At 61.8% G+C, this 110,859-nt stretch carries 107 protein-coding genes, 1 tRNA gene, 1 pseudogene and 1 riboswitch (2 of these 110 cut by a window edge); of the genes and pseudogenes, 60 read left to right on the forward strand and 49 right to left on the reverse strand.

The annotated features are described in order from the left end of the window. Both xseA and BMW49_RS07700 read right to left on the reverse strand, forming a co-directional pair. Positions 1–1,162, reverse strand: the 5' portion of a protein-coding gene (xseA, locus tag BMW49_RS07695) for an exodeoxyribonuclease VII large subunit (protein WP_069517646.1). Its footprint begins 218 nt before the window's first position; only the first 1,162 of its 1,380 coding nucleotides appear in the window; its start codon is at positions 1,160–1,162; its stop codon lies beyond the left edge, outside the window. 42 nt (positions 1,163–1,204) lie between these two features. Beyond that, positions 1,205–2,083, reverse strand: a complete 879-nt coding sequence (locus BMW49_RS07700) for a LysR family transcriptional regulator (RefSeq protein ID WP_170829040.1) — start codon at positions 2,081–2,083, stop codon at positions 1,205–1,207. Between the two features lie 88 nt (positions 2,084–2,171). On the opposite strand from BMW49_RS07700, the gene BMW49_RS07705 reads away from it, so the two are divergent. Next, the gene (locus BMW49_RS07705) at positions 2,172–2,630 is read left to right on the forward strand and encodes a multidrug/biocide efflux PACE transporter (RefSeq protein ID WP_069517644.1); all 459 of its coding nucleotides are present in this window, start codon (positions 2,172–2,174) and stop codon (positions 2,628–2,630) included. 350 nt (positions 2,631–2,980) lie between these two features. Continuing rightward, positions 2,981–3,535: a sugar ABC transporter ATPase gene (locus BMW49_RS07710; protein ID WP_069517790.1), complete on the forward strand. Its 555-nt coding sequence runs from the start codon at positions 2,981–2,983 to the stop codon at positions 3,533–3,535. Position 3,536: 1 nt separating this feature from the next. Here BMW49_RS07710 and BMW49_RS07715 read toward each other — a convergent pair whose 3' ends face one another. Then, a complete protein-coding gene (locus BMW49_RS07715; protein WP_069517643.1) occupies positions 3,537–5,660 on the reverse strand; it encodes a TonB-dependent siderophore receptor in 2,124 nt (707 codons plus the stop codon). A 177-nt stretch (positions 5,661–5,837) separates the two neighbouring features. Between BMW49_RS07715 and guaB the strand changes: the two genes are divergently transcribed. Both guaB and guaA read left to right on the forward strand, forming a co-directional pair. Continuing rightward, positions 5,838–7,307, forward strand: a complete 1,470-nt coding sequence (gene guaB, locus BMW49_RS07720; protein WP_069517641.1) for an IMP dehydrogenase — start codon at positions 5,838–5,840, stop codon at positions 7,305–7,307. Between the two features lie 78 nt (positions 7,308–7,385). Then, positions 7,386–8,963: a glutamine-hydrolyzing GMP synthase gene (gene guaA, locus BMW49_RS07725; protein WP_069517639.1), complete on the forward strand. Its 1,578-nt coding sequence runs from the start codon at positions 7,386–7,388 to the stop codon at positions 8,961–8,963. Positions 8,964–9,063: 100 nt separating this feature from the next. On the opposite strand, the gene BMW49_RS07730 is transcribed toward guaA, so the two are convergent. Then, positions 9,064–9,960, reverse strand: a complete 897-nt coding sequence (locus BMW49_RS07730) for a TauD/TfdA dioxygenase family protein (RefSeq protein WP_069517637.1) — start codon at positions 9,958–9,960, stop codon at positions 9,064–9,066. A 139-nt stretch (positions 9,961–10,099) separates the two neighbouring features. Between BMW49_RS07730 and BMW49_RS07735 the strand changes: the two genes are divergently transcribed. Then, positions 10,100–11,119, forward strand: coding sequence for an AraC family transcriptional regulator (locus tag BMW49_RS07735; RefSeq protein WP_069517634.1), 1,020 nt, complete (start codon positions 10,100–10,102; stop codon positions 11,117–11,119). 23 nt (positions 11,120–11,142) lie between these two features. Here BMW49_RS07735 and BMW49_RS07740 read toward each other — a convergent pair whose 3' ends face one another. Next, positions 11,143–11,874 (reverse strand): Crp/Fnr family transcriptional regulator, encoded by a 732-nt coding sequence (locus BMW49_RS07740; RefSeq protein ID WP_069517632.1) that lies wholly within the window; start codon positions 11,872–11,874, stop codon positions 11,143–11,145. Positions 11,875–11,978: 104 nt separating this feature from the next. On the opposite strand from BMW49_RS07740, the gene BMW49_RS07745 reads away from it, so the two are divergent. The 6 genes from BMW49_RS07745 (at position 11,979) to tadA (ending at position 17,770) form a co-directional block, all read left to right on the forward strand. Next, positions 11,979–12,767: an SDR family oxidoreductase gene (locus tag BMW49_RS07745; protein ID WP_069517630.1), complete on the forward strand. Its 789-nt coding sequence runs from the start codon at positions 11,979–11,981 to the stop codon at positions 12,765–12,767. A gap of 45 nt (positions 12,768–12,812) precedes the next feature. After that, positions 12,813–14,420, forward strand: a complete 1,608-nt coding sequence (locus BMW49_RS07750; protein WP_069517628.1) for a phytoene desaturase family protein — start codon at positions 12,813–12,815, stop codon at positions 14,418–14,420. A gap of 35 nt (positions 14,421–14,455) precedes the next feature. Then, positions 14,456–14,767 carry an EthD family reductase gene (locus tag BMW49_RS07755; protein ID WP_069517626.1) on the forward strand — a complete coding sequence of 104 codons (312 nt, stop codon included), beginning with the start codon at positions 14,456–14,458 and terminating at the stop codon, positions 14,765–14,767. 186 nt (positions 14,768–14,953) lie between these two features. Continuing rightward, positions 14,954–15,565 carry a LysE family translocator gene (locus BMW49_RS07760; RefSeq protein WP_069517624.1) on the forward strand — a complete coding sequence of 204 codons (612 nt, stop codon included), beginning with the start codon at positions 14,954–14,956 and terminating at the stop codon, positions 15,563–15,565. A 358-nt stretch (positions 15,566–15,923) separates the two neighbouring features. Next, a complete protein-coding gene (locus BMW49_RS07765; RefSeq protein WP_069517622.1) occupies positions 15,924–17,288 on the forward strand; it encodes a multicopper oxidase family protein in 1,365 nt (454 codons plus the stop codon). Continuing rightward, positions 17,288–17,770 (forward strand): tRNA adenosine(34) deaminase TadA, encoded by a 483-nt coding sequence (gene tadA / locus BMW49_RS07770; RefSeq protein ID WP_069517620.1) that lies wholly within the window; start codon positions 17,288–17,290, stop codon positions 17,768–17,770. The genes BMW49_RS07765 and tadA overlap by 1 nt, the downstream gene beginning before the upstream one ends. A 215-nt stretch (positions 17,771–17,985) precedes the next feature. Here tadA and mltF read toward each other — a convergent pair whose 3' ends face one another. Further along, complete coding sequence (gene mltF, locus BMW49_RS07775) at positions 17,986–19,446, reverse strand: membrane-bound lytic murein transglycosylase MltF (protein ID WP_069517618.1); 1,461 nt, start codon at positions 19,444–19,446, stop codon at positions 17,986–17,988. A 167-nt stretch (positions 19,447–19,613) separates the two neighbouring features. On the opposite strand from mltF, the gene purL reads away from it, so the two are divergent. The 3 genes from purL (at position 19,614) to BMW49_RS07790 (ending at position 24,185) form a co-directional block, all read left to right on the forward strand. Continuing rightward, on the forward strand, positions 19,614–23,510 hold the full coding sequence (purL, locus tag BMW49_RS07780) for a phosphoribosylformylglycinamidine synthase (RefSeq protein WP_069517616.1): 3,897 nt from the start codon (positions 19,614–19,616) through the stop codon (positions 23,508–23,510). A gap of 168 nt (positions 23,511–23,678) precedes the next feature. After that, on the forward strand, positions 23,679–23,792 hold the full coding sequence (locus BMW49_RS25085) for a CDGSH iron-sulfur domain-containing protein (protein ID WP_244168318.1): 114 nt from the start codon (positions 23,679–23,681) through the stop codon (positions 23,790–23,792). Positions 23,793–23,867: 75 nt separating this feature from the next. After that, entirely contained in the window at positions 23,868–24,185 is a 318-nt protein-coding gene (locus tag BMW49_RS07790) for a YqfO family protein (RefSeq protein ID WP_069517613.1), read from the forward strand. Between the two features lie 254 nt (positions 24,186–24,439). Here the strand turns inward: BMW49_RS07790 and BMW49_RS07795 are convergent, their stop codons facing one another. Genes BMW49_RS07795 through cysZ form a run of 3 tightly spaced genes read right to left on the reverse strand, consistent with a single transcriptional unit; the run spans position 24,440 to position 27,961 of the window. Then, positions 24,440–25,618, reverse strand: a complete 1,179-nt coding sequence (locus BMW49_RS07795) for a glycosyltransferase family 4 protein (protein WP_069517611.1) — start codon at positions 25,616–25,618, stop codon at positions 24,440–24,442. 41 nt (positions 25,619–25,659) lie between these two features. Continuing rightward, positions 25,660–27,174, reverse strand: a complete 1,515-nt coding sequence (locus BMW49_RS07800) for a flavin-containing monooxygenase (protein WP_069517609.1) — start codon at positions 27,172–27,174, stop codon at positions 25,660–25,662. A 58-nt stretch (positions 27,175–27,232) separates the two neighbouring features. Then, on the reverse strand, positions 27,233–27,961 hold the full coding sequence (gene cysZ / locus BMW49_RS07805) for a sulfate transporter CysZ (protein ID WP_069517607.1): 729 nt from the start codon (positions 27,959–27,961) through the stop codon (positions 27,233–27,235). Positions 27,962–28,210: 249 nt separating this feature from the next. On the opposite strand from cysZ, the gene trxB reads away from it, so the two are divergent. Beyond that, positions 28,211–29,158, forward strand: coding sequence for a thioredoxin-disulfide reductase (gene trxB, locus BMW49_RS07810; protein WP_069517605.1), 948 nt, complete (start codon positions 28,211–28,213; stop codon positions 29,156–29,158). A gap of 204 nt (positions 29,159–29,362) precedes the next feature. Here the strand turns inward: trxB and BMW49_RS07815 are convergent, their stop codons facing one another. The 5 genes from BMW49_RS07815 to folM form a co-directional block, all read right to left on the reverse strand. Beyond that, entirely contained in the window at positions 29,363–29,704 is a 342-nt protein-coding gene (locus BMW49_RS07815) for a HopJ type III effector protein (protein ID WP_069517603.1), read from the reverse strand. Further along, positions 29,701–29,994, reverse strand: coding sequence for a DUF1244 domain-containing protein (locus tag BMW49_RS07820; protein WP_069517601.1), 294 nt, complete (start codon positions 29,992–29,994; stop codon positions 29,701–29,703). The genes BMW49_RS07815 and BMW49_RS07820 overlap by 4 nt, the downstream gene beginning before the upstream one ends. Before the next feature lie 101 nt (positions 29,995–30,095). Next, entirely contained in the window at positions 30,096–30,470 is a 375-nt protein-coding gene (gene folX / locus BMW49_RS07825) for a dihydroneopterin triphosphate 2'-epimerase (RefSeq protein ID WP_069517599.1), read from the reverse strand. A 2-nt stretch (positions 30,471–30,472) separates the two neighbouring features. Continuing rightward, a complete protein-coding gene (gene folE / locus BMW49_RS07830) occupies positions 30,473–31,033 on the reverse strand; it encodes a GTP cyclohydrolase I FolE (protein WP_069517597.1) in 561 nt (186 codons plus the stop codon). A gap of 23 nt (positions 31,034–31,056) precedes the next feature. Then, positions 31,057–31,761: a dihydromonapterin reductase gene (folM, locus tag BMW49_RS07835; protein ID WP_167362790.1), complete on the reverse strand. Its 705-nt coding sequence runs from the start codon at positions 31,759–31,761 to the stop codon at positions 31,057–31,059. A gap of 149 nt (positions 31,762–31,910) precedes the next feature. Here folM and BMW49_RS25315 point away from each other — a divergent pair, with 149 nt between their 5' ends. Both BMW49_RS25315 and BMW49_RS07840 read left to right on the forward strand, forming a co-directional pair. Then, entirely contained in the window at positions 31,911–32,036 is a 126-nt protein-coding gene (locus tag BMW49_RS25315) for a hypothetical protein (RefSeq protein WP_256539885.1), read from the forward strand. Next, positions 32,033–32,326, forward strand: a complete 294-nt coding sequence (locus BMW49_RS07840; protein ID WP_090390895.1) for a DUF6482 family protein — start codon at positions 32,033–32,035, stop codon at positions 32,324–32,326. Before BMW49_RS25315 ends, BMW49_RS07840 begins: the two co-directional genes overlap by 4 nt. 170 nt (positions 32,327–32,496) lie before the next feature. Here BMW49_RS07840 and BMW49_RS07845 read toward each other — a convergent pair whose 3' ends face one another. Next, the gene (locus BMW49_RS07845; protein WP_069517593.1) at positions 32,497–33,066 is read right to left on the reverse strand and encodes an antibiotic biosynthesis monooxygenase; all 570 of its coding nucleotides are present in this window, start codon (positions 33,064–33,066) and stop codon (positions 32,497–32,499) included. A gap of 236 nt (positions 33,067–33,302) precedes the next feature. Next, positions 33,303–33,731, reverse strand: coding sequence for a thiol-disulfide oxidoreductase DCC family protein (locus tag BMW49_RS07850; protein ID WP_083251693.1), 429 nt, complete (start codon positions 33,729–33,731; stop codon positions 33,303–33,305). 92 nt (positions 33,732–33,823) lie between these two features. Between BMW49_RS07850 and BMW49_RS07855 the strand changes: the two genes are divergently transcribed. Both BMW49_RS07855 and BMW49_RS07860 read left to right on the forward strand, forming a co-directional pair. Beyond that, on the forward strand, positions 33,824–34,774 hold the full coding sequence (locus tag BMW49_RS07855; RefSeq protein WP_069517784.1) for a MerR family transcriptional regulator: 951 nt from the start codon (positions 33,824–33,826) through the stop codon (positions 34,772–34,774). 192 nt (positions 34,775–34,966) lie between these two features. Then, positions 34,967–36,742, forward strand: coding sequence for an acyl-CoA dehydrogenase C-terminal domain-containing protein (locus tag BMW49_RS07860; RefSeq protein ID WP_069517591.1), 1,776 nt, complete (start codon positions 34,967–34,969; stop codon positions 36,740–36,742). Between the two features lie 173 nt (positions 36,743–36,915). On the opposite strand, the gene BMW49_RS07865 is transcribed toward BMW49_RS07860, so the two are convergent. Both BMW49_RS07865 and BMW49_RS07870 read right to left on the reverse strand, forming a co-directional pair. Further along, on the reverse strand, positions 36,916–37,536 hold the full coding sequence (locus tag BMW49_RS07865) for a PilZ domain-containing protein (RefSeq protein WP_069517589.1): 621 nt from the start codon (positions 37,534–37,536) through the stop codon (positions 36,916–36,918). 71 nt (positions 37,537–37,607) lie between these two features. Further along, a complete protein-coding gene (locus BMW49_RS07870; protein ID WP_069517587.1) occupies positions 37,608–38,060 on the reverse strand; it encodes a PAS domain-containing protein in 453 nt (150 codons plus the stop codon). A gap of 102 nt (positions 38,061–38,162) precedes the next feature. Between BMW49_RS07870 and BMW49_RS07875 the strand changes: the two genes are divergently transcribed. From BMW49_RS07875 to BMW49_RS07895, 5 genes are all read left to right on the forward strand, one after another. Then, positions 38,163–38,615 (forward strand): flavodoxin, encoded by a 453-nt coding sequence (locus BMW49_RS07875; RefSeq protein ID WP_069517584.1) that lies wholly within the window; start codon positions 38,163–38,165, stop codon positions 38,613–38,615. Positions 38,616–38,804: 189 nt separating this feature from the next. Further along, positions 38,805–39,587, forward strand: a complete 783-nt coding sequence (locus BMW49_RS07880; RefSeq protein WP_069517582.1) for a class II aldolase/adducin family protein — start codon at positions 38,805–38,807, stop codon at positions 39,585–39,587. Then, on the forward strand, positions 39,584–40,489 hold the full coding sequence (locus BMW49_RS07885) for an alpha/beta fold hydrolase (RefSeq protein ID WP_069517580.1): 906 nt from the start codon (positions 39,584–39,586) through the stop codon (positions 40,487–40,489). Before BMW49_RS07880 ends, BMW49_RS07885 begins: the two co-directional genes overlap by 4 nt. Further along, positions 40,468–40,998, forward strand: a complete 531-nt coding sequence (locus tag BMW49_RS07890) for a DUF1569 domain-containing protein (protein WP_069517577.1) — start codon at positions 40,468–40,470, stop codon at positions 40,996–40,998. Before BMW49_RS07885 ends, BMW49_RS07890 begins: the two co-directional genes overlap by 22 nt. Before the next feature lie 108 nt (positions 40,999–41,106). Beyond that, complete coding sequence (locus BMW49_RS07895; protein WP_069517576.1) at positions 41,107–42,018, forward strand: SDR family oxidoreductase; 912 nt, start codon at positions 41,107–41,109, stop codon at positions 42,016–42,018. Positions 42,019–42,249: 231 nt separating this feature from the next. Here the strand turns inward: BMW49_RS07895 and BMW49_RS07900 are convergent, their stop codons facing one another. From BMW49_RS07900 to BMW49_RS07910, 3 genes are all read right to left on the reverse strand, one after another. Beyond that, positions 42,250–42,729 carry a DUF2269 family protein gene (locus BMW49_RS07900; RefSeq protein WP_069517574.1) on the reverse strand — a complete coding sequence of 160 codons (480 nt, stop codon included), beginning with the start codon at positions 42,727–42,729 and terminating at the stop codon, positions 42,250–42,252. A 1-nt stretch (position 42,730) separates the two neighbouring features. Next, a complete protein-coding gene (locus BMW49_RS07905; protein WP_069517572.1) occupies positions 42,731–43,858 on the reverse strand; it encodes a saccharopine dehydrogenase NADP-binding domain-containing protein in 1,128 nt (375 codons plus the stop codon). Positions 43,859–44,226: 368 nt separating this feature from the next. Continuing rightward, a complete protein-coding gene (locus BMW49_RS07910) occupies positions 44,227–45,759 on the reverse strand; it encodes a sigma-54-dependent transcriptional regulator (RefSeq protein ID WP_069517570.1) in 1,533 nt (510 codons plus the stop codon). Between the two features lie 353 nt (positions 45,760–46,112). Here BMW49_RS07910 and mdcA point away from each other — a divergent pair, with 353 nt between their 5' ends. The 9 genes from mdcA (at position 46,113) to madM (ending at position 53,484) form a co-directional block, all read left to right on the forward strand. Then, positions 46,113–47,774, forward strand: a complete 1,662-nt coding sequence (gene mdcA, locus BMW49_RS07915; protein WP_069517568.1) for a malonate decarboxylase subunit alpha — start codon at positions 46,113–46,115, stop codon at positions 47,772–47,774. Then, on the forward strand, positions 47,774–48,652 hold the full coding sequence (locus BMW49_RS07920) for a triphosphoribosyl-dephospho-CoA synthase (protein WP_069517566.1): 879 nt from the start codon (positions 47,774–47,776) through the stop codon (positions 48,650–48,652). Before mdcA ends, BMW49_RS07920 begins: the two co-directional genes overlap by 1 nt. Before the next feature lies 1 nt (position 48,653). Beyond that, positions 48,654–48,953 (forward strand): malonate decarboxylase subunit delta, encoded by a 300-nt coding sequence (locus BMW49_RS07925; RefSeq protein WP_069517564.1) that lies wholly within the window; start codon positions 48,654–48,656, stop codon positions 48,951–48,953. Continuing rightward, positions 48,946–49,803: a biotin-independent malonate decarboxylase subunit beta gene (locus tag BMW49_RS07930; RefSeq protein WP_069517561.1), complete on the forward strand. Its 858-nt coding sequence runs from the start codon at positions 48,946–48,948 to the stop codon at positions 49,801–49,803. The genes BMW49_RS07925 and BMW49_RS07930 overlap by 8 nt, the downstream gene beginning before the upstream one ends. Further along, on the forward strand, positions 49,800–50,606 hold the full coding sequence (gene mdcE, locus BMW49_RS07935) for a biotin-independent malonate decarboxylase subunit gamma (RefSeq protein ID WP_069517559.1): 807 nt from the start codon (positions 49,800–49,802) through the stop codon (positions 50,604–50,606). The genes BMW49_RS07930 and mdcE overlap by 4 nt, the downstream gene beginning before the upstream one ends. An 80-nt stretch (positions 50,607–50,686) precedes the next feature. Then, positions 50,687–51,322, forward strand: a complete 636-nt coding sequence (locus tag BMW49_RS07940; protein WP_069517557.1) for a malonate decarboxylase holo-ACP synthase — start codon at positions 50,687–50,689, stop codon at positions 51,320–51,322. Continuing rightward, entirely contained in the window at positions 51,319–52,245 is a 927-nt protein-coding gene (gene mdcH / locus BMW49_RS07945) for a malonate decarboxylase subunit epsilon (protein ID WP_069517555.1), read from the forward strand. The genes BMW49_RS07940 and mdcH overlap by 4 nt, the downstream gene beginning before the upstream one ends. Before the next feature lie 62 nt (positions 52,246–52,307). Continuing rightward, positions 52,308–52,715 carry a malonate transporter subunit MadL gene (gene madL, locus BMW49_RS07950; RefSeq protein WP_069517553.1) on the forward strand — a complete coding sequence of 136 codons (408 nt, stop codon included), beginning with the start codon at positions 52,308–52,310 and terminating at the stop codon, positions 52,713–52,715. A gap of 4 nt (positions 52,716–52,719) precedes the next feature. After that, positions 52,720–53,484: a malonate transporter subunit MadM gene (gene madM / locus BMW49_RS07955; RefSeq protein ID WP_069517551.1), complete on the forward strand. Its 765-nt coding sequence runs from the start codon at positions 52,720–52,722 to the stop codon at positions 53,482–53,484. A gap of 290 nt (positions 53,485–53,774) precedes the next feature. Here madM and BMW49_RS07960 read toward each other — a convergent pair whose 3' ends face one another. Both BMW49_RS07960 and BMW49_RS07965 read right to left on the reverse strand, forming a co-directional pair. Continuing rightward, positions 53,775–54,686, reverse strand: a complete 912-nt coding sequence (locus BMW49_RS07960; protein ID WP_069517549.1) for a LysR family transcriptional regulator — start codon at positions 54,684–54,686, stop codon at positions 53,775–53,777. A 223-nt stretch (positions 54,687–54,909) separates the two neighbouring features. Continuing rightward, positions 54,910–55,218 (reverse strand): I78 family peptidase inhibitor, encoded by a 309-nt coding sequence (locus BMW49_RS07965; RefSeq protein ID WP_069517547.1) that lies wholly within the window; start codon positions 55,216–55,218, stop codon positions 54,910–54,912. A 233-nt stretch (positions 55,219–55,451) separates the two neighbouring features. Between BMW49_RS07965 and BMW49_RS07970 the strand changes: the two genes are divergently transcribed. The 4 genes from BMW49_RS07970 (at position 55,452) to BMW49_RS07985 (ending at position 59,083) form a co-directional block, all read left to right on the forward strand. Beyond that, positions 55,452–55,631 carry a hypothetical protein gene (locus tag BMW49_RS07970; protein WP_069517545.1) on the forward strand — a complete coding sequence of 60 codons (180 nt, stop codon included), beginning with the start codon at positions 55,452–55,454 and terminating at the stop codon, positions 55,629–55,631. A 237-nt stretch (positions 55,632–55,868) separates the two neighbouring features. Next, positions 55,869–56,792, forward strand: a complete 924-nt coding sequence (locus BMW49_RS07975; protein ID WP_069517543.1) for an ABC transporter ATP-binding protein — start codon at positions 55,869–55,871, stop codon at positions 56,790–56,792. Positions 56,793–56,937: 145 nt separating this feature from the next. Next, positions 56,938–57,699: an ABC transporter permease gene (locus tag BMW49_RS07980; protein WP_069517541.1), complete on the forward strand. Its 762-nt coding sequence runs from the start codon at positions 56,938–56,940 to the stop codon at positions 57,697–57,699. Between the two features lie 115 nt (positions 57,700–57,814). Continuing rightward, entirely contained in the window at positions 57,815–59,083 is a 1,269-nt protein-coding gene (locus BMW49_RS07985) for an MFS transporter (protein ID WP_069517539.1), read from the forward strand. Between the two features lie 919 nt (positions 59,084–60,002). On the opposite strand, the gene BMW49_RS07990 is transcribed toward BMW49_RS07985, so the two are convergent. Further along, positions 60,003–61,007: a helix-turn-helix domain-containing protein gene (locus BMW49_RS07990; protein WP_069517537.1), complete on the reverse strand. Its 1,005-nt coding sequence runs from the start codon at positions 61,005–61,007 to the stop codon at positions 60,003–60,005. 234 nt (positions 61,008–61,241) lie between these two features. On the opposite strand from BMW49_RS07990, the gene BMW49_RS07995 reads away from it, so the two are divergent. The 13 genes from BMW49_RS07995 to BMW49_RS08055 all read left to right on the forward strand — a co-directional run bounded on the left by BMW49_RS07995 (position 61,242) and on the right by BMW49_RS08055 (position 74,605). Beyond that, positions 61,242–61,505, forward strand: a complete 264-nt coding sequence (locus BMW49_RS07995) for a hypothetical protein (RefSeq protein WP_208600961.1) — start codon at positions 61,242–61,244, stop codon at positions 61,503–61,505. Between the two features lie 25 nt (positions 61,506–61,530). Beyond that, positions 61,531–63,546, forward strand: a complete 2,016-nt coding sequence (locus BMW49_RS08000) for a pilus assembly protein TadG-related protein (RefSeq protein WP_069517535.1) — start codon at positions 61,531–61,533, stop codon at positions 63,544–63,546. Next, positions 63,543–64,445, forward strand: a complete 903-nt coding sequence (locus tag BMW49_RS08005) for a hypothetical protein (protein WP_069517533.1) — start codon at positions 63,543–63,545, stop codon at positions 64,443–64,445. The genes BMW49_RS08000 and BMW49_RS08005 overlap by 4 nt, the downstream gene beginning before the upstream one ends. A 28-nt stretch (positions 64,446–64,473) precedes the next feature. Continuing rightward, positions 64,474–65,109 carry a hypothetical protein gene (locus BMW49_RS08010; RefSeq protein WP_069517531.1) on the forward strand — a complete coding sequence of 212 codons (636 nt, stop codon included), beginning with the start codon at positions 64,474–64,476 and terminating at the stop codon, positions 65,107–65,109. After that, positions 65,109–66,197 (forward strand): hypothetical protein, encoded by a 1,089-nt coding sequence (locus BMW49_RS08015; RefSeq protein WP_069517529.1) that lies wholly within the window; start codon positions 65,109–65,111, stop codon positions 66,195–66,197. Before BMW49_RS08010 ends, BMW49_RS08015 begins: the two co-directional genes overlap by 1 nt. Positions 66,198–66,243: 46 nt before the next feature. Continuing rightward, complete coding sequence (gene cpaB / locus BMW49_RS08020; protein WP_069517527.1) at positions 66,244–68,124, forward strand: Flp pilus assembly protein CpaB; 1,881 nt, start codon at positions 66,244–66,246, stop codon at positions 68,122–68,124. Between the two features lie 148 nt (positions 68,125–68,272). Beyond that, on the forward strand, positions 68,273–69,721 hold the full coding sequence (locus BMW49_RS08025) for a type II and III secretion system protein family protein (RefSeq protein WP_069517525.1): 1,449 nt from the start codon (positions 68,273–68,275) through the stop codon (positions 69,719–69,721). Between the two features lie 13 nt (positions 69,722–69,734). Then, the gene (locus BMW49_RS08030; protein WP_069517523.1) at positions 69,735–71,387 is read left to right on the forward strand and encodes a TadA family conjugal transfer-associated ATPase; all 1,653 of its coding nucleotides are present in this window, start codon (positions 69,735–69,737) and stop codon (positions 71,385–71,387) included. Further along, complete coding sequence (locus tag BMW49_RS08035) at positions 71,384–72,241, forward strand: type II secretion system F family protein (protein ID WP_069517521.1); 858 nt, start codon at positions 71,384–71,386, stop codon at positions 72,239–72,241. The genes BMW49_RS08030 and BMW49_RS08035 overlap by 4 nt, the downstream gene beginning before the upstream one ends. A 4-nt stretch (positions 72,242–72,245) precedes the next feature. Beyond that, a complete protein-coding gene (locus BMW49_RS08040) occupies positions 72,246–73,124 on the forward strand; it encodes a type II secretion system F family protein (protein WP_069517519.1) in 879 nt (292 codons plus the stop codon). Next, entirely contained in the window at positions 73,121–73,480 is a 360-nt protein-coding gene (locus BMW49_RS08045; protein WP_069517517.1) for a DUF192 domain-containing protein, read from the forward strand. Before BMW49_RS08040 ends, BMW49_RS08045 begins: the two co-directional genes overlap by 4 nt. Further along, entirely contained in the window at positions 73,462–73,908 is a 447-nt protein-coding gene (locus BMW49_RS08050; protein WP_069517515.1) for a tetratricopeptide repeat protein, read from the forward strand. Before BMW49_RS08045 ends, BMW49_RS08050 begins: the two co-directional genes overlap by 19 nt. A 10-nt stretch (positions 73,909–73,918) precedes the next feature. Further along, positions 73,919–74,605, forward strand: a complete 687-nt coding sequence (locus BMW49_RS08055) for a TadE family protein (RefSeq protein WP_069517513.1) — start codon at positions 73,919–73,921, stop codon at positions 74,603–74,605. A 252-nt stretch (positions 74,606–74,857) separates the two neighbouring features. Here BMW49_RS08055 and BMW49_RS08060 read toward each other — a convergent pair whose 3' ends face one another. After that, positions 74,858–75,334, reverse strand: coding sequence for a BRO-N domain-containing protein (locus tag BMW49_RS08060; RefSeq protein ID WP_083251692.1), 477 nt, complete (start codon positions 75,332–75,334; stop codon positions 74,858–74,860). A gap of 220 nt (positions 75,335–75,554) precedes the next feature. On the opposite strand from BMW49_RS08060, the gene BMW49_RS08065 reads away from it, so the two are divergent. The 3 genes from BMW49_RS08065 (at position 75,555) to BMW49_RS24490 (ending at position 77,178) form a co-directional block, all read left to right on the forward strand. Beyond that, positions 75,555–75,893 (forward strand): helix-turn-helix domain-containing protein, encoded by a 339-nt coding sequence (locus tag BMW49_RS08065; protein WP_069517509.1) that lies wholly within the window; start codon positions 75,555–75,557, stop codon positions 75,891–75,893. A gap of 393 nt (positions 75,894–76,286) precedes the next feature. After that, complete coding sequence (locus BMW49_RS24485; protein ID WP_139133803.1) at positions 76,287–76,799, forward strand: hypothetical protein; 513 nt, start codon at positions 76,287–76,289, stop codon at positions 76,797–76,799. Positions 76,800–76,896: 97 nt separating this feature from the next. Further along, a complete protein-coding gene (locus BMW49_RS24490) occupies positions 76,897–77,178 on the forward strand; it encodes a hypothetical protein (protein ID WP_139133802.1) in 282 nt (93 codons plus the stop codon). Positions 77,179–78,103: 925 nt separating this feature from the next. On the opposite strand, the gene BMW49_RS24495 is transcribed toward BMW49_RS24490, so the two are convergent. Next, entirely contained in the window at positions 78,104–78,499 is a 396-nt protein-coding gene (locus tag BMW49_RS24495) for a hypothetical protein (protein WP_139133801.1), read from the reverse strand. Positions 78,500–78,986: 487 nt separating this feature from the next. Here BMW49_RS24495 and BMW49_RS24500 point away from each other — a divergent pair, with 487 nt between their 5' ends. Then, complete coding sequence (locus BMW49_RS24500) at positions 78,987–79,439, forward strand: hypothetical protein (protein WP_139133800.1); 453 nt, start codon at positions 78,987–78,989, stop codon at positions 79,437–79,439. 395 nt (positions 79,440–79,834) lie between these two features. Then, complete coding sequence (gene zapE, locus BMW49_RS08070) at positions 79,835–81,328, forward strand: cell division protein ZapE (protein ID WP_069517507.1); 1,494 nt, start codon at positions 79,835–79,837, stop codon at positions 81,326–81,328. Between the two features lie 85 nt (positions 81,329–81,413). On the opposite strand, the pseudogene BMW49_RS08075 reads toward zapE, so the two are convergent. The 4 genes and pseudogenes from BMW49_RS08075 to fliB form a co-directional block, all read right to left on the reverse strand. Beyond that, positions 81,414–81,597: pseudogene (locus BMW49_RS08075) on the reverse strand (IS110 family transposase); the annotation flags it as partial. Between the two features lie 238 nt (positions 81,598–81,835). Next, complete coding sequence (locus tag BMW49_RS08080) at positions 81,836–82,243, reverse strand: hypothetical protein (protein ID WP_069517505.1); 408 nt, start codon at positions 82,241–82,243, stop codon at positions 81,836–81,838. Further along, positions 82,240–83,502, reverse strand: coding sequence for a hypothetical protein (locus BMW49_RS08085; RefSeq protein ID WP_069517503.1), 1,263 nt, complete (start codon positions 83,500–83,502; stop codon positions 82,240–82,242). The genes BMW49_RS08080 and BMW49_RS08085 overlap by 4 nt, the downstream gene beginning before the upstream one ends. Positions 83,503–83,771: 269 nt before the next feature. Continuing rightward, positions 83,772–84,941: a flagellin lysine-N-methylase gene (gene fliB / locus BMW49_RS08090; protein WP_069517499.1), complete on the reverse strand. Its 1,170-nt coding sequence runs from the start codon at positions 84,939–84,941 to the stop codon at positions 83,772–83,774. Positions 84,942–86,157: 1,216 nt separating this feature from the next. Between fliB and BMW49_RS08100 the strand changes: the two genes are divergently transcribed. Together BMW49_RS08100 and BMW49_RS08105 are read left to right on the forward strand one after the other, a co-directional pair. Continuing rightward, positions 86,158–86,532 carry a molecular chaperone DnaJ gene (locus BMW49_RS08100; RefSeq protein WP_069517494.1) on the forward strand — a complete coding sequence of 125 codons (375 nt, stop codon included), beginning with the start codon at positions 86,158–86,160 and terminating at the stop codon, positions 86,530–86,532. Between the two features lie 94 nt (positions 86,533–86,626). Next, positions 86,627–86,941 (forward strand): hypothetical protein, encoded by a 315-nt coding sequence (locus tag BMW49_RS08105; protein WP_069517492.1) that lies wholly within the window; start codon positions 86,627–86,629, stop codon positions 86,939–86,941. Between the two features lie 107 nt (positions 86,942–87,048). On the opposite strand, the gene BMW49_RS08110 is transcribed toward BMW49_RS08105, so the two are convergent. From BMW49_RS08110 to BMW49_RS08130, 5 genes are all read right to left on the reverse strand, one after another. Next, positions 87,049–87,618, reverse strand: a complete 570-nt coding sequence (locus BMW49_RS08110) for a hypothetical protein (protein ID WP_083251691.1) — start codon at positions 87,616–87,618, stop codon at positions 87,049–87,051. A 377-nt stretch (positions 87,619–87,995) separates the two neighbouring features. Then, positions 87,996–88,069, reverse strand: a tRNA-Gly gene (locus BMW49_RS08115). A gap of 84 nt (positions 88,070–88,153) precedes the next feature. Then, on the reverse strand, positions 88,154–89,038 hold the full coding sequence (locus BMW49_RS08120) for an alpha/beta fold hydrolase (protein ID WP_069517490.1): 885 nt from the start codon (positions 89,036–89,038) through the stop codon (positions 88,154–88,156). Between the two features lie 346 nt (positions 89,039–89,384). Then, on the reverse strand, positions 89,385–90,116 hold the full coding sequence (locus BMW49_RS08125; RefSeq protein WP_069517488.1) for a pseudouridine synthase: 732 nt from the start codon (positions 90,114–90,116) through the stop codon (positions 89,385–89,387). Between the two features lie 6 nt (positions 90,117–90,122). After that, entirely contained in the window at positions 90,123–90,323 is a 201-nt protein-coding gene (locus tag BMW49_RS08130) for a cysteine-rich CWC family protein (protein WP_069517486.1), read from the reverse strand. 424 nt (positions 90,324–90,747) lie between these two features. Here BMW49_RS08130 and BMW49_RS08140 point away from each other — a divergent pair, with 424 nt between their 5' ends. Next, positions 90,748–91,407: a class I SAM-dependent methyltransferase gene (locus tag BMW49_RS08140; protein ID WP_069517484.1), complete on the forward strand. Its 660-nt coding sequence runs from the start codon at positions 90,748–90,750 to the stop codon at positions 91,405–91,407. Between the two features lie 385 nt (positions 91,408–91,792). Here the strand turns inward: BMW49_RS08140 and atzF are convergent, their stop codons facing one another. From atzF to BMW49_RS08175, 7 genes are all read right to left on the reverse strand, one after another. Beyond that, on the reverse strand, positions 91,793–93,598 hold the full coding sequence (gene atzF / locus BMW49_RS08145) for an allophanate hydrolase (RefSeq protein WP_069517482.1): 1,806 nt from the start codon (positions 93,596–93,598) through the stop codon (positions 91,793–91,795). Between the two features lie 113 nt (positions 93,599–93,711). After that, positions 93,712–97,365, reverse strand: a complete 3,654-nt coding sequence (gene uca, locus BMW49_RS08150) for an urea carboxylase (RefSeq protein ID WP_069517480.1) — start codon at positions 97,363–97,365, stop codon at positions 93,712–93,714. 191 nt (positions 97,366–97,556) lie between these two features. Continuing rightward, positions 97,557–98,192, reverse strand: coding sequence for an urea amidolyase associated protein UAAP2 (locus BMW49_RS08155; RefSeq protein WP_069517478.1), 636 nt, complete (start codon positions 98,190–98,192; stop codon positions 97,557–97,559). 10 nt (positions 98,193–98,202) lie between these two features. Further along, positions 98,203–98,931 (reverse strand): urea amidolyase associated protein UAAP1, encoded by a 729-nt coding sequence (locus BMW49_RS08160; protein WP_069517476.1) that lies wholly within the window; start codon positions 98,929–98,931, stop codon positions 98,203–98,205. Positions 98,932–98,940: 9 nt separating this feature from the next. Beyond that, positions 98,941–99,732: an ABC transporter ATP-binding protein gene (locus tag BMW49_RS08165; RefSeq protein WP_069517474.1), complete on the reverse strand. Its 792-nt coding sequence runs from the start codon at positions 99,730–99,732 to the stop codon at positions 98,941–98,943. After that, positions 99,729–100,544, reverse strand: a complete 816-nt coding sequence (locus BMW49_RS08170) for an ABC transporter permease (protein ID WP_069517472.1) — start codon at positions 100,542–100,544, stop codon at positions 99,729–99,731. Before BMW49_RS08170 ends, BMW49_RS08165 begins: the two co-directional genes overlap by 4 nt. Before the next feature lie 98 nt (positions 100,545–100,642). Next, a complete protein-coding gene (locus tag BMW49_RS08175; protein WP_069517470.1) occupies positions 100,643–101,710 on the reverse strand; it encodes a putative urea ABC transporter substrate-binding protein in 1,068 nt (355 codons plus the stop codon). A 67-nt stretch (positions 101,711–101,777) separates the two neighbouring features. Next, positions 101,778–101,887, reverse strand: a riboswitch (guanidine-I (ykkC/yxkD leader). Positions 101,888–102,241: 354 nt separating this feature from the next. Here BMW49_RS08175 and BMW49_RS08180 point away from each other — a divergent pair. Further along, a complete protein-coding gene (locus tag BMW49_RS08180; RefSeq protein ID WP_069517468.1) occupies positions 102,242–102,682 on the forward strand; it encodes a hypothetical protein in 441 nt (146 codons plus the stop codon). A gap of 68 nt (positions 102,683–102,750) precedes the next feature. On the opposite strand, the gene BMW49_RS08185 is transcribed toward BMW49_RS08180, so the two are convergent. From BMW49_RS08185 to BMW49_RS08210, 6 genes are all read right to left on the reverse strand, one after another. Next, positions 102,751–103,089 (reverse strand): tryptophan synthase subunit beta, encoded by a 339-nt coding sequence (locus BMW49_RS08185; protein ID WP_069517466.1) that lies wholly within the window; start codon positions 103,087–103,089, stop codon positions 102,751–102,753. 83 nt (positions 103,090–103,172) lie between these two features. Continuing rightward, the gene (gene mmsB, locus BMW49_RS08190) at positions 103,173–104,060 is read right to left on the reverse strand and encodes a 3-hydroxyisobutyrate dehydrogenase (protein WP_069517464.1); all 888 of its coding nucleotides are present in this window, start codon (positions 104,058–104,060) and stop codon (positions 103,173–103,175) included. Positions 104,061–104,308: 248 nt separating this feature from the next. Next, a complete protein-coding gene (locus BMW49_RS08195; protein WP_069517462.1) occupies positions 104,309–105,412 on the reverse strand; it encodes an enoyl-CoA hydratase/isomerase family protein in 1,104 nt (367 codons plus the stop codon). A gap of 143 nt (positions 105,413–105,555) precedes the next feature. Then, entirely contained in the window at positions 105,556–106,374 is an 819-nt protein-coding gene (locus tag BMW49_RS08200; protein WP_069517460.1) for an enoyl-CoA hydratase, read from the reverse strand. Positions 106,375–106,405: 31 nt separating this feature from the next. After that, positions 106,406–107,572, reverse strand: coding sequence for an isobutyryl-CoA dehydrogenase (locus BMW49_RS08205; RefSeq protein WP_069517458.1), 1,167 nt, complete (start codon positions 107,570–107,572; stop codon positions 106,406–106,408). Positions 107,573–107,578: 6 nt separating this feature from the next. After that, complete coding sequence (locus BMW49_RS08210; protein ID WP_069517456.1) at positions 107,579–108,826, reverse strand: ABC transporter substrate-binding protein; 1,248 nt, start codon at positions 108,824–108,826, stop codon at positions 107,579–107,581. A 529-nt stretch (positions 108,827–109,355) separates the two neighbouring features. Between BMW49_RS08210 and ung the strand changes: the two genes are divergently transcribed. Next, the gene (gene ung, locus BMW49_RS08215; protein ID WP_069520758.1) at positions 109,356–110,048 is read left to right on the forward strand and encodes a uracil-DNA glycosylase; all 693 of its coding nucleotides are present in this window, start codon (positions 109,356–109,358) and stop codon (positions 110,046–110,048) included. A 3-nt stretch (positions 110,049–110,051) separates the two neighbouring features. Here the strand turns inward: ung and BMW49_RS08220 are convergent, their stop codons facing one another. Beyond that, a protein-coding gene (locus tag BMW49_RS08220; protein ID WP_069520756.1) for a DUF6279 family lipoprotein crosses the window boundary here: on the reverse strand, positions 110,052–110,859 show its 3' portion. It continues 89 nt past the right edge of the window; 808 of the gene's 897 nt are visible here — the last part of the coding sequence; its start codon lies beyond the right edge, outside the window; its stop codon occupies positions 110,052–110,054.

Genomic DNA, 110,859 nt, shown 5'->3' on the forward strand with positions numbered 1-110,859 from the left:
GTTGGTGGCGGTCTTTCATCCCTTCGCCCAGGGCGCGGGGCAGGCGCGCGGCCAGGCTGTCGAGGCGCTGGCGCAGTAGCGCCAACTGGCGACCGGGATGCTGGCCGGCAAGGCGGGTGGACAAGTGCGCGAGGCGCTCACGGCGCTGGTTAAGCCTGCGCTCCAGGGCGCGTTGCAGGCGCATGTCCAGGTCATCGAGGCGCTGGGCTTGCTGGCGCAGGCGCTCGCTGGGGTGGCGGATGCGCCGGCGTAAACCGTCCAGGCGCATCTGCTCGCGCGCCAGGCGACTCTGCAGGGTCAGCAGCAGGCGGCGTTTAAGGCTGTGCAGGCGCTGCACCAGCTCGCTGCTGTCCGGGGCCAGCAGTTCGGCAGCAGCCGACGGCGTGGGTGCACGCACGTCGGCGACGAAGTCGGCGATGGAGACATCGGTCTCGTGGCCCACGGCGCTGACGACGGGCGTGGCGCAGGCGGCGATGGCGCGGGCCACCGGCTCCTCGTTGAAGCACCAGAGGTCTTCCAGAGAGCCGCCGCCACGGGCCAGGATCAGCGCGTCGAAGCCTTGAGCATCTGCCCGTTGCAGGGCACGGACGATCTGCGCGGTGGCCTCGCGGCCCTGCACGGCGGTGGGGATCAGGGTCAGCTTGACCTGCGGCGCGCGGCGGCGGAATACGCTGATGATGTCGCGGATCACCGCGCCGGTGGGCGAGCTGATGATGCCGATGCGTGTGGGGTGGCGGGGCAGGGCTATTTTGCTCTCGGCGGCAAACAGTCCTTCGGCGCCGAGCTTGTCCTTCAGCGCCTCGAAGGCCAGGCGCAGGGCGCCATCGCCAGCCGGCTCGACGGTGTCGAGAATCAGCTGGTAATCGCCACGGCCCTCGAACAGCGACACCTTGCCGCGCACCTTGACCGCCAAGCCATCGCGCAGGGCCTGGCGCACCTTGGCCGCGTTCTGGCGGAACAGCGCGCAGCGCACCTGGGCCTGGCCGTCCTTGAGGGTGAAGTAGATGTGCCCGGAGGCCGGCCGCGCCAGGTTGGAAATCTCACCCTCGACCCAGATGCCGGCAAAGACATCCTCGAGCAGCAGGCGGGCGCGGTTGTTCAGTTGGCTGACGCTGAGTACCTCGCGGTCGAGGTTCAGGCGTGCAAAGGGATCGTTGATCATGGGGCAGCATGATAAGCCGAGCGCGCGGGCAGCGCGACCTTCTCAGACGTCGGCGAGCAGGCGCTCCAGCAACCAGGCGGCGACCGGGCCGAGTGCATGCTGGCGCGACCAGACCACATCCACCGCGACCCGGCGCGGCCAGCCGTTGATGCGCAGCTCATGCAGGGCGCCGGCGCTGTAACTGTCGACCAGTTGGCGCGGCAGCTCGGCCCAGCCAAAGCCGAGGCGGGCCATGTCCAGCAGCATCAGGTAATCCGGTGCGGCCCAGCAACGTCCGCCGCTGCTCGGCAGGTCGTCGGCCGGCGGGTCGTTGGTGGTCACGCTGCTCAAGCGCAACAGGCGCCAGCGTGCCAGGTCTTGCTCGGTGACCTCGGGCAGGGCGGCCAGCGGGTGACCGGCCGCGACGAACAGGGCGAACTCGCCGCTGGTCGCCAGGCGCGCGTGGGCAATGTGTGGCGGATAACTGGGCTGGGCGGCGAGCAGACCGAGCTGGGCGCGGCCCTGGCAGACCAGGTCGATGACGTCGGCGTGCTCCGCAATCACGCTCTCGAACTGCAGGTCGGGGAAGCGCTGGTCCAGCTCCAGCAGCCGCGCTTCGTATTGCTTGGGTTGGTAGGCGTCGGACAGCGCCAGGGTCAGGCCGGCTTCCTGGCCGCCGGCCAGGCGTGCAGCGTGGCGCGCCAGGCGGTCGCTGGCGGCCAGCACGTCCTCGGCGTGGGCCAGCAGGCTGGCGCCGGCCTCGGTCAGCGCCAGGCGGCGTGGACCGCGCTGGAACAGCTCGACGCCCAGGTCGAGCTCCAGCCGTGCGACGGCTTCGCTAATGGTCGACTGGCTTTTGCCCAGACGCCGCGCCGCCGCGCTGAGCGAGCCGCAACTGGCAGCCTGGGCGAAGGCTTGTAGGGCTTCAGGGGACAGGTTCATATCGGTTTCGCCGATGGCAGTTGGTTTGTTCGTGGCAATAATACCGATGATCATAGCCGCCGTTATCGTTATTCATGAGGTGCACGCTATGCAAAAATCGAACAGCCCGACATCGCGCTCCCTGCGCGAGCGCATTGCCCATGCGCTGGCCTTCGAGTTTATTGCGGTGGTGTTGTGTGCGCCGACCTTGGCCTGGCTGATGGGCAAGTCGCTGGCACACCTGGGGATCCTGACGCTGATGTTTTCCAGCATCGCCATGCTCTGGAATATGTTGTTCAACGCCCTGTTCGACCGCGCCCAGGCCCGCCTCGGCTTTCAGCGCGGGCTGTGGGCGCGCTTGGTTCATGCGTCGTTGTTCGAGGTGGGGCTGATCGTGGTGCTGGTACCGGTGGCCGCCTGGTGGTTGTCGATCAGCCTGTTTCAAGCGCTGATGCTGGATCTGGCGCTGATCCTGTTCTTTCTGCCCTACACCATGGGCTTTAACTGGGCTTACGACAGCCTGCGCGCACGTTACTGGGGGCGGCCGCAGCCGTGCTCGGTTGTGTAGGGGTATGTAATCGATATTGGCGAATATGGACGACATCATCGCGAATAAAGGCTGGGCGCCCCCTCGCTCCTACACAGGCCAGATCGCGTAACGCCTCACAGGCGCCGCACAATGGTGTAGGAGCGAATTTATTCGCGATAATCCTTGAGCGCGCTAAACGCCTCGCGGCTAAAACAGAGCGCCGCCTTCCCCCTCTCGCGCGATCCAGCATTGACCGACATTTGATGGGGGGCACGGCACTGGCCTTTATTCGCAATGGTTTCGCGAATAAATGCGCGCCTACCGGGGCAATCAGCGCGTTACCCCGGGCTGTTAAACTGTCGGCTTTGTTCCTGCTGTTGCGAGCCACCATGACCACCCAATGCATCCTTGTCCCCCGCGCCTCCAGCGTGCCCGCCCATGAAGCGAAGGCACGGGCGATCCTGCGTTGGTTGGTCAAGCGGGAGATCGTCGAGGCCTTGCCCACCACCTGTGGCAGCGGTGCGAACGGCATGGCCTATGCCATCGCCGCCGGTGCGCGTCAGGTGGTTGAAAGGCCGGCACTGCTACCCTATGGCGAACGCCTGAACGGGCTGGAAATCATCACTCAACGCAGCATCTACACGCCGACCCGTGGCTTTCTTGAAGAGGCCGGCTGCCCCGAGTGCCGGCGCGAGATAGGGGTGCCGCTGTTCGACAGCCTGGAGCAATGGTGGCCGGGGGAAACCGATCATTTCACCTGCCCCGAGTGCGGGCATGAGGATGACATCAACGGCTTTCTGTTTCTGCAGCCCTGCGGCTTTTCCAACCTGGGCTTTATCTTTAACGGCTGGGCCGAAGCCGGGCTGCGACCGGCGTTTGTTGAGGAGTTTGGCGAGCGCTTGGGCTTTGCCGTCAGCCTGGTGCTGGCTGACGGCTCTGCTTGAGTCAGAACTCGACGCTGGCGGAGAGGCGTGCGGTGCGCGGTTCGCCCACGCTGACGTTGAGCTCGCTACCGGTCGTGGAGGGGTAGTAGTGCTTGTCGAACAGGTTGTCGACATTGAGCTGCAGTGAGGTTTTACGCCCCAATAGCGGGTACTCCCAGCGTACAAAGGTGTCGGCCACGGTGTAGCCGCTCAGGCGGAAACTGTCGGCGTTGTCGGCCGTGCGTTCACCAACGTGGCGAGCACCGCCGCCGATGCGCCAGGTGCCCAGTTCGCTGGGTGCCGCCAGTTGGTGCGTCAAGTAAAGACTGCCGGTGTGGCGCGGCGCCTGGGCCAGGCGATTGTCCTCATTGGCCGGATCATCAAGGATTTCAGTGTGGGTGTAGGCGTAGGTGGCGATCAGCTCCCAGCGCTCGGCGATCCTGCCGCTCAGATCCACTTCCACGCCGCGTGAGCCGACCTTGCCGGCGGCTTCTGTGTTGTCGCCGGAGCCGACCACCACGTTCTCCTTAACGATATCGAACAGCGCCAGGTTGAGGCTCAAGCCTGGGCGAAGGTCGTATTTGGCACCCACTTCATAGCTGCGGCCCTCTTCAGGGTCAAAGGTCTGGCCGCTGTCGGTGACACTGGTATTGGGCACGAAGGAACGGCTGTAATTGCCATATAGCGACAAGGCCTCGCTAGCCTTGTAGACCAGGCCGGTGAAGGGAATCAGGGTTTGGTCATTGCGGTCGTACAGGGTCTCGCGACTGCTGCCCAGACCCTGGGCAATGTACTGGTCGTAGTGCTGATAACGGCCGCCGAGTACCAGAATCCAGCGGTCATCAAGGTGCCAGTTGTCCTTGAAATACATCGAGGTCGAGGTCAGCTCGTTGCGCCGGTTGCTTTGTGTCGCACTGATCACGCTGGGTTCGTCCAACTCTCCATATACCGGGTCGTAAATATCGATATCGCTGCGCATACCAGTGGTGTTGCGGTAGGTCTTGCCGCGGTATTGGTCGTTCAGTTCATGATCGACGCCGAGCAGCAGCTCGTGGCGCTGGCCAAAGAGCATCTGCTGGCCGATCAGGTCGAGGCTGCCGTAACGGGTTTCGTCGTCGTAATGGGCGCCGTTGCCGACGCGGCGGAAGTTGCCAGTGGCAGCGTTTAGCGATACCGGTTGGGCAATGGAAAGCCCATAGCGGTCATTGTTCCAGCCGTAGGTCAGGCGGGTTTTCCAATCATCGTCCAGTTGATACTCGAATACGGCGCGGGCGCTTTCGGCGATGCCGCGGGTTTCTGCCCAGCGCTCATCCAAGCGCTTGTCGTAATCAACGCTAGCCGGATGGCCGCCGATAAATACTGTGCCGCGATCGAAGGGGGCGGAGTAGTCGTTGTATTCGTAGGCCAGGGTCAGGCTGGCGCGCTCGCCAGTCCAGGTCAGCGACGGGGCGACCAACACCTGTTCGTCGCTACCATAGTTGCGCCAGTAGTCTTCGTTCTGGCGCTCAGCGATCAGTCGATAGGCCAGGCCTGTATCGCCAAGCGGGCCGGTGGTATCCAGCGACAACGAACCGCCGCCTTCGCTATAGGTCGAGCCGCCAATTACGGTGCGCTGTTGGTACTGCGGCAGTTTGCTGATGACGTTGATCAGCCCGCCTGGGTCCATCGCACCGTAGAGCAGCGCTGCCGGGCCCTTGAGCACTTCGACTCGTTCGCTGGTGGCGCCGAAGTTACGCGACAGGTTCGAGCGGATGCCGTCACGCAGGATCGAACCATCGGAGTTGGTGCCGAAACCCCGCTTGATGAAGGCATCCTTGGTGCCGCCGAGGGTATTGCTCTGGCTGACGCCACTGACAAACTTCATCGCATCGTCCAGGGATTTGACCTGGTAATCCTCGATGGTCTGCGGCGTGACCACTTGCACTGACTGGGCCTCTTCCTTGAGCGGGGTGTCGGATTTGCTTGCTGTGCTGGCGTTCGAGGCTTTGTAGCCTTCGTCGGTGCTGCGCGGCGCGACGACTTCGACGCTGGGCAGTTGCAGGTTTTCCGCAGCCGAGGCCGCGAGCGCAGAGCCGGCAGGGAGCGCCGCAAGGAGTAGGGCAGGGCACAGCAGGTAGGGGGCGCGCGGGAATAAGGTGGCGGGCATTTGCATCTCGAGTGCGGGCGTTTATGAGAATCATTATTGTATTCGCGTTCCGCCAGCCGTTTCCATGTTTGCGTCGTGCGGCTAATTGCCCCGCAATAGGGCATTCTTTGCATTGAGTGAAGCGCCTGCGCTGGGTATAATGGCGCGCTTCCAATTTCCCGCTCGGGAGCCCCCGCCATGCTGCGTATCAGTCAAGAAGCTCTTACCTTCGACGACGTTCTACTTATTCCAGGTTATTCCGAAGTTCTGCCGAAGGATGTCAGCCTCAAGACGCGTCTGACCCGTGGTATCGAGCTCAATATTCCGCTGTTGTCCGCTGCAATGGACACCGTCACCGAAGCGCGCTTGGCGATCGCCATGGCCCAGGAAGGCGGCATCGGCATCATCCACAAGAACATGACCGTCGAGCAGCAAGCGGTTGAAGTGCGCAAGGTCAAGAAGTTCGAGGCCGGCGTGGTCAAGGACCCGATCACGATCGAGGCAGACGCCACCGTACGCGACCTGTTCGAGCTGACCCGCCTGCACAATATCTCCGGCGTGCCGGTGCTGAGCAACGGTGACCTGGTCGGTATCGTTACCTCCCGCGACGTGCGTTTCGAGAATCGCCTGGACGCCACGGTGCGTGAAGTGATGACGCCCAAAGAGCGTCTGGTCACCGTCAAGGAAGGCGCCGCCAAGGAAGCCGTTCGCGAGTTGCTGCACAAGCACCGCATCGAGAAAGTGCTGATCGTCGACGACGCCTTCCACCTCAAGGGCATGATGACCGTCAAGGACATCGAAAAAGCCAAGGCCTACCCGCTGGCCAGCAAGGACGACCAGGGTCGTCTGCGTGTCGGTGCAGCGGTTGGCACGGGCGCTGATACTGCTGACCGCGTCACCGCGCTGGTCAATGCCGGGGTTGACGTGATCATCGTCGACACCGCGCACGGCCACTCCAAGGGCGTGATCGACCGTGTGCGCTGGGTCAAGCAGAACTTCCCTGAGGTACAGGTCATCGGCGGCAATATCGCCACCGGCGCTGCCGCCCTGGCCTTGGCTGAGGCTGGCGCTGACGCCGTCAAGGTCGGTATTGGCCCAGGCTCGATCTGCACCACGCGCATCGTCGCCGGTGTCGGCGTGCCGCAAATTTCCGCCGTGGCCAACGTTGCTGCCGCGCTGGAAGGCACCGGTATCCCGCTGATCGCCGACGGCGGTATCCGCTTCTCCGGTGACCTGTCCAAGGCCATCGTGGCTGGCGCCTCTGCCGTGATGATCGGCTCCATGCTCGCCGGCACTGAAGAAGCACCGGGCGAAATCGAGCTGTTCCAGGGCCGTTCCTACAAGGCTTACCGCGGCATGGGTTCGCTGGGCGCCATGTCCCAGGCCCAGGGTTCCTCGGATCGTTACTTCCAGGACTCCTCCGCCGGTGCCGAGAAGCTGGTCCCCGAAGGCATTGAAGGCCGTGTGGCCTACAAGGGCGCCATGGGCTCCATCGTTCATCAGCTGACTGGCGGCCTGCGCGCCTCCATGGGTTACACCGGCTGCGCAACCATCGAAGAGATGCGCACCAAGCCTGAGTTCGTGCGCATCACCGGCGCCGGCATGGCCGAGTCCCATGTGCATGATGTGCAGATCACCAAGGAAGCACCGAACTACCGCGTAGGTTGATGCTTCGGCAACATCACTAAGCGGGGCTGTTATCGACAGCCCCGCGTTGTTTCTGCTTACCACTGACGAGAATTAGTCATGGCCCTCGACATTCACGCCCACCGTATCCTGATCCTCGACTTTGGTTCCCAGTACACCCAGCTGATTGCTCGCCGCGTGCGTGAGATTGGCGTGTACTGCGAACTGCATCCGTTCGACATGGACGACGAAGCGATCCGCGAATTCGCCCCCAAAGGCGTCATCCTCGCCGGTGGTCCTGAGTCGGTGCACGAAGCCAATAGCCCGCGCTGCCCGCAAGCGGTATTCGACCTGGGCGTGCCCGTCTTCGGTATCTGCTACGGCATGCAGACCATGGCCGAGCAGTTGGGTGGCAAGGTTGAGGGTTCCGATCTGCGTGAATTCGGCTATGCCCGTGTTGATGTGGTCGGCAAGAGCCGTCTGCTCGACGGTATCGAGGACCACGTAGACGCCGATGGCCTGTTCGGCCTCGACGTGTGGATGAGTCACGGTGACAAAGTCACCAAGATGCCGGCCGACTTCCACGTCCTGGCCAGCACCCCGAGCTGCCCGATTGCCGGCATGTTCAACGACGAGCGTCGCTATTACGGCGTGCAGTTCCACCCGGAAGTGACCCACACCAAACAGGGCGGTCGCATCCTGTCGCGCTTCATCCTCGACATCTGCGAGTGTGAAGCCCTGTGGACGCCGTCGAAGATTGCCGAAGACGCCATCGCCCAGGTGCGCGCCCAGGTTGGTGACGCCAACGTGCTGCTCGGCCTGTCTGGCGGCGTGGACTCCTCGGTGGTCGCGGCGCTGCTGCACAAGGCCATTGGCGACCAGCTGACCTGCGTGTTCGTCGATAACGGCCTGCTGCGCCTGCACGAAGGCGAGCAGGTGATGGCCATGTTCGCCGAGAACATGGGCGTCAAGGTGATCCGCGCCAACGCCGAAGCGCAGTTCCTCGACAACCTGGCCGGCGAAGCCGACCCGGAGAAGAAGCGCAAGATCATCGGCCGCACCTTTATCGACGTGTTCGATGCCCAGGCCAGCCAACTGGATAACATCCAGTTCCTCGCCCAGGGCACCATCTACCCGGACGTGATCGAGTCGGCTGGCGCGAAAAGCGGCAAGGCCCACGTGATCAAGTCGCACCACAACGTCGGCGGCCTGCCCGAGGAAATGAACCTCAAGCTGGTCGAACCGCTGCGCGAACTGTTCAAGGACGAAGTGCGCCGCCTCGGCCTCGAGCTCGGCCTGCCCTACGACATGGTCTACCGCCACCCATTCCCCGGCCCAGGCCTGGGTGTGCGCATCCTCGGAGAAGTGAAGAAGGAATACGCCGACCTGCTGCGTCGTGCTGACCACATCTTTATCGAAGAACTGCGCAAGGCCGACTGGTACCACAAGGTCAGCCAGGCCTTTGTGGTGTTCCAGCCGGTGAAATCGGTCGGCGTGGTCGGCGATGGCCGTCGTTACGCCTGGGTCGTGGCCCTGCGCGCCGTGGAAACCATCGACTTTATGACCGCACGCTGGGCGCACCTGCCCTACGAGCTGCTGGAAACCGTCAGCGGCCGCATCATCAATGAGATCGAAGGCATTTCGCGCGTCACTTACGACGTGTCGAGTAAGCCGCCAGCGACCATTGAGTGGGAGTGAGTTGATGAACAAAGGCGCCGTGAGGCGCCTTTGTTATATGTGTCCAGGGTGGACGCATGGGGGGATGAAGCACCGCTCTGATTAGCTGGTCTATCAGTCTCTAACGCGACGGCACTCCGCCAATAACCGTGGTGCGGAACATCTCTCTGCGCATGCCATGGTAATCCGCCACGGGCATGTGCCAGGTGCTGCGGTTGTCCCAGATGGCCAGGGTGCCTTGGCGCCAGCGCATGCGGCAGGTGAAGGCCGGTGACACGGCGAGGTTGAACAGGTAGTCGAGCAGCGGCTGAGCCTCTGCTGCGCGCAGCCCTTTGATGCCCGAGGTATAGGCCGGGTTGATAAACAGTACCTTCTTGCCGGTTTCTGGGTGACGTATCACCAAGGGATGGTAACGGACCTCGTCTGAGACGTCCTGGCCGTAAAGGATGTGCATGTTTTCCAGCAGCGCGTTGTGGTTGGCCCCCGTTCCGTAGGCACGCTCCGGGCTGTGCTCTGCGTCGAGAGGTTCCAACAACGCCTGCATGCCTGGGGAGAGCCACTCGTAGGCAAGCGTCAGATTGGCAAAGCAGGTATCGCCCCCGTAAGGCGGGATATCGTGGCCATAGAGCAGCGTGAAAACCGGCGGCCGTTCCTGGAAGGTCCAGTCGGTATGCCAGGCGCCGCCGAAAACGAAGGGCGCTTTCTCATCGGCCTCTTTTACTACGTGAACTACGTGGGGATGCGCCTCCATGCAGGTCACATAGGGCTCGCGGCCGAACGCGCCAAACTGCAGAGTGACCTGCTCGAGATCGGTGACGCTCAACGACTGATCGTGAATGAACAGCACCTTGTGCGTGAGCAAGGCCTGGCGCAGTTCGGCATAGCCGGCAGCGCTCAGGTCACGCAGGTCTAGACCCTCGACATAGGCGCCCAAGGCACCTGTGGCCGGTGTGGCCGTAAAGTGTTGGTAACTGACAGCAGGGTTGTTGCTCGGCAGGGTGTAGATAAATTCGCTCATTTTGTTGTTCTCACGGCGATTTGAGTGACAACAGCATGGCCTGCGGCCCTGGGCTGCTCCATGATCATGACTGCCATTTCATGATGACTACTGCCAACTGCCAGGCTATATAGAACAACCCAATGGTGAGGAGCGGGCAATGGATTGGCGTCAAAAACGCACGCTGACAGGTGTGCGCTACCTGTTGCAGACGGCTCAGGAAGAGGGAATAGATGCGCCGAGCTGCCTGAAGGGGAGTGCGATTGCAGCGGCCGATCTGCAAAGCGCAGGGGCGCAGATTGAGGCTTGGCAAGAGTTGGCGGTCATCCGCAACGTGCTGGGGTACAGCAACCGCCCAGGGCTGGGTTTTCTCACCGGGCAGCGTTACCACCTGACGTCTCTGGGGATGCTGGGTTTTACCATGCTGGCGAGTCGCACCTTGAGTGACGCCTTCGCCTTGTTCAGCCGCTTTCAGCTCATCGCGCTGACGCTCTGCCCTACGCGGTTGGAACGCGATCGCCGTGGTATGTGGTTGCTGTTCGATGCCAGCGTCCTACCCCGCGATACCTGCGCCTTTATCGTAGAGCGCGGTCTCGCTGCCTGCCTACAGATCAGCTCCGAGCTGCTGAAACGCCAGGTGGCGCCACTTGCCATAGAAATGACGGCGCCGGGCCCCGGCAGCCAGGCTGTCTCGCAGCCCCTGTTTCCTTACGCCCTGCGTTTTTCGGCACAGCGCGACGGCATACTTTTTTCCCAATCGGAGTTGAACTGTCCGCTCCCGCAAGCCCATGTCGATGCTCAATTACAGGGTGAACAGTTGTGTGAGCTGCAGTATCAGGAAGTCTCCCACCAACTGGCCACTGCGCCGATTGCTCGCCAGGTGCAAATATTGCTGATTGGGCATCCGGAAAAACTCCTGTCGTGTCGTGCAGTGGCCGAACGCCTCGGTCTTTCGGAGCGCACCTTGCATCGCCGTCTGGTCGGCGAGGGGCATAGCTTTCAGCAGCTCAATGAGCAAATCAAGAAACAGCTGGCCAAGCATCTGCTAAACGACCCGCGTCTAAGCCTCAACGCCATTGCGCTGCGTCTGGGGTATGCGGAGGCGGCCAGCTTTTCTCGGGCGTTCAGCCGCTGGACCGGTTCCCCACCCAGTCACTGGCAGCGACAGAGCCTGGGTTAGCGGGCGCGTCGCGCCACACGGGTTCACTGAGGACGGTCCGTTGGCTCGTCCAGGTGCAGGTGATTCGCATGGTTCAGGAGCTTATTGAGCGCATTTAACTCGATGGATTTGTAGCCCTGGACGAGCAAGCCTAATCCCTCCAGCTTGGCCAATGCTGCGTTAATGCTCTGTCGAGTGCTGCCCATCATCTGGGCAAGATGCTCCTGGGAAACGCTTAACTGGGTCGAAGGGTTTTTCGTGCGTGATCCGAATCCATGTGCCATCAGCCATAAGCGCCTGGCAAGGCGATGGTGCAGGGCCCCTGGTTCGCCAATCACCTGATAGGCCACCCGCAATTTGTTGATGCTCAGGCGGGCTATATCCCGCCAGTATTTCGGGTTCTGGTCCAGCCATTGAGTAAATGAGTGGATCGGAACGCACAGTACATCTGTGTCTACATCGGCAATGGCGTCGCGAATGTAGGGGTTGCCGTCAATCAGTGAAATGTCACCAAACCAATGGCAAGGTTCGAGATAAACCAAGAGTGACGGGGTGCCATCGTGCAACGAACTGCTGAGGCGAATAGCACCTTCAAGCACACAAAAAAGCGCGTGTTTAGGGGATTCCCCGTCGCGGTATAGCGCTTCACCAGCGAGGCATCGCTGCAGCCTGGCATCGCGCACAAGGGCTCGCTTCAGTTCATCGGCACACGAGGAAAACCATTCATCGCGCTCCAGCGTGATCAGTAACTGGTTGATGTCTACCGGTGTGTTCATGGCATCGGTTCAAAATTCAAATTTTTGACAGACTGCCACCTCTGCTGCTCATAGCCTAGTCCCGCTAACAACAACTAAGCGATTTATGGGCTGGAGTGGCGTTGATGCTGAATCAGAACGAGTTCACTGGAAAAACCGTATTTGTCGCCGGCGGCACCAGCGGCATCAACCTCGGGATAGCCAAGGCCTTTGCTGCCGCCGGGGCGCGGGTGGCGGTGTTTAGTCGATCACCTGAACGGGTCGAGCGGGCGCTCACCAGCCTGCGCACTCTTGGCACAGACGTATTAGGTTTCTCGGGCGACGTTCGTGACATGAGTAGCGTCCAGCATGCCCTCTCCAGTACCAGCGAAGCCTGGGGCAGCATTGATGTGCTCTGCTCCGGCGCGGCCGGCAACTTTGTAGCGCCTGTAGCGCTGATGTCAGCGAATGGCTTCAAGAGCGTCATGGATATTGATCTGCTCGGCAGCTTCCATGTGCTGCGTGCGGCCTATCCCTTCCTGACCAAGCCAGGCGCTTCGATTATCAATATTTCCGCCCCCCAGGCATCCATCGCCACCCCCATGCAAGCCCACGTTTGCGCCGCCAAGGCCGGCGTCGACATGCTCACAAGGGTGTTGGCGATGGAGTGGGGACCAGAAGGCATACGCGTCAATTCCATTGTCCCTGGCCCCATTGACGGGACAGAGGGCATGGCGCGCCTGACACCTACACCCGAGTCGCGCCAAGCGGTCATTCGCAGTATTCCACTGCGCCGCTACGGCGATATTTCATCGGTAGCCAATGTCGCTCTGATGCTCAGTTCGGCTGTTTGCGATTACGTCACGGGCGTTGTGCTGCCGGTTGATGGCGGTGCTTCGCTGGCCGGTCCCGGGCTGTTTGGCGCCCCTGCGTAAGTCTGGCGAATGCCTTTTTATGCACACCCTAAACAGGTAAAAACAATGAAAAATGCAGCGGATTCCAGCTATAAACGCGCGCGAGCGCGCGGCGATCTTGAGGCAACGTTTGACGCCATTGTGATCGGCTCTGGTGCGGGTGGATTGACCGCCGCCGCGCTACTGGCACTCGATGGCAAGAAGGTACTGGTGCTTGAACGGCATGCGGTTATTGGTGGCTGCCTGCAGGTATTCAAGCGTCCCGGATTCGAGTGGGATGTAGGCCTTCACTATGTCGGCGAAGTGCATCGCTCAGGCACGCTACTGAGCCTGTTCAACAAGGTCACGCGTGGCGAGTTGAAGTGGCAGAAGATGCCAGACATCTACAACAAGATTGCTATTGGCAATGATGTTTTCGAGTACCACGCGGGCAGTGTCGCCTTTAAACAGCGGATGAAGGAATACTTTCCCGAAGAGGCGGACGCTATCGACTTCTACATTGAGTTGGTCAATGAGGCCAGCCGTCCTGCCGGCGAGTTTTTGGCGGCGCGGGCAATGTCTGGCGCCATGTTCGATAGGGCGTTCGATCATGTTGCGCCGCGCTTTATGCCGCTGGCCGAGAAAACCACACTGGAAGTACTGCGCTCAATCACCCGGAATGAGACCTTGATTGCCGTGCTTTGTGGCCATTTTGGTGATTACGCCAGTCTGCCGAGTGTCGCGTCGTTTGCAGCGCATGCCGCCGTTATCCGCCACTACCTGGATGGCGCAAGCTACCCCATCGGCGGTGCCCAGGTTATTGCCGAGCGGATCGCCGACACCATACGCAGTGCCGGCGGCATGGTGCTGGCAGGGGCCGATGTGGTGGCCGTTGTCGAGCACAGCGGTGCCGTGGTCGGTGTTCGGATGGCCGGGGGCGAAGTGCTTGAAGCCCCCCAGGTGATCAGCGCAATCGGTATTCGGCAGACGCTGAACATGCTCGACAGCGCAGATCCCGAAGTCGCGGCGATCAACGCCAAAATCCAGTCTATGCCAAGCACCCTGCCGGCAGTCGTGCTCAACCTGGGTCTGGACGCCTGTAATGCGGATATGGAAGTGGGGCCCGCCAACATTTGGATTCACAAGAGCGCCAGGCAAACAGAGGACTGGCAGTACTACACGGCGGATGCGGCGAACCGCCCAATGCCGCTGCATTTTATCTCGCAACCTTCAGCCAAAGATCCGACCTGGCTGGAGCGCTATCCTGGCCACAGCACGATGGATATCTGTAGCTTCACGGACTGGAACCTGTGGAAGCCGTTCACAGACACGCACTGGAAACGGCGTGGTGACGAGTATGAAACGCTCAAGGCAAAGCTCACCGAAGAAATGCTGGCCCAGGTCTACCGCTTCTATCCCAAGGCCCGCGGCCGCGTCGTACATGCGGAGTTGGCGACGCCCGTGAGTTTTAACGATTTTCTTGGCCGCACACGCGGTGATTTCATGTCGTTCGCGCCAACCCCGGAGCGTTATCAGCAGCGCTGGACCCGCGCTTTCAGCCCCGTAAAGGGTCTGTTTTTTAGCGGGCAGGATGTCGCCATGGGCGGTGTGAGTGGTGCGATGGTCGGTGGTTTACTGGCGGCCTCAGCAGCGCTTGGCCGAGATATGTTCCGCGAGTTGAAAGCGCTTGCTTGACGCCTCTAACCTGACCCTATTACCTGGAGAAAAGCATGATCAGAGTGACTGTTTCCTACCCGCCCCATGAGGCTTACCAGTTTAATCACGCGTATTACCAGAGTACCCATGCGCAATTGATCCGCGACAAGTTGACTGCCCATGGCTTGCTCAAGCTGGAAGTTGATCAAACGTTGGCTGACCGCAGCGCTAAGCTGCCAGCGAGCGTTGCAGCGGCGCACCTGTTCTTTAATGATATCGACAGTTTCAAAGCGGCAATGGCCGCTGAAGGCAAAGCACTTGGCGAAGACCGTGAAAACTACACTGATATCATCCCTGTTGTGGTCATGAGCCAGGTCATTGAGTAAGTGAGGGGCCGGGCTGAATCCAGTGCATAAACGGCCTAAGCCCCGGCACCCGATTACGGTTATGAAAAATCCCTTTTACCGTGACGGAGCTTGGTAACCTGGTGGGGCTAGACGTGAGTGTGTGCCTCAAGGGCAGCTTCGGCTGCCCTGTTCGTTTCAGACCAATCTGTTTTAAAAGGGGGCGCAATGGGCGTAACCGACTACGCCGCGTTCGTGGTGACGTTCGTGGTGCTGCTGATGATTCCGGGGCCGGGCAATCTGGCGTTGGTGCTCTCCACCGGCAAAGGTGGCGTGAGGGGCGGGTTGGCGTCGACGCTGGGGATCATGCTGGGTGATCAGGTGCTGTTGTGGCTGGCGCTGGCGGGTGTTGCGGCGTTGCTGGCGGCTTACCCAGCGGCGTTCAGTGCGGTGCAGTGGTTGGGCGCGGGCTATCTGGTCTGGCTCGGCGTGCGCATGCTGCTGGCCAAGCCTGGGGCTGCTGCGGTACTTGAGATCCGGCCGCGCGACTACTTCCGGCAGACCCTGTTGATCAGTGTGCTCAACCCCAAGGCCATCATTTTCTATATGGCCTTCTTCCCGCTGTTTATCGACCCCCAGCAGCATCAGGGCATGCTGACGTTCGGCTTTATGGCCGTGACCGTGGCCGTGTTGACCTTCCTCTATGGCCTGCTGGCGGTGTTGCTGACCCATCACCTGGCCACGCGCTTGCGCGCCAATCGCCGGGTCAGCCGTCTGCTTGAGCGCCTAGCGGGCGTATGTCTGCTCGGCTTTGGCGTGAAGTTGGCGCTGACGCGATAAACCAAAAAGGCTATGCCCCCAAACCGTGTTGCGGTCCTTGCAAACCCTAACGCAGCATTCGGGTGAGTCAGCGAGCACGCGGAGGAGCCCCGCCTCGGGGCGAATAGATTGTCGCGATCCAGTGGCTTCGGCGTTGCCCATGGCATTCGCCGCGGGGCGCGGCTCCTACGAAAAGCAGCGTCGCCGCGTAACACCGCATTGGGACATCGCCATAAATAAGAGGCTGAGATTCCCTGCGGCAACCGGACTCGCCGTCAGGCTCGTCTTTGTCAGGCTGAAAATGAGAAGATACCGCATTTGCAGCGCCCAATCGCTTGGGTGAAGACGCTCGGCACACAGCCGGGCAGTGGGGAGTTCGATGGCGTTTACCCGTAGACAGATACTGGCCGGCCTGGCTGGTTTAACCGTGGTCGGCCTGGGCGCCGGTGGCGCGCGCTATTGGCTGGGCCGCCCACTGGTGGCGGCCGAGTACGATTATCAGTTGATCGCCGCGCCGCTCGACCTGGAGCTGGTGCCCGGGCACACCACGCCGGCCTGGGCCTATGGCGGGCAGGCGCCGGGTACGGAGATTCGCGCCAAGCAGGGCGAATGGCTGCGTGTGCGCTTCATTAATAAGCTGGAGGTGCCGACCACTATTCACTGGCACGGCATCCGCCTGCCGTTGGAAATGGACGGCGTGCCCTACGTGTCGCAACTGCCGGTGTTGCCAGGCGAGTATTTCGACTATCAGTTCATCACCCCGGATGCCGGCAGCTACTGGTATCACCCGCATACCAGCAGCAGCGAGCAGCTCGGCCGTGGTCTGGTAGGTCCGCTGATTGTCGAGGAGCGCGTGGACACTGGTTTTGTCCATGAGCGCACGCTGTGCCTGAAAAGCTGGCATGTCGACGAGGCGGGCGCCTTTACCGAATTTATGGTGCCGCGCGAGGCGGCGCGTGAAGGTACGCGCGGGCGCTTGTCGACGATCAATGGCCAGCCGCTCCCCGAGTTGGCGCTGCCGGCGGGCCAGGTGGTGCGCTTGCGCCTGATCAACGTCGACAACACAGTGACCTATCGCCTCAACCTGCCGGGCGGTGACGCGCGCATCTATGCCCTGGATGGCAATCCGGTCGCGCCGCGGCCGTTGGGCAAGGAATACTGGCTCGGCCCCGGTATGCGTCTGGACCTGGCCCTGCGTGTGCCGGCTGCTGGCGAGACGTTGTCGCTGCGCAATGGCCCGATGCGTTTGGCGACCCTGGTCAGTGAGCCGAGCACTGCCGCGCCTACCGATTGGCCGCCGGCCTTGCCAGCCAATCCGGTGGCTGAGCCGGATCTGGCGCAGGCCGAGACGTTGCGCTTCAATTTCGAGTGGGCGGCCATGCTGGCGGATAACAGCAATGCGCCGGCGCGCTACTGGCAAATCAACGGGCAGGCCTGGGACATCAACGACAAGACCTGCGCCGATCGGCCTATCGCCACGCTCAAGCGCGATGGTCACTACATCTTCGTGCTGCGCAATATGGCCCAGTACCAGCACCCGATTCACCTGCACGGCATGACGTTCAAAGTGCTCGACTCCAACCGTCGGCGCATCGAGCCGTACTACACCGACACCTTCCTGCTCGGCAAAAACGAAACCGCGCGCATCGCCTTCGTCGCTGATAACCCGGGCGTGTGGATGTTCCATTGCCATGTCGTCGACCACATGGAAACCGGCCTGATGGCCGCCATCGAGGTGCTGTGATGCGCCAGCCGCTGATTGTCGACCGCAGCCGCGACACGCACTTTATGCAACTGGCCCTGGAGCAGGCGGCGCTGGGCGCGGCCCTGGGCGAGGTGCCCGTGGGTGCGGTGCTGGTGCATGGCGGCGATGTGGTCGGGCAGGGCTTCAATTGCCCGATCAGCACCCATGACCCCAGCGCCCATGCCGAGATGGTGGCAATCCGCGCCGCTGCCCAGGCGTTGGATAACTACCGTCTGCCCGGCAGCACTCTGTACGTGACATTGGAGCCTTGCAGCATGTGCGCCGGGTTGATCGTGCATGCGCGGGTGCAGCGGGTGGTGTACGGCGCGAGTGAACCTAAAGCAGGGGTGGCGCACAGTCGGGGCGAGTTCTTTGCTCAGGGCTTTCTCAACCACCGGGTGCTGGTCGAGGGCGGGGTGTTGGGCGAGGAGTGCGGTGCGGCGTTGAGTGCGTTCTTCAAGGCGCGGCGTGAGGCGCGCTGACGTTCGTCTTTTATGTGGGAGCGGCTTTAGCCGCGACGCCTGCAGGGTTTTAGCGATTTATCGCGAATAAATTCGCTCCTACTTGCTCGCTGCATACCTGTAGGAGCGAATTTATTCGCGATGCTTTCAGCGCGATCAAGGCCAATCGCGAATAAAGGTTGCGCGCACCCTTCGCTCCTACAGGCGCCCGGGTGGGGCATGAATAACCCCATTTCCTACAGCGGCGGGGTGTCCTGCTGGGGCTTCTCGGGGTTGACGCCTGGCATGTGCAGGCCGCTTTCTGCCACTTGGTCGCCTTCGAGCTGGGGCTGGGTGACCCAGGTGAGGATGTCGTAGTAGCGGCGGATGTTGCGTACAAAATGCACCGGCTCGCCGCCACGAGCATAGCCATAGCGGGTTTTGCTGTACCACTGTTTCTGCGACAGGCGCGGCAGAATCTTCTGTACATCCAGCCACTTGTTCGGGTCCAGGCCTTCGGCTTCGGTGAGCTTGCGCGCATCTTCCAGGTGGCCGCCGCCAACGTTATAGGCTGCCAGGGCGAACCAGGTGCGGTCGGGCTCCTGAATGCTCTCGGGCAGTTGTTCTTTGACATAGACGATGTACTTGGCGCCGCCGTCGATGCTCTGCTTGGGGTTCAGGCGGTCCGACACACCCATGGCCTGGGCGGTGCGCAGCGTCAGCATCATCAGGCCGCGCACACCGGTCTTGGAGGTGGCGCCGGGTTGCCAGAGTGATTCCTGATAGCCCATGGCGGCGAGCAGTCGCCAATCCAGATTATTGGCCTGGGCGGCTTGGCGGAAATGTTTCTCGTAGCGCGGCAGGCGCTGCTGCAGGTGCTGGGCGAAGGTGTAGGCGCCGACATAGCCGAGCACGTCGACGTGGCCATAATAGCGGTCCTTCAGGCGCTGTAGGCTGCCGTTTTCCTGGGCGCGCTCAAGAAAGCTGTTTATCGCCTGTAGCAAGCTGGCGTCCTCGCCCGGCGCCACAGCCCAGGCCAGGTGTTGGGCATCACCCAGGTCGAAGGCCACGCGCACATTGGGGAAGTACACCTGGTTCATGGCCAGCTCGTTGGAGTCGACCAGGGTCAGGTCGATTTGGCCTTCATCAACCATGCGCAAGAGGTCGACCACTTCCACGGCCGACGACTCTTCATAATTGAGTTCCGGCTGTTGCACCTTCAAGGCGGCGAGTTGTTCAGCGTGGCTGCTGCCCCTGAGCACCATGATGCGCTTGCCGATCAGGTCTTCGACGCGGGTCGGTCGGCGCTGGCCGTTGCGGTAGATGATCTGCGGGGTGACGTCCAGGTAGGGCGTGGAGAACCGCGCCATGCTACGACGTCCTTCACTTTCAACCAGGCCGGCCGCGGCCAATGCAGGGCCGCCTTCCTTGCCCAGGCTGCTGAACAGTTCGTTGAGGTTGTCGGCGGTCTGGATTTGCAGCTCGACGCCCAGGTCGTCGGCAAAGCGTTTGACCAGTTCGTACTCGAAGCCGGTTTCGCCGTTGCGGTCCTGGAAATAAGTTGCCGGGCTGTTGCGAGTGATCACGCGCAGTACACCCTCCGCCTGTACGCGTTCGAGTGCGCTGGGTTCTTCAGCGCAGCCACCGAGCAGCAGGAGGATTCCGATCGCTGATAGCCAGCAGGCCGAGCGCTTGCGGAACGCAGATTGGGCAAACATCAGCGCAGTATACGCAAAGCCACTGACGCGCCATATCTCGACAGCGGGGCGCTTCTCTGCTAGCGAATGGCGCGCACACGGGTCGTCCGCTGCAGGTGCCGTCAACTCGCGCTTTAGGCTAGAATACGCGGCCTCAAAGTACACCCCCTTCCCAGAGGCTGTCCCCGATGTTGATCCTGCGCGGCGCTCCCGCCCTTTCTGCTTTTCGCCACGGTAAATTGCTTGAGCAACTGACCGGCAAAGTTCCCGCTGTGACTGGCCTGTATGCCGAGTTCGCGCATTTTGCCGAGGTTACCGGTGTGCTCAGCGCCGATGAAGAGCAGGTGTTGGCCCGGCTGCTGAAGTACGGCCCCAGCGTGCCGGTGCAGGAGCCCAGCGGGCGTCTGTTCCTTACTCTGCCGCGTTTCGGCACCATCTCGCCCTGGTCGAGCAAGGCCAGTGACATCGCCCGCAACTGCGGTCTGGCGAAGATCCAGCGCCTGGAGCGCGGTATCGCCTATTACGTCACCGGCGAGCTGGATGATGCCCAGACGGCGCAAGTCGCGCAGTTGCTGCACGACCGCATGACTCAGGTGGTGCTCAGCCAACTGGAAGGCGCCGCAGAGCTGTTCAGCCATGCCGAGCCCAAGCCGCTGACCGCGATTGATATCCTCGGTGGCGGTCGCGCCGCGCTGGAACAGGCCAACACCGAGCTGGGTCTGGCCCTGGCCGAAGACGAAATCGATTACCTGGTCAGCGCGTTCCAGGGCCTGAAGCGCAACCCGCACGACATCGAACTGATGATGTTCGCCCAGGCCAACTCCGAGCACTGCCGCCACAAGATCTTCAATGCCAGCTGGGACATCGACGGCGAGAGCCAAGAAAAGTCGCTGTTCGGCATGATCAAGAACACCTACCAGATGCACAGCGAGAACGTGTTGTCCGCTTATAAGGACAACGCCTCGGTGATCGTCGGTCACAGCGCCGGGCGCTTCTTCCCTAATTCTGAAACCCGCCAGTACGGCGCGGTGCAGGAGCCGGTGCACATCCTGATGAAGGTGGAAACCCACAACCACCCGACGGCGATTTCTCCGTTCTCCGGCGCGTCCACCGGTTCTGGCGGCGAGATTCGCGACGAAGGCGCCACCGGCCGCGGCGCCAAGCCGAAGGCTGGCCTGACCGGTTTCACCGTTTCCAACCTGAACATCCCAGGCTTCGAACAGCCGTGGGAAAAGGCCTATGGCAAGCCCGAGCGTATCGTCACGCCGCTGGACATCATGATCGAAGGCCCGCTGGGCGGCGCCGCGTTCAACAACGAATTCGGTCGTCCGGCGCTGACCGGCTACTTCCGCACCTTCGAGCAATCGATCAGCACGCCCCATGGCGACGAAGTGCGCGGCTACCACAAGCCGATCATGCTCGCTGGCGGCATGGGCAACATCCGTGAAGACCACGTGCAAAAAGCCGAAATCACCGTTGGCGCCAAGCTGATCGTGCTCGGCGGCCCGGCCATGCTCATTGGTCTGGGCGGCGGCGCCGCTTCGTCGGTGGCCACCGGTGCCAGTTCGGCGGACCTGGATTTCGCCTCGGTACAGCGCGAAAACCCGGAAATGGAACGCCGCTGCCAGGAGGTCATCGACCGTTGCTGGCAACTGGGCGACGCCAACCCGATTGCCTTCATTCATGACGTCGGCGCCGGTGGCATCTCCAACGCCTTCCCAGAACTGGTCAACGATGGTAGCCGCGGTGGCCGCTTCGAGCTGCGCAACGTGCCCAACGACGAACCGGGCATGGCCCCGCACGAGATCTGGAGCAACGAGTCCCAGGAGCGTTATGTACTGGCCGTCAGCGCCAAGGATTTCGAGCGCTTCCAGGCCATCTGTGAGCGCGAGCGCTGCCCGTTCGCGGTCGTCGGTGAAGCCACCGAAGAGCCGCAACTGACCGTTACCGACAGCCATTTCGGCAACACGCCTGTGGACATGCCGCTCGAAGTGCTGCTCGGCAAGCCGCCGCGCATGCACCGCTCGGTGACCCGTGAAGCCGAGTTGGGCGATGACTTCGACGCCACGGCGCTGCCCCTGGCCGAGGCTGTCGGCCGCGTGCTGCATCACCCCGCTGTGGCCAGCAAGAGCTTTTTGATCACCATCGGTGACCGCACCATTACCGGCCTGGTCGCCCGCGACCAGATGGTCGGCCCCTGGCAGGTACCGGTGGCCGACTGCGCTGTGACCGCCACCAGCTTCGACGTCTACACCGGCGAAGCCATGGCCATGGGCGAGCGCACGCCGCTGGCATTGCTCGATGCTGCCGCCTCCGGGCGCATGGCCATCGGCGAAACCCTGACCAACATCGCCGCCTCGCGTATCGAGAAAATCTCCGACATCAAACTGTCGGCCAACTGGATGGCCGCTGCCGGCCACCCAGGCGAAGACGCGCGCCTGTACGACACGGTCAAGGCCGTGGGCATGGAACTGTGCCCGGCCCTGGGGATCACCATCCCGGTGGGCAAGGACTCGATGTCGATGAAAACCCGCTGGCAGGATGACGGCGTCGACAAGAGCGTCACCTCGCCGCTGTCGCTGATCGTCACCGGCTTTGCCCCAGTCACTGATATTCGCAGCACCCTGACCCCGCAACTGCGCATGGACAAGGGCGAAACCGACCTGATCCTGATCGACCTCGGTCGTGGCCAGAACCGCCTCGGTGCTTCGATTCTTGCTCAGGTGTACGGCAAGCTTGGCAAGCAGGCGCCGGATGTCGATGACGCTGAAGACCTCAAGGCGTTCTTCGCCGTGATTCAGGGCCTCAACGCCGATGGTCGTCTGCTCGCTTACCACGACCGCTCCGATGGCGGCCTGCTGGTGACCGTGCTGGAAATGGCCTTTGCCGGGCACTGCGGCCTCAACCTGAGCCTTGATGCCCTGGCGGATAACGTCAGCGAATTGCCGGCCGTGCTGTTCAACGAAGAGCTGGGCGCGGTGATCCAGGTGCATCAGGATGCCACCGCCGAAGTGCTGTCGCAGTTCAGCGCGGCCGGCCTGGCCGATTGCGTGTCGGTTATCGGCCAGCCGCTGAACAACGGTGATGTGTCGATTCGCTTCCACGAGCAAGTGGTATTCAGCGACCAGCGGCGTCTGCTGCAGCGTCAGTGGGCGGAAACCAGCTACCAGGTGCAGCGCCTGCGCGACAACGTCAAATGCGCCGAGCAGGAGTTCGATGCGCTGCTCGAAGAAGACAACCCGGGCCTGAGCATCAAGCTGGGCTTCGACGTCAACGAAGACATCGCCGCGCCCTACATCAAGAAGGGCGTGCGGCCGAAAGTGGCGGTGCTGCGCGAGCAGGGCGTCAACGGCCAGGTGGAAATGGCAGCAGCGTTCGACCGCGCCGGTTTCAGCGCGATCGACGTGCACATGAGCGACATCCTCAGTGGCCGCGTCAGCCTGGACGAGTTCAAGGGCCTGGTCGCCTGCGGCGGCTTCTCCTACGGCGACGTGCTGGGTGCCGGCGAAGGCTGGGCCAAGTCGATCCTGTTCAACGCCCGCGCCCGTGACGGTTTCCAGGCGTTCTTCGAGCGCAAGGACAGCTTCGCCCTCGGTGTGTGCAACGGCTGCCAGATGATGAGCAACCTGCATGAGCTGATTCCGGGCAGCGAGTTCTGGCCGCACTTCGTGCGTAACCGCTCGGAGCAGTTCGAGGCACGGGTGGCCATGGTTCAGGTGCAAGAATCGGCCTCGATTCTGCTGCGGGGCATGGCCGGTTCGCGCATGCCAATCGCCATCGCCCACGGCGAAGGCCATGCCGAGTTCGAGAGCGAAGAAGCCCTGCTCGAAGCCGACCTGTCCGGCACTGTGGCCATGCGTTTTATCGACAACCACGGCAAGGTCACCGAGGCCTACCCGGCCAACCCCAACGGCTCGCCGCGCGGGATCACCGGCCTGACCAGCCGCGACGGCCGCGTGACCATCATGATGCCGCACCCGGAGCGGGTGTACCGCGCTGTGCAGAACTCCTGGAAGCCAGACGAGTGGCAGGAAGACGGCGCCTGGTTGCGCATGTTCCGCAACGCCCGCGTCTGGGTGGACTGACCGCTTGAGCGTGCGGCCATGACCGATGGCCCCGCGCTCATGCTGCCTGAGGTACGCCAGGTCGAACCTGGCGTACCACTGCTGCTCTGCCGCTGTGGGCATTCGCCCAACCTGCCTGATTGCTTAGAGGGTTGTACACAGGGCCTGACGCTGCTGCCGCCAAGGCGTATGCAACTGATCCTGTGCCGCTGCGGGCACTCCAGACAATTGCCTTATTGCGATGGCCGGCACCAATCCGTCGCTGCCAAAGGTTGGTCGCTGCGCCGCTTTCTGCGGGGCTGAATCCCTTTCATCTGCCAGGGTCTAGTGTCCATAGGCCAATGTGCCTGGCGCTTGCTGACGTCTGTGAGGATGACGATGTACAAATTCTGCTTCTATGTTCCCGACTCCCACCTGGAGGTCGTCAAAACGGCGGTGTTCGCCACCGGCGCTGGCCGTCTGGGCGGCTACGACCAGTGCTGCTGGCAGGTGGCGGGGCAGGGACAGTTTCGGCCGTTGCCGGGTAGCCAGCCGTTTATTGGCGAAGCGCAGGTGCTGGAGCATGTCGCGGAGTGGAAGGTCGAGCTGGTGGTGGCCGACGAGCTTATCCATGACGCGGTCAAGGCACTCAAGCGCAGCCATCCTTATGAAACCCCGGCGTTCGAGGTGTGGCGGCTGTCTGATCTGACGTTCTAGCCTAGTGGCGCTAGGCTCTAGTCGGGCCCTTCGTTGCAGATAGGGACCTATCATTTCGTTATGTTCTGCGCGGCAACGATGCTTTCTGTAGGAGCCGCGCCCCGCGGCGAATGCCATGGGCACAGCCGATTTTGCGCAATGGCTGCAATCGATTCGCCCCGAGGCGGGGCTCTTACGCGTGTTCGGGGGTTCACACAGGCGCTGCAGGGCTACAACAGCCAGTTGGGGCATGGCCTATTACGTGTGTCGCGACCCTAGCGCGGCTCCGCGTGCCCGGCCGGTACGGGATTGGCGGGTTTGAGGGCGCTGTAGAGGTGTCGCTCGAACTGCTCGACGATGGCCGGCCAGCCTTGTCGGGCGGCGTGCTGGCGCGCGTTGAGGCGCACGCGGCGCAGGGTTTCCGGGGTTTCCAGAAGCCAGCCGGCGGCCTCGATAAATTCCTCGGCATCAGCGCTGCTGGCCAGTGCACCGTTGTGGCCATGGCGGATGTGCTGGGCCGCTGCGGCCTGATCGTAGGCCACCACGCCGAGGCCGCTGGCCAGTGCCTCAAGCACCACGTTGCCGAAGGTCTCCGACAGGCTGGGAAAGAGGAACAGATCGGCGGAGGCATAGTGGCTGGCCAGGGCATCGCCGCGTTGCACGCCGGCAAAGTGTGCCTCCGGCACCTGGGCTTGCAGCCAGGCGCGCTGTGGACCATCCCCCACCAGAATCAGGCGCAGCTGGCGCTGCGGGTAACGCTGCTGCAGGGCGCGAAAGCAGGTTACCAGCAGGCCAAGGTTTTTCTCGGCTGCCAGGCGCCCGACATGCACCACGGCAATCGCCTGTTCGTCCAGGCCCCAGTGCGCACGCAGCGCGGCCGAGCGCCGAGACGGGTGGAACAGCTGGCTGTCGACCCCGCGGGCCATCAGCGCCAGGCGCTCGAAGCCGCGTCGGGTCAGCTCCAGATGCTGGCTGGCGCTGGGCACCAGGGTGACCTGGGTGCGGCTGTGAAACCAGCGCAGGTACTGGGTCATCAAGCGGGTCAGCAGGCTCAGGCCATAGTGCCCGGTGTAATGCTGGAAGTTGGTATGAAAACCACTGACCACCGGAATCCCCAGGCGCCGCGCGGCGCGCAGGGCAGACAGCCCGAGCGGGCCTTCAGTGGCGATATAGAGCACATCCGGGCGCTGCCGGCGCCAGTGGCGCAGCAGCGTATGCATCGACGATTGGCCCCATTGCAGCCCCGGATAACCCGGCAACGGCCAGCCGCGGGTAAGCAACTGGTCATCGCTGCGCAGTGGCAGTTCCTGGCCCTGGCGTGGACGCACCAGTTGCACGCGGTGCTGGCGAGCACGCAAGCCTGTCACCAGGTGGGCCAGGGTGTTGGCGACGCCGTTGACTTCCGGCGCGTAGGTTTCGCTGATCAAAGCGACGAACAGGGGGGCTTGATTCATATGGGTCACTGTGCGCCTGGCCAGTGTAGGCCGCGTGACACTTATGTTGCGTTTGCATGACCGTCGGTTGCCGGCCCAGGCGGTTTGCCGTTTGAGCTGGAAAAGTGCAAATCCGGGTGGGTGACCGGTTCCTTGCGCAGGCGCTTGATGTCATCGAAGTAGTCCATCGACATCAGCCAGGGCTCCCAATAGCCTTGCCGCGGGACGCTGTCCAAGGCGCGTTGCACGTAACCGGCGGCAAAATCCAGCAAGGGACGGGTGGGTAGATTGGCAGGCGGTTTGGCGCAGCAAACGCTGTATTGGTGCGCCTCCATGTGCGCCAGCAGGCGGCAGAAGTGCTCGCACAGCAGGCTGACCTTGAGGGTCCAGGAGGCATTGGTGTAACCCAGGGCGAAGGCGAAGTTGGGCACCTCTGAGAGCATCATGCCCTTGTAGGCCACCTTGTCCTTCCAGATCACAGGTTGCCTGTCGACGCTGAGCTGGATGCCACCAAATAGCTGCACATCGAGGCCGGTGGCGGTCACGATGATATCGGCCTCCAGGGTCTTACCTGATTGCAGGGTGATGCCGGTCTCCGTGAAGGTGGCGATCTGCTCGGTGACGATGGAGGCCGACTCGTCGCGCAGGGCCTTGAACAGATCACCATCGGGGATCAGGCACAGGCGCTGGTCCCAGGGTTGATAGGGCGGGTTGAAGTGCTCGTCTACGGGATAGGCAGCGGGCAACGCCCGGCGTGTCAGGTAGTGGATCAGCCGCCGCGCCGCCGTCGGGAAGCGGCGGCAGAAACGCCAGAACAGCAGGGCCAGGCGGGCATTCTTGTAGCGGCTCAGGCGATAGGCGGGCATGGCCGGCAGCACTTTGCGCAGCCACAGCGCGACACGGTCCTGGGCCGGTTGGCTGAGCACGTACGAGGGCGTGCGTTGCAGCAGGGTGACATGGCCGGCGGTCTTTGCCAGGGTCGGCACCAGTGTTACGGCGGTTGCGCCGCTGCCGATCACGACAATGCGTTTGCCGGCGTAGTCGAGCTCGGCGGGCCACTGTTGCGGGTGGATCACTGGCCCGCTAAAACGCGAGATGCCTGGAAATGACGGTGTATAGCCGGCTTCGTAGCGGTAGTAGCCGGCGGCGCTGAACAGCCAGCGACAACTCAGGCTGCGTTGCTCGCGGGTCGCCAGGTCCTCGACGATCACCTCCCAGCAGGCCCGCTCGCTGCACCAGTTGGCACTCTGTACGCGTTGGCCGTAGCGGATATGGCGTGTGAGTTGATATTCCACCGTGGTTTCGCGCAGGTAGCGCAGGATCGAGGCCGCATCAGCGATGGCGTTGTCACCCGTCCATGGCTTGAAAGCGAAGCCGAAGGTATACAGGTCGGAGTCCGAGCGAATGCCTGGGTAACGGAACAGGTCCCAGGTGCCGCCCAGGTCCTCGCGCGCTTCGAGAATCTGGTAGCGCGTGTTGGGGCGCAGGCGTTCGAGGTAGCAGGCCATGCCGATCCCGGAGATTCCGGCACCGACAATCAGCATATCCAGAGTTTCGTCCGCGGCGTGGGCGGTCATGGTGTGTCCCGCAGATTGAGGGCATGAGTTGCAGTGAAGCGGCTGAACACGCCGCTCGTCAACCGCGCTCGCGCACCCAGAACAGCGTCGCACCCGCCACCGCCGCTGGCATCATCAGTACGTTCAGGCCGGGTACCAGCAGGGCCAGGTAGGTGGCGCCACCAAAGCCCAGGCTCTGCCAGCGCTTCTCCCGAAGCCAGGCGAGCATGTCTTGCCAGCTCATCTTGTTGTTGTCTGCGGGGTAATCGATGTATTGGATGGCCATCATCCAGATACCGAACAGCACCCACAGCGGTGCGGCGATCAGGTTGACCACTGGAATGAACGAGAGAATCAGCAAGCCCAGGGCGCGCGGCAGAAAGTAGCCGAGCTTGCGCATTTCGCGGCCCAGGGTGCGCGGCACCATGGCGATCAGTTCTCGCCAACTGAATGGGGGAGAGACGTCTTCGCCGCGCACCACCGTCTCGACCTTTTCCGCGAGAAAGCCGTTGAACGGCGCGGCGATGATGGTTGCCAGCAGGGTGAAGGTGAAGAACACCATCAGCAGTACCAGCACCACGAACAGCGGCCACAGCAGGTATTCGAGAAACGCCAGCCAGGTTGGCAGTGTGGGCATAAAGGTGTCGACCCAGCCGCCGAACTGCTGCATCGCGACACTGATGATCCCGATAAACAGCACCAGATTGATGGTCAGCGGCAGCAGGACGAACAGCCGCAGGCCAGGGCTGAGCACCAGTTTCAGGCCTTCACCGAGGTATTGTGGGCCGGTCAGGACGGGGGCGGGCATAGGGAGCTCCAAGGAAGTAATGGCGCGATCATACCGGCTTTGCGGGAGGCCTTCATGACACCGCTGTGGCGAGCCATAGGGTGCCTCTATGTCACGCATTGGTAATGGGTATTTCCGTTGTGCAAAGGGCCTGCGTAGGCTTGCCGGCATTCGACAGCCGTTTCCCGGGACGTTCCGCATGCATGCCTTCCCCAGGCTTTGGTGCGTCCCCTTTTATTCAACGCCGGCCCGCGCCGGCAGGAGTTGTACATGTCTGCTGCACGCCATGCTCGGGTCATCATTCTGGGGTCTGGGCCGGCCGGGTACAGCGCCGCTGTGTATGCCGCTCGCGCTAATCTCAAACCGCTGCTGATCACCGGCTTGCAGGCCGGTGGTCAACTGACCACGACCACCGAGGTGGATAACTGGCCGGGTGACGCCCATGGGCTCACCGGGCCGGCGCTGATGGAGCGCATGCAGGCCCATGCCGAGCGCTTCGAGACCGAGGTCATCTTCGACCATATCAACGCGGTGGACCTGGCCGGCAAGCCGTTTACCCTGGTCGGTGACAACGCCACCTATAGCTGTGATGCCTTGATCATCGCCACCGGTGCCAGTGCGCGCTACCTGGGTCTGTCCAGTGAGGAGCGGTTTATGGGCAAGGGTGTTTCGGCCTGCGCGACTTGCGATGGGTTCTTCTATCGCAATCGCGAAGTGGCCGTGGTCGGGGGCGGTAATACCGCAGTGGAGGAAGCGCTGTACCTGGCCAACATCGCCAGCAAGGTCACCCTGGTGCACCGTCGTGGCAGTTTCCGGGCAGAGAAGATTCTGCAAAACAAACTGCAGGCACGGGTGGCAGAGGGCAAGATCGTGCTCAGGCTGCATGCCGAAGTGGATGAGGTGCTGGGCAATGACATGGGCGTCACCGGTGTGCGTATCCGCTACAAGGATGACCGGCTGGAAGACCTCAAGGTCGACGGGCTGTTCGTCGCCATCGGCCATACCCCCAATACGGCACTGTTCGAAGGGCAGCTGACGCTCAAGGATGGCTACCTGGTGGTCAATGGCGGGCGCGATGGCAATGCCACTGCGACCAATATCCCCGGTGTATTCGCAGCCGGCGATGTGGCCGACTCGGTCTACCGTCAGGCGATCACCTCGGCAGGCGCTGGCTGCATGGCCGCGTTGGATGTGGAGCGCTATCTCGACGGCCTGTAACGCTTGCACAGGGCTTTACTTGGTAAACAGGTGGTCCCGGGTGTCGCTTCGCTCGACCCAGGCTACGGTTGCCTCGAGACGCCGTAGGGTGCGCTGTGCGCACCGGCTTTTGACGGCACCTGTCCCAAAGCATTCGGCAGCCATCCATAAAAACGCCGCAGGTCCAGTGTTGGGCCTGCGGCGTTTTTGTGTTCGGGGCTGGTGTCAGGCTTTGGCGCGCAGCGGTGCTTGTTCGAACTGCACGGCCGCCAGGCCATGTTGCATCAGTGCGCGAATATTGGCGTGGTCGCTCCCTTCGGGTGTAGCCAGGACACTGCGGTAGTGCTCGCCAAAGCACTGCAGGGTTTCTTCCAGGCTCAGGCCTTCGAGCAGGGCCAGGCCCAGGGTCTTGCACGAGCCTTCATTCTGTCCGGCGTCACTGGCCACTGGGCCATTGCGAAAAGCGCTCGACTGATAATCGTAATGCGCGGCAACGAACGCCAGGGTTTCGGCGAAAGCGAACGCTGGGTCACCGAGGCGGGCGCGAAACTGCTGCAGGGCACTCATGCCTTGTTGCCCTTGGCGAATGCGGCCTGCTGCTCGGGCGTGGCTTCACGCTGATATTTGCTCTTCCATTCGCTGTAGGGCATGCCGTAGATGACTTCGCGGGCCTCGTCCGGGCTGACGCTCAGGTCGAGGTCGTCGGCGGCGGCCTTGTACCATTTCGACAGGCAATTACGGCAGAAACCCGTCAGGTTCATCATGTCGATGTTCTGCACGTCGGGCCGACTGCGCAGGTGCTGCACCAGGCTGCGGAAGGCGGCGGCTTCGAGTTCGAGGCGTTCTTGGTCGGTCATGGTAATGCTCGTTCAGGTCAGTCTGGATGGCGCGCGGGGCCGTATGGCCGCTGGCGCGATCATACCGTGCTCGCCGAACCGGGCACAGCACCGCGTCTGGCTCAGTCGCGGTGTCCGGCTAGGGTGATCGACACCGATTCGGCAAAGCGCAGGGCGTGGGGCTTGTCGACTTCCACTTCGGCATAACGCACGGCCGTGTGGTCCATGACCAGGTCGAGGATTTCCTGGGTCAGGCGTTCGAGCAGGGCGAAGCGATTGCCTTCGACGTGCTGAATGATCGCCTTGGTGATGGTGCGGTAGTTGAGTGCGTGATCGATGTCGTTATCGCGCACCGCGTCGACAGCCGGATACAGGATGGTCAGGTTGATCAACACGTCCTGCTTGTTGTTGATCTCCTCTTCCTTAATGCCGATGAAGGTGCGCAGGCGCAGGTCCTTGACCCGAATCCGCGCCATTCCAGGTTCCAGTCTGGGCATGCTTACTTACCCCGTCCGATCAGTTGCAGGAATTCATGGCGAGTGTTGCACGACTCGCGGAAGGCGCCGAGCATGACCGAGGAGGTCATCACCGAGTTCTGCTTCTCCACGCCACGCATCATCATGCACATGTGCTTGGCTTCGACCACCACGGCAACGCCGGCGGCGTTGGTTACCTGCTGGATGGCATCGGCAATCTGCTTGGTGAGGTTCTCCTGGATCTGCAGGCGGCGGGCGAACATGTCGACGATGCGCGCCACCTTGGACAGGCCCAGGACCTTGCCGGTCGGGATGTAGGCCACGTGGGCCTTGCCGATAAAGGGCAGCATGTGGTGCTCGCACAGCGAGTACAGTTCGATGTCGCGCACGATCACCATCTCATCGTTGTCCGACTCGAACAGCGCGCCGTTGACGATCTGCTCCAGGGTCTGCTGGTAGCCATGGCAGAGGTACTGCATCGCTTTCGCCGCCCGCTTGGGCGTGTCGAGTAGCCCCTCACGCTCGGGATTTTCACCCAGGCCAAGCAGGATCTCGCGGTAGTGGCCAGACAGTTGTTCGCTCATTTTATTTTCCTCGCGGGCCAGCCTCACTTGAGGTGGCGGCCGCCGTTGACAGTTAAGGTGGTGCCGGTGACGTACGGGCTATCGAGCAAATAGCGCAGGCTCTGATAGATGACCTCGGGGCCGGGCTCGATGCCCAATGCAGATTTTTCGAGGGTCTTGGCGCGGTAAGCCGCGTCATCCTCGGGGTTGAACATGATCAGTGCCGGGGCAATGCCGTTGACCTTGATCTGCGGCGCGAGGCGCGCGGCGAACGACAGTGTCAGGCTGTCCAGACCAGCTTTACTGGCGCAGTAGGCCGGGCGCTTGGCGCTGCCTTTGCGCGCGACGTCGTCGCTGATATGGACGATGTCGGCCGGGCCGCCGTGGCGCAGCAGCTCGCTGCAATGCAGGTTGATTAAATATGGCGCGAGCATGTGCACGGTGAACAGGCGGGTGAAGGCCGCAGCTTCTTCACCGGGCGCCTCGCTCAGCCAGTCGGATGCGTTGTGCACGATGGCGCGCAGGCGGCTGGTGTGCTGCTTGAGTGTGTCGATAAACGCCAGAATGCTGGCTTCGTCATTGAAGTCGGCTTGCAGAGCCAGGGCGCCTCGTTCACACAGCGCCTCGATGCCGTCACGCTCCCGGCGATAGGTCACGATCACCGGCTGACCTTCGTCCAGCAGGCGCTGGGCGCAATGCAGGCCGACACGCTGGCTGGCACCGGTAATCAGAATGGGAGCGGGAGGCAGGCTCATGACAGGCTCGGCTGCAGAAAAAGGGTGGGTCCAGCAACGCCGCGCCGGATACCTGACCAGTAACACGCGGCGTCGACTGAACCGGGATTAAAGTTATACCAGTCATGGGGTTTGTACAACCATTGCTCGTGTAAGGTTAATCTATGGCTTCTGTAGAATTAGGCTATTTCATTGACTCTTATGGCATTTTTAGTGCTTTTGCTGGTGGTGGAAAAGGTGTATTTATGCTGTACATCTTTAATTCTTGTACAGCTTTGGAGGCTTTATGACACGGCTGCAACTGATGCTGGCGAGGTGGCAGGGGCGGATTGCGCGTGTGGAGGTTCGCTCCCTGCGCTGCAGTGGCTACGCCGCACAGGTGTACCTGGCTGACGGCAGGCGTGAGGTGTTTGCCGCTGCTGGTGGGGCGTTGTGGACGAGCCTGCCACTGCTCAAGGCGCGCTTGCGCCGCTGCGGTGTGCGCGAGGTGCTGCTGTTACAGCCCGAGAGTCACGACGAAATCATCGGTCGGCCTGCGCTGCAGCAGGCCGATCCGGGGTTGCGACTGCCTCTGTCCTAGGTGTTTTAGAGGTTCCGCCGCACGCCGCGCTGCCGTGAAAAGCTTCGCCCCGAGGCGGGGCTCCTACATGGAGACTGGCGTGGCGCGCTTTCTTGTGGGAGCCGCGCCTCGCGGCGAATGGTGGTCGCAACGCAGGCCTTATTCATCGGCGCGACATGCGGCGCCAGACCTTAGCCTTTGTGCAGTGCGGGGCGGCTGCGCACTGTGGTTTGGCGCGAGGCAAGCAGCCAGGGCGCCAACAGGCGAGTGGACAGTGGGATAAACAGGTAGGTCATCAGTGGGGTCAGCGCCAGGGTACTGAGCAGTACGCGGACGACCAACGGCAAATCGTTCAGCCAGCCGCCAAACAGCAGGTTGAAGGCCAGGGACACTGGAAAGAACGCCAGCCAGATCGCCACGCTTTGTTTCCAGCGCGGTGGTTGTCGATGAGCAGCGCCAAACCAGGCATCAAGCCCTACCGCACGGTGCTCGTGGGGTTGCGCGAACAGGCCGCTGCCGCGCTCGAGCCAGGCGCTGCGCGAGGCCGAGTGCTCCCAGGCCGCCATGGTGTCGGCATCGGTAAAGCGGAATATGATCTGGAATTCATCATCGCCAGGCGGGGGCGCCAGAACGCCGGAGCCCAGATAACCGGGAAAGTCGGTGGCCAGGCGTTCGCCTTCATGCAGCCAGGCGAGCAGGTCGTGATAGCGGCCGCTGGCGACGCGGCGCGCCACCATAAGGGTGACGGGTTCTGCAGACATTGTGTATCTCCAAAGGCCAGGCGCGCGCCGGGGTGGGGCATGCGCTTCACGCCGCTCGGGATGGTGAGCGACGCGTTTATACAGGCAAGGATTATTCCGGTTTTACCGAAAAGCGCCAGCCCCGCGAAAAGCAGTAAGTGTCAGGTCAAGGCCAGGTTAGGTGGGAGGGGGCGGGCGCCGCTCGGCCCTTCCCACAGAAAGCGATAGATTATTCGTGGCACGGCGCTATGGGCGCATCAGCAGTCGCGTTTGCCGTTCGTCCCAGGCTTGATCGCGCAGCGTTTTGCACCGTCTGGGTGCGGCAGCCAGTTAAGGTGCGGCCGGGCGAGGCAGAACAGGCGATAGCCCAGCTCGAAAAGAGGGCGCAGCGGCTTCCAGGTCAGCGGCGCGGCCCAACGGCCAAGCCCGGCTGCGCGCCAGCTCCAGAGCGTGGCATCAAGGCCGGTGACCCACTGGCCGTCGGCAAAGCGTGCGTGCAAGAGATCTTGCAGTGCTTGCTGGGTGACACCGATGGCGCTTGCTTCGAAGGGCGGCAGGCTGATGTCGATCAGCGTTAGGCGATCACTGCCGGCGGCATGCTGGCGCAGTAGGCGTATCTCCCGTGCGCACAACGGGCAGTCACCGTCGTAGTAGAGCGTCAGGGGCCAAACGGGCTTGATCTTCATTGTCTAATTACCTGTACATGTTTTGTACAATGTATGGCGCTTGAGCCTGCGTTACAATGCGTCACGCATTTCATCTGATGATCCCGCCGCCTATGTCCAGTCTCGTTGGTGCTTCGTCCGTGGTTTCGAGTGCCCTCAAACAGGAAGAACTGTTTCCCATTCGCGAGGTTTCGCGCCTGACCGGAGTCAATCCGGTGACGTTGCGTGCCTGGGAGCGTCGTTACGGCTTGATCCAGCCGACCCGTACCGAAAGTGGGCATCGCCTCTATTCTCTGGCGGATATCGAGTCTGTGCGCAGCATCCTGGCGTGGATCGAGCGGGGAGTGGCGGTCAGCAAGGTGGGCAAGATCCTCGCCAAAAGTGCGACCAAGGTGCCGACTTCACCGGTGTACGAGGAAGTCACCGCGGGTGAGTGGGCCGAATGGCAAACCCAGCTGCGCCAGGCTATTGCCGCGTTCGACGATGTGCGCCTGGAGCGGCTGTATGGCCAGGTGTTCTCCAGCTATCCCCTGGTGGTGGTGTTTCAGGACATTCTCATGCCGTTGTGGCAGGAGCTGCTGATCCGTCAGGATGAGTTCGGGCAGACCAGCGAATGGCTGTTTTTCGATGCATTCCTGCGTGCTCGCACTCTGCAGCGCCTGCAAATCGGCCGTGTGCAGGCTGAAGAACGAGTGCTCTTGGCAGCGCTGCCGGGCCATTGCCGCGAGCTGGAACTGCTGGTAGCTGGCTTGTTGATGAGCAGTTCCGAAGTGGCGGTGAGCGCGCTCGGTCTCGGTCAGCCCCTGGAGGAGCTGGCGCTGGTCTGCGAAAAGGTGCAGCCCCAGGCCCTGGTGCTGTTTTCCAATCAGCCGCCGGCCGAGGACATGCCGCGTGTACTGGCCCGTTTGGCGCTGGCGCTGGACTGCCCGCTGGTGATTGCCGGCGATGGTTCCGATTTGCTGGAAGAAAGCGTTAGCGGCTCTCCGATTGCCTGCCTGGGTAATGAAGGGCGACTGATGCAACGCCGCTTGCAGCAGTTTCTCGCCGGCCATCTCGATACCTGAAGTCCGTTAACTGTGGTCTGTCGTACCCATTGCAGCGAGCTGCAGTGTGCGTTCGGCTGCGCGTGTATTCCGTCGGATGTTGGAGATACTTGTACGGCTTGTACAAAAAAGATTGCAAAGCTCCCTGGTTAGCTATACAAAAGCTGTACATAGCAGCTCGTTGTATAGATAGCGCCTACCAGGAACGTACTCATGTCTCATTATCGTGCTCCGCTTCGTGATATGCGTTTCGTCTTCGACGAAGTGTTGAATGCTTATGCCACCTTGCAGTCGCTGCCTAGTCAGCGCGAGTTCGGAAACGATCTCGGTGGCGCCATTTTGGAAGAGGCAGCCAAGCTCGCAGAAAACGTGCTGGCGCCACTAAACGGTCCCGGTGACAAGCAGGGCTGCCGTTATGACCCGCAGTCCCATTCAGTCAAAGCACCGGACGGTTTCCGTGAGGCCTACAAGCAGTTCGCCGAAGGTGGCTGGACGGCACTGGCGTGCAGCACCGAATTCGGCGGCCAGGGCTTGCCCCATGTACTGAACATGATGGTCGAGGAGATGGTGTGTTCGGCCAACCTGTCACTCGGCATGTACCCAGGCCTGACCCACGGTGCAATCAACGCACTGACTGCCCACGGCACGCCGGAGTTGCAGACCCGCCACCTGCCCAAGCTGATCAGCGGGGAATGGACCGGCACCATGTGCCTGACCGAGCCGCAATGTGGCACTGACCTGGGGCTGATCCGCACGCGTGCGGTTCCTCAGGCAGATGGTAGCTACGCCATCAGCGGCACCAAGATCTGGATCACTGGCGGCGAGCACGATCTGGTCGACAACATTCTCCATCTCGTACTGGCCAAGCTGCCGGATGCGCCGGATAGCGTGAAAGGCATTTCTCTGTTTCTGGTGCCCAAGGTGCTCGATGATGGCAGCCGCAACCCGGCGTTCTGCGGCGGTCTGGAACACAAGATGGGCATCAAGGGCTCCGCCACCTGTGTAATGAATTTCGAGGGCGCCCAGGGCTGGTTGGTCGGCGAGGTCAATAAGGGCCTGCGCTGCATGTTCACCATGATGAACTCCGCGCGGCTGATGGTCGGTATGCAAGGCCTGGGTCTGGCCGAGACGGCGTATCAGATCAGCTTGGGTTTTGCCCGCGAGCGCCTGCAGAGCCGTTCATTGTCTGGCCCCAAGGCGCCCGATAAACCGGCTGACCCGATTACCGTGCACCCTGACGTGCGGCGCAACCTGCTGCGTCAGAAGGTGATGATCGAAGGTGGGCGTGCCTTGGCCTACTTTACCGGTCTGCACGAAGACGTTGCCCATGATCATGAGGACCCACAAGAGCGTGAGCGCGCCGATGACCTGGTGCAACTGCTCACCCCGGTGGTCAAGGCATTCCTCACCGACGAAGGCTTCAATTGCGCCAACGATGGTCTCCAGGTGCTCGGCGGCTCAGGCTATACCGAGGACTGGGGCATCGAACAACTGGTCCGTGACGCGCGCATCACCCGTATTTACGAAGGCACCAATGGCATCCAGGCGCTCGATCTTGTAGGGCGCAAGCTGGCTCTGGGTGGTGGCCGTGCCGTGCGCAATTACTTCGCCCTGATCGAAGGTTGGCTCAAGGCCAACCCGGATTCAGCCCACGGCGAGAAGCTAGGTGCGGCGCTCAAGCAGTTGCAACAAGCGACGCTATGGGTCGCCAGCGAGGGGATGAAAGACCCCGAGCAAGCGGGCGCGGCGGCAACGCCTTACCTGCGTCTATTCGCCCTGACCAGCCTGGCCTGGATGTGGGCGCGTATGGCGGCGGTGGCCCAGGCACGTTTGAGCGAGGGCAGCAGCGAAACCGCGTTCTATGGCGCCAAGCTCAAATCAGCCGACTTCTTTATGGCCCGCGTACTGACCGAGACCGACAGCCTGCTGGCTGAGGTCAAGGCCGGCAAGGCGACCCTGATGGCATTCAGCGACGAGGAGTTCGCTTAACGACTGCGCAATCCGGTAGCCATGCTCTCGAGCATTTTTCGGCTGCCGGATCTTTTTATTCCCCAAAGGGAGTTCAGTCCCTGCAAGCTTGACCCGCCAACTGGCGGGTCTTTTTTTTGTCTTAGGGTCTGTTGACGTATCGTTCGCGGCTCGCGACGAAACGTCGACAGACCCTAGCGGTGGTGGGCTTGCGGGTAGCGTTGGCGATGCTGCTGGTAGATGAACTGCTGCAGCTGTTCGCGGGCTGGTGCATCCAGCGGCGCAAGGCGGTAGGCCACGCGGCCGCCGGTGGCTTTGCGGATCAGGTAACCCTGTACGTCAACCAGGTGTTGTTCGCCAAGCTTGAGGGCGAGGGTGAAGCGGCGCGGTGCGGTTTCTATCGCGCGGCCGCGCACTTCTACCAGAGCGCCATTGAGCGACAGCTCATGCACCCAGAGCCCGCTGGCGTGGCCAAGGCTGTCGCACAGCGCAATAGGGCTATCGAGGGTCAGGCGCCAGGGGCGTTCGGTGGAGCCCTGTTCGAAGATCTGCGGAGTGCCCAAAGCCAGGTGCTGGCCGTGGTTAGCGTCTTCAGTCAGATGCGGGGTGAAGGTCAGGCGCTGATCTTCGAAATGCGCCTCGATGGTCAGCTGTTCATTGGCAGCGCAATGGGCCAGTAACTCGGTGACCTGACGCCCGGCATCCACTTGCAGCCCCGCTGCGGGCGCTTGCGGCGCCTCACGTTGCTGGGTGCGCGAACTCAAGTGCTGGATAAAGTCCAGTTCGTCCTGGGTGAGAAGGGTTTGAGTCTGCATGGTCGATTCTGCACGCAAGTAGGGCTAGAACCTGTGTGACCATTGCAGTTGAGATTCGTTTTGCGAAAGGTTCAGCCGTTCGTCCGTAATTGCGCGAGTTCGGCCTGCAGGGCTGCAACTTCGGCTTCCAGTTCGATGACCCGTTGCTGGGCTTCGACCTGTTCGGTGACGTTCTTCTGGATGCCAATGTAATAGGTCAGTTGATCGCCCTCGTTGAACACCGGGGTGATCGATAGCTCGTTCCAGAACGGGCTGCCATCCTTGCGGTAGTTGCGGATGATCTGCCGGCACGGAGCGTTGTTCTTTACCGCCTCGCGAATCGCGTCCAGGCCTGCCTGGTTGCGGTCACCGGCCTGGAGAAAGCGACAATCCTGATAAAGGATGTCTTCACTGGCGTAGCCGGTGAGTTTCTCGAACGCGGCGTTGGCGTAGATCAGGATGTTGTCGTCGCCCTCTTGCTCGGCAACCACGATACCGTCATTCGAGGCGTTGACCACCAGCTGCAATAATTTGGCGTTGATCATTAGGTGATATCCCAGTCCGAGTCGCTGCATTCTAAAACATCCGGGCGCACTGTCTACTTGCGGCATAATGCCCGGCGATTTCTCTATGTTGCGGAGTAGTTCATGAAAGTCGCCATCCTGTCCGGTTCTGTCTATGGCACGGCCGAAGAGGTTGCCCGCCATGCTCAGGGCTTGTTGAATGCCGCCGGTTTCCAAGCCTGGCATGACCCGCGTGCCGATCTTGCCGCCCTGCAGGCATTCGCGCCCGAGGCCTTTCTGGTGGTGACCTCGACCACCGGTATGGGCGAGCTGCCGGATAATCTGCAGCCGCTCTACCACAGTATTCGCGACCTGCTGCCCGGCTGGTCCGGCCTGCCTGGCGCCGTGCTGGCGCTGGGCGACTCCAGCTACGGCGATACCTTTTGTGGCGGTGGTGAGCTGGTTCGTGAGTTATACGCGGAACTGGGCATCCGCGAGGTCGTGCCCATGCTACGCCTGGACAGCAGCGAAAGCGTGACCCCGGAAAGCGATGCCGAGCCCTGGCTTGATGAACTGATCAGCGCCCTGCGCGGCTGATCGTATCCGGGCGGTGAATGGCCGCCACTCAACGTGAGTGATCAGGCTTCGCGTCAACAGCTCTGCAGGGCGCGGCAGTACAGTCGCAGTGGCCTGCAACGTCAGCAAGCTGGCTGACGCGGCAACTTACCTTTACCGCCATCCTCGCTAAACTCGGTGTTCCTATAACAAGAATGCCGAGGTTTTGTGATGACTGCTGCCCATGCACTGCCCAGTCTCAGCCTGCAGGATCAGGTATCCGCTGCCGAATGGCAGGCCCGTGTCGATCTGGCCGCCTGCTACCGGCTGATCGCCCTGTATGGCTGGGATGACCTGATCTTCACCCATATATCGGCGAAGATTCCCGGCACCGAAGATTTCCTGATCAACCCCTACGGCCTGATGTTCCACGAGATCACTGCCTCCAGCCTGGTGAAGATCGACCTGGTCGGCAACAAGCTGATGGACAGCCCGTTCGACATCAACCCGGCCGGCTACACCATCCACAGTGCCGTGCATGAGGTGCGCCACGATGTCGCCTGCGTGCTGCACATTCATACCGCCGCTGGTATCGCGGTGTCCGCGCAGAAGCAGGGTCTGTTGCCGTTGTCCCAGCAGTCGCTGTTCGTGCTCGCCAGCCTGGCCTATCACGGTTATGAAGGCGTGGCCCTGAACCACGACGAGAAGGCGCGCCTGCAGGCGGACCTGGGCGACAAGAACTTTATGATCCTGCCCAACCATGGGTTGCTGACGGCTGCCGGGAGCATCGCCGATGCCTTCCTGATGATGTTTATCCTGCAGCGTGCCTGCGAGATTCAGGTCATGGCGCAGGGCGGCGGCGCTGAGCTGATTCACATTCCCCAGGCCGTGCTCGACGGGGCGCGGGCGATGGTCGCCGGGGTGATGAAGACCCCGCAAGGCATGGGCGGCGCGCTGCCCTGGCCAGCGCTGCTGCGCAAGCTCGACCAGCAGATGCCGGGTTATACCGCATGAGTACGCTGCCGGGAATCGCTTTGGCGAACTGGCGCGAACAGGGCCTGAGCTTCGACTTTCAGGGGCATGCCATGCGCTATTGGACGGCGGGGCAGGGCGAGCCACTGCTGTTGATCCATGGCTTTCCTACGGCAAGCTGGGATTGGCATTACCTCTGGGCGCCCTTGGCCGAAAACTACCAGGTGATCGCCTGTGACATGCTCGGCTTTGGCGGCTCGGCCAAACCGCGCGGGCATGCCTACAGCCTGCTGGAACAGGCCGATTTGCAACAGGCACTGCTGGGTCATTTGAATGTGTTGGCGCCTGTGCATGTACTGGCCCATGACTACGGTGACAGCGTGGCCCAGGAGCTGCTGGTGCGACACGAGGAAGGGCGTATCACCCTGGCTAGCTGTGTGTTCCTCAATGGCGGGCTGTTTCCGGAAACCCATCACCCGGTACGCGTACAGAAACTGCTGCTCAGCCCCATTGGCCCGCTGATCGGCCGCTTGTTCAGCCGGCAGAAACTGGCCGGCAGCTTTGCCAAGGTGTTCGGCCCGCAGACGCAGCCAAGCGAGGCGGAGCTGGACGATTTCTGGAGCCTGATTGCCAGCCACAACGGCCCGGCGGTGATGCACCGGCTGATCCGCTACATGCCTGAACGCCGCGTGCAGCGTGAGCGCTGGGTCCGCGCCATGCAGGCCACTGCTGTGCCCATGCGGGTGATCGATGGGGCCGTCGACCCGATCTCCGGGGCACATATGGTGGCGCGTTACCGCGAGCTGATCGCCGAGGCGGATACCGTTCTGCTCGAAGGTATTGGCCACTACCCACAAACGGAGGCGCCTGCGCTGGTGCTGGCGCATTATCTGGCATTTCGTCAACGGCTGGAGGCCGCGGCATGCAACGACGTACTGTCTTGAAGGGCGCCGCTGTCGGCGGCGTGATGCTGTTGGGTGCGGGTTTCTGGGCGCTGCCCAGCGGGGTCGCACCTGCGCCCTTGAACCTGGCTGGGGCGCAGCAGGCACTGGCGAACCTGGCCGGGCGCGAGCTGGTCAGCCTCAAGGGCTGGAGCCCGGCCGAGGTGTTCAACCACTGCGCGCAGAGCATCGAGTATTCCATCAGCGGCTATCCGCAGCTCAAACCGGCCTGGTTTCGCAGCAGCGTCGGCCCGCTGGCCTTCAGCGTGTTTGCCGCCCGCGGGGCGATGCGTCACCCGCTGGATGAGGTGATTCCGGGCGCCGCAGCGCTCGATGCACCTGCTACTCAGGCGCAGGCACTCGAGCGTCTGCAGCGCGCCTTTGCCGACTTCGCCGCGTACCAGGGCGAACTGCAGCCGCATTTTGCCTATGGCGCGCTGAGCCATGGCGAGTACGCCCAGGCCCATGTGCTGCATTTGTATAACCATCTGAGTCTGATTCGCCTGGCCTGATCATCCCACTGCGTTATCGCGCACTATTCAGCGGCGCCCGTATCGGTTGTGACTGCGGCGCGTCTGCTGGACACTCGGGGCACTGTTAATCTGCCGAGGAGCTGCTGCATGAGCGACGCCATCCGTTTCAACGACCAGGTTGTTATCGTCACCGGAGCTGGAGGTGGCCTGGGCCGCGCCCATGCGCTGCTGTTCGCCAAGCAGGGCGCCCGCGTGGTGGTCAACGACCTGGGTGGCAGCACCCATGGAGAAGGTGCCAATGCCTCGGCGGCGGACAAGGTGGTCGAAGAAATCCGCGCTGCTGGCGGCACGGCCGTGGCCAACCATGATTCGGTGACCGATGGCGACAAGATCGTCCAGCATGCGCTGGATGCCTTCGGCCGTATCGATGCGGTGGTCAACAACGCCGGCATTTTGCGCGACAAGACCTTCCACAAGATGGACGACAGCGACTGGGACCTGGTCTACAAGGTCCATGTCGAGGGCGCCTACAAGGTCACCCGCGCCGCCTGGCCACACCTGCGCGAGCAGGGCTATGGGCGGGTCATCTTCACCTCGTCCACCTCGGGTATTTACGGCAACTTCGGCCAGTCCAACTATGGCATGGCCAAGCTCGGCCTGTATGGCCTGACCCGCACCCTGGCCATAGAAGGGCGCAAGAACAACATCCTGGTCAACGCCATCGCCCCCACTGGCGGCACACGCATGACCGAAGGCTTGATCCCGCCGCAGGTGTTCGAGCAGCTCAAGCCCGAGCTGATCAGCCCGTTGGTGGTCTACCTGGCCAGCGAAGCCTGCAAGGACACTTCCGGGCTGTTCGAGGTGGGTGGCGGCTGGATCGGCAAGGTGCGCTGGGAGCGCAGCCTGGGCGCCGGTTTTGATCCGCGTGCCGGCTTCAGCCCGGAAGACGTGGCCGCGCATTGGCAGCAGATCTGTGATTTCGAAGGCGCCGCCCATCCGGCCGATAACGTGGCAGCACTGAAAGAAATGATGGCCAACCTGCAGAAGTTCGCCCTCTGACTCCGCTACTTTGGTGGGGCGATCGGCCAGTAGGTTGACTTCACTGTCGTAAGGTTTAAGGCAAAGGCCGGCATTTAGCCGGCCTTTGCTTTTTTAGTGACGGTCGTGATGACGGGCTGCAAGCGGCCAGAAGCGGACAGTCTTCCCGTTAAATCATTCTGTCGCCTTTTCCTCTCTTAGAATCAGCAATGCTGGGGTCTGTACCTTTGTATTGTTGACCTCTAGACGCTATCAGAGCCATTGCCAGGGAGAGTTTTTCGTCACCATTACCAGGACCATCACGAACATCCCGGAAAAACCCGCAACACCAATCAATAACCAAGGCCGATACAGCGCCATGAAATCGTCGCCCAAGGGCGTACCACGGGACACCGCTTGGTCCGCCAGCGCTTGCATGCGTTTCTGCAGTACCAGCACGGGCAGCCACAGCGCACCGACGCCGAAGAAAATCAGTATCGCGCTCAGCAACCAGCCGCTGGAAAGGTCCAGTCCCGCCATCCTGACCATGGCGTAGCCCGAAGCCAGTAGAAGGAAGCCTGCTGGTGTGGTGATCCAGGTGTCAAAGCAAACCACCATTCTGGTTACATGAGCGATTACTCGGGCATCACCCGTTCGACTGGCTGCAATCAGGTAGAGGTAGGAGCCCATTCCGAAGCCAAACAGGAAGATGGCCGCGATGATATGCAGGTATTTGAGTAGTAGGTAGTCCATATCATGCCGTCCTGCCCAGGTAGCGCACACTGTAGTGAACTTTCTCCGGCTCACCGATGGCAGTCAGGTATTCTTGGACGTTGATTTCGCCAACACAAGGGCGGGCACCCGGTGCTGGCCTATAGCCGCCGACCACCTTCGCAATAAGCGCGACAGCAGCGCAGCTGGGAATTTCGGGGCCTTTGTCATCTAGAGCTATAACCTGTACTGACAGCGACAGGGGGTGGCCTGTGTCTCCGATCCCCTGGACATTGATGTACATCGCACTCTTACCATCACCCCAGCTCTCGAAACGACTGCCCCACTGGTGAAGGCGTCGGGCCCAGGGCAATGAATTGCGCACCAGGCCGCTCTTCACGGCCTGGGCTAGCAGGGCATTTGCTATTGCGCCGGACTTGAGACCTGGGCCGGCCTTGAAGGATAAGTTGCGGGCGCCATAACGGGTTGCAAAGATGTCCATGTCCGGCACGTCGACGTTGGCCAGTAGGCGCCAACCAAGACTGGGTAGGCGGCGTAAGGCCAGGCCTTGCCAACCAGTGACGTCGCAGGGGCGGCCGTCGCGTAGCTGGCGAATCGGCCGCCCGGCATAGGCCAGCACGCCTTCCACTGTAGAAAGGCCCGGCATCTTGGCGGATGAGGAAATGCCATGTTCGATTGAATCGATACGTCGGAAACGATGACGCTGCTCGTCAATGATCGCTGAGGACAGGCTGGGCACCGAGCTGCAGCCACTGAGGATTGCCACGCCTTTTCGCTGGGCATGTTCGTCAAGGCTGTTGATGCGGTTGACGAAAAAGCGGCAATCGGACAAGTCGCAGTAATTCACGCCAGCGGCGATGCAGGCCTCGGCCACAGTATAGGGCTGGCCCTGGAAAGGGCCTCCGGTGTGGATCACCCAATCAATGTCTAGCCGTTCAAGTGTATCGGTGAATCCTGGCGCCATTGCGTCGCCGCACCAACTGTCAAGGAGTGAGCCTGCAGGGGTTTGAAGCTCATCGATCCGCTGGGACAGTTTCTGCTCGTCGCGACCGGCGATGATCTGCTCCACGCCGGGCATTCGGTTCAGGTGGCTGCTGATGATACGCCCGAAATTGCCATAGGCGCCGATCACCAAAACTCTAAGTGCCATTGTGCTTTCCTTGTACAGTGCGACATGACAAGTCTGAAAAGACGGCACAAGGTTCACCGATAGGCTAGGGCGAAGCAAGTGGGGCGGCTAGGCTGATCAGCGTCAGCGAGTAGGAGGCCGTTTAATTCTGGCAGCGATCGCCTAGGGGGACCGCAGTTTGCTGAAAACTAAAGCGCAGACAGATTTCTCTTCCCAATTTAAATGACTGCTAATGGCCGCTTTCTGCCGTTCGCCTAGGTGCTGACTAAAGCTGCAATCTTTGGTCAGTAAGTAGGATGGGCATAGCTGCGCTCAACGCCACCCTACCGCTCCGGGTTTTTTCAGCGGGAGTGCCCGGCCGCTTTCTGCTGTTCACTGGTAAACCGCTATCAGTTTTTACCCGGGATGCCGTACTTGCGCAGGCGCATGGCGATGGCGCTGTGGGAAGCATTGAGGCGCGCTGCCAACTGGCGGGTGGAGGGGTGGCTGGTGTAGAGCTTCTCCAGCAGCGCCTTCTCGAAGCCGGCGACGGCGCTTTCCAGACTGGCGATTTGCGCCTCACCGGGCGCGGGCGCCACGGCGGTGCCGGCGATGTCCATGTCGTCGATCTGCACCAGGTTGCTTTCACAGATCGCCGCCGCGCGGAAGATCACGTTCTGCAATTGCCGCACGTTGCCCGGCCAGCGGTTGCCCAGCAGCGCCGGGTAGGTGTCTGGCGCCAGGCGGCAGGGCGGGCGCTGGATCTGCGCGCAGGCCTGCTGCATAAAGTGGCGGGCCAGCAGCAGGATGTCCTGACCGCGCTCACGCAGTGGCGGCACATCCAGATTGAGCACGTTGAGGCGGTAGAACAGGTCCTCACGGAAGCTGCCCTCGCTGACCATCTTTTCCAGGTTGCGGTGAGTGGCGCTAAGGATGCGCACATTGACCTTCAGCTCACGCTCACCGCCCACGCGGCGAAAGGTGCCGTCGCTGAGAAAGCGCAGCAGCTTGGCCTGCAGGTAGGGCGACATCTCGCCGATTTCATCGAGAAACACCGTGCCCTGGTTGGCCAGTTCCAGCAGCCCTGGCTTGCCGCCGCGCTGGGCACCGGTAAAGGCCCCCGGTGCATAGCCGAACAGCTCGCTTTCGGCGAGGTTCTCCGGCAATGCCGCACAGTTAAGCGCCAGAAACGGCGCCGAGCAGCGCGTGCTAATGGCATGGCAGGCGCGCGCCACCAACTCCTTGCCGGTGCCGGTTTCGCCCTGGATCAACAAGGGCGCGTCGAGGGCCGCCACGCGCTGGGCGCGGGTTTTCAGCGTGCGGATCGGCGCGGAATCGCCGAGTAACGAGTCGAAGCCTTCGGCGTGGTCGTGATGCAACGCCGCCAGCCGGGCGCCGATACGGCTGGGTGCGTAGAGCGTGAGCAGGCCGCCGGCGAGCAGGTCGGCGTCGGCGCGTTCGCTGATCGGCATGGCATCGAGCAGCAGCGCCTGGCCATTGAGGGTGACCTCACGCAGCGGCAGGCGAAAGCGCTGTTCGACCAACGTGTGGGGCAGGGCCTGGTCGCCGAACAGCTCGGCCAGCGACAGGCCTTCGACCGGCCGCTCGCACAGTGACACCAGCGCCGGGTTGGCCAGCAATACACGGCCCTCACCATCCACCGCCAGTACCGGGTCGCTCATGGCCGCGAGCAGGGCGTCGAGCTGCAAGCGGCGGCGCTGGCCCGGGAGGATGTCGACCACCGTCACCGCCTCTACCCCGCGCACCTTGAACAGCGCGCCGCGCAGCTCATCGAGCACCTCGGCACTGAGGGTCGGCGCGTCGATGTAGACGTTGGGCGGCACCATCTCCACGGCATCCAGGTTGAGATTGCGCCCGCCGAGCAGCGCCAGGACTTCCTGGGTGATGCCGACGCGGTCGATAAAGGTGACGTGGATGCGCATGGGGAGACTGGGCTACAGGGACGAGGGCGCCAGTATGCCCGGTCTGCCGGGCTTAGTTAACCAAGGCGCGGTGCCGCCTTCGGTTCCAGCCGCTAAGAGGGCTTTTCGTGGGAGCTGCGCCCCCGCAGCGAATAGCGCGGGCTCCACCGATCTTGCGCGGTGGCTGCAATCGTTTGGCTATGTCTGAGCGAGCTGTTGCTTCCCTGCAGGTGCCCTGCGCGCCTATACAAGCTAATCGGGTTGCAGGGTCAATCGTTAACCTGAGCGTAAAAGAACGCCCGTTTGCTTGATTGATGCCCCAGCACTCAGGCCCCTACTGTGCCTCCACGACAGCGGAACTCGTGGAGTCTTTAATGACAACAACAATATCCCCACCGCCGCAGTGGTCGCGTCGTCGCGCTGAAAAAGCGCGGCGTCTCGATCAGGTGCGCACCCTCGCCGACGGCGTGGTCCTGCCCAGCGACAAGATCGTTGCGGCCCTCGAAGCCTTGATCGCCCCCGGTGATCGTGTGGTGCTCGAAGGCAATAACCAGAAGCAGGCGGATTTTCTCTCGCGCTCCCTGGCCCAGGCCGATCCGGCCCGCCTGCACGACCTGCACATGATCATGCCCAGCGTCAGCCGCGCCGAGCACCTCGATCTGTTCGAGCGTGGCATCGCGCGCAAGCTCGACTTCTCTTTCGCCGGGCCGCAGAGCCTGCGCATCGGCCAGTTGCTCGAAGACGGGCAGATGGAAGTCGGCGCCATCCACACCTATATCGAACTCTATTCGCGCCTGCTGGTGGACCTGATCCCCAACGTCGCGCTGGTCGCCGGCTTTCAGGCCGACCGTCACGGCAACATCTACACCGGGCCGAGCACCGAAGACACTCCCGCGTTGGTCGAGCCTACGGCCTTCAGCGACGGCATTGTGATCTTCCAGGTCAACGAGATCGTCGACGAGCTGCCGCGCGTAGATATTCCGGCGTCCTGGGTCGACTTCGTGGTGGTGGCGGACAAGCCGTTCTATATCGAGCCGCTGTTCACCCGCGACCCGCGCCATATCAAGCCGGTGCATGTGCTGATGGCGATGATGGCGATCCGCGGCATCTACGAAAAACACAATGTGCAGTCGCTCAACCATGGCATCGGCTTTAACACCGCCGCCATCGAGCTGATCCTGCCGACCTACGGCGAATCCCTGGGCCTCAAGGGCAAGATCTGCCGCAACTGGACGCTCAACCCGCACCCGACGCTGATCCCGGCCATCGAGACTGGCTGGGTCGAGAGCGTGCACTGCTTCGGCACCGAGCTGGGCATGGAGGGTTATATCGCCCAGCGCCCGGACGTGTTCTTCACCGGCCGCGACGGCTCGATGCGCTCCAACCGCATGATGTGCCAGCTGGCCGGGCAGTACGCGGTCGACCTGTTTATCGGCGCCACCCTGCAGGTCGACGGCGATGGCCATTCCTCCACCGTGACCCGTGGCCGCCTGGCTGGTTTTGGCGGCGCGCCGAATATGGGCCACGACCCGCGCGGTCGTCGCCACAGCACCCCGGCCTGGCTCGACATGCGCCCGGCGGACAGCGCGACGCCGTTGCTTGAACGCGGCAAGAAGCTGGTGGTGCAGATGGTCGAAACCTTCCAGGAAGGCGGCAAGCCCACCTTCGTTGAACAGCTCGACGCCGTGGACATGGCCAAGAAAGTCGGCATGCCGCTGGCGCCGATCATGATCTATGGCGACGACGTCACCCACCTGCTCACCGAGGAAGGCATCGCCTACCTGTACAAGGCGCGCTCGCTGGAAGAGCGTCAGGCGATGATCGCCGCCGTTGCCGGGGTGACTGCCATCGGCCTGCGCCACAACCCGAAAGACACCGCGCGCATGCGCCGCGAAGGGCTGATCGCGCTGCCCGAAGACCTCGGCATTCGCCGTGCCGATGCCAGCCGCGAGTTGCTTGCGGCCAAGAGCATTGCTGAACTGGTCGACTGGTCGGGCGGCCTGTACAACCCGCCCGCCAAGTTCAGGAGCTGGTGATGAATGCACTCACAGCACTACAGCCGCAGCTGTCGCTGGGCGACTGTTTGGCGGATATGGCGGTGGACGCGCTGATCGACGAGGCCGACCTGTCGCCCAAGCCGGGCCTGGTTGACCGTCGCGGCAGCGGCGCTCACACAGATTTGCACCTGGGTTTGATGCACGCTTCGGCGTTGTCGCTGTGGCCCTGCTTCAAGGCCATGGCCGAGGCCGCGCAGCAACGCGGCGAGATCACCCAGGCGCTGCGTGAAGACGTGGGCCGCATCGGTCGCGATGGTGAAGTGGAGATGCTGCGCGTCACCGGCGGGGTTAATACCCATCGCGGGGCGATCTGGGCGATGGGGCTGCTCAGCGCCGCTGCGGCGCTGGACACCAGGGCGCTGGCGCCGGCTCAGGTGGCCGTGCGTGCCGCGCGCCTTGCCCTGTTGAGCGACCGCGCCGCACCGGCCAGCAGCGACAGCCATGGTGCCCAGGTCTGCCGTTTGTACGGCGTGCATGGCGCCCGTGAGGAAGCGCAGCTGGGTTTCCCCGCGGTGATCCAGCAGGCGCTGCCGCAACTGGCGCGCAGCCGCGCTGCCGGTGCTGGTGAGCAGGGCGCCCGGCTCGATGCGCTGCTGGCGATCATGACCCAGCTGGCCGACACCTGCGTGCTCTACCGCGCCGGCATCGCCGGGCTGACCTGCATGCAGCAGGGCGCGCAAGCCGTACTCAAGGCCGGTGGCAGCACCAGCCTGGCCGGGCGCCGGCGCCTGCGTGAACTGGAACGCGACATGTTGCGCCTGCGCGCCTCGCCCGGTGGCGCCGCCGATCTGCTCGCCGCCGCCTTATTCCTCGACCGCTTGCAGCATGGCCTGCCGGCGCAGATTGGGAGTCACTGAAATGGAAACCCTGTCCTTCGAATTCCCCGCCGGGCAACCGGCCCAGCGCCGTGCGCTGGTCGGCTGTGTCGGCTCCGGCGACCTGGAAGTGCTGCTCGAACCCGGCCAGGCCGGCACCCTGGCGATCCAGGTGGTGACCTCGGTCAACGGCAGCGCGCCACGCTGGCAGCAGTTGTTCGAGCGCATGTTCCGCGAGCAGCAATTGCCGGCGCTGAACATCGCCATCCACGACTTTGGCGCCACCCCCGGTGTGGTGCGCCTGCGTCTTGAGCAGGGCCTGGAGGAACTCAATCATGGCTGATCAGAATATTCAGCGTCTGCTGGCGCAGCGCAGCTTTACCGAACTCGGCGCCCGCCAACGCGCCCGCGCCTTGCTTGATGCCGGCAGCTTCCGTGAGTTGATCGACCCCTTTGCGCGGCTGATTTCGCCCTGGCTGCCCAAGCAGGGCATCGTGCCCCAGGCCGACGACGGCGTGGTGGTGGCCAAGGGGCTGATCGATGGCCAGCCGGCAGTAATCGTGGCCATTGAAGGCGCCTTCCAGGGTGGCAGCCTCGGCGAAGTGGGCGGGGCGAAGATCGCCGGCAGTCTGGAGCTGGCCGCCGAAGACAACCGTAACGGCATCCCGACCCGCGCCGTGCTGCTGCTGGAAACCGGCGGCGTGCGCCTACAGGAAGCCAACCTGGGCCTGGCGGCGATTGCCGAGATTCAGTCGGCCATTGTCGAGCTGCGCCAGTACCAGCCGGTGATCGGTCTGGTCGCCGGTCCGGTTGGCTGCTTTGGCGGCATGTCCATCGCGGCCGGGCTGTGCAGTTATCTGCTGGTCACCCGCGAGGCGCGCCTGGGGCTGAACGGCCCGCAGGTCATCGAGCAGGAAGCCGGCCTAGACGAATACGACTCGCGCGACCGTCCGTTTATCTGGAGCCTGACCGGTGGCGAGCAGCGCCACGCCAGCGGCCTGGTCGACGGCTATGTCGCCGACGACGTTGAAGCGATCCGCGGCGAGCTGCACAGCTTGTTCGCCCAGGGCAAACCCGAGACCGAACGCAGCCGTCGCCACGCCTGGTTCCTCGAACGCCTGCGCGCGGTCGACACCAGCGTTCAGGCCGATGCTGCTGCCGTGCGCAGCGCTTACCAGGGAGCACAAGCATGACTACTGCACAGGAACAACGCGGCCTGCACTGGTTTCAGGCCCTGACAGGCAACGCCCAGCCGCTGGACGGTCTGCCTGCCTCATTGCGTGTGGCCGATGGCGAGCTGGCGGGGCAGGCGGTGCGTTACCTCGCGGTTATCGCTGACGAAAATAACCCCTTTCCTCGTGCGCGTAATGGCGAGGTCGGTCTGCTCGAAGGTTGGGGCTTGGCCCAGGCGGTGGACGCAGCCATCGAGGCAGACCGCAACAGCCCGCACAAACGTGCATTGATCGCCATTGTCGATGTGCCGAGCCAGGCCTATGGCCGTCGTGAGGAAGCCTACGGCATCCACCAGGCCCTCGCCGGTGCGGTAGACGCCTATGCCCGCGCACGTTTGGCCGGGCATGCGCTGATTGGTTTATTGGTCGGCAAGGCCATGTCCGGCGCCTTTCTCGCCCACGGCTACCAGGCCAACCGCCTGATCGCCCTGCGCGACAGTGGGGTGATGGTGCATGCCATGGGCAAGGCGGCGGCGGCGCGTATCACCCTGCGCAGCGTCGAGGAGTTGGAAGCGCTGGCCGCCGAGGTGCCACCGATGGCCTACGACCTGGACAACTACGCCTCGCTCGGGCTGCTCGCCGACATCCTCGATGTTCAGCAAGTGACGCAGCCGACGACCGCCGACCTGAGCCGTGTGCAGGAGGCGCTGAGCCGTGCCCTGGCCGATATCGCCAGCGCCCCGCGTGATTTGCGCAGCCGCCTGGGCGCCACCAACCGCGCGGCCTCATCCCAGGTGCGCGAGCTGCTGCGCGCCCAGTGGTGAACATGGCATCGCCGTAGGGTGCGCCGTGCGCACCACAAACCGAATCGGTGCGCACAGCGCACCCTACAGAGGACACCTTGATGCACCCGACACCCCGTCCACATGATCTGCTCTGGGGCCTGCGCCCTGAGCACCTGCCCCAGGAGGCGCCGGCCTGGGCTCGCGTCGCCCTGGGCGGGCATGTGCCCGTGGTGGTGCGTCGGGCTGCTGCCGAGGCGGGTTGGGTCGCGGTCGGCGTGCGCGGCACAGCACGCGAGCAGCGTTACGCGAGCTGGATGCGCGTGGCCGATATCCGCCGCCTGGTCAGCCCGGAAGCGGTCGCCCGTGCCGGGCGCTGGCGCAATCACCCGCAGTCGCACTGGCCGGCACTGCGTGCCCTGGCGCATCTGCAACCCCGTTTCGCCGACCTCGGCCTGGCCTGGGGCGTAACCGGCAGCCTGGGTTTTGAGCTGGCCAGTGGGGTGTCGGCCGCGCACCTGGACAGCGATCTGGACCTGCTGCTGCGGGCGCCGTATCCGCTGCCGCGGGAGTGGGCACGTACGCTGTGCTCAGTGTTGGACGAGGCGCCGGGGCGCATCGACGTGCAACTGGAAACCCCGCAAGGCGCCGTGGCGCTGCGTGAGTGGGCCAGCGCTGCACCGCGTGTACTGTTGAAAACCCAGGCCGGGCCGCTATTGCTCAGCGACCCCTGGCGCGCTGAGCGGACGGCAGCATGAGCGCGCTTTGGGCGTTCCCCGGCCAGGGTGCGCAGCAGCCCGGCATGCTCCAGGCGCTGCCCGATACGCCTGTGGTGCGGGCCTGTCTGGCGCAGGCCAGTGCCGCGCTGGATGAGGACGTGCGTGCGCTGGACTCGGCGGAGGCGCTGCGCAGCACCCGCGCGGTGCAACTGTGCCTGCTGCTTGCCGGCGTATCGGCTGCCCGGCTGCTGGCCGAGCGCGGCCATCGCCCGGACTATGTCGCCGGCTTGTCCATCGGCGCCTACGCCGCTGCGGTGGTGGCCGAAGCCTTGGACTTCGCTGATGCGGTGCGCCTGGTCGCCCTGCGGGGTGAGCTGATGCAGCGTGCCTACCCCAGCGGTTACGGCATGACGGCCATTCTCGGTCTCGACCAGAGCACCTTGGAGCGCCTGCTGGCAGAGGCCGAAGGGCCGGTGTACCTGGCCAATATCAATGCAGAAAACCAGTTGGTGATCGCCGGCAGCGAGCCGGCCATGGCCGCTGTCGCCGAGCGTGCCCGCACCCTCGGTGCTGGGGCCGTCAAGCGTCTGGCCATGAGTGTGCCCTCGCATTGCGCGTTGCTGGATGCACCGGCTGGCGAACTCGCCACGGCCTTCGCCAACGTACAACTACAAACCCCCAAGGTGCGCTACCTGAGCAGCAGCTCGGCGCGGCCGCTGCGCGACCCCGAAGCCCTGCGCGATGACCTGGCCTACAACATGAGCCGTGTTGTCGACTGGCAGGCCACCCTGGTGACTGCCTATGAGCGTGGCGTACGCCTGCACCTGGAACTGCCGCCCGGTGGCGTGCTCACCGGGTTGGCCCGCCGCGTCTTCGAACCTGGCCAGGCCATCGCCTTTAGCGGTGCCCGCCTGGATACACTGGACGCCATGTTGCGTCAGGAGGTGGGCCTGAACCGCTGAGTTACACCGTTGACCGAAGCACAACAACAATAACTTCGCTGCGTAAAACGAGGACAACAACAATGATTATCTACGGCGTCGCCTTCCTGGCGTTCTGTACCCTGGCAGGCATCTTTATCGGTGAGCTGCTGGGCAAACTTATCGGCATACCCGCCAACGTCGGCGGTGTTGGCATCGCCATGATGCTGCTGATCTTTCTTGGCAGTTACCTGCACAAGCGTGGCCTGTTCACCGGTAAGTCGGAGCAGGGCGTGGAGTTCTGGAGCGCTATCTACATTCCCATCGTGGTTGCCATGGCGGCCCAGCAGAACGTCTACGGCGCCCTCAGTGGCGGGCCTATGGCGATACTCGCCGGCACACTCGCGGTGGCCATCGGCTTTTTAATGGTGCCAGTGCTCAGCCGCATTGGTCAGCCGGCCGCCGAAGAACCGCCTGTCAGCAGCACTCCCCTGACCAAGACCCCACGGTGATCCCATGTACGAATCCTTGATGAAAGTGATCACCAGCTACAGCCTGCTCAGTGGCTTTGCCATCATCGGCATCACCATGTGGGTGTCCTACTGGATCTCCGACACCTTCACCAAAGGCCGTCTGCACGGTTCGGCCATCGCCATCCTGCTTGGGCTGGTGCTGTCGTATATCGGTGGCGTTTATACGGGTGGGCAGAAGGGCCTGGTGGACATTCCCCTGTTTGCCGGTATCGGCCTGCTCGGCGGCGCCATGCTGCGTGACTTTGCCATCGTCGCCACAGCCTTTGGCGTGAGTGTCGATGAGCTTAAACGTGCCGGTTTTGCCGGGGTGTTGGCGCTGTTTGTCGGGGTGGGTACCTCGTTTATCGCCGGCGTGGGTGTGGCCATGGCCTTCGGTTACACCGATGTGGTCAGCCTGACCACCATTGGCGCCGGTGCGGTGACCTATATCGTCGGCCCGGTGACCGGCGCGGCGATTGGTGCGACCTCTGATGTGATGGCACTGTCTATCGCCGCCGGGCTGATCAAGGCGATCCTGGTGATGGTCGCCACCCCCTTCGTGGCACCCTATATCGGCCTGAACAACCCGCGCAGCGCGGTGATCTTCGGCGGCCTGATGGGCACCTCCAGCGGCGTGGCCGGTGGCCTGGCGGCGACCGACCCGAAACTGGTGCCCTACGGCTGCCTGACCGCGGCGTTCTACACCGCTCTGGGCTGTCTGCTCGGCCCATCGCTCTTGTACTTTCTCATGCGCGGCCTGTTTGGCTGAGCCTTCGCCCGCCGTTTGGCGGGCCTTTTATTCAGGTGGCGGGGTATCCGTAGCCTGGGTCGAGCGAAGCGACACCCGGGGACATTTCCCGGGTTTCGCCCAGCTCAACCCAGGCTACGTGGCTAAACGGTGTGGCGGCGAGCGACCCGAAACGGATGCCCTGGGCTGCCTGACCGCCGCCTTCTGGCGGGCCTTTTATTCCGGTGGTGGGGTATCCGTAGCCTGGGTCGAGCGAAGCGACACCCGGGGCATTTCCCGGGTTTCGCCCAGCTCAACCCAGGCTACATATCCTAGGGCTGGCGGCTGTACATTCGGCATTCAGCCAGCAAGGCCAGCAGGTTGGGGTCGCGCTCCTTGGCCTTGAGGAAGACCACGCCAATGTGCTGTTGCAGGTGGTACTGAGCCTGCAGCGGGATCAGCCGCACCCGGTTTTCGTACACCGCGGCGATACGCCCCGGCAGCAGGGCATAGCCCACGCCGGAGCTGACCATGCTGAGCAGGGTGAAAATATCGTTGACCTGCATCGCCACCTTGGGCGCAAAGCCGGCCTGCTGGAATACCCGCTCACCATCGCGGAAGGTCGCGTAGCCCTGGGTCAGGGTGATAAAGGTCGCATCGCACAGTTCGGCCAGATCGACTTCGGCTCGGTTGGCGAACGGCGAGTCGTTGGGCACAGCGAGGAAGATATCGTCGGAGAACAGCGGCAACTGCTCGCAGTCCGGGTCGCTGACACTGTCGTCGAGCGCCACCAGAATGGCGTCCAGCTCCATGTTCTTGAGCTTGTAGAGCAGGTCGACGTTGGAGCCGAGGATCAGGTCGATATTCAGCTCACTGCGCCGCAGTTTGAGGCCCATGATCAGCAGCGGCACGGTCTTGACCGTCAGCGAGTAGAGCGCGCCGAGCTTGAAACGCGCGGCGGAAAAACCCGCGGCTTCGCGGGTCAGGCGTACCAGTTCCTGGGTGACATGGATCAGCTTCTGGGCTTTTTCTTCCAGCACATAGGCGCTTTCCAGCGGGATCAGGTTGCGCCCTTCGTGCTTGAACAGCGGGCAGCGCAGGGCGCTTTCCAGGGAGTGGATGGCGCGGTGCACGCTGACCGTACTGGTGCCCAGCTCGCCGGCTGCGCGTGACAGGTTGCCGCTGCGCATAAAGGCCAGAAACAGCTCCAGCTTTTTCAGGGTCAGTTCTTCATCGATCAGCATCGGCTCAGCGCTCGCCTGGGGGAGCGCCGATTGTGCCGGATCAAGGCGCGCCTGTGGCGCTGGACCTTGGTGGTAGACGAGTGAGTGTCGCTACCGCTCCCTGTAGGAGCGAAGGGGGCGCCTAGCCTTTATTCGCGATAAATCTTGAAGGCGCTGCAGGCTTCGCGGCTAAAACCCTGTCCACTCAGCAGGCATTGACCAACATTTGATGTATGACGCGACCCTAGCCGCAGGTAATACGCTCGACCACTTCGGCCTCGTCGATATCGATATTCAGGCGCTGCGAGTTGTAATCCATGGTCACGGCATCACCGGGGGCGAGTACCCGCACCTGCTCGGCGCCGGCCTTGCTGCGTGCGCTTTCGACGAGCGCGGAGGAGGCGTGTTCGCCGAGCAGGTTCTGCACGCCCTGGGCATTGCAGCGGCCGTCGTTGCTGGGCGCACCGGCCTGCTCGCTACGGGGTGCCTCGGTCGAGCTGCACGCGGCGAGGGCGGCGATCAGGGGCAGGTAGCAGAGGTGAATCAAACGCATTGGGGTGTCCTCGTAGGGGGAGTGAAGCGCCTGCGGGGGCGACGCGATGGACCATCCGACTGCCATGCGGCGTCGGTGTTCCCCATTAGGGTAACAGCCTTCGACCCACTCGCCGGCTGATGACGCGCAGGCTGTGCACTGGGTCGTTAAAAACAGGTGGAACTGTCGTGTCGCATTCATAGCCTATGAAACAGATGACGCCCATCGGGGGCGTTTTTTGTCGGAGCTTGCCCATGATCACTTCGTCGCCTTGCCGTGAAAACCTCAACGATCCCGATGCCAAACCCGCTGACCTGGCCGATCACCAGCGTCGCCGCGAGGACGCGCAAGTGGATGCCGAATTGACCGGTGGCCGCAATGATAACCAGGGCCATACGCCGCGCCTGGACAGCTGGTTGGTGCGCCGTCAATAGGCGCTCAGGCAACAAGGGCGGCTCTAAAAACGTAGGCGAAGCAGTCAGCGCAAGGCAAAAACAGGCGAAAAAGCGGAGTTTACGAGCTGTAAATGAGCATTTTGATCGGACTCGCGCACGAGCCTGTTTTTAACGCAGCGATGACAATGTAGGTAGTTTTTAGAGATGTCCTAGTACGCTGCCGAAGTCGCGCGGCTATGCCCTACAATGGCGGTTTTCCTCAGCCAGGGAGCTGCCGTGCCTTCGGTCATTTCCATTCAGCAACTGAACAAGACCTACGCGTCGGGCCATCCAGCGCTCAAGACCATCAACCTTGAGATCAGCCAGGGCGAAATCTTCGCGCTGCTCGGCCCCAACGGCGCCGGCAAGACCACGCTTATCAGCATCATCTGCGGCATCGTCAACCCAGGCGGTGGGCGCGTGCTGGTAGGTGGCAAGGACATCATCAAGGACTACCGCGCCGCCCGCTCGCAGATCGGCCTGGTGCCTCAGGAGCTGGTCAGCGATGTCTTCGAAACCGTCTGGGCGACCGTGACCTTCAGCCGCGGCCTGTTCGGCAAAAAGCCCAACCCGGCTTACCTGGAGCAACTGCTCAAGGACTTGTCGCTGTGGGACAAGCGCGACGCGAAAATCTTCGAGCTGTCCGGCGGCATGAAGCGCCGGGTGATGATCGCCAAGGCCCTGAGCCACGAGCCGCAGATTCTGTTTCTCGACGAGCCGACCGCCGGCGTCGACGTCGAGCTGCGCCGCGATATGTGGAACATGGTCCGCGGCCTGCGTGAGCGCGGTGTGACCATCATCCTCACCACCCATTACATCGAAGAAGCCGAGGAAATGGCCGACCGCATTGGCGTGATTCGCAAGGGCGAAATTATCCTGGTCGAAGACAAGCAGACGCTGATGCACAAACTCGGCAAAAAGCAGCTGACCCTGCACCTGCAGCAACCCCTGACCAGCCTGCCGGCGACGCTCGCCGAGTACAGCCTGGAACTGGCCGAGGAGGGTCATGCCCTGGTGCTGACCTACGACGCCCAGCGCGAGCACAGCGGCATCGCCGAACTGCTCCAGGCCCTCGCCGAGCTGGGGATCGGCTTTAAAGACCTGCAGTCCAGTCAGAGTTCTTTGGAAGATATTTTCGTCAGCCTGGTTTCAAGCCGATGAGAAGCTACTGCACTCGGCTATGCCGCGTTAAAACCCGGCTCGGCCTGCTCATGTACAACGCGTACACTCCGCGGCCTCGCCTGGTTTTGCCTTGCCTAGCCTTCGCTCGCTACGCTTCTCAACGACCTGAAATGGAGCCCCGGCCATGAATTTCTACGCCATCAAGGCCATCTACCTGTTCGAGCTGGCGCGCACCTGGCGCACCCTGTTGCAGAGCATCGCCACCCCGGTAATCAGCACCTCGCTGTACTTTGTGGTGTTCGGCTCGGCCATCGGCAGCGGCATGACTCAGGTCCAGGGCGTGAGCTACGGCGCCTTTATCATCCCCGGCCTGATCATGCTGGCGCTGCTCACCGAGAGCATCTCCAACGCCTCTTTCGGCATCTATATGCCCAAGTACTCGGGGAGCATCTACGAGCTGCTGTCGGCGCCGGTGTCGTACCTGGAAATCCTTATTGGCTACGTCGGCGCGGCCGCCACCAAATCGGTGGTGCTCGGGGTAATCATCCTGCTGACGGCGCACCTGTTCGTTGATTTCGAGATTCTGCATCCGTTCTGGATGGCCGCGTTTCTGGTGCTGACCGCGCTGACCTTCAGCCTGTTCGGCTTCATTATCGGCGTGTGGGCCGATGGCTGGGAGAAGCTGCAGATCGTCCCGGCGCTGATCGTCACGCCGCTGACCTTCCTCGGCGGCAGCTTCTATTCGATCAGCATGCTGCCGCCGGTGTGGCAGACGGTCACCCTGTTCAACCCGGTGGTGTACCTGATCAGCGCCTTCCGCTGGAGCTTCTACGGGGTTTCGGACGTCAACGTGGGCGTCAGCCTGGCGATGATTCTGGGCTTTTTGCTGCTGTGCATCCTGGCCGTGGGCTGGATCTTCAAGACCGGCTACCGCCTCAAGAGCTGAATCGTGTCCACAGCAGCGTTGGTAGGGCATAGCGCCACTGTCTGTTAAGGTCTGCGCCTGCGTCAGGTGAGGGCCGCGTTCTGCGGCCTAGGCCCCGCCTCCTTGTGGGTGATAAATGAGCCGTTCTGTACCCGCGAAGTCCTGGCGCGTGATCTGGGCTGCCGCCATTGGCAATGGGCTGATCACCTATGACTTCACGGTCTACAGCTTTTCCGCCGTGATCATCGGCAAGCTGTTCTTTCCCGCGCAAGACCCACTGGCGTCGCTGTTGTTATCCCTGCTGACCTTCGGCGCCGGCTTTGCCATGCGCCCCTTGGGGGCGCTGGTGATTGGCCATCTGGCTGACCGCAAAGGGCGCAAACCGGCGTTGTTGCTATCCATCGGCCTGATGTTTCTGGGCACCGGGGTGATTGCCTTTGCCCCGACCTATGAGGCCATCGGCGCGAGCGCCATGTTGCTGATGGTCGGTGCGCGGCTGATTCAGGGCTTTGCCGCCGGTGGGGAAATCGGCGTGGCCTCGGTGGTGCTGATGGAGCTGGCGCCGCGCGCGCAGCGCTGTTTTATCGTCAGTTGGCGCTCCTCCAGCCAGGTGCTGGCGGCTCTGCTCGGCGCTGTGGTGGGGGCGGCGCTGACCTTCTCGCTGTCCCCCGAGGCAATGTTGGCCTGGGGCTGGCGCTTGCCCTTTATTCTCGGCCTGCTGCTTGGGCCGGTGGGCTGGTACTTGCGTTATCACTTGAGCGAGCAGGCCAGCCCTGCGCCCCAGCGGCCGTCCCTCAAACGGGTGTTGACCCAGCGGGCGCGGACACTGTGGCTCGGCATCGCCTTGATGGCGGCACCCACCTCGGGGATCTACCTGCTGGTGTACTACATGCCGACTTATCTGGTGCGCAATCTCGGCCTGTCACCGGGCGTAAGTCTGCTCTCGGCCTGCGCGTCCAGCGTGGCAATTGTCATGACCTTGCCGTTGCTGGCGCGCCTGGCCGACCGGCAACCGCGCAGGAAGCCCACGCAATACGTGACCCTGCTGGCGAGCATGTTGTTGGTCTTCCCGGTTTTTGCGTTGCTGGTCCACGGGGTTGGAGTGGTTGCCTCGATCCTGCTGATCGCCGGCTACAGCGCCTTGTTGATGGGCAATAACGCGGTCATGACGGTGATGATGGTCGAGGCCTTCGCGGTGCAGGAGCGGGCGACGGGCACCTCGATCATGTACAGCGTGGGTGTCACCCTGTTTGGCGGGTTTTGCCCGTTTATCGTCACCTGGCTGATTCACGCCACCGGCAGCCTGATGGTGCCGGCCTGGTACCTGCTGGGCGCGCTGTGCATCAGCCTGTATGCGCTCAAGCAATTTCCCGAAGATCTACGGCAGGCAAACGCCGCGGTATGACCTGGAATCGCCTCCCGGGTATCGCGGTGCTCAACCCAGGCTACCAAGCCAAGCTGTAGCCTGGGTCGAGCGAAGCGACACCCGGGAAGGTCGATGATGCTTACGCGATTCGTTGCAAAGGGTGCGCTTCCGAAGACCCACGGCAGGTAGACACGGCGGTATGACCTGAAATTGCGTCCCGGGTATCGCGTTGCTCAACCCAGGCTACAACCCGAGCTGTAGCCTGGGTCGAGCGAAGCGACACCCGGGAAGGTCGATGATGCTTACGCGATTCGTTGCAAAGGGTGCGCTTTCGAAGCTCCACGGCAGGCTGGCGCCGCGATATGACCTGAAATCCTCTCCCGGGTATCGCGGTGCTCAACCCAGGCTACCAACCCAAGCTGTAGCCTGGGTCGAGCGAAGCGACACCCGGGAAGAACGGTGATGTTTATGCGCTTCGTTGCAAAGGGTGCGCTTCGGAAGCCCCACGGCAGGCAAACGCGGCGGTATGACCTGAAATCCTCTCCCGGGTATCGCGGTGCTCAACCCAGGCTACCAACCCATGCCGTAGCCTGGGTCGAGCGAAGCGACACCCGGGACGATCGGTGATGCTTACGCGATTCGCTGCAAAGGGTGCGCTTCCGAAGCCCCACGGCAGGCAGATTCGGCGGTATGACCTGAAATCGCCTCCCGGGTATCGCGGTGCTCAACCCAGGCTACAACCCGAGCTGTAGCCTGGGTCGAGCGAAGCGACACCCGGGAAGGTCGGTGATGCTTACGCGATTCGTTGCAAAGGATGCGCTTTCGAAGGCCCACGGCAGACAGATTCGGCGGTATGACCTGGAATTCTCTCCCGGGTATCGCGGTGCTCAACCCAGGCTACCAACCCAAGCTGTAGCCTGGGTCGAGCGAAGCGACACCCGGGAAGTTAAGGCCGCACTTAACAGCGGGGCGCCAGGGCGCTTAGGCGAAAGTCGCGCGGCGCCATCTCATGCACCCGGCGGAAGGCGCGGGTGAAGTCCGAGGCACTGCCAAAACCCAGGCTGTAGGCAATATCCAGTACCGGCGTCTGTGGGCATTTGAACAGTTGCTCGGCAGCTTCGCGCAAGCGGCAGCGCAGGATATAGGCCGCGAGCCCACCTTCGTGCTCGAACAGGCGGTAGACCGTGGCCCGCGGCAGCCTTAGGTCCAGCAGCACACGCTCCGGTGACAGCTCGTCGCTGTACAGGTTGTGCTTTATATAGCGGCGCACACGGCTGAACATCAGGCTGCGCGCGGCGGCCCGTGCATTGCCGCTGAGCTTGGCCTGTTTGGTAAAGGCACCCAGCAGCGATTGCGCGCTGTATTCGAGGGCCATCAGCGCCTCATGAGGCGGCACCGCAGGCAACTCGTGGGCAAGTGCCTGCAGGTGTTCGATGAGGATGCCGGCCTCGGTCTGGCGCGAGTCCAGAACCCGGCCATGCAGCGATTCGGCGTCGGGGAACAGGCTGTCCACGCAGGCGCGCGGGGCGAACAACGACAGCACGCGACAGGCGCTGCGCTGCATACGCAACGGCTGGTTGAGGTCCAGCAGCAGAATGCCAGCCGAGTAGGGCGCCCGGTTGTTGTGCGCTTTGCTCGGGCCGAGGCTCATACCACCGTTGATAAACACCTGGAATACGTAATCGCGCTTGTTATCCGTGGAGATACGGGCCAGCGAGCGGCTCAGCAGCAGCGGGTCACTGTAGCAGTCGGTGAGTGTCCACTCGCCCAGCCGGTAGCGGTCAATTGCCGCGAGAAACGGCTGCTCGAGTTGCCACTTGGCCGGCAGCACATCGATCACATGACCGACCCGTTCTCGCCAGGCCAGCAGTTGCTGGTGCATGGGCACCTGGCCGACATCGAAGCGGTCATGGGCGAGGTGCGTCAGGTGCGGCTGATGAATAAGAGCGCCGGGCTGCAGCATGGGCGAAGGTCTCAGGAGGATACCCACATGGTGTGTGGGGGCAGTGGTGCCGCGCATCATTGCACGCTCACCTTGGCAACACTACGGCCATCGGCCGTCACGGGGCAGTAAAACTGCAACGCAGGGTCAAGTCCGTCGATTTGCCGGGCAGCATAATGATGGCACTTGCCATGTGCTGTTGATCCCCAGGCCGCTGGCAAGGCCCCATGCACCTGCACTTTCAGGGAAGTAACCATGAATTTCAAAATGCGCGCCCGCCAGCTTGGCCAAGGGATGACCGAGTACATCATCATCGTAGCGCTGATCGCGATTGCCGCGATTGTCGTCTACAACCTGTTTGGCGACACGGTGCGCGGCCAGGTCGGTGATATGGCAGCCGAGCTGGGTGGCGGCACCGCCAGTGGTAGCGGCGCCACCAAGGGTGCAGCCGCAGGCGCTGAAGCGGCCAACGACACCTATAACCTGGGTGACTTCAAACAAAGCGAGACCGGCGAGTAACAGGCCCCGCATAGCGCTAAGCCTCGTGGGCACTCTGCGCCAGGGCGGCCAGGCGATGATTGTCGGCCTGTTGTTTATGGGCATGATCGTGATCGCCATGCTGCTGGTCTACAACCACGGCATCCTCACCCGCGACCGGGTGCAGCTGGAGAACGCCGCCGATGCTGCGGTGTATTCGCAAGCCAAGCTGTTTGCGCGCAATCAGAACTTTATCGCCTATACCAACCGGGCGATGGTCGCCAACGAGATGTCCATCGGCCAGATGGTGGCCATGATGTCCTGGGCCAAGCGCTACCAGAACATCCCGCAGTGGGTGAACCAGTTCCCCCATTACCAGATTCCGATTGCGCCGCCAGCGCCCAAGCCGTCGTTCAGTGAAGTGCTCTATGCGGTGTACTCGCCCTATATCGCTCTGGGTATCGGGGTTAATGGTGTGGCCAATGCCATGGTCGGCTTCTACCCGACCACCGTCTCCTACTTCAACATGGCGCTGTCGATGTTCCAGAAGGCCTTCGCGGTAGCGACCGTCGAGGCGCAGATGGAGGGCATGCTGGATGTCGTGGCGGCGCATCAGAATCGCTCCCTGGCCGACCCCGGCGATGAGCTGTACATCCCCATGCTCGGCTACTTCTTCCTCGCGCAAAACACCGCGCTGACCTACTTCGGCGACAAGTTCAGCTACGAGAGCCTGCGCAATGCTGCCAATGCGGTGGCCGGTGGCGTGGGTAAAAATGCGGTCAACTCGTTCCTCGGCAGCGGCGATGGTCCGGCCACGATGCTGGTGGACACCAACCCTGGGCGCTACAGCGACCCCAACTCGGCGGCGGCCACCAACAGCAATGCCCGCACGGCCTACAAGCAGTTCGCGGCGATGATCAACGGCGGGCGCAACGACTGGCTGAGCAATCGTTCGTTTCCGCTAACGACGCCGACCATCACGTCGCCGGAATTGCCGTTCTTTCTCGGCCCGCTGGTGATCAGTCTGCAGTTTTCCCTGCAGGCTGGCTCGTACAACGACGGCGGCACGGCCTATCGCTACAACCCTGAGCGGACCAACTCCAATAACGACAAGATCGAGCGTTATGCCTGGACCTCGTTTGACTCGACCTCCCTGGGCTTCACGCTGGGCATCAAGCTGGGTGTCGATCTGTGCATCTGGCTCCCCTTTGTCGGCAAGCAGTGCTTCGGCATTTACCACCCCGACCCGTTCACCATAACCCTGGGCATGCCCATAGGCGCGGCGACCACCCAACTGGTGGCCGAGCAGGCCGATGCCATGCGCCGAGCGGCCCAGTGGGGCAAGACCGGCATGAGCCAGCCAGGGCCTGACGGCATGTACGGCCATGTCTTCGATGAAGTGCATCGGGTGACCAACCTGTGGGGCAATGCGATGCAGACCTACGGCACGCTGCCTACAGACGTGTCGACCAACTACGCCGGTCCGCCGGCGTTCTTCTCCCTGAATCCGGCGTTTGCCAGCAAGGGCACCAGCCACGAGTTCAGCATTGCCGTGGCCAAGCGCCTGAGCGATGTGCCGACCACCGACAGTGCGGACGGGCTCAACCTGAATGCCCCAGCCGGCAATAACCTGCACCGCTTCCAACTGGACACCACCAGCGCCCGCGATGACGGCGCCGAGGTGCTGTGGCGCGAAGCCGATGCCCTGATGACGGTGTCCTCGGCGGAAACCTACTTCGCCAGCCCGCGCAGTACCGGGGAAGTCGCCAGCCAGTACAGCCCGTTCTGGGACGCGCGCCTGCGCGAGCCGAGTGAGATCACCCGGCGCATCGCCAATGGTGAGCTGGACCCGTTCCAGCTGCTTGCCGATCTGAACCTGAGCGATGGCGTGATGGGCGTGGCGCGCTGGGTGATCGACATGACCCTCAACCAGTTGGTCGACCCGGCCAAGGCGCAGATCCTCGGCGAGGTGCCGTGGCCGGTCAAACCCCTGGCCGAAAAGGTCGTCAATGGCGTGGTCGATACCGTCGGCGGCGCGGCTCGGGACGCCACCCTGAGCGAAATCGGGAGCTACAGCCCATGAGCGCCGGTTACGGTTACACGCCCAGGCGCTGCCAGGGCCAGGCCATGACCGAGTTCGTGGTGATGACCAGCGGCGTGCTGCTGATCCTGTTTCTTGTCGTACCGGCGCTGGGCAAGCTGCTCGACATGAGCTTCCAGACCCAGGTACTGGCGCGCTATGTCGCCTGGGAGCGCACCGTCTGGTACGACCTCGGCAATCGCCCCGGGGAAACCAGCGAACCGGGCACGGACATCGCCCTGCGCAGCGACAACGACATCGCCGCCACCGCGCAGAAGCGCCTGCTGAGTTTTACGAAAACCCCTGAATTGCTCTCGGGCAACGACATCAGCGGGCCGGGTGACAACGCGCAGCATGCGCTGTGGCGCTGGAGCAATGGCCAGCAGATGCTTAGCGGCGGCGGCCTGGACAGCGGCAGTCTGGCGGCCCGTGACACGTCCTCGGTGGCCTACAAGGTGCTGGGTGTCTACAACGACGGCATGGACCTGCTGATGAAGCCCCTGAGCATGCTGAAAATCCAGAAGGATGAGGACTTTCTGCAGGTCGCCCACCCGGTCAACAACTACTTCAGCCCCAGTGTCGCCCTGCAGGTCAACCTGGCCGGTAGCGGCGCAGAAGGCAGCGCTCGGCTCGGCTTTCTACCCACCAGCCTGACTCTGCGCGCCAATAGCGCGGTGCTCGCCGACGGCTGGAATGCCCAGGGCGACCACCACTTCAAGGAGCGGGTGGATGACTTTGCCATCGGCACCATGATGGACAACGCCGTGGTCAACGCGGTGATCGATGTGGTCGGCATCTTCGAGCCGTCGTTCGGCGATGTCGATTTCGCCGCCATCGATATCACCCCCATCCCGCAAGCCCCGGTGAAGTGCGACTACGGCTTCTGTTACTTCAATGAATAGTCCATGGCGGCGGGTCCTCGTCCTGTGCATGGGATTGCTGCCCAGCAACCTGGCCCATGCTGCCTGCGACTTCGACGATTTTCCGGTGCTCGACGAAATGGTTGTGGCCAGCATTGCCGAGCAATTGCAGTGGAACAACCAGCCGATGAACGTCAAGGCCTTCAGCCTTGATGGGCCGCTGTCGACGGTCCTCGCTTTTTACAGCGAGCAATGGCAGGGCGCGGTGGACGTTACCCGCTTTGGCGAGTGGCAGCAGGTGCTGCACATCAGCGAGGCCTGCCTGATGCTGGTTCAGGTGCAGGCGCACCAGGGCAAGAGCACCGGCCGGCTGATGCTGGTCAACCCGCCGGCCGAAGCGCTGGCAACCCGCGCCCTCGGCAGCGGCGTACCGATGCCGCCCGATGCCGTGGTAGTCAGCGATATGCAGACCGACGACGCGGGCCGTGAAGGGCAACTGGTGATGCTCGCCAGCACCGAAAGCCTGGAAGACAACCTGCGCTGGTACCAGAGCGAAATGCTCCGTGGCGGCTGGCAAGCCAACCATGTGGCGCAGCAGCAGAATGACGCCACGCTGATCTACAGCAAGGGCCGCAAACAGTTCGCGGTGGTGCTGCTGCGCCACGAGGGCTTCACCCAGATTCTGCTCAACCGGATGGAGCAGTGATGCGCCGGCAATGGGGTCAGGCCATGGCCGAGTACCTGGTAGTCCTGGGCGTCAGCGGCAGCCTGATCGCTGCGCTGACGCTGTTGCCCTGCGACGAGGCCCAGAGCAGCAAAGGCTGTATCCCGACCATTCTCGATGCCCTGCACAACAACTACCAAAGCTACTCCGCCTCGCTGAGCGGCGTGCAGGACTATGGCCAGTTGGCCGTTGCCGCGCCGCCCAGCAGCACGCCGCCGGCCAGTGATGATGACAGTGACGATGCCGACCAAGGCGAGCAAACCGGCGAGACGCCAGACACGGCGACCGAGACCCTGCAGGTGCTAGAGGTCGCCGACAGCACCGGCAAGGTGATTGGTACCGTGCAGAACGGTCGGGTGATTGATGCCAATGGCAACGACATCGGCGCCTACCTGTACGACGTAACAAACAGCACCAGCACGGTGGTGATCGACGGCCAGACGGTTGTCGTCAGCCTGAATACGCCGGTCATCGGCAGCGACGGCAAGGCGGCGGTGCTCAAAGCCTTCGTCAACGCCCAGGGCCAGGTGGTGGGCTTTGGCTATTTTGAGGCCGACAGGTTTTACGACGCCTTCAGAGCCAACAAGGTCGGCGTGCCCAGCGGCACCCAGGCGGTGGCGATTCGCCCGGTGAAAACCCGTGACGACAAGGGCAACGACCAACCCTACGGCTACGAGGCCGGCGGCTACATCTACTCGCAGCTAACCGTGCTCACCCCCCAGAGCACCTATGCCACCAGCCTGGTCGCCGATGGCGAACTGCTTGAGATGCGCTTCTCCGAGGCGGATACCGCGGGTGTGTGGAGCGACTACTCCAGCTGCGTGGTGCGCGAGCCGGGTTGGACCCGCCGCGAGCTGAGTGGTTATGCGGGCAGCGGCAACTTCACCTTCAACAAATTCGACGCCATCAACATGAGCACGAGCAACCACACCGCCGTGGCGACCCCCGAGAAAATCAGCGGGTTTATAGAGGCCGGCGAGGTGGGCGCCGGCGGTTGTGCAGGGCGTTGGGTGCTGCAGGAAGGCGCTGCGGACTGGACCCTGAGCGGGCCTTTCGCGCGGGTGCAGTAAGGCGTCAAGGGCGCGGGGCGGCGCATCAATTTATTTAGGAGTGGGCATGCAAGCGGTATCGGCAAGCAAGTTGGTCATCATCGCGGTGGTCTGTGGGCTCCTGGCCACAGGCGCGGCCTGGATGTACCTGAAAAACAAGGAAGACCAGTACCGCCAGGCCTATAAACCGGTGGTCGAGCAAAAAATTGCGCTGATCGTGCCGCGTCTGGACATCGCCAAAGCCGAAGTCATGACCAAGGAAAAGGTCGCCGTGCTCGAAGTGCCGGCCGCCTTTATTCCCTCCGGAGCTGTGCTCGCCCAGGACTGGAAGACCCTCGAAGGACGCATGGTCACCACGCCCCTGCAAAAGGGTAAGCCGATTACCTGGAGCGCTGTGGAGGGCAGTGCGGTGTCGCGCTTTTCCGAGAACGTCGAGCTGGGCAAACGCGCCAAGACGGTGAAGATCAGCAAGATCAACTCTTTCGATGGCCTGCTGCGCCCCGGCGACCATATCGACCTGCTCGGCAACTTCAGCGCCGGCGACATCGGCCTGCAAAAGCAGCCCAACTACGCCGACGACGTGATCATCAACGTGCTGGAGAACGTCGTGCTGCTGGCGGCCGGGCGTGAGGACGCCAGCGGGCGCAAGTACGAAACCTTCTACGACCAGAACTCGGCCGACGGCTTCAACATGAACTTCTCCACCGTCACCCTGATGCTCACACCGCAACAGGTGGCGCGGGTCGAACTGGCGGAAAAGAGCGGCGAGCTGGTCGCAGTGTTGCGCCACCCGAAAGACACCAGCCTAAGCCCCATCGGCCAGGTCACCGTGGCCAACCTGCTCGACCCGCCACCCAACGAAACCATTGACGTGGTGCTCGACAGCAGCGGCAACCTGGTCGGCCGTATCGTCGGCGACAACGTGGTCGATGCCAGCGGGCAGATCGTCGGCAAAGTGGTCGATGGCAAGGCCGTGGGCTTCGATGGCACGAGCCTCGGCCAGGTGCTTGAACAGGTGGACGCCAATGACCCGCTGCTGCGCGTGCGCGAACGCGCCGATGTGGTTCGCGATGCCCAGGGCAACGTGGTCGGCCGGGTGGTCGATGGCCAAGTGATCGATGCCAGCGGCAAGCCCATCGGCACCCTGAAAAATGGTCTGGCGGTAGGCCTTAAAGGCGAAGCGCTGGGGCGGGTCGAGCGCAATGTCGCGCTGGATGCGCGCGGTCATGTGGTCGATATGAGCCTGTCCAATGCCCAGCCGGCCGCTGCCGCTACTGAACAACAGGTGGTACGCGATGCCAGCGGCAAGGTGATCGGCCGGGTGCAGGGCAACCAAGTGGTGGATGCCAACGGCCAGGTCGTCGGGCAGCTCAAGGACGGCAAGGCCATCGGCCTGGACGGCAAGGACCTGGGCCAGGTAGCGAGCATTCTGGTCGATGCCCAGGGCCAGGAAATCGGCCAGGTAGCCGATGTGGTGCGCGACGCCAGCGGCAAGGTGATTGGCCGTGTGCAGGGCGAGCAGATCGTCGATGCCAACGGCCAGGTTGTCGGGCAGCTCAAGGACGGCAAAGCGATCGGCCTGGACGGCAAAGACCTCGGTCAGGTGGCGCGGGCGGTACTCGATGCCAAGGGCCAGGAAGTGGTGCAGCGCGGCAATGTGGTGCGCGATGCCAGCGGCAAGGTGCTGGGCACCACGCGGGGTAATCAGGTGATCGACAGCCAGGGCCGGGCGATCGGCACCCTGGTCGACGGCCAGGTGGTCGCAGCCGACGGCAAGGTGCTGGCCACTGGAGTCAGCGTTACGCCGCAACCCCAACTGGCCACCACCAGCCCGCGCGGCAGCGACGACGCACAGAACAAGATCACCGCCAGCCGGATGGTGCAGTTCATCCCAGGGGGGACCGGCAAGGGCGGGGTCACACCGATGCAAAGCATTCGCCTGGAATAAAGTCCATGTCCGGTTGGCTGCCGCACATGCTCTGTAGGAGCGAATTTATTCGCGATTGCTATCGCCAATAAATTCGCTCTCGCAACACACCGATCTGCCAGCACAGCGGCCATGCAACCGCTGCACATAAGAAACGCTAGGGCTCGATATGAAGATGATAAAAGCGCAATGGCTGACGCTGTTGCTGGTAATGAGCGGCGCCGCCCAGGGGGTTGCCGCTGACGACAGCCTGCCGACCCAGCTGACCCTCTACAAAGGCGATGTGCGGGTGCTCGAGGCGCCCGGTATCGAGCGCCTGGCGGTCGGCAATACCGAGATTCTCAGCACCACACTGCTGAAGAATGAAGAGATGGTGCTGGTCGCCGAAGCGGAGGGTGAAACCACCGTGCAGGTGTGGTTCGAGGACGGCCACCGCGAGCAGATCGGCGTGGTGGTGGTCAAAGCCAACGGCTATCGCCAGGTTGGTGAACTGCGCCAGTTGCTCGCCGATATTCCCGGCCTGCGCATACGCACGGTCGGCCGCCAGGTGGTGATGGAAGGGCGCCTGTACAGCACCGACCTGGAGCGGGTCAAAGACGCGGTGAAGTTCTACGACAACGTGCTGGTGTTGGCTGAAGAGCAGACCGGCGCGGCGACCAAGGCCGACTCCGGGCTGATGCTGACCGAGGTGCAGGCCATGCTCGGGCAGATTCCGGGCATCTCGATCAAACCGGTGGGGCGGCAGATCGTGGTCGATGGCGACCTCAATGTCATCGACATCGAGCGCATCAAGCTGCTCAGCGCGCGCTACCCGGAGCTGCTGATTTTGGCGCAACCGATGTCGCAGTTCGTTGCGCCGATGATCTATTTCGATGTGCGCATCACCGAGTTCACCAAGGACGATGTCGAGGAACTGGGCGTCAGCTGGGCGGCCAGCATCACCGGACCGACCGCCGGTTTAGCGACCTCCGGTGGCAGCAGCCGGCCCGGTGTGTCCGGCGCCACCAGCGGTTTCTGGGGCATTGCCACCAACATCACCTCGACCATCAACCTGCTGGAGCGCAATGGCTCGGCGCTGACCCTCGCCTCGCCGCGCCTGAGCGCGCGCAGTGGCGGCCTGGCAGAACTGACCGTGGGCGGGCAGACCCCGGTGATCACCAGCAGCATCAATGGCTCCTCGGTGGAGTACAAAGACTTCGGCATCATGCTCAGCATCGCCCCGCAGATTTACGGCAAGGACCGCATTGCCGCCAAGGTTTCGGCGGAGGTCAGCCAACTGGACAAGGCCAACCAGGTGGGCGACTACCCGGCCTTCAAAACCCGCCGCACCGACAACGAGGTGCAGTTGCGCGTCGGCGAAACCCTGGTGCTTTCCGGCCTGGTCAGCCGTGAGGACCAGAGCACTTACGAGGGCATCCCCTGGCTGATGGACCTGCCGTTCCTCGGCCCGGTGTTTCGCAACAAAAGCCTCAAGGGAGGGCAGACCGAACTGGTGATCTTTATCACCCCACAACTGCTCACCGATGGCACCAGCAACGTCAACCAACACGAGCTGGACCGTGCCGAGCGCATGCAGGAGCGCTTTGGCGAGGCCCTGAAAACCGGGTTGCTGGAGTGAGCGGGGCACAGCCATGTTTGAACTAGCCATCACCTACCGCAACGGCGAGGCGGTCGACACCCTCACCTGCACCGCGCCGCAGTGCGAGCTGGGCAAGGCGCGCACCTGCATCCTGCGCCTGCGCGGCTGGAAGGTCGCGCCGCTGCACGCGCGCATCGAGCAGTCCCTGGCCGGGCTGTTTGTCGAGGACATCAGCCGCGGTTATGAGCTGGAGGTCAACGGCCGGCTGGTGCAGCGCCATGGCCCGCTGGCCGCGGATGACCTGATCGGCATCGGCGGCTACCTGGTGCGGGTGCGCTCGCTGAACGGCGAGCCGGATGAGCTGGCGATACCGCTGGATATCCAGGCGCCCGAGGTGGTGATCAACGTCGCGGGCGACCAGGCCGCCTACATGGAGTGGTCCAAGTACATCACCGGCGAGCTGTTTCGCGCCATGGACCTGCGCCGCCTGAACCTCGACACCATGTCCCACGACGAGGTGCGCACGCGCCTGGCCGAGCTGGTCGATGAAATCCTTGAGCAGATCCGCAGCCGCCTGCCGAAAAGCCTCGACAGCGCCATGCTGCGCAAGATCGTCCTCGACGAAGCCGTCGGCCTCGGCCCGCTGGAAGACCTGCTGGCTGATGAGAGCATCACCGAGATCATGGTCAACCGCCACGACGACATCTATGTCGAACGTGCCGGCCGGCTGGAACGCTCAGCAGTCAACTTCAGCTCCGATGCGGCGGTCATGGCCACCATCGAGCGGATCATCTCGCCCCTGGGCCGGCGTATCGACGAAAGCTCGCCGATGGTCGATGCGCGGCTCAAGGACGGCTCGCGGGTCAACGCCATCATCCCGCCCCTGGCGCTGCGCGGGCCGTGCCTGACCATTCGCAAATTCTCCCAGCACAAGCTGACCACCGACGACCTGCTGCGCTATGGCTCGATCAACGAACCCATGGTGCACTTCCTGCGCACGGCGGTGGAGCAGCGCATGAACATCGTGGTGTCCGGCGGTACCGGCTCGGGCAAGACCACCTTGCTGAACATCCTCTCCAACTTTATCCCGCCCGAAGAGCGGGTGGTGACGGTGGAAGATGCCGCCGAGCTGAAACTGGTCCAGCCCCATGTGGTGTCTTTGGAGTCGCGCCCGGCGAACATGGAAGGCAAAGGCCATGTGACCATCCGCGACCTGGTGCGCAACTGCCTGCGCATGCGCCCGGACCGCATCGTGGTCGGCGAGTGCCGGGGCGGCGAGGCGCTGGACATGCTCCAGGCGATGAACACCGGCCACGATGGCTCGCTGACCACCGGCCACGCCAACACCCCAAGGGACATGCTGCGCCGCTTGGAGGTGATGGTGCTGATGGCCGGCATGGACCTGCCGCTGCAGGCGATTCGCGAGCAGATTTCCTCGGCGGTGCAACTGATCGTCCAGCAATCGCGCTTCGGCGATGGTTCGCGGCGCATCACCAGCATCACCGAGGTCACCGGTATGGAGCAGGGCACCATCCAGCTCAACGAGATCTTCTGTTTTCGCCAGCACGGCTTCGACCAGGGCGGGCGCATCCAGGGCAGCTACCAGGCCACCGGCCAGGTGCCGGAGTTCTACGAGGCCCTGCGTAACCGCGGCGTGCCGCTGGACATGGGCATCTTCACGCCCACGCAGGAGGTCAACGGATGAACACCCTGTTGCTGCTGTTGTGCCTCACCTGCTTTGGGGTCGGCATCTTCGCCCTGGTGCTGGTGTTCGGGCGTAACGTCTCGGTCAACATGCGCTTTTATCGCCGCCAGTTCAGCGCCAACGCCGAGGTGGAGCTGGCCGATATGTTTATCTTCGCCAGCGGTCAGCAACTGTTCGTGCTCAACCTGATGCTGCTGGTGATCGTGCCCTTGCTGCTGCATGCGCTGTTTCATATCAGCGTCATCACCCTGGGCGGTGCGTTGGTCACCCTGTTTGTGCCGCGCATGCTGTTCAAGATGCTGCGGCGCAAACGCATGCAGAAGTTCGAGGAGCAACTGCCGGACGCCTTTATGCTGCTGTCGAGCAGCTTGCAGTCCGGCGCCAGCCTGAACATGGCCCTGGAAAACCTGGTGCAGCAATCCCCCGCGCCGCTGTCCCAGGAGTTCGGCCTGCTGATGAAAAAGGTGCGCCTGGGCGTCAGCCTGGAGGAGGCCCTGGTGAAGATGGAGCAGCGCATGCCGCTGCCCTCGTTCATCATGGCCAGCTCGGCGGTGCGCATCAGCCGCGAGGTGGGCGGCAACCTGGTGGAAACCATCACCGGCATGGCCAGCACCCTGCGCCGCAAAAAAGTCATGGAAGGCAAGATCGACAGCCTCACCGCCCAGGGCCGTGCCCAGGGCATATTCATGGCCATGCTGCCGATCTTCCTGGCCGGCATTCTCAGCGTGATCGAGCCCGAAGCGATGAGCCAGCTCTACACCACCCGCGTCGGCCTGATGGTCCTGGCCGGCATGGTGGTGATGGAGATTCTCGGCTTTACCTTTATCAAAAAAATCACCCAGATCGATGCTTAACGCCATGACCGAACTCCTCGCCCTGATCAGCAGCGCCGGCTTCGGCGTGGCCCTGACCTGCCTGATCCTGATGTTCGCTGCCTTGTTCCGCTTCGTGCCGAGCGAAAGCCGCACCTACATGGACCCGGTGCCGCCACTGATGAAACCGGTCTGGCCGCTGGTGCGCCTGGTCGCCTACTTCGTCGGCGCGGTCCTCCCGGCGCCGTTGCTCGACCGCCTGGACCGGCGCCTGCAACGCACCGGCGCGCTCTACGTGCTGACCCCGGAAGACTACTTCGCCCTCAGCCTGGTGCTGGCGATTGTCCTGCCGCTGGTGGCGCTGCTGCCCATGCTCAGCGGCAAGAGCGGCGTGATCTGGTCGCTGCTGCTGTTGATGAGCCTGGTCGGCGCGGTGTTGCCGGAGCTGTGGATCAGCGACACGCGCAAACGCCGCGACCGCGACATCGTGCGCAACCTGCCGATCTTCCTCGAATACCTGACCATGTGCGTGGACGCCGGGCTGAACTTCCTCGGCGCCTTGCAGCAGGCGGTGGAGAAGGGCCCGAACGGTGCGATGAAGAACGAATTTCGCATCGTCCTGCGCGACATCCGCTCGGGCCTGCCACGGGCCGAAGCCCTGGGGCGCATGGAACAACGGGTCAACCTCAAGGATATCGCCACCTTTGTGCGCGCCGTGGTGCAGGCCGAGAAAATGGGTTCCAGCCTCAAACAGACCTTGCAGATCCAGGCCCAGCAACGCCTGGAGGAGCGCTTTCAGCGGGCAGAAAAAACCGCCATGCAGGCACCGGTCAAGCTGATCATCCCGCTGATTCTGTTCATCTTCCCGCTGACCTTCGTCATCTTGCTGTTCCCGATTGCCGTCAAATTTATGGGCCTGGGATGAGCGCGCCTATCCGCCCGGTACAGGTCTGGCGCGGCGACCGCCTGCTCGTCGAGCTGCAGCTGTTCAGGGCCTTCAGCCCCTGGCAGCGCGCCCGTGGCCTGCTCGGCCGGCCCAGCCCCGGCGCGCTGCAGGGCCACTGGCTGCAGCCCTGCAATGCGGTGCACAGCTGGTTTATGGGCTATGCCATCGACCTGCTGTTTCTCGATGCCAGCGGCCGTGTCATCAAACGGGTTGTGGCCTTACAGCCCTGGCGCATGGCCGCCTGCCGCCACGCCCGCAGCGTTATCGAACTGGCCGCCGGCGAAGCCCGACGCCTCTCCATCGAAGAAGGTGACCTATGTTTATCCGCTCCCTGACGCTCGCCGGCCTGCTGCTGCCCCTGGCCGCCTGTAGCCAGTTCCCCCTGGCCCAGCCCGACCTGCTGGCGCTGCAAAAGCAGGCCAGCAGCGCTTACGCGGCCGGCGACTACGCCAGCGCCAGCGCGGGCTTTCGCACCCTGGCCGAAGCCATGCCGCAGGATGCCGACGTGCGCTACCGCCTGGGCAACAGCCTGGCCCAGCAAAAGCAGATAGACGCCGCCATCGCCGCCTACCGCGAAGCGCTGCAGCGCGACCCCAAACACGCCAAGGCCTGGCACAACCTGATCTTCCTGCAACTGGAAGGGGTCAACTACAGCGTCGCCGAAATGTACAAACACATCGACACCCAGGACCCGCAAATCGCCCCCATCGTCAAAAAAGCCGAGGCGGTCATGGACCTCTTCGACGTGCCAGCGCAGCCGTAGGGCGCCCGCCATGCTCAAGCGCACAGAGCGCGGCCAGGCCATGGTCGAGTTTTTGATCGTCGCGCCGGTGGTGATCATGCTGATCTTCGGCACCATCCAGGCGGCCTTTATCTACTCGGCCAAAAGCACCCTCAACTACGCCACCTTCCAGGCCGCGCGCCTGGGCGCGGTGAACAACGCCAGCTACGACGGCCTGCGCCGTGGGCTGATCCGTGGCCTTACGCCCATGTTCACCCACCACAACACCGATGCCGACAAAACCCGCGCCCACCTGCAAGCCGGCAGCGAGGTCGACAACTACGTACGCATCACCCGCATCAGCCCCAACCTCGGCGACTTCAGCACCTTTGGCCAGTGGGACAGCAGCAAGGCCGACTACGCCATCCCCAACGACAACCTCATGTACCGCCCCGGCACCGGCATCCAGGACGCCAACCTGCTGAAAGTGCGCGTGCAATACTGCCTGGCCCTCACCGTACCCATCGTCGACCGCCTGCTCAGCGCCGCCTCGCGCTTCAACAACGCCGGCATCGAAGGCAGCTTCAGCGGCGCCTCCGCCAACGCCGTCAGCCAATACAGCACACTCTGCCAAGCCGGCCGCCGCGGCATCGTCATCACCGCCGAAACCACCCTGCGCATGCAATCCAACCCCCTGCGCGACAGCACCGGCTGCACAAGCCGCATGAACTGTTTGTAGGGCAGCGGTCAGGCACCTCACAGGCCAGTGTCACGACGCAAATGGTCGGTCGCTTTTTTCGTAGGAGCGAATTTATTCGCGATAAATCGTTTAGGCACTAAAGCCGTCGCAGCTAAAACAACTCACCGCCCGCCCCTGTGGGAGGGGCTTTAGCCGCGACAGATACCGAGCACGCCCATCACCCCGTAGGAGCCGCGCCCCGCGGCGAATCATGCAACCACCACCGCCCCAACCGAATACCCACAAACCACCTCACCCCCACGGCCGATACGGTATCCAGGCATCCCCCTGCCAATGCAACAACGACAACCCCTGACGGTTCTCCCGACGCGGGCGACGGTTATCCTCGGGCGAATCACTGCGCAAGATCGGCACCAGATCACCACTGATCCACCGACGGATGCAGCGGTTCTCCGGGTGGTAGTAATGGATCAACACCGCATACACCCCCGACTCACTGACCAACCGCACCTGCTCCGGCTGGCCATGGGCGCTAAGCACCACAGCGTCCAGCAACTGGTCCGCATCAAGGGTGCGGGCAGCCCGCTCCTCAAGATGCGGCTGTCCGATCAAACGCCCCAAATCCCGCGTACAAAACCAGCACTGCTGCTCGACCAGCAGCGCACGCAACTGGCGTTTATGGCGGGTAAAGGTGTGCGGGATCAGGATTTCGCCGGAAAAGTCGGGTATTGCGGGTGAACGGGTGGGGTGGTTGTGGTGAGTAGGCATATCCATTACCTCCGGGGCTTTCTTTATAAAGAGAAGGAGCCATGGTTGTGGGCGGGTAAATCAAACAATCGAGCACACTGAACCCTATGTGCGGCCACTCGCACACCGCTTTGCACGCTTGCTCAGCGAGGCAGGCGTTCGGCATAGTGCAGTTTCGTGTGATTACAAATGCAGTATTTCCCACGAATGATTGATTGTCAACGGATAGGAGTAATCATTTGTGGGAATAGGCGATCGCCTGAAGGAAGAGCGGCAACGCCTCGGCCTGAACCAATCGGATTTCGCAGCATTGGCCGGGGTGGCCAAAAACAGCCAGCTCAACTACGAGAAGGGTGAGCGCAGCCCAGATGCTGCGTACTTGGCTGCAGTGGCTGCGAGTGGCGTTGACGTGCTTTACATAGTGACTGGTAAGCGCACGCCAGAACCTTCGGACTCCCTGAGCGCGGCAGAGGCGGATTTGCTTGAGCGCTACCGGGAGCTGCCGGAGGTTGATCGAGCCCATATCAACAGGGTGGCTAGGGCGTTGGCTGAGTTTGTTAGGCGAGGGCTGCAGCACTAGTGCGGTGGTGATGAGAATCGAATCTTTTCCGGCTGCCTGCTGTGATCCGCAATGCCCGGCTTTTCTGCCATTGAAGCCCAATGCTCACCGCATTTTACCGCTATCCCTTGCAGTGATTTCGACACTTTTCCGACACGGCACCTAGCTCGCCTTGCGCGATATCTGTGCCTTGTGTATATCTGTCCAGTAGTAATGAAAGCGTGAAAAGACTAAGTCAAGCGAATACGTTCCCAATCTTAGCCCGTTATCTAAGCTATTGACAAAGCTTGCTTTTCTGAACGCTATAACCGGCTAAGCTTGGAGTTATACCGAACTCCTCACTTTTGTATTAGTGAGGAACGCTATCTAATCACTGTTAGCGGCCGCAAGTTGATAAATATACAGGGTAGTTAAATGTTAGCTCGCAAAATCACCACATTAACGATCATTGCAATCATTCTTGGGCATGCCATAGGAAATCTTCCGCTCATTAGCGAGATATCTTATTTAGTAAATCTAACACCATCTTCCGAAGGGCTTGCTTCAAAAATTAACGCAACAACAGCCGCTGGCCTGAGCCTTTCAATAATATTTTGTTTAGCAAGCACTGTTATTTATTCGCTTTTAAACAAGGAGGATCTTACGGCAGTCCAAGTATTTGAATGGTATGGGTGCCTCATACTCGGTGGCGCGCTTTTTTTATTTTTTTACTGGCTTACATCAAATGTCTGGTCAAGCAGCTTCCCTGAAATACAGTATGGCCGCGCTGCTCGGGCACTGCATCACGCCAGCTCAAGAAACGAATTATGGCTTGGCATTTCCAGCTTTCTTCTTCTTTCGATAGGCAACTTGGGCTTGTACTTATTGGCTAAAATTCCGTTTTTACTGAGCAATCTTTCATCGCAAGGTGGCAACCAAAGCCAATGAAGCCGCTAACAAATGGTTCAAATCGTTCGCTTCGCTCACTGGGACCGGCTAAAGCCGGCCCCTTAACCAAACGTTATGTGCAATCGAGGCCTTGTTCATGAGCGCGTGGAAAACACAAAAAGGCGATGAATGGATCTACGAGGCTGGCAGTATTAAATCGGTCGCCGACTACAACTCAGAAAATAGTATCTTTGTGATCAAATCAATTTCATTTTCAAAACATGAAGCCTCTGAAAAGCTGCTCTTGAATTTCCTGAGACAGACAACGAAATTTTTCCCAGAGGCACATGTTTCTATTAATTTACGGCAGCTTGACCCCAAAACAGAGGTCGCACTAAACTCCCTCCAGAGCAAAAGTCTAATTAGCTGCAATACATAAGATTCCCCCCAGCCTAGAAAAGAACTTATTCGCTTAAAAAACAAACAATGGTGGTCCTGGTGGTAGATACACATAACAATTGGTTCAAAGCCGTTCGCTTCGCTCACTCGGGACGGGCTAAAGCCCGCCCCTTAACCAAACGTTAGGGCCATCATGCAAAGCGCCATAGTATTCATCATCGTCTCAGTCGCTGTATTATTAGTGTCTCCGCTGCTAATCTTTATCATTGTAAAGCTTACTACAATTAAAATCCCAAGCCGACCAAAAGGCTATTATAGAAGCTACGCACTTCTAATTATTGCAGCAATTTTTGCCACATCAGCAATAGAATACGCATTAAGCCAAATAGTGTCTGGAACTATTTCTTTTAAACCAAGAAGCGCTACTACTGCTCAAGTTTTCTCAATCGAAAATCAGCCGGTACAATTTGCGGCTTACTCCTTTCTTTATATTGCTTTTTGCGCTTTCTGCATTATTACCTTAATAAAATTACATCATGCAATAAAGCATCACTTTAGCAACAAATCCTAACTAGTGGTTCAAACCGTTCGCTTCGCTCACTGGAACGGGCTAAAGTCCGCCCCTTAACCAAACGTTAGGTATCACATGCTGAGCCGCCACCCACACCAGACCCGTTCTCGTAGAGGTTTCGCATTAGTCGGAGCTGCCTTCTTAGTGTTCGGCATATTCATGGCACTGGTAGGTTCTACAATCGGTGTATCTATTGGCGTATTACTTGGTTTAACTCTGGTACTGCCGCCTTTATTACTCGGCGATTCCGGATTTGAAAGGTTTGAGAAAGCCCTCTCCCGAATTTCCTCTTTTGGAAATTTATCGTGAAACCTAACAATGCACTGAAATCGCTCGTTTCACTCGCTGGGACGGCGTTCCGCCGCCCCTTAACCAAACGTTATTTGCAATTACGCTAATTTCTATATTCCAGCCCCACGCTAGACTTGCAGTTCCTTCGCTCTATGCTTCCTTGCGCACCGCCGCAAAAGTCTTTTAGCCTTTGCTCTTCTTTGATAACCGTAACCCGCACTTTCCCTGCAGGCTTCTCCGGTTCTACTGGCTGATAGGTTTCTTTAAAGCTCAGCACGTTATCTGCGCCTCTCGGCGTGTAATTCAGATCATTGAACACGGTTTGCTTTGTAGCAGTGTTTTCTGTGCCTGCAGGCGGTGCCGCCTGCGGTTGAGACGTTGCGTCTCGCCTGGCCTGTGCGTCTACCACTTTGCTCCAGTCCGTCTCGGGGTCTGCTCGGCGTATTTCAGCCACGGGTACTGGCCTTGTTTCTTTCTTACGATCTACCAGGTTCTGCACGTTGCTCTGCAGGAACGCTTGGCCAGCTACGTGAAGCGCGCCTATGGTGAGCACGGTGCCTGTCACGCACGAACAGCAGAAACGACAGGGCCCCGTCTTTCGACGAGGCCTTGTGGGGAACTTGAGCGGGTGATGAGAATCGCCCCCTTTCTGGCTGCCTGCTGTGATCCGCAATGCCCGGCTTTTCTGCCCTTTAAGCCCAGTGCTCACCGCATTTTCCCGCTATCCCTTGCAGTGATTTCGAGACTTTTTCGACACAGCGCCTAGCTCGCCTTGCGCGATATCTGTGCCTTGTGTATATCTGTCCAGTAGTAATGAAAGCGTGAAAAGAGGAAGTCAAGCGAGTACGTTCCCCATCTTAGCCCGTTACCTAAGCCATTGATAAAGCGTGCTTTTTTGAAAGCTCTAACTGGCTAAGCTTGGAGTTATACCGAACGCCTCACTTTTGTATTAGTGAGGAACGCTATCTAATCACTGTTAGGTCGTTATGGATTACGCCTTCTCAGCTAATGTATGGAACTGGTATGCAGAGAATGAGTATGAAAAATTACTCTCGTTCTTACAGCTTTGTGTTGGGTTAGAATTTCTTGCGCTTGAAGCACCAGACCAGATTGCATCCATTCCATACTGTCCCGCATGCGAGGTATGGAGCGAAAAAATACTAAGAATAAAGTTCTTTATAGACGGCTATGAGAATGCAATTACTCCTAAGCTAAAAAATGAACTAACCTCAGTATTCGAGCTATGCAATAACTTGAGCGACGATGTTTTTCATTGTGATGATCAACACATATTCAACCACGATGAATGGAAGTGCATTAGGCTAGCCGCAACCAACGCTTTAGACAGTCTCGAATGGAATTCCTTAAAATCATATGCAGCAGAATTTGAAGGGCGAGCCAAGAATGTACTTTATGGCTCACCATTCCAAGAGACCTAACAACTGGTTCAAACCGTACGCTGCGCTCACTGGGACTGGCTAAAGCCAGCCCCTTAACCAAACGTTAAACAGATAGAGGAATAGATCTAGTGTTATCACCTCGCGCGATCCGACTGCTCCTAAGGCATTTCGATGCATTAGATGATGTGGTGGCTAGCCGACTCACACGTAAACGACCCTTGTAAGAGGAAGCTCTGACTGGGCTTCTGTGTGATTTACTAGATGCGGAAACCCGAGAGGAGGAAAGAGTCTCTTATACGCTTTCGCAACTCCTCGAAGATCTTGGGGAAACCGACGAGGTAAATTGCGAATAAGTCCCTAGACCTGAGACAATCGAAAAAAGCGGGAAGAAGCGGACTTGATCGTACTTTCCTTGCCATGTTGATAAACTCATCATGTTGATGATGAAGACGGTGATGAAGAATATGGCAGCACAACATCGCGTTGCTCGGCGGTCCCTCCCGACAGGCCCCGTGACAGCGGCGTATGAACGCAAGGTGGATGCGGAGGAGGTGCGACGAGATGACGCGCAAGTCGCTCTGGCGGCAAAACTCGATGCCCTGCACGAGTCTCTTACCTCGCTCCCACCAGTACCCCTGCGCACCGACAGACCGACAGAGAGCAGCTCTACAAGCAGCAGTCCGCTGTTACTGTTACTGACGCGATCCTTGGCATCCGCTCAGTCCTTTCTTCGAAAGAAATTCCATTTGTGGTCTTTTGGTCCACCACCGCGAGGCATGTACATTCATGGACCGGTCGGGGTCGGCAAGAGCTTTCTAATGGATCTCTTTTACGCGTCGGTTAATGTTCCTGATGATTCTTGCTGTAATAATGACAGCCACAGCTTCACACACGTCAAAATTACCAAACGCCGTGTCCACGTTCATGAATTCATGCTAGACGTCCATCATCGAATCTTTGTCTACAAACAGAAGCACCCACGAGATGATGCGATACCCATCATTGCGCAGCAATTGGCACAGGAAGCCCAACTACTCTGTTTCGATGAATTTCAAGTAACAGACGTTGCCGATGCCATGATTTTGAAACGACTTTTTTTATTATTATTAGATTGGAATGTCGTGGTGGTGGCCACCTCGAATCGCTCCCCCGATGCCTTGTATGAGGGAGGCATTAACCGATCCCTCTTTTTGCCATTCATAGACATGTTAAAACATACGTTCGACATTATCTCCATGGAGGATTCCGCCAAGGATTATCGACTCGAAACTCGAGCTGATGGTCAATCCTATTTTTGGTCAAACAAGGATGTTCACGGCGATAATAATAGTGATAACAACATGCAGGCGCAGTTGAAAGAAATATTTGGTGGCACTGCATCCGAAACTGAGGCCGAGGCCATTCACGTACCCTTCGGTCGCACCGTCCAGGTCGCCCGATTGAATGACCGGTGCGCCTGGTTTGACTTTTCCGAGTTATGCTACCAACCACTCGGCGCGGCCGATTATATTTCCCTCTGCGACCGATTTCAGGTCCTCATCATGGACCGGGTGCCGCAATTAGACGCCAATCACCTCGACGAAGCGCGACGATTCGTGACCCTCATTGACGTGTGTTATGAATCTCGCACCCGCTTGGTGCTAGCGGCAAAAGTCCCGCTCGATGAATTATTTGTCGAATTTGAAGCGCAAGTTGAAAGCAGTGATGGAAATGAAGAGTTGTTTGTCAGTGAGAAGGGGGGGAACTCGAGTTCCTTTGCGACGACCATGATTCGCACCAAAGAGGGTGAACAATTTGAGTGGTCGGCGACGGGTCGAAGTGGCGTGTCACTGGCACAATTATCGGCCGCCAATGATCTCGCCTTTTCCTTTCGACGAGCCGCGTCTCGGTTGGTAGAAATGGGTGGAAAGGAATGGGGACGGCAATGACGAAAGCTTTTTACCTTGCAAACCATTGAACCTATGGCAGATTTTTACCTAGGGGGAAAAGGGGACAGATTTATTTTCTGAGCATTTCGGTCTTGTTGCGACGGCGATAGGGGCGGACGTAGCGCGGATTCAACTGCTTCACTCGATGTCCCAGCGACTGCGCCACGCGCCCCCCAGTAGTGGGCCGTACCGCAGGCCTCCATCACCCACTCGACCGGTTCGGTTTGCTCCTGTATATATCGCCTGAACGCCTTCCGGTTCAGCCGCTTGAGGTATTAGGGGGCAGACCACGATTAGTTTCTGAATTACCGTCGGTAAAGGTTAACCACCGACCCGAAGCGAGTCTTGCATGATGGCCGGGTAACCGACTCTGCGAAGCCAGACAGCGAACCTGTAGACCTTGTGATTGAGCCTCGAAATATTCGTGCTGATTCGCGCCACTATCGCGAATAAATTCGCTCCTACACAAGCCAGATCAGGGTTTCAACAGCCAGCTGGAGCATGAGTTTATTCAACACCGCTAAGCTTGAGCAGACCTATAAGCAGAAATAACCAAGCCATTCCAATAACGCAAAGCCACCAAGCAACAATCATTCGACGCTTGATTGAGTTAGGTAATTTTTTCACTTCGTTCTCATCAAGCTCTCCGCGCTTTATATAGTTATTTGGCCATAAGGCTACAGCTGCCAAACTGCTGGTCAGAATAAAGCGCGAGGGCAAGCTAGAGCCACCCCACATCACTTTCTGTCTTTTGACATATTCGCTGTTCGGGAATGTCGCTAGTATCACGTCGAGGTTCCGAAACCCCATAACTATAATGATGAACACCCCAGAAAGACTAATGACGAAAGGAGCAAGAAGGCAGGCAATTTGCAGGTCAAGGGGCCAGGTTTCAAACCAGGCATTGAAATTCATTGTTGACTCCTTTCGTAAATTTTTTCCCCTGCTAATTCGCCGGCGAATCCACCTCCTGCTCCACCCACAAGCGATGCCCCGCCAACTACAACCAAACCGCAAGCTATCCCGCCGATACCGGCTGAGCCGAGGCCAATAGCCGCACAAATTGCGCCTGATAACGGTTTAGTGATTGCTACCGCAATCGTGCCACCACCGAGCCCACCCCAAAAGCTTCCCGTTTCGGTAAAACGTACTCTCTGGCACGCCTCAGTTTCCCCAGCCCGGCAGACCTCCTGAACCTTTAACGCGGAAGACGCGCCAGCCAGGCCGATGCCGATATAGCCGCCGTACTTCAGGTATTTGGCTGCTTTGGCGACTTGGTCCATATGGGTGGCGTAGCCCGGTATCTGCCCTGGCGCGCCGCCTCGGCTCCAGTGATGGACCAGGCTGCGGCTGGAGATGCCGAGGTCGCGGCGCAAGGTCGGGTAGCTGCCCAGGCCCAGTTGTTTGCCGAGAAAGGTTGCCTTCAGTTGGTTGTCGAGCTGGCGATAGAGCTGCTGGCGCGAGGCGAAGAACTGCGGGCTTTGCAGGTGACCATGGGTGGTGAATTCGCGTTGGTGCAGGTATTCGATCGTGCTCAGGGTTTCGCCGATCTGTTTCAGGCCTTTTTCCAGTACATCCTTGCCAACGCCGAGCGATTCACTGGCGCCGCCAATCATCAGGGCGATTTCGGCCTGGTGGCGGGCCATAAAGTTGGCTTCTTCCTCACTCAGCGGCTCCAGGTCGGTACGCACCTTGGCCGCCGCGGCCATCAGGTCGGCCTCTTCGCGTAGGCATGCAGTGGGGTTGAGCAGGTTGCCCAGGATAAACATCTCGCCGGCCTTGAAGCCTTGGGCGAACGTCGGGTTCAGCGCCTTGATGCGGCTGACAAGGTCGGCGTGCGGGGTGTCGGCAAACAACTTGGCCAACACCTGCTCGCCGGACATGCTGCGCGGCACAACGTAGAACCCCGGTGGAAAGGGCTCGGGTTGCTTGAGCATATCGGCTGGAGGCCAGTCCGCTAGCTCGGGTTGGGCCTCGCTTTTTTGCTCCCACGCGGCGAAAGAGGCGCCGCCATTACCCGGTTTGGTGTTGGGTAATTCAGTCTGCGGGCTCCAGCCACGATCAGTAGCCCAACTAAGGTCGCGATTGCCGCTGCTGTCGCTGAGCCAGTCAGCGTCTTTGTCCCAGCCGTGATCGAAGGGGTAGGCCGGGTCTTTGAGGTTGTCCGTTCCCATGGGGAGCTCCCTGTGCTGGCGAATTCAGGGGGGAGTGTACCGGCCTGATGACCGGTGCCAACCCTTGCCCGGCGTGTCTGGGATGAGTGGCGCAGCTTGATTATGCGATGGGTCACATTTATCGGTATTTGAGGCGCAAGCAGATGTATTGAGGGCACCACACTCACTCCCGAAATGAAGCTGTTTGTTTTGCGCACTGCCACGTAGCGCCCCTGATCTTGCCACAGCCGATGTGCCTAAACCGGGGGTACGCTTCTGCTGCGGTTTGTTCATACCTGCCTGATCAATGCCTCCAGATAGCTGAGGCCTTTATCGGTGATCGCTTTACGCAGGGTTTTCTCCGCTGGCGTTGCCGCGTTATGGCTGGCCGCCCGACAAAATCTATAAACCACGTCGACTATTTGCGGGTTGTCTGGCGCTTTTTGTGTGCGGATATCGCTATGGGCGATAAGCAAGTGGCGCAGGGTCAAGGTGCGGATGGCCAGGGTGGCGGCCCATTCACGCAGGTTCAAACCGTAATCCTGCCCGGCGCTGGTAGTGGACAGGTATGGGAAGCCGGTGCGGGTCATTTCTGCCGCAATAAAGCGCTGCAAAATCGGCTCAAGGGCGTGGTGGAGTGTGCTGCGGTACAGCGCTTGATATTCTGCTTTAAGCGTCCACTGTGCCTGCGCCGGCGTCTCGCCGGGGACGACGAGCGTGGCACTGAGTAGTTGCTGGCGCATTGAGTCGGGGGCTCCAGGTGCATTGAGCACATTGATGAGGACGATCAGCAGCGGGTCGGCCGAAATGGCTTCATTGTTGGGCGCCACCAAGCTAAGCGGCTCGGCGAAATAGGGCAGGTGTTCGGGCCAGCGCGCATGGGGCAGCTCGCTGAGCCGGGAGGCGATGGCGTACAGGCGCAGCAACACTTGGGCCACGCCCAGTTCCGGGGATAGGCTGATCTGCAGCAGCGCTTCTACAACGGCGCGCCACTGCGAGGGGCTGACGCCCGGCAACTCCTGATTGATCGAGCCGTAAAGGTGGTGATCGTCTTCCTGGCTTTCTTCGATCTGGAAGGGTGATTCGCCAAACAGTCCAATGCGGGCGACTTCGGGGCAGCTAAGGGTGGCGGACTTCACCAGGGCGTTATTGATGCGGCGGTACATGCGCGGGTAGTTGGCGCAGGTATCTGTCAGGATCTGTGCGCCCTGCTTTGCGTGGATCTGGCAGCGTCCGCCCTGGAGCGCACCACACTGGCCCCCAGCCTTGTCCATCTGATAGCCGGAGTCGTCTTTGACAATCAGGTTCAGTAGTTCGGGGTAATCCCGACTATACAAATCGCGGCTGCGAGGGCTGACAGCGATGCGCCAGTTGCCCTTGCAGCAATTGTCTTCGCAGCGCTCGGCAATGCACGAGAACTGTTGTACGTAGTTGAAGGCCCTGACGGACTGCATGCCCATGAATCATCTCCCGCTGCCTGAGGTTCGTGTGAGCCTGAGTGGACATCGTGGGGGAGTCGTTCCATTGCGATGGCAACTATCGCCGGGCACCGCAAAAGCGGCATGCCCATGTGCCTTGCGCTTCGCGGATGCTGCCGCTGTTTCTGCGCCTTTACCCGTTGCGCATGGCTATACCGGTATAAGCCATGTACCCCGCAGCCACGCTCAAGAGGTTCACGCGCAGTGGCGTTTAACGCGGGGCGCCCATATCGGCATGGTGGCCGGCGCTTTAGTCAGCCTGCCTGCGGGTTATGTCGGCGTAGCACAAACGATAAGGCCCCGTCTTTCGACGAGGCCTTGTGGGAATCTGGAGCGGGTGATGGGAATCGAACCCTTTCCGGCTGCCTGCTGTGATCCGCAATGCCCGGCTTTTCTGCCCTTTAAGCCCAGTGCCCACCGTATTTTCCCGCTATCCCTTGCAGTGATTTCGACACTTTTTCGACACGGCGCCTAGCTCGCCTTGCGCGATATCTGTGCCTTGTGTATATCTGTCCAGTGGTAATGAAAGCGTGAAAAGAGGAAGTCAAGCGAATACGTTTCCCATCTTAGCCACTTACCTAAGCTATTGATAAATATTGCTTTTTTGAAATATATAACCGGCTAAGCTTGGAGTTGTACCGAGCACCTCACTTTTGTATTAGTGAGGAACGCTATCTAATCACTGTTATAGGAATCATTCTGCCTCCATGTATAACGCAATTAAAAAATACGCACCAATCCTTCTTATCAGCACAGCTATCGTGTTGGGTTTAAATTATTACTCGTACCAAGCTATTATTCTAATCACCCAAGTACGAGCCGACACAATCCCAGCGGAACTAATCTTAGAGATCATCACCACAATTTCAATCCACATAATTGCTCTCTCAGCAGCGCCATTAATTCTGTCTGCAAAAAACAGAACGCTCGCCAGCTACGTGGCTCTGATCACCTTTAGCGCAATTTATATAACTTATATGACTGGAATAAATGCGGTGGGACCTGCAATAGCTATTGTAATTTTCTGCTACTTGGCCTTTTATGGTTGCTCAAAGGCTAAAGGCATCTACAATTATTACCGCACTAAATAAAGGGCGCGGTGAGTTCCTATAACAGTTGGTTCAAATCGTTCGCTTCGCTCACTGGGACGGGCTAAAGCCCGCCCTTTAACCAAACGTTATGTAACACGGAGAGTTTAGTGAAAATTATACCTTTAGCGTTCTTGAGTATTTCAATTGCTTTTTCCGCTTTCGCGTCTGAGAATAGCTCGATTGGATATAAAACAGTGGAGCTCGCGCTAAAAGCACTCAAAAGTAAAGAGGGTATAAATCTAAGCAGCCAAGGCGGCTGGACAATAATTGAGGATAAAGAGGATTCAAACTTGGTATTGTGGTCATTCACTCCTGATTCGCATCCAGCTCACCCAGCCGCAATAAAGCGCAAAGTTGTTGAGAGAAACCAAAAGATATACATTCAAATGTCTGCCCTCTGCCAGGCTAAAAAAGAAGACTGTGACAAACTGATGCAAGAATTTGAGCAATTAAATCAAAACATCATGAAAGGCTCGAGATAAGTGTTACATAACAAGCGCCTTAAACATCGCGGCCTTCGTCCGCTGGGCTCGCAACAAGTTGCTCGCCGTTTAGGCGTGCGTTAGGATTTTTGATATGGATTCCAATAAAGATCCTTGGATTAAAATAAATAGTGAGACCTACCTCGAGTGTATTGTTGGCAACAAGTCTGGACTCATAAAACTAAAAGAGCTGATTCAGTCCGCAATTGATAATAAAGGCGTCGATGTAAATCCTCATATAAAATCTGATTTCAAAGTCGTGGTGTGTACGGAAGAAGAATTTGAGGAAACGGAATCTAATTCTTTACCCAAGTGGCAAAATCTCTTGTTTTACTCTGCACTGGTGGCTTGGCTAGGCATTTTGCCAATAGTGGGTATAATTATGCTAGTGCGACTATGGCTCGCGTAGCATCAATCCTAACAAGCGGTTGTAATCGCCGCGCAAAAAACATGCGGCTGGGACGGCTTACGCTACGCTCCAGCCGCCCTTAAACCGAGCGTTATTTACCTTTTACGCTAGTTTCTATACTCCAGCCCCACACTAGACCTGCAGTTTCTCCGCTCTATGCTTCCTTGCGCCCCACCGCAAAAGTCTTTTAGCTTTTGTTCTTCTTTGATAACCGTAACCCGCACTTTCCCTGCAGGTTTCTCCGGTTCTACTGGCTGGTAGGTTTCTTTAAAGCTCAGCACGTTATCTGCGCCTCTCGGCGTGTAATTCAGATCATTGAACACGGTTTGCTTTGTAGCAGTGCTTTCTGTGCCTGCAGGCGGTGCCGTCTGCGGTTGAGACGTTGCGTCTCGCCTGGCCTGTGCTTCTACCACTTTGCTCCAGTCCGTCTCGGGGTCTGCTCGGCGTATTTCAGCCACGGGTACTGGCCTTGGTTCTTTTTTGCGATCTACCAGGTTCTGCACGTTGCTCTGCAGGAACGCTTGGCCAGCTACGTGAAGCGCGCCTATGGTGAGCACGGTGCCTATCAGCCCCGGTATCACCAAGTCTAATCTGTTGCGTTTGCTACTGGCTTTGATCCATTCGGGGGCGTCATGCCTGTCAGCCTTCATCCTTTTCTCTCCCTGTCCTTCGGGCATACCAGCGCCTACTCACTTCCTGGGTTATCGCTATCCCGCGTTTTCGATGGTTTTCACGCTCTGCGTTGGAACCCGGCGTGGGACGCTCTGCGTCCATTGTAGCGAGACGCGGAGCGTCGCTGGCTACATGCCAGCGCAGACGGTTCGACGCGGGAACGATCAATTAAATATCGGTCAGTGTCAGGGTGGGCTGGGCGTTGCGGGTCGGCGCTTCGTTTAGCTGCTACGTTTCGGTGCTCTCAAGGTGTATCGCGAATAAATTCGCTCCTACTGGTAACCACCTCTTGTGTAGCGACGGTAGGCAATCACACCTGCGTATCACGCAGGAACAGCAGAAACGACAAGGCCCCGTCTTTCGACGAGGCCTTGTGGGAATCTGGAGCGGGTGATGGGAATCGAACCCACGGCTCTAGCTTGGGAAGCTAGGGTATTACCATTATACGACACCCGCTTTTGAGGGGTGCCTTTGTACCAGAAGTCGTCAGCGAAATGAAGCCCGCGCAGCGTCTTTGTGTGTCTGCTGCGCGGTTTTGGTCTAGATCGCCATGGCCAGGGGTTGCTCGTGCTGGTACAGGGCGGCGCTGTGGCTGCGGGCTGGGGTGTCGAGGAAGCCGAGCAGGGCGGCTTTGCATTGCAGCCAGGCGCCTTTGTGTTCCATGTCGAGGAAGTGCCCGGCGTTGTTGATGGTGACGAAGTGGCAGTCGTTGAGGTGCGAGGCGAATACGCGCACGTCCTGGGCTGAGGTGTATTCGTCGTGTTCGCCGTTGACGAACAGCACGGGGATATCGATGGCGGCCAGGCATTCCATCTGGCAGTGGGCGTCCATGTGCAGCACCTGGTGCACGTGGGCGTGCATCTGCCGGTATTCGTGCTGGTCGAGGCTGCCGATGTGGCGCTGGTTGTAGCGCTTGAACAGCGACGGCAGGTGTTTGCCGATGGTGCTGTTGACCAGGTCGCCGAGGGCGTGGCCTTCGGCGCTGTTGAGGTAGGTCAGGCCTTCTTCGAGGTAGTCGATCATCGGCTCGTTGAGCAGCGGCGAGAAGGAGCAGACCACCGCCTTTTCGATGCGCGCCGGACGCTTGGCCAGGGCCAGCATGGCGGCTACACCACCCCAGGAGAAGGACATCAGCTGGTCGGCCTGGAAGTGCTCGATCAGGCCCAGGAGGATGCTTGCTTCGTTCTCCTTGGTGATCGGCCAGCTGTTGTCGTTGTGCGCCTTGGATTGGCCAGCATAGGGTTGGTCGTAGAGCACCACGTTGAAGTGTGGCTGCAGGTATTTGATGGTTTGGGCAAAAGCCGCGGTGGTGGACAGTGAGCCGTTGACCAGCACGATCGTCTTTTGCGCCTGGGGGTTGGCGTAGAACTCCGTATAGACCTTGTACTTCCCGTGTAGCTCGACGACAGCGATGGCTGGCTTCATGTCGGTTCCTCCTGGCGCATCAAAAAATTGGCAGGGCGAGCGGCTGGGCCGATTCGCCACACAACTGGGTAGACAGGTAAGCGCCCGGACGTTACGGCTTAATGTCAGGCTGGAGGATCTTGTTGGAGGGGTGTCGTCGAACGGTTTGGGCTGAAGACACGCCTACGGCAGCGGTGGCCGAGGACGGTGATCAACCAGGCAGGAACCCATTTCGCGCAGAGCGCAAGTAACCGGAAGAACGCTTAGATGGTTCGTGTGACTGTGCGGTCACATCGAGACCTTATGCTTCGAGTTAAGCAGTGCGCGCACAGGCTGGCAAGGCTTTATTTGTCAGACAGATTACCGTTTATCGGCTGCCCGCCGCCGTGAGCGAAACGCCAACAGCCCCTAGCGCCTGGACCTCGTCCGGAGTCAGGGTGCGGTACTGGCCGGGCGCCAGGGCCGGGTCGAGCGCCAGGCTGCCGATGCGCTCGCGGTGCAGGCCGATCACCTTGTTCTGGAAGTGCCCGAACATGCGCTTGACCTGGTGATAGCGGCCTTCGTAAAGCGTCAGGCGGGCGTGGCGTGGCGCGAGGATTTCCAGCTCCGCGGGCAGGGTGGTCAGGTCTTCGAAGGCGAAGTACAGGCCGGTAGCAAACACCTCGACGCAGGCCGGGTCGATGTCTATTTCGGTGTCCACGCGGTAGACCTTGGGCTGGCGGCTGCCCGGCGCGCTGATGCTGCGCGACCAGTGACCGTCATTGGTCAACAGCAGCAGGCCGCTGGTGTTGAGGTCCAGCCGCCCGGCCAGGTGCAGGGGCAGGGCGGCAGGCTCGTCGAGCAGGTCGAGCACGGTGCGGTGCTCGGCGTGGGTGGTGGCACTGACCACGCCGACCGGTTTGTGCAGCATGTAGTAGCGCGCGCCGGGGCCGTCCTGCAGCAGCTGCTCGTCTAGCTCAACGCGGCTGAAGGTGCGCACTTCGGCACGGCCATCACGGGTGACCTGGCCATCCACACGCACGCGGCCGCAGGCCAGATGCTGACGCACGGCCTGGCGGTTGAGGTGGTCGAAGTTGCCGAGAAAACGGTCGAGGCGCATGGCGAGTTAGTCGAGTTCGGCAGGGCGCACTTGGGCGCAGCGCGGGCACAGGCAGGCTTGGTCGCGCAGGGCCTCGGGCAGGGCAGCCAGCACCTCGGGGTCGATGCTTACCGCGAAACACCAGCAATCGGTGACCGGCGTGTCCGCTGCGGCCTGGCTGCAGCGGTTGGGCGCCCCGCAGGCTGGGCACAGGTTGGGGTCGGTCATGGCGCGTTCTCGTCTGCTGGGCGGCTATGTTAGGGTCTGTTCCCGTTTCGTTCGCGGTCGCGCCGGAGCCCGTTTTAGCGCTAGGCAAGGCACGAGATGCGAAGTTTAGCCGGCTAAATGAGCCATCGAGAAACGCAGCATCGCGCTAAAACGGGCCCGGCCCTACGGGTTGCGCGAAAAATCTCGCCATGCGGTGTTGGAGGACTTGCCAAGGGGACACCATTCCCTGCGTCCTCCGCCTAGCCTGGCGAGATTTTTCGCAGCAACGCGGCTCGCGACGAAACGGGAACAGACCCTCGCACCGGCCGTCGCTGCCGGTCGTATTGGCTTGCGCCTGTGGCGGGTGGGGCGCAGGCTGCGCTGCGGCCGAGGTCGCCGCTGTCGGCGCCGCCGGGTGCGCACTGCACACCCATGCGAGCCTGCCATGCCTGGTTACCGCATCAAGTATTCGACCCTGAGCATTGGCCTGGAAGATTTCCACCTGTGCTCCCTGCGCGACAAACAACAGTATGCCGACGCCCAGGGCGCCGCCGAGCGCGCGGGGATTTCCTCGGCCACCTGGTCGCTGTTCGGCCAGCTCTGGCCCGCCGGTGAGGTACTGGCGCAGACCCTGAGTAGCATGCCGGTGGCCGGGCTGCGGATTCTCGAACTGGGTTGCGGCCTGGGCCTGACCAGTTTGCTGTTGCAGCGCCAGGGCGCGGACATTACCGCCAGCGATTACCACCCGCTGGCCGCCGAATTTCTGCTGCGCAATGCCGCGCTTAATGAGTTGTCGCCGATTCCGTATCGGCAATGCGACTGGGCCGAGACGGACGGCACGCTGGGCGTGTTCGATCTGATTATCGGCAGCGACCTGCTCTACGAGCGCAGCCATCCTGCCTTGCTCGCCGGCTTTATCGCCCGCCACGGTGCCGATGGCAGCCGGGTGCTGATCGTCGACCCGGCCCGGGGCAATGCCGCGCGCTTCAGCCGGCTGATGGCCGAGCTGGGTTACCGGCAGTTGGCGGACCGCATCAACCTGCTGGCTGACCCGCTGCTGCCGTTCCGGGGGCGGATTCTCAAGTACCAGCGGGAGGTGGCTTAGGCTATGTGCCAACGGGGCGTTACAACCGCGATTCGGCTTGTGCAGGTGCGAAGGGGGCGCCTAAGCCGGTATTCGCGGTGGGGCCGCGAATTTCGCGAATAAATTCGCTCCTACAAAAACTGTAGCCTGGGTCGAGTGCAGCGACACCCGGGGCATTTCTGCCAGGTATCGCTGGGCTCGTTGGGTTTAACCAAAGCCCCGTGTAGGAGCGAAGGGGGCACCTAAGCCGGTATTCGCGGTGGGGCCGCGAATTTCGCGAATAAATTCGCTCCTACAAAAACTGTAGCCTGGGTAGAGTGCAGCGACACCCGGGGCATTTCTGCCAGGTATCGCTGGGCTCGTCGGGTTTAACCAAAGCCCCGTGAGCGAAGGGGGCGCCTAGCCTTTATTCGCGATGGGCCAGGTACGCGCGCCAGCCGCCGAAGTGGCTGATGTCGACAGCGCCCTGCAGGCCGTAGGGTTCGCAGATAAAGCCGGTTTCCCAGGCGCCGCTGGCCAGTTGCACCTTGCCCAGGCCGAGCGGGGCCGGGATGCCGGCGAGGAATGAACCCAGCTCGCTGCTCGGCAATTCCCAGACTTCCACCTCGATGGCCACGCCGCCTTCGCTGACGCGCAGCATGCCTGGGCGCGCGGGCGGGCCGCCGGCCAGTGCGTAGAGCTGATAATCAGGCGAGCTGTGGGTGGCTTCGAGCAGGCGTGCGCCGCGTTTGCGCAGTTGCCAGTTGAGTGGCAGGCCGTCGAGGTGCGCGCCGCAGACCACCACGCGGGTCAGGTCGTGGCGGGCGACGCTGCCGGCCACGGGCTGCTCCGCCGGTTGGCCACCGGCCAGGGGCCGGGCGTAGCGGCATTGCAGGGCGTCGGCCAGGCTCAGCAGGTATTGGTCGGTGAACGCCCGGCCGAACAGGGTCACGCCCCAGGGCAAGCCGTTGGCCATAAAGCCGGCGGGCACGGCGACGGCGGCGTAGTCGAGCATGTTCATAAAGTTGGTGTAGTAGCCCAGGTCGGAGTTGCGCTTGACCGGCTCGGCCTGCAACTCGGCCAGGGTGACCGGGCGCGGGTAGGCGGGGGTGAGCACGCAGTCGAGGCCATCGAGCAGGCGGTCGCAGAGCGCCTTCAATTCCTGCAGGCGGTATTGGGCGCGGAACAACTGCACGGCGGTGGTGCCCGGCGCTTTTTCCAGCACGGCCTTGATCACCGGCAGCACTGCATCGGGTTGCTGCTCGATCAGCTCGCCGGCCACGCTGTAACGCTCGGCCACCCAGGGGCCTTCATAGAGCAGGCGCGCGGCTTCGAGAAAGGGCGTGAAGTCGACCTCTACGGCTTCGCCACCCATGGCCTTGAGTTGTTCGATGCTGCGGGCGAACAGCGCCGGGCTCTCGCTGCAGCCGAGAAACTCCAGTTGGCTGGGCACGCCGAAGCGAAAGCCCGACCGCACGCTGCCAAATGCCGAGGCGTCGTTCCACAGCGGGTTGGCGCGGCTGTAGGCGTCCCGTGGGTCGAGTGTGGCGGTCAGGGCGAGCAGTTGGCTGGCCTCGCGGGCGCTGGCGGTGAAGAAGGTCACGCAGTCCAGGGTGCGACAGGCGGATACGACGCCGGCCGTGGAGAGCAGGCCCTTGGTGGCTTTGAGGCCGACCAGGTTGTTCAGCGCTGCCGGCACGCGGCCTGAGCCTGCGGTGTCGGTGCCGAGGGCGAAGCTGGCGACGCCGAGCGCCACGGCCAGGGACGAGCCGGCGCTGGAGCCGCCAGACGGATAGTCCGGGTGCACCGAGTTGCGGCAGGCGCCGTAGGGCGAGCGGGTGCCGTTGAGGCCGGTGGCGAACTGGTCGAGGTTGGCCTTGCCCAGCGGCACGGCGCCCAGGCGGATCAGTTGTTCGACCAGGGTGGCACTTTGTGTGGGCGTGTAGGCAAAGGCCGGGCAGGCGGCGGTGGTGGGGATGCCGGCCAGGTCGATGTTGTCCTTGATGGCGAAGGGCACGCCAAACAGCGGCAGCTCGGCGGGCGACTTGCCGTCCAGGGCGGCGAGGTAGGGCTCCAGCTCTGCTTCGGTGAGCAGGTGGATAAACAGGTTGAATTCCGGGTTGAGCGCTGCGGCCTTGTCGCGCAGGGCGGCGATCAGTTGGCGCGGGCTCAGGTTGCCGTTGCTGTAGGCGGTTTTCAGTGCGCCGAGGCGCAGGTCGAATGTGTGGGGCATGTCAGGTTTCCTTGTGGGTTTCGCTCTGCCTGGGCATTGGCTGGGTGGCGCCGCGTGTTAGCCGCGATAGCGCCTATGGCTTGTCGCGGCTAAAGCCCCTCCCACGCCGTGGTTTATTCGGGCTGTGGCTCTTGCAACACCACCACCCGCTGGCCGGCGCGCACTGGCGAGCCGGGCTGCACGAGGACCTCGCTTATCACCCCGTCGCGTGGGGCGGTGAGGGGGATTTCCATCTTCATCGACTCCAGAATCACCAGCACATCGCCCGCCTGGACCCGGTCACCGACGCTCACCTGCACCTGCCAGAGGTTGCCAGCGATATGGCTGTCGATGCCGTGCTGGCCGGTGCTGAGCGGGGCGTCTTCGCCGACCTCGGCAAGCACCTCCTCGCTGTCGAAGTGCGCCTGGCCGGACTCGATCCAGCGCTGGCGCTCGGCGTCGAAGGCGCCGCGTTGCTGGCTGCGGAACGCGGCAATGCCGTCGGCCTCTTGCTCAAGGAAGTGCTGGTAGTCAGCCAGGGCCAGTTCGCTGTGCTCGATGCGCAGCGGGTAGCGGCCCAGGGGGAAGTCGCGGCGGATGCGCAGCAACTCGTCGGCCGAGACCGGGTAGAAGCGGATCTGGTCGAAGAAGCGCAGCAGCCAGGGTTTGCCGTCATAGGCGGCGACTTCGCGGTAGCGGTTCCACATCTGCAGGGTGCGGCCGACGAACTGGTAGCCGCCGGGGCCTTCCATGCCGTACACGCACATATAGGCGCCGCCGATGCCCACGGAATTCTCGGCGGTCCAGGTGCGTGCCGGGTTGTACTTGGTGGTGACCAGGCGGTGGCGCGGGTCCAGCGGCGTGGCCACCGGCGCGCCGAGGTAGACGTCGCCCAGGCCCATCACCAGGTAGCTGGCGTCGAACACGGTGCGGTAGACCTCGTCGAGGTTGGGCAGGTCGTTGATGCGGCGGATAAATTCCAGGTTGCTCGGGCACCAGGGCGCGTCCTTGCGCACCGTGGTCATGTATTTGTCGATGGCCAACTGGCAGGCCGGGTCGTCCCAGGACAGTGGCAGGTGGACAATGCGCGAGGGCACGCGCAGGTCTTGCGCGGCGCACACGGCGTCCCACTCGCCGACGATGATCGCCAGGAGGTTGGCCAGGGACAGGGTTTCCGGCTGGTAATGCACCTGCAGCGAGCGGATGCCGGGGGTGAGGTCGATCACCCCGTCCAGCGCCTTGGCCTCCAGCGCCTGCATCAGCGCGTGGCCACGGAAGCGCAGCACCAGGTCCAGCTCCGGTGCGCCGATTTCCAGCAGCAGGTGGGTGTCGCCGGACAGGCGCGCGACCAGGCGTTTATCGGCCTCGCCGATATCGAGGACGATGGGGGAGGTCAACGCCGTCATGGGGGCTGTGGGAGGGGCTTCAGCCGCGACAGAAGCGACATCATTTTCGCGGCTAAAGCCCCTCCCACGAAGATCTGCGTACTCGAAGTCGTTGGCCTTGGCCAATTGCCGTGCGACTTCGATGCTGACCGGCGCAAAGCGCACCTTGTCGCCGGCTTTGAGCTGGCCGAGCTGCCACAGGTCCGCCTCGATGATGGTCACCGGGCAGACGAAGCCGCCGAGGCTCGGGCCGTCCGGGCCGAGGATCACCGGCATGTCACCGGTGAAGTCCACGGCGCCGATGGCGTAGGGGTTGTCATGGATGTTGGAGGGGTGCAGACCGGCTTCGCCGCCGCTGTCGCGTACCCACTCCGGCTTGGGGCCGATCAGGCGCACGCCGGTACGGCTGGAGTTGAAGTGCACTTCCCAGGCGGTGGCGAAGAAGGTGGCGATATAGCCTTCGGTGAAGTATTCCGGCGCGCCGTGGGGGCCGTAGATCACGCGGATTTCGCGCACGGCCGGCAGGGCATCGCAAAGCTCGGCGGGCAGTTGTGCGCCGGCCGTGGCGTCGTTGAGCGCTGGCAGGTGCAGCACGTCGCCGGCACGCAGGGCACGGCCAGCGTGGCCGCCAAACTGGCCGAGGGTAAAGGTGCTTTTGCTGCCCAGATAATCCGGCACCTGGACGCCGCCGCGCAGGCTCAGGTAGCTGCGTGCGCCGGCGCCGGCAATGGTGCCGAAACTCAGAGTGCTGCCGGCGGTGATCAGCAGCGCGGTGTTCATCGACTGGGCGATGCCGTCGAGGCTCAGCGGTATTTCGGCGCCGGTAACCGCGATGACCGCGTCGGTGTTGAAGCGCAGGGTCGGGCCGCTCATGGTGATTTCCAGGCCAGCGGAGCCTTCGGGGTTGCCGAGCAGGCGGTTGCCCAAGCGCAGCGCGCGGCTGTCCATCGGCCCCGACGGCGGCACGCCCACGGCCCAGTAACCGATGCGACCGGGGACGTCTTGCACGGTGGTCTGGGTGCCGCCGCTGAGCACCTCGAAGGTGTTGGCGCGGTACACCAGGCCGTCCAGGCAACGGGTCCAGGGCTGGCCTGTGGCAAAAGGCGCGTCGGCGAGAATCTGCCGCAGGTAGTCGCGGTTGCATTCCACGCCGTACAGCACCGAGTCGGCCAGGGCCTGGCTCAGGGCGGCGCTGGCTTTTTCACGGCTGGGCGCCCAGGTGATGACTTTGGCGATCATCGGGTCGAAGTAGGGCGGGATTTCGCAGCCGGCCTCGACCCAGGTGTCGATGCGCAGGTGGTGTCCATCGGCGGGCGGAAACTGCACGGCGGTGAGCAGACCAGGGCTGGGCTGAAAATCCCGGCCCGGATCTTCGGCGTACAGCCGTGCCTGGATCGCGTGGCCGCTTGGCGACAGGTTGCGTGCCAGTTCGCTCAGTGGCGGCAGGTCGCCGGCGGCCAGTTCGACCATCCAGCGCACCAGGTCGACGCCCCAGACTTGTTCGGTAACGCCATGCTCGACCTGCAGGCGGGTGTTCACTTCAAGAAAGTAGAAGCGCTCGGCCTCGCTGTCGTAGACAAACTCGACCGTGCCAGCGCTGCGGTAGCTGACCGCCTTGGCCAGCTTGATCGCGGCCGCGCACAGCTCATCGGCCATGCCGGCTGGCAGGTTCGGTGCGGGGGTTTCTTCCAGCACTTTCTGGTTACGCCGCTGCACCGAGCAGTCGCGCACGCCGAGGGCGATAACTTCGCCCTGGCCGTCGCCGAACACCTGCACTTCCAAGTGGCGGGCGCGCTGGATGTACTTTTCGATAAATACGCCGCTGTCGCTGAAGTTGTTCTGCCCCAGGCGCTTGACCGCCTCGAAGGCGTCGCTCAGCTCGGTGGCGCTGTTGCACACGCGCATGCCGATGCCACCGCCACCGGCGGTACTTTTCAGCATCACCGGGTAACCGACCTGCTCGCCGGCGATCAGTGCGGCATCGAGGTCTGCCAGCAACTCGGTGCCTTCAAGCATCGGCACGCCATGCTGCTTGGCCAGGGCGCGGGCGGTGTGTTTGAGGCCGAACACGCGCAACTGTTCAGGCGTCGGGCCGACGAAGGCGATACCCGCGGCCTCGCAGGCTTCGGCGAAGGCGGCGTTTTCGGAGAGGAAGCCGTAGCCGGGGTGGATGGCCTGGGCGCCGCTGCGTTTGGCGACGTCGAGAATCTTTTCGACCGCGAGGTAAGTGCCGGCCGCCGGGCCTTCGCCCAGGCTGTAGGCCTCATCGGCCTGTTGCAGGTGCAGGCTGGCGAGGTCGGCTTCGGAGTACACGGCCACGCCGCCCACCTGCAATTCACGCAGGGTGCGCAGGATGCGGCAGGCAATGGCGCCACGGTTGGCGATCAGCAGTTTGGTGAACATTCGAGGTGTCCTCGAAAGGGGCGGGCCGTCCCGCGGTATTGGGTCTGCACCCCGGTCGTCCGGGGTGGGAAATCATCTGTAGTTGCTATTCGTAGGGTGGAAAACCGCGAAGCGTTTTCCACGGGGTGGTCATCCACCGTTCAGCCGTCAAGATCCGGTGGATGTAAAAAGCGACATCCACCCTACGGTCTTCAATCCCACACCAACACCTCGGCCGGGGTCGGGTTGTAGCCGTTGCAGGGGTTGTTGAGCTGTGGACAGTTGGAGATCAGCACGATGATGTCCATGTGCGCGACCAGTTCGACGTACTTGCCGGCGGCGGAGATGCCGTCCTCGAAGGTCAGGCCACCTTCGGGGGTGACTGGCACGTTCATAAAGAAGTTGATGTTGGCGCTGATGTCGGCCTTGTTCAGGCGGCCGTCGTGCAGGCTGGCACGTAAGAAGTTGTCGCGGCAGCTGTGCATGTAGCGCTTGTCGAGGGCGTAGCGCACGGTGTTGCTTTCCTGGGCGCAGGCACCGCCCAGGGTGTCGTGGCGGCCGCAGGTATCGGCGCTGATGGTCAGCATCGGCTGGCCGAGGTTGGAATAGAGCACGCTGCCGGTGGTCAGGTAGACGCGGTTCTGTTTGCGCAGGGTGCGTTGCACGTCATAGCGCTCGCGCGGGTTCTGCGCGCTGTAGAACAGGGTGTCGACTGCCTGGTTGCCTTCCAGGTCGAGCAGGCGCAGGGTCTGGCCGGCCTTGATTTCGGTGATAAAGGGCTCGCCGGCGCCGATGGTGGCGCGGTACACGGCCGCTTCCGGATGTTTGTCGCTGTGGGTGAGCGTCATGTTGGCGTCCTCAGATGTACAGGCGTTCGGTGTTGTGGAAGCCGCGGCCGTTCTCCGGGCGCGAGGTGCGACAGAGCACGCTGATGCCGTCGCTCTCGACCTTGCTCCAGTTCAGTTGCACCGGCTTGGGTGCATACACCGGGTTGGGGTCCATGGGGTGTTGCAGGGCGGTGAGCACCACCAGGGTGTCCATCGGCGCGTACAGCTCGATGTAGTCGCCTGCCTTGGAGTTGTCCGGCTGGAAGTGGAGGCAGCCGTCGCCATCGACCGTGACCTTGCTGAACAGATTCAGGCACATCAGCAGGTCGGCCAGGCCCAGGTTCCACTTGCCCATTTCCACCAGCAGGTTGTCCACGCCGTTGCGGAAGAAACCGTTGCGCAGCGCTTGGTAGCTGCCGCTGCCGTACTTCTCCTGCACCTCGGCGGCCGAGAGCACGCCGCCGAAGCTGTCGTGCCAGCCGCAGGTGTCGGCGGTGATGGCGGCGAGCACGCGGCCCATGTCCGAGTACAGGCAGTGGCCGGCGGTGAGCTTGGCGGTGTGCTGGCCTTTGAGCGAGTCCGGCAGGTTCAGCCGTTCGCTTTTCTCAGCGGCATTGAGCAGCAGCAGGCTGACGTTGGCGCCGCCTTCGAGGTCGGTGATGCGCAGCAGTTGGCCGCGTTTGAGGACGAAGGAGGTATGCCCGCCGCCGGGGACGGTTTCGTCGTACAGGCTGGGGCGCAGGGTGAGCGAGGCTGTCATGGTGGCTCCTTAGACGGCGGGTTGCAGGCCGGCGGTGATGTGCGCCGGCAGTGCGTCGACGGCGGCGCGCGTGGCGCGGCGGTCGCTGTTCAAGGGGATGTCGTAGGTGATGCGCGCACCGAAGGCATTCGGGGCGTGGGGGTCGATACGGGTCTTGTCGAACACCAGCAGGCGGGTGCCGAGGCTGAAGCCTTCGCTGAGGTCATGGGTGACCATAAATACGGTCAGACGGGTCTCGTTCCACAGCTCCAGCAGCAGGCCGTGCATGTCCTTGCGGATGCCGGGGTCGAGCGCGCCGAAGGGTTCGTCGAGCAGCAGCACGCGCGGCTTCATGATCAGCGCCTGGGCAATCGCCAGGCGTTGCTGCATGCCGCCGGAGAGCTGGGTTGGGTACTTGTCCAGGGCATGGCCGAGGCCGACCTTGGTGAGCATCTGCGCGGCCTGTTCGCGGGCCTCGCGCTTGGCGCTGCCGAGCAGCCGGCCGAGCAGCGGCGAACGCGGCAGTTCCAGGCCGATGGCGACGTTGTCCAGCACCGTCAGGTGGGGGAACACCGAGTAGCGCTGGAACACCACGCCACGGCTGGCATCCGGTTCGCCGGCCAGGGGTTGCCCAGCCAGCAGAATCTGCCCACGGCTGGCGCGCTCCTGGCCGAGCAGCAGGCGCAGAAAGGTCGACTTGCCGCAACCGGAGGCACCGACCAGGGTGCAGAACTCGCCTTCGGCGATGTTCAGATTCAGGCGCTCTAAAACAACTTGGTCGCCGTATTCCTGCCAGACATTTTTGACCTGAATAAAACTCATGCCTTGGCTCCTTCATACCAGGGGAAGCACAGGCGGGTCAGCTGGCGCAGGCCCAGGTCCATCAGCCAGGCGAGCAGGGTGATCCACAGCACGTAGGGCAGGATCACATCCATGGCCATATAGCGACGTACCAGGAAGATCCGGTAGCCCAGGCCGTCGGTGCTGGCGATGGCTTCGGCGGCGATCAGGAACAGCCAGGCTGAGCCGAGCACCAAGCGCAGGGCGATCAGCAGGCGCGGCAGGATCTGCGGCAGCACCACGCGCAGGATCAGGGTCCAGGTGCTGGCGCCGAGGGTTTGCGCCTTGATCAGCAATTCCGGCGGGATTTCCCGGGCACGCTGTTCCAGGTCGCGGGCCAGCACCGGGGTGATGCCGATAACGATCAGCATCACCTTGGACAATTCGCCGAGGCCAAAGACGATAAACAGGATCGGCAGAATCGCCAGCGGCGGGACCATCGACAACACCGTGAGCAAGGGCGACAGCGGCGCACTGAACAGCGGCAGGGTGCCGGCGGCGATGCCCAGGCACAGGCCCACGGCTGCCGCGATGCCCAGGCCCATGGCCAGGCGTTTGAGGCTGGCAGCGGTGTCTTCCCAGAACAGGTAGTTACCGCTGCGCTTGTCTTCGGTGAAGGCCAGACGATCGACCGCAGCGGCCATCTGACTGGCGCTGGGTAGCAGCTTGTCGTTGGGGTTGTCGGCCAGGCGCTGCGCCGAGCCCACGAAGTAGGCGAACAGCAGCAGGGCGAAGGGCAGCAACACCAGCATCAGGCGGCCGCTGCGGTCCGGGTGGCGATTGATCAGGCGCATGGGGCTATCTCTTGGTGGAACAAGCGCTGTGTAGGGTGCGCCGTGCGCACCAACGGCACGCACGGGGCAGAGCGGTGCGCGCAGCGCACCCTACGCATTCAGAGTTCTCCGTCTGCCGCCATCTGCATATAGGTCGGGTCGAAGCGCAGCTTGAGGTTGCCTTTGTCGCCGGTGACCACGTCGTTGGCGAAGCTCATGCCGATGGCATCGGCACTTTGCGCGCCCTCACCGAGCAGGCCGTGGCTGAATGAAAAGGCCGCCACCTTGCTCATGGTTGCCGGCAGTTTCGGGCTCTTGGCGAAGGCCACGGCGTCCTTGGCCGAGTAGAACATCTTGGTCGCCGCCAATTGCGCTTCGTAACCGGCCAGGTCGGTGCCGGATGCTTTGGCCATGTGCTCACGGGCGGCAATCCCCGCCGGGTTGTCGGCGCTCATGGTGGCCATGATTTCGTACCAGGCGCCGGTCATCGCTTTGCCGAAAGCGGGGTTGTCCCTGAGGGTGTCGCTGTTGACCACCATCAGGTCGATGATCTCGCCGGGAATCTGGCTGGAGTCGAATACCTTGGTCACCGCGGGGGTGGCTTCGATTTCTGCCAGCAGCGGGTTCCAGGTGACCACGGAGGTGACGTCGGCGGTGGCGAAGGCCGCGACCAGGTCGGCGTCCGAAGTATTGACCACCTTGAGGTCGCGCTCGCTCAGGCCGGCTTTATCCAGACCGCGAGCCAGCAGGTAATGCGATACGGACAGCTCGACCAGGTTGACGTTCTGGCCCTTGAGGTCGCCCAGGGTTTTCTTCTCGCCCTTGACCACGATGCCGTCGTTGCCGTTGGAGAAGTCACCGATGATCAGCGCGGTGGAGTCGACGCCGCCGGCGGCCGGAATGGTCAGGGCGTCCATGTTGGTCATGCTGCAGCCGTCGAACTGACCGGCGCTGTACTGGTTGATCGATTCGACATAGTCGTTGATCTGCACCACATCGATGTCGATGCCGTACTTCTTCGCCCATTTGTCGACGATGCCTTCGGCCGCACCGTATTCCCAGGGCATCCAGCCGGCATAGATGGTCCAGCAGACGCTGAAGCTGTCTTTTTGTGCGGCCTGGGTGTTGAAGCTGAGGACGGCGGTGAGACCTGCCGCGAGAACGGAGAACAGATGGGGCTTACGCATGAGGAACCTCCAGTTCGAGAATGGGCGGGCAAGAGTTCGCGGCTGATTCCCCACCAGATGGGGCGCGTTCTCCCGGGCTTTTATCCCGCCGTGTAACCTCGAAGGAGGTCGCCAACTCTCGGACCAGTCATCCAGCGATCAGTTGATCGGTGGACCGGAACCCTAGTCAGCTATTGCAAATTGTGGTGCCGCGATCCCGCCGAGGCGGGGTATTCCTGCACATCTAGGGCTAAGCGAACATCGTGCCAGGTGTTGGCAGCGCCTAAGCGGTGCGTGTTGGCCGTGCAGTGGGGGCAATATTTTGCTGGTTATGCGCCTTGCTGGGGCTGTTCTCTGTAGGCTGCGTAATCTTGGTGCGTTTGTTCTGGGGCTTTTGGCGGCTTCGATTTCCCTGATGCGCACCGTTACACCTTGTCATCGAAAATTACGCGCAGCAGGGCACCGCCTGCCGGGCACAAGGTCATAGGTGGTGGGAGCAATCCCGGGTGCCGACATCGGTCGGCGCCGACCCAGCGGTCGAAGGAGGCCGCCATGTCCCTCAAACTGATGCTTACTGTCGCCATAGGTTTTTTACTGACCGGTTGCGCCGTCTACGGCGACAGCTACGAGTCGCGTTATCGCAGCTACGACCGGGGTTATGCGCAGGGTTACTACTACTCGCCACCGCCACAACGTATCTACCAACCTGTGTACGTGGTGCCGCGCCATGACCGCTACGATGATCGGCGCCGCTATTACGATGACCGCCGTCGATATGGTGCCCACGCCTATCGTCCAGCACCGCACCGTTATGCACCGGCACCGCACTATCAGGGCGGCAAGCGTTACGACGACCGCCGCCATCACAATGCTGGCAGGCCCGAGTATCGTCCGGAGCAGCGTCAGCGGCATGCCCGCCCGCAGGGCAATCCGCTGATTCAGAGCGCACCGCGTCAGGCCTATGATCGGCGCAGCGAAGCACGGCGCTACTGAGTAATTGAGGGCGACAGGCGCAGGCTGGATGCCGCGCCTGTGTTATGGATTGCCAGCGCTGGCTTCGCTCAGATCAGCCCAGACTCATCTTCGCCGACCAATTGATTCAAACCGCCCAGGGCGTGGCGCGCCCTGCTGCGGCCGACCAGTTTCATTTGCGCAGCTTCGGGCAAATCGGTGATGCGCACCACGCCCTTGCTGATCAGCACGGTGATCAAGTCGTCGAGTACGCGGATCATGTCCAGGTCACTCTGCTTGAGTTGTATCAGGCTCTGCTCGGCGTTCTGCTGAGTGAGCCATTCCTGGGCCGCCTGATCATCGGCTGCCAGCTCGCCGTCCATGCCCTCGAACGCCGCTGACTCGACCCGTTGCAGGTTGCCCCAGGCATCGCGTTTAACGTACAGCATCGAATACTCCTTGGCGGGTTAGGTGGCATCTTGTCTTGCATTGATGGTAGCGAGTGTAAGTGGGTTGGCTGATCCAAGGTTAATCATTGCTCGGTAAACAGTTGCTGCACCACCGAAAAGTCCTGCTTGCCCTTGCCCTGCTTGAGCAACAAGCGATACAGCTGCAAGGCCAGCGCGCCCATGGGTGTGCTGTTGCCGCTGGCCTGGGCGGTTTCCTGGGCCAGGCCCAGGTCCTTGGCCATCAGCTCGGCCATAAAGCCGCCGCTATAGCCTTTGGATGCCGGGGCGTTTTCCATGACGCCGGGCCAGGGGTTGTACTTTTCCAGCGTCCAGTTGCCGCCCGAGCTTTGCCGCATGATCTCGGCCAGCACCACTGGCTCCAGACCGTTGGCCACGCCCATGGCCATGGCTTCGGCGGTGGCGATCATTTGCACGGCCAGGACCTGGTTGTTGCACACCTTGGCCACCTGTCCCGCACCCTCAGGGCCGGCGTGAAAGATATTTCTGCCCATGGCCTCGAACAGCGGACGGGCCTTGGCCAGCACCTTGGCTGCGCCACCGACCATAAAGGTCAGGGTGCCCGCCGCGGCGCCAGCGGTACCGCCGGACACGGGTGCATCGAGCAGTTCGATACCGCGTTCTTGGGCCGCGTGATGCACGTTGCGCGCAACCTGCGGCGCGATGGTCGAGCACTCGAGCACCAAAGTGCCGGTTTTGAGCGCATTCAGCAGACCATCAGCACCGAGGTAGAGCCCTTCGACATGGCGGCTGGCGGGCAGCATGCTGATCACCACGTCAGCCTGGGCGATGGCATCGAGCGCACTGCTAGCGGGCTGCGCGCCTTCCTTGGCCAGTTCGTCGATGGCCGCGGGCAGCAGGTCGAATACTTTGAGGTGATGGCCCGCCTTGAGCAGGTTGCGCGCCATGGGCAGGCCCATATGGCCGAGGCCGATAAAAGCGATTTGGCTCATGGTTGTTGCCCTCCTCGTAAGGGTGCAGCACGTCGCCTAGGGTGGCCCGTGTAGATTGAGCGTAGCAAGTCGCCTGGGCTGAGCGCAGCGATACTCGAGAAACGATGCCCCGGGTGTCGCTTCGCTCGACCCAGGCTACCGACTTGGCTCGACTCAGCGGTGTAGGGTGGATGACGTTTCACCCATCCACCAGCTGCGGTCTTGTCGGTGGATGAAAAAGCGTCATCCACCCTACGTACTACAACCTGTTACAGGTCCGCCAGCGGATGTTCACCCTCCCATACTGGCGCGAAGTGAGCGTCGATCACCTGCTGGGGAATCTGCGCCACATCGGGCCAGTGCCAGTGTGGTGCGTGGTCTTTATCGATCAGCCGTGCACGCACGCCCTCTGGGAATTCCGGGTGGCGGCAGCAGTTCAGGCTCATGGCGTATTCCATGCGAAATACCTCGGCCAGGGACAGCTGTTTGGCACGGTTGATCTGCTCCCATACCAGGTGTCCGGTCAGTGGGCAGCCGCCGGCCAGGGTCTTGCCGGCGCGGGCCATTAGCGGCTCGCTGTCATCCTGCAGGGCGCTGATGGCGTGCCAGGCCTGGGGCAGGTCGGCCACGTCCAGCAATGCATCGATGCGCTCGCGGCGCGGCAACCATTGGGCGGCTGGTAGTTCACTGCGGGCCTGGTTTTCCAGGGCCTTGAGCAGGCTGTGCAGTTGCTGGGCACTGTGCGCCTGCCAGTTGAGTTGGGTCAGGCCGTTGAGCAGATCCTCCTGCTGGCTGTCGAGCAGCACGCGGTCGGCCAGGTTCAGGTCCAGAGCATCTGTGGCGTTGATGCTGCTGGCGGTCAGGCCGAGGAACAGGCCAAGCCTGCCTGGCAGACGGGCGAGGAACCAGCTGCCGCCGACATCCGGGTACAGGCCGATATTCACCTCGGGCATGCCCAGGCGGCTGCCGGGGGTGACGATGCGAATGCCAGCACCCTGCATCAGCCCCATGCCGCCCCCCAACACATGGCCATGGGCCCAGCAGATAAAGGGTTTCGGGTAGGTATGGATGCGGTGATCGAGGCGGTATTCATCGGCAAAGAAGCGTCGTGCCAAGGGGGGCACTGCGCCGGGATGCTCGCGGCATTGTTGCACCAGCTGCACTACGTCGCCGCCGGCGCAGAAGGCCTTGGGACCGTTGCCGCGCAGCAGCACACAGACGATGGCCGGGTTGTCTGCCCACTCACGCAGCTTGGCATCCAGCGCTTCGATCATCGGCAGTGACAGGGCGTTGAGGCTCTTTTCCGCATCCAGGCTGGCGATGCCGATGCGCAGGCCGTGCAGGCAGGGACGTTCTTCAAACTCTATATTCATGAGCAACCTTTATTGTTGTGCCTTGCAGGCGCGCCTAGCCTTTATTCGCGATTGGGGCGCTGTGGCGGGCCAATCGCGAATAAATTCGCTCCTACAGAAGCAGGGCGTAGCCTGGATGCAATCCGGGAGGTACGGCGCACGGGTTACTTGTTGCGCCACTGCGGGTCGCGTTTTGCCAGGAAGGCGTTGACCCCTTCGCGGGTGTCGTCGGCGTCGAACAGGTCGACGAAACGCTCGCGTTCCTCGCTCAGCCAGGTGTTCGGGCTGCGCTCGCGGGCGCCCTGGATCAGCGGCTTGATGGTGCGTATGGCCACCGGGCTTTGCCGCGCCACTTTGGCGGCCAGCAACAGGGCGTGGCCGCGGGCTTCGCCACTGTCGACCACTTGCTCGACCAGGCCGATGCGCAGGGCGGTTTCTGCGTCGATGCGTTCGCCGCAGAGAATCATGCGCTTGGCCCAGCCTTCACCCACCAGCCAACTCAGGTGTTGGGTGCCGCCGGCGCAGGGCAACAGGCCGACGCTGGCTTCCGGCAGGGCCAATTGCGCCTGGCGTTCGGCAATGCGGATGTCGCAGGCCAGGGCGCACTCCAGGCCGCCGCCCATGGCGTAGCCGTTGATCGCGGCAATCGACACACCACGAAAATCGCGCAGCGCCTCGAAGGCTTCGCCAAAGCGCCGGGCCATTTCCCGGGCGCGGGCCTTGTCGCCATCGGCGAACATATTCAGGTCGGCGCCAGCGGAAAAGAACTTCGCGCCCTGGCCGGTCACCACCAGGGCGTAGATGGCGTCGTCATGGTTGAGGTGCTCGATGATCTGCTTGAGGCCGATCAGCGAGTCGCGGTCCCAGGTGTTGGCCGGTGGGTGGTTGATGGTGATCAGCGCGGTATGCCCGTGTTTCTCCACGGTGAGTTTGTGGGTCAGGTCGAAAAGTCCGGGGTTGTAGGCTTCGATGGCAGTGCTCATAGAGTCCTCGTGCTATTGGCAGGTTCGCACCCTACAGCAGGCGATCAAGCATGCCGCCTTGGTCGAGCAGGCGGCGGGCGATGATCACCCGCATGATTTCGTTGGTACCTTCGAGTATCTGGTGGACGCGGCTGTCGCGTACCCAGCGCTCCAGCGGGTAGTCATTTAGATAGCCGTAGCCGCCATGCAGTTGCAAGGCTTCGTTGCACAGGCTGAAGCAGTGATCGGTGGCAAAGCGCTTGGCCATGGCGCAGTACAGGCTGGCTTCGCTGTGGCCGTGGTCCAGCTTGTGCGCGGCCAGGCGCACCATCTGCCGGCTTGCGGTCAGGTCAGTGAGCATGTCGGCGAGCTTGAATTGCAGAGCCTGGAAGTCGCTGAGTGGCTTGCCGAATTGTTTGCGCTCCTCGACATAGCGCAGTGATTGCTCCAGCGCCGCTTGCGCCGCGCCGAGTGAGCAACTGGCGATGTTGATGCGCCCGCCATCCAGGCCTTTCATCGCGTAGACGAAGCCCTGACCTTCAGGCCCGATACGGTTGCCCACCGGGATGCGCACGCTTTCAAAGGTGATGGTGCGGGTCGGTTGGGCGCGCCAGCCCATCTTCAATTCATTGCGCCCGTACTTCACCCCTTCGGCATTGGCCGGTACCAGGAAGCAGGACACGCCCTTGGCGCCGCTGTCCTCGCCGCTGCGCGCCATGACGATCAGCACATCGGTGCTGCCCGCACCGGAGATAAAGCATTTGCTGCCGTCCAGCACGTAGTCGTCACCATCGCGTCGGGCGCGCGTACGCAGGTGCGCGGCGTCGGAGCCGGCGTCGGGTTCGGTGAGGCAGTAGGAGGCCAGCAGCTCACCGCTGACCAGCCGCGGCAGCCAGGCATCCTTGAGCGCCTGGTCGGCGAAGGAGGCGAGCATCCACGAGGCCATGTTGTGGATGGTGAGAAATGCCGTGGTGGCCACGCAGCCGGCGGCGAGTTGCTCGAAGATCAGCGCGGCGGATAGGCGTGACAGACCCAGGCCGCCGTCTTCTTCCTGGATATACAGGGCCAGGTAGCCTTGCTCGGCCGCCTGCTTGATCACCGCGACCGGGAAGTGGTGATCACGGTCCCAGTCAGCGGCGTGGGGTGCCAGCTCTCGGCTGGCGAACTGACGGGCACTGTCTACCAGCAGGCGTTGTTCATCACTCAGATCGAAATCCATATAGCCTCACTGCAGCGTCAAAGGTTGACCGGCGGCTTTGCGCTCGGCTTGCCACTCGGCCAGGCTGGGTGCTGCCTCGGCACCCTCGAGACGGCCGACGATCTCGAAGTAATCCTGCTTGAGCGGATCCTTGAGTACCTCTTCCCGTGGCTTCACTTTGACCGCATACACCGTTTGCACGTTCTGGTGGTCGAAGGCGCGCCATTCCTGCTGACCTTTGAGCAACTGATAACGGTGGCCTTCCAGGGCTTTGATCAGGGCTTCACTCTCCAGGCTATTGGCGCGCTTGGCGGCATCGGCCCATTGATAGACGATGCTGTAGGCCGATGCAGCAGAGCTGGATGGGTACATGGCGTAGCGTTCGCTGAAGGTCTTGACGAAGGCTTCGCCACGGGCGGATTTTTCCAGTGCCGGTACGCGCCAGGTCCAAGGCTCGGTGCCGACCACGCCCTCCATCAGGCCAGGCCCTGCTTGTTCGACAATACTCTGGGTCAGGTTGGGCGCGACGACCTGCATGCGCTCGGTCAGGCCCAGGTCTTTGGCGATACGCATGGCACGCACCAGGTCTTCGCCGAACAGCACCAGCGCCAGAACCTCGGCATTGCTTGCGGCAGCCTGGGTCAGGACGTCCTGATAGTCGGCCAGATGGGCACCAGGAAACTTCACCTTGAGGCCAGGGTGTATGGCGACGTCTACGCTATTGGTGGTCTGGCGCAGGGAGCTCTCGGTGGTGTGGCCCCAGGTGTAGTCGGAGGTGATGTAGAAATAGCGTTTGTCGGGAAGGGTCTTGTTCAGATACTGGCCGAGTACACGGGCACTCATCCAGGCGCTGTTGCACTCGCGGAACATATAGCGATGGCCGTCTTTGCCCGTGGTGTCGTTGGAATAGGTGAGGGTGCCGAAGTACAGCAGGCCCAGTTCAGCGGCGCGTTTGCCTGAGGCGATGGCCACTGCACTGGAGGAGCCCCCGAACAGCATCGCGGCGCCTTCGGCAGACAGTTTCTCTACGTTTTTAACCGCTTTGGCCGGGCGCGAGGCTGTGTCCTTGCTGGACAGGCGCAGCGGCCTCCCCAGCACGCCGCCTGCGGCGTTGATCTCGTCGATGGCCAGCAAGGCGCCGCGCATTTGCGCCAACCCTTCTTCTTTATACGACCCCGTACGGGGATAGTTGAGGCCCAGGGTAATGGGCTCGGCGGCTTGCGCGCAGAAGCTGAGCCCAAGCCAGAGGGCCAGGGCTGCTGTCAGGTAGTGCATGGTGGTTCTCCTTGTTTTTGTTGTTGGAGCACAGAAGACTTTTATGCCACTCAGATTAGTGGATGAGATCGTCCATTGGTCTAGGGTCTGTTCCCGTTTCGCTCGCGGCCGCGCCGGAGCCAGTTTTAGCGCGAGGCAAGGCACGAGATGCGAAGTTTAGCCGGCTAAATGAGCCATCGAGAAACGTAGCATCGCGCTAAAACTGGCCCGGCCCTTCGGGTTGCGCGCAAAATCTCGCCATGCGTTGTTGGAGGACTTGGCAAGGGAACAACCATTACCTGCGTCCTCCGCCTAGCCTGGCGAGATTTTTCGCGGCAACGCGGCATGCGGCGAAACGGGAACAGACCCTTATGTCCGAATTGAATCTTGGCTGGTTTGGCAGAAAGACACCTGTGGCTGCAGGATATGAGCAGACGCAGGCAGCAGGTCGGTTGCGGTTCGCATTTCAGGTGATTGGACCGGGGCGCCTTGACTCACGCCGACGGCTTCTCTAGCGTGCCCGCTGTTTACTGGAGACTAGGACACTGGCATGAGTGCTGCCGATAACGTCAAACTCGAAGCAGGCTGGAAAGCGGCCCTGCATGATGAATTCGAGAAGCCCTATATGCGCCAGCTGGGCGATTTTTTGCGTGCGGAAAAAGCCGCGGGCAAGGAGATCTACCCGCCAGGTCCGCTGATCTTCAATGCGCTCAACTCCACGCCGCTGGACCAGGTGAAAGTGGTGATCATTGGCCAGGACCCCTATCACGGTCCGGGTCAGGCCCATGGATTGTGCTTCTCCGTACAGCCTGGGGTGGCCACGCCGCCGTCGCTGCTGAATATCTACAAAGAGCTCAAGCGCGACCTGAATATCGATATCCCTGCCCATGGCTGCCTGCAGCACTGGGCCGAGCAGGGCGTGCTGCTGCTCAACACGTCGCTGACGGTCGAGCGTGGCAATGCCGGCTCCCATGCTGCCAAAGGCTGGCAGCCGTTCACCGATCGGGTGATCGAGGTGGTCAGTGCGCAGCGCCCGCACCTGGTGTTTCTGCTCTGGGGCGCCCACGCACAGGGTAAGGAAAAACTCATCGATACCCAGCGCCACCTGGCCCTGCGCTCGCCCCATCCCTCGCCGCTATCGGCGCACCGGGGGTTTATCGGCAATGGCCATTTCAGCCGGACCAACAAGTTTCTCGATCAGCAGGGACTGACGCCTATCGATTGGCGCCTGCCGGCGCTGTAAGCCCTAGGCCTCTGCGCTGCTGCATACCTGGGCGGCGAGATCGCGTTGCAGGTCGCGCAGGCGGTGTCCAAGGCGCTCGCGCTGGGCGTCGGTGGCCTGGGCCAGCAGGTCGCTGAACAGGCTGGCCAGCGCCGCACGTGAACGCGGGTAAGCGGCGCGATAGTCATCGCTGTAATAGGCTTCGCGGTTCTGTAGCAGGTGTGTCAGGCGCTCGCCAAAGTCGGGTTGGTCCCGTTGCGCCATGGCCTGACGAAAGGCGTCTTGCCAGAGGGCGCGGTTTTCCAGCCAGTAGCGGTTCTGCTCGCCCAGGCCTTCGGCCCAGGTCGTGACCCGAGCCTGCTGTTCGGCATTAAGTCGGCCTAGCCAGTTGCGCAGGCGGTCTTCCAGGCGCTCGGCGCGCTCGCGGTGCTGGGTGGCCAGGTCCGGTTCGAGAAAGTCCTGGCGGTCTTCCACGTTGTCTTCGTCCATGGCGGCGTATAGCGCCTCGACCTGGCTGTCGTTCAGGCCTTTGAGCAATTCGATGGCGGTGGGCGTGACCTCTACAGTCAGGCGTTTGATGGCTGCATCCACATCGGCGAAGCGCGCCAGCAAATGTTCGGCACTGGGCGCGGGGCCGCTAACCAGGCGCTGGGTTTCGTTCAGCCAGTCAAGATAACGCGGCAGCTCCTGGCTGCAATGCCAGGTCAGGTGTTGCTGCACCCGTGGTTTGAGCCAGGCTTGCTGGGTGCTGTCCAGACTCAGGTAGTCATTCAAGCGCCAGGGCACCAGCCAATCGAGATTGCGGTAGGCCAGGCCCACCTGGCTGCAGGCG

It is taken from the genome of Pseudomonas cuatrocienegasensis, assembly GCF_900110925.1.
GTDB lineage: Bacteria > Pseudomonadota > Gammaproteobacteria > Pseudomonadales > Pseudomonadaceae > Aquipseudomonas > Aquipseudomonas cuatrocienegasensis.

Bases quoted from the DNA above. Each gene is read 5' to 3' on its own strand.
- BMW49_RS07800 (WP_069517609.1), bottom strand. From the start codon at position 27,174: ATGACCGCCCACGCCGCGGACGAAACTCTGGATATGCTGATTGTCGGT.
- BMW49_RS08130 (WP_069517486.1), bottom strand. From the start codon at position 90,323: ATGACCGACCCCAACCTGTGCCCAGCCTGCGGGGCGCCCAACCGCTGC.
- BMW49_RS08165 (WP_069517474.1), bottom strand. From the start codon at position 99,732: ATGAGTTTTATTCAGGTCAAAAATGTCTGGCAGGAATACGGCGACCAA.
- BMW49_RS08015 (WP_069517529.1), top strand. From the start codon at position 65,109: ATGCGCCGGCAATGGGGTCAGGCCATGGCCGAGTACCTGGTAGTCCTG.
- uca (WP_069517480.1), bottom strand. From the start codon at position 97,365: ATGTTCACCAAACTGCTGATCGCCAACCGTGGCGCCATTGCCTGCCGC.
- BMW49_RS07840 (WP_090390895.1), top strand. From the start codon at position 32,033: ATGACACGGCTGCAACTGATGCTGGCGAGGTGGCAGGGGCGGATTGCG.
- BMW49_RS07740 (WP_069517632.1), bottom strand. From the start codon at position 11,874: ATGAACACACCGGTAGACATCAACCAGTTACTGATCACGCTGGAGCGC.
- BMW49_RS08205 (WP_069517458.1), bottom strand. From the start codon at position 107,572: ATGGATTTCGATCTGAGTGATGAACAACGCCTGCTGGTAGACAGTGCC.
- zapE (WP_069517507.1), top strand. From the start codon at position 79,835: ATGTTGATGATGAAGACGGTGATGAAGAATATGGCAGCACAACATCGC.
- BMW49_RS07750 (WP_069517628.1), top strand. From the start codon at position 12,813: ATGAAAAATGCAGCGGATTCCAGCTATAAACGCGCGCGAGCGCGCGGC.
- BMW49_RS07980 (WP_069517541.1), top strand. From the start codon at position 56,938: ATGAATTTCTACGCCATCAAGGCCATCTACCTGTTCGAGCTGGCGCGC.
- BMW49_RS07730 (WP_069517637.1), bottom strand. From the start codon at position 9,960: ATGAGCGAATTTATCTACACCCTGCCGAGCAACAACCCTGCTGTCAGT.
- ung (WP_069520758.1), top strand. From the start codon at position 109,356: ATGAGTGCTGCCGATAACGTCAAACTCGAAGCAGGCTGGAAAGCGGCC.
- BMW49_RS07905 (WP_069517572.1), bottom strand. From the start codon at position 43,858: ATGGCACTTAGAGTTTTGGTGATCGGCGCCTATGGCAATTTCGGGCGT.
- BMW49_RS08005 (WP_069517533.1), top strand. From the start codon at position 63,543: ATGAGCGCCGGTTACGGTTACACGCCCAGGCGCTGCCAGGGCCAGGCC.
- purL (WP_069517616.1), top strand. From the start codon at position 19,614: ATGTTGATCCTGCGCGGCGCTCCCGCCCTTTCTGCTTTTCGCCACGGT.
- BMW49_RS07990 (WP_069517537.1), bottom strand. From the start codon at position 61,007: ATGCTGCAGCCCGGCGCTCTTATTCATCAGCCGCACCTGACGCACCTC.
- BMW49_RS08060 (WP_083251692.1), bottom strand. From the start codon at position 75,334: ATGCCTACTCACCACAACCACCCCACCCGTTCACCCGCAATACCCGAC.
- BMW49_RS07940 (WP_069517557.1), top strand. From the start codon at position 50,687: ATGCACCCGACACCCCGTCCACATGATCTGCTCTGGGGCCTGCGCCCT.
- BMW49_RS08045 (WP_069517517.1), top strand. From the start codon at position 73,121: ATGAGCGCGCCTATCCGCCCGGTACAGGTCTGGCGCGGCGACCGCCTG.
- folX (WP_069517599.1), bottom strand. From the start codon at position 30,470: ATGCCCAGACTGGAACCTGGAATGGCGCGGATTCGGGTCAAGGACCTG.
- BMW49_RS08035 (WP_069517521.1), top strand. From the start codon at position 71,384: ATGAACACCCTGTTGCTGCTGTTGTGCCTCACCTGCTTTGGGGTCGGC.
- BMW49_RS07920 (WP_069517566.1), top strand. From the start codon at position 47,774: ATGAATGCACTCACAGCACTACAGCCGCAGCTGTCGCTGGGCGACTGT.
- trxB (WP_069517605.1), top strand. From the start codon at position 28,211: ATGTCTGCTGCACGCCATGCTCGGGTCATCATTCTGGGGTCTGGGCCG.
- BMW49_RS07860 (WP_069517591.1), top strand. From the start codon at position 34,967: ATGTCTCATTATCGTGCTCCGCTTCGTGATATGCGTTTCGTCTTCGAC.
- BMW49_RS08105 (WP_069517492.1), top strand. From the start codon at position 86,627: ATGGATTCCAATAAAGATCCTTGGATTAAAATAAATAGTGAGACCTAC.
- madM (WP_069517551.1), top strand. From the start codon at position 52,720: ATGTACGAATCCTTGATGAAAGTGATCACCAGCTACAGCCTGCTCAGT.
- BMW49_RS07930 (WP_069517561.1), top strand. From the start codon at position 48,946: ATGGCTGATCAGAATATTCAGCGTCTGCTGGCGCAGCGCAGCTTTACC.
- BMW49_RS07885 (WP_069517580.1), top strand. From the start codon at position 39,584: ATGAGTACGCTGCCGGGAATCGCTTTGGCGAACTGGCGCGAACAGGGC.
- BMW49_RS08140 (WP_069517484.1), top strand. From the start codon at position 90,748: ATGCCTGGTTACCGCATCAAGTATTCGACCCTGAGCATTGGCCTGGAA.
- mltF (WP_069517618.1), bottom strand. From the start codon at position 19,446: ATGTTTGCCCAATCTGCGTTCCGCAAGCGCTCGGCCTGCTGGCTATCA.
- BMW49_RS07895 (WP_069517576.1), top strand. From the start codon at position 41,107: ATGAGCGACGCCATCCGTTTCAACGACCAGGTTGTTATCGTCACCGGA.
- madL (WP_069517553.1), top strand. From the start codon at position 52,308: ATGATTATCTACGGCGTCGCCTTCCTGGCGTTCTGTACCCTGGCAGGC.
- BMW49_RS07755 (WP_069517626.1), top strand. From the start codon at position 14,456: ATGATCAGAGTGACTGTTTCCTACCCGCCCCATGAGGCTTACCAGTTT.
- BMW49_RS07960 (WP_069517549.1), bottom strand. From the start codon at position 54,686: ATGCTGATCGATGAAGAACTGACCCTGAAAAAGCTGGAGCTGTTTCTG.
- BMW49_RS07705 (WP_069517644.1), top strand. From the start codon at position 2,172: ATGCAAAAATCGAACAGCCCGACATCGCGCTCCCTGCGCGAGCGCATT.
- atzF (WP_069517482.1), bottom strand. From the start codon at position 93,598: ATGCCCCACACATTCGACCTGCGCCTCGGCGCACTGAAAACCGCCTAC.
- BMW49_RS08200 (WP_069517460.1), bottom strand. From the start codon at position 106,374: ATGAGCACTGCCATCGAAGCCTACAACCCCGGACTTTTCGACCTGACC.
- BMW49_RS08125 (WP_069517488.1), bottom strand. From the start codon at position 90,116: ATGCGCCTCGACCGTTTTCTCGGCAACTTCGACCACCTCAACCGCCAG.
- BMW49_RS07710 (WP_069517790.1), top strand. From the start codon at position 2,981: ATGACCACCCAATGCATCCTTGTCCCCCGCGCCTCCAGCGTGCCCGCC.
- BMW49_RS07890 (WP_069517577.1), top strand. From the start codon at position 40,468: ATGCAACGACGTACTGTCTTGAAGGGCGCCGCTGTCGGCGGCGTGATG.
- BMW49_RS07995 (WP_208600961.1), top strand. From the start codon at position 61,242: ATGAATTTCAAAATGCGCGCCCGCCAGCTTGGCCAAGGGATGACCGAG.
- BMW49_RS08160 (WP_069517476.1), bottom strand. From the start codon at position 98,931: ATGACAGCCTCGCTCACCCTGCGCCCCAGCCTGTACGACGAAACCGTC.
- BMW49_RS08085 (WP_069517503.1), bottom strand. From the start codon at position 83,502: ATGGGAACGGACAACCTCAAAGACCCGGCCTACCCCTTCGATCACGGC.
- BMW49_RS24490 (WP_139133802.1), top strand. From the start codon at position 76,897: ATGAGCGCGTGGAAAACACAAAAAGGCGATGAATGGATCTACGAGGCT.
- BMW49_RS07850 (WP_083251693.1), bottom strand. From the start codon at position 33,731: ATGAAGATCAAGCCCGTTTGGCCCCTGACGCTCTACTACGACGGTGAC.
- BMW49_RS08055 (WP_069517513.1), top strand. From the start codon at position 73,919: ATGCTCAAGCGCACAGAGCGCGGCCAGGCCATGGTCGAGTTTTTGATC.
- BMW49_RS07735 (WP_069517634.1), top strand. From the start codon at position 10,100: ATGGATTGGCGTCAAAAACGCACGCTGACAGGTGTGCGCTACCTGTTG.
- BMW49_RS07900 (WP_069517574.1), bottom strand. From the start codon at position 42,729: ATGGACTACCTACTACTCAAATACCTGCATATCATCGCGGCCATCTTC.
- BMW49_RS07765 (WP_069517622.1), top strand. From the start codon at position 15,924: ATGGCGTTTACCCGTAGACAGATACTGGCCGGCCTGGCTGGTTTAACC.
- BMW49_RS07745 (WP_069517630.1), top strand. From the start codon at position 11,979: ATGCTGAATCAGAACGAGTTCACTGGAAAAACCGTATTTGTCGCCGGC.
- BMW49_RS08040 (WP_069517519.1), top strand. From the start codon at position 72,246: ATGACCGAACTCCTCGCCCTGATCAGCAGCGCCGGCTTCGGCGTGGCC.
- BMW49_RS08080 (WP_069517505.1), bottom strand. From the start codon at position 82,243: ATGAATTTCAATGCCTGGTTTGAAACCTGGCCCCTTGACCTGCAAATT.
- guaB (WP_069517641.1), top strand. From the start codon at position 5,838: ATGCTGCGTATCAGTCAAGAAGCTCTTACCTTCGACGACGTTCTACTT.
- BMW49_RS07875 (WP_069517584.1), top strand. From the start codon at position 38,163: ATGAAAGTCGCCATCCTGTCCGGTTCTGTCTATGGCACGGCCGAAGAG.
- mdcA (WP_069517568.1), top strand. From the start codon at position 46,113: ATGACAACAACAATATCCCCACCGCCGCAGTGGTCGCGTCGTCGCGCT.
- BMW49_RS08110 (WP_083251691.1), bottom strand. From the start codon at position 87,618: ATGCCCGAAGGACAGGGAGAGAAAAGGATGAAGGCTGACAGGCATGAC.
- BMW49_RS08010 (WP_069517531.1), top strand. From the start codon at position 64,474: ATGGGATTGCTGCCCAGCAACCTGGCCCATGCTGCCTGCGACTTCGAC.
- BMW49_RS07870 (WP_069517587.1), bottom strand. From the start codon at position 38,060: ATGATCAACGCCAAATTATTGCAGCTGGTGGTCAACGCCTCGAATGAC.
- BMW49_RS08120 (WP_069517490.1), bottom strand. From the start codon at position 89,038: ATGAAGCCAGCCATCGCTGTCGTCGAGCTACACGGGAAGTACAAGGTC.
- BMW49_RS07845 (WP_069517593.1), bottom strand. From the start codon at position 33,066: ATGTCTGCAGAACCCGTCACCCTTATGGTGGCGCGCCGCGTCGCCAGC.
- cpaB (WP_069517527.1), top strand. From the start codon at position 66,244: ATGCAAGCGGTATCGGCAAGCAAGTTGGTCATCATCGCGGTGGTCTGT.
- BMW49_RS07760 (WP_069517624.1), top strand. From the start codon at position 14,954: ATGGGCGTAACCGACTACGCCGCGTTCGTGGTGACGTTCGTGGTGCTG.
- BMW49_RS24485 (WP_139133803.1), top strand. From the start codon at position 76,287: ATGTTAGCTCGCAAAATCACCACATTAACGATCATTGCAATCATTCTT.
- mdcH (WP_069517555.1), top strand. From the start codon at position 51,319: ATGAGCGCGCTTTGGGCGTTCCCCGGCCAGGGTGCGCAGCAGCCCGGC.
- folE (WP_069517597.1), bottom strand. From the start codon at position 31,033: ATGAGCGAACAACTGTCTGGCCACTACCGCGAGATCCTGCTTGGCCTG.
- BMW49_RS07880 (WP_069517582.1), top strand. From the start codon at position 38,805: ATGACTGCTGCCCATGCACTGCCCAGTCTCAGCCTGCAGGATCAGGTA.
- mmsB (WP_069517464.1), bottom strand. From the start codon at position 104,060: ATGAGCCAAATCGCTTTTATCGGCCTCGGCCATATGGGCCTGCCCATG.
- cysZ (WP_069517607.1), bottom strand. From the start codon at position 27,961: ATGCCCGCCCCCGTCCTGACCGGCCCACAATACCTCGGTGAAGGCCTG.
- BMW49_RS08050 (WP_069517515.1), top strand. From the start codon at position 73,462: ATGTTTATCCGCTCCCTGACGCTCGCCGGCCTGCTGCTGCCCCTGGCC.
- BMW49_RS07700 (WP_170829040.1), bottom strand. From the start codon at position 2,083: ATGAACCTGTCCCCTGAAGCCCTACAAGCCTTCGCCCAGGCTGCCAGT.
- BMW49_RS07855 (WP_069517784.1), top strand. From the start codon at position 33,824: ATGTCCAGTCTCGTTGGTGCTTCGTCCGTGGTTTCGAGTGCCCTCAAA.
- BMW49_RS08170 (WP_069517472.1), bottom strand. From the start codon at position 100,544: ATGCGCCTGATCAATCGCCACCCGGACCGCAGCGGCCGCCTGATGCTG.
- BMW49_RS08030 (WP_069517523.1), top strand. From the start codon at position 69,735: ATGTTTGAACTAGCCATCACCTACCGCAACGGCGAGGCGGTCGACACC.
- tadA (WP_069517620.1), top strand. From the start codon at position 17,288: ATGCGCCAGCCGCTGATTGTCGACCGCAGCCGCGACACGCACTTTATG.
- guaA (WP_069517639.1), top strand. From the start codon at position 7,386: ATGGCCCTCGACATTCACGCCCACCGTATCCTGATCCTCGACTTTGGT.
- BMW49_RS08195 (WP_069517462.1), bottom strand. From the start codon at position 105,412: ATGAATATAGAGTTTGAAGAACGTCCCTGCCTGCACGGCCTGCGCATC.
- BMW49_RS07715 (WP_069517643.1), bottom strand. From the start codon at position 5,660: ATGCCCGCCACCTTATTCCCGCGCGCCCCCTACCTGCTGTGCCCTGCC.
- BMW49_RS07865 (WP_069517589.1), bottom strand. From the start codon at position 37,536: ATGCAGACTCAAACCCTTCTCACCCAGGACGAACTGGACTTTATCCAG.
- BMW49_RS07925 (WP_069517564.1), top strand. From the start codon at position 48,654: ATGGAAACCCTGTCCTTCGAATTCCCCGCCGGGCAACCGGCCCAGCGC.
- BMW49_RS07820 (WP_069517601.1), bottom strand. From the start codon at position 29,994: ATGACCGACCAAGAACGCCTCGAACTCGAAGCCGCCGCCTTCCGCAGC.
- BMW49_RS25315 (WP_256539885.1), top strand. From the start codon at position 31,911: ATGGCTTCTGTAGAATTAGGCTATTTCATTGACTCTTATGGCATTTTT.
- BMW49_RS08175 (WP_069517470.1), bottom strand. From the start codon at position 101,710: ATGCGTAAGCCCCATCTGTTCTCCGTTCTCGCGGCAGGTCTCACCGCC.
- BMW49_RS07795 (WP_069517611.1), bottom strand. From the start codon at position 25,618: ATGAATCAAGCCCCCCTGTTCGTCGCTTTGATCAGCGAAACCTACGCG.
- BMW49_RS08180 (WP_069517468.1), top strand. From the start codon at position 102,242: ATGTCCCTCAAACTGATGCTTACTGTCGCCATAGGTTTTTTACTGACC.
- BMW49_RS07815 (WP_069517603.1), bottom strand. From the start codon at position 29,704: ATGAGTGCCCTGCAGCAGTTTCGCGCCCGCCTCGGTGACCCAGCGTTC.
- BMW49_RS08185 (WP_069517466.1), bottom strand. From the start codon at position 103,089: ATGCTGTACGTTAAACGCGATGCCTGGGGCAACCTGCAACGGGTCGAG.
- BMW49_RS25085 (WP_244168318.1), top strand. From the start codon at position 23,679: ATGCAACTGATCCTGTGCCGCTGCGGGCACTCCAGACAATTGCCTTAT.
- BMW49_RS08210 (WP_069517456.1), bottom strand. From the start codon at position 108,826: ATGCACTACCTGACAGCAGCCCTGGCCCTCTGGCTTGGGCTCAGCTTC.
- BMW49_RS08025 (WP_069517525.1), top strand. From the start codon at position 68,273: ATGAAGATGATAAAAGCGCAATGGCTGACGCTGTTGCTGGTAATGAGC.
- BMW49_RS07910 (WP_069517570.1), bottom strand. From the start codon at position 45,759: ATGCGCATCCACGTCACCTTTATCGACCGCGTCGGCATCACCCAGGAA.
- BMW49_RS24500 (WP_139133800.1), top strand. From the start codon at position 78,987: ATGGATTACGCCTTCTCAGCTAATGTATGGAACTGGTATGCAGAGAAT.
- BMW49_RS07970 (WP_069517545.1), top strand. From the start codon at position 55,452: ATGATCACTTCGTCGCCTTGCCGTGAAAACCTCAACGATCCCGATGCC.
- BMW49_RS07965 (WP_069517547.1), bottom strand. From the start codon at position 55,218: ATGCGTTTGATTCACCTCTGCTACCTGCCCCTGATCGCCGCCCTCGCC.
- BMW49_RS07985 (WP_069517539.1), top strand. From the start codon at position 57,815: ATGAGCCGTTCTGTACCCGCGAAGTCCTGGCGCGTGATCTGGGCTGCC.
- fliB (WP_069517499.1), bottom strand. From the start codon at position 84,941: ATGGGCATGCAGTCCGTCAGGGCCTTCAACTACGTACAACAGTTCTCG.
- BMW49_RS08155 (WP_069517478.1), bottom strand. From the start codon at position 98,192: ATGACGCTCACCCACAGCGACAAACATCCGGAAGCGGCCGTGTACCGC.
- mdcE (WP_069517559.1), top strand. From the start codon at position 49,800: ATGACTACTGCACAGGAACAACGCGGCCTGCACTGGTTTCAGGCCCTG.
- BMW49_RS07790 (WP_069517613.1), top strand. From the start codon at position 23,868: ATGTACAAATTCTGCTTCTATGTTCCCGACTCCCACCTGGAGGTCGTC.